This is a genomic window from Streptomyces sp. NPDC002055, from assembly GCF_040296705.1.
Classification (GTDB): domain Bacteria; phylum Actinomycetota; class Actinomycetes; order Streptomycetales; family Streptomycetaceae; genus Streptomyces.
In genome coordinates, this window is sequence record NZ_JBEOXS010000018.1 from 1 (window position 1) to 114834 (window position 114834).

General features: G+C 71.6%; 98 protein-coding genes, 1 tRNA gene and 1 pseudogene (1 of these 100 only partly in view). 54 read left to right on the top strand and 46 right to left on the bottom strand.

Annotated elements, in window-relative coordinates; genetic code table 11:
* A pseudogene (locus ABT112_RS13535) lies at positions 1-450 on the bottom strand (hypothetical protein); the annotation flags it as partial.
* A 232-nt stretch (positions 451-682) separates the two neighbouring features.
* Between ABT112_RS13535 and ABT112_RS13540 the strand changes: the two are divergent.
* The 3 genes from ABT112_RS13540 (at position 683) to ABT112_RS13550 (ending at position 3576) form a co-directional block, all read left to right on the top strand.
* Positions 683-1516 carry a glycerophosphodiester phosphodiesterase family protein gene (locus ABT112_RS13540; RefSeq protein ID WP_351508937.1) on the top strand — a complete coding sequence of 278 codons (834 nt, stop codon included), beginning with the start codon at positions 683-685 and terminating at the stop codon, positions 1514-1516.
* 47 nt (positions 1517-1563) lie between these two features.
* A complete protein-coding gene (locus tag ABT112_RS13545; protein WP_351508939.1) occupies positions 1564-2184 on the top strand; it encodes an ATP-binding protein in 621 nt (206 codons plus the stop codon).
* A gap of 417 nt (positions 2185-2601) precedes the next feature.
* The gene (locus ABT112_RS13550; protein ID WP_351508941.1) at positions 2602-3576 is read left to right on the top strand and encodes a DUF5926 family protein; all 975 of its coding nucleotides are present in this window, start codon (positions 2602-2604) and stop codon (positions 3574-3576) included.
* A 107-nt stretch (positions 3577-3683) separates the two neighbouring features.
* On the opposite strand, the gene ABT112_RS13555 is transcribed toward ABT112_RS13550, so the two are convergent.
* Positions 3684-4502: a hypothetical protein gene (locus ABT112_RS13555; RefSeq protein WP_351508943.1), complete on the bottom strand. Its 819-nt coding sequence runs from the start codon at positions 4500-4502 to the stop codon at positions 3684-3686.
* Between the two features lie 161 nt (positions 4503-4663).
* Entirely contained in the window at positions 4664-5344 is a 681-nt protein-coding gene (locus ABT112_RS13560) for a bifunctional DNA primase/polymerase (RefSeq protein ID WP_351508945.1), read from the bottom strand.
* 733 nt (positions 5345-6077) lie between these two features.
* On the opposite strand from ABT112_RS13560, the gene ABT112_RS13565 reads away from it, so the two are divergent.
* Both ABT112_RS13565 and ABT112_RS13570 read left to right on the top strand, forming a co-directional pair.
* Entirely contained in the window at positions 6078-7532 is a 1455-nt protein-coding gene (locus tag ABT112_RS13565) for a PP2C family protein-serine/threonine phosphatase (RefSeq protein WP_351508947.1), read from the top strand.
* A 167-nt stretch (positions 7533-7699) separates the two neighbouring features.
* On the top strand, positions 7700-9154 hold the full coding sequence (locus ABT112_RS13570) for an aminopeptidase P family protein (protein ID WP_351508949.1): 1455 nt from the start codon (positions 7700-7702) through the stop codon (positions 9152-9154).
* A gap of 257 nt (positions 9155-9411) precedes the next feature.
* On the opposite strand, the gene ABT112_RS13575 is transcribed toward ABT112_RS13570, so the two are convergent.
* Complete coding sequence (locus tag ABT112_RS13575) at positions 9412-9891, bottom strand: ATP-binding protein (RefSeq protein ID WP_351508951.1); 480 nt, start codon at positions 9889-9891, stop codon at positions 9412-9414.
* 204 nt (positions 9892-10095) lie between these two features.
* Between ABT112_RS13575 and ABT112_RS13580 the strand changes: the two genes are divergently transcribed.
* The 9 genes from ABT112_RS13580 (at position 10096) to ABT112_RS13620 (ending at position 20764) form a co-directional block, all read left to right on the top strand.
* On the top strand, positions 10096-10974 hold the full coding sequence (locus ABT112_RS13580; protein ID WP_351508953.1) for a hypothetical protein: 879 nt from the start codon (positions 10096-10098) through the stop codon (positions 10972-10974).
* Positions 10975-11087: 113 nt separating this feature from the next.
* Positions 11088-11813: a YcnI family copper-binding membrane protein gene (locus ABT112_RS13585; RefSeq protein WP_351508955.1), complete on the top strand. Its 726-nt coding sequence runs from the start codon at positions 11088-11090 to the stop codon at positions 11811-11813.
* Positions 11814-11858: 45 nt separating this feature from the next.
* Entirely contained in the window at positions 11859-12503 is a 645-nt protein-coding gene (locus ABT112_RS13590) for an SCO family protein (protein WP_351508956.1), read from the top strand.
* Entirely contained in the window at positions 12500-12946 is a 447-nt protein-coding gene (locus ABT112_RS13595; protein ID WP_351508958.1) for a copper chaperone PCu(A)C, read from the top strand. The genes ABT112_RS13590 and ABT112_RS13595 overlap by 4 nt, the downstream gene beginning before the upstream one ends.
* A 12-nt stretch (positions 12947-12958) precedes the next feature.
* Positions 12959-15364 (top strand): copper resistance protein CopC, encoded by a 2406-nt coding sequence (locus ABT112_RS13600; RefSeq protein WP_351508960.1) that lies wholly within the window; start codon positions 12959-12961, stop codon positions 15362-15364.
* The gene (efeB, locus tag ABT112_RS13605; RefSeq protein WP_351508962.1) at positions 15364-16644 is read left to right on the top strand and encodes an iron uptake transporter deferrochelatase/peroxidase subunit; all 1281 of its coding nucleotides are present in this window, start codon (positions 15364-15366) and stop codon (positions 16642-16644) included. Before ABT112_RS13600 ends, efeB begins: the two co-directional genes overlap by 1 nt.
* 185 nt (positions 16645-16829) lie before the next feature.
* Positions 16830-17765, top strand: a complete 936-nt coding sequence (gene pheA / locus ABT112_RS13610) for a prephenate dehydratase (RefSeq protein ID WP_351508964.1) — start codon at positions 16830-16832, stop codon at positions 17763-17765.
* Positions 17766-18566: 801 nt separating this feature from the next.
* A complete protein-coding gene (serS, locus tag ABT112_RS13615) occupies positions 18567-19844 on the top strand; it encodes a serine--tRNA ligase (protein ID WP_351508966.1) in 1278 nt (425 codons plus the stop codon).
* 119 nt (positions 19845-19963) lie between these two features.
* Positions 19964-20764 carry an HAD family hydrolase gene (locus ABT112_RS13620; RefSeq protein ID WP_351509141.1) on the top strand — a complete coding sequence of 267 codons (801 nt, stop codon included), beginning with the start codon at positions 19964-19966 and terminating at the stop codon, positions 20762-20764.
* A gap of 67 nt (positions 20765-20831) precedes the next feature.
* Here ABT112_RS13620 and ABT112_RS13625 read toward each other — a convergent pair whose 3' ends face one another.
* On the bottom strand, positions 20832-21182 hold the full coding sequence (locus tag ABT112_RS13625; RefSeq protein WP_351508968.1) for an ArsR/SmtB family transcription factor: 351 nt from the start codon (positions 21180-21182) through the stop codon (positions 20832-20834).
* Between the two features lie 64 nt (positions 21183-21246).
* On the opposite strand from ABT112_RS13625, the gene ABT112_RS13630 reads away from it, so the two are divergent.
* Positions 21247-23301, top strand: a complete 2055-nt coding sequence (locus tag ABT112_RS13630; protein WP_351508970.1) for a heavy metal translocating P-type ATPase — start codon at positions 21247-21249, stop codon at positions 23299-23301.
* 193 nt (positions 23302-23494) lie between these two features.
* Here ABT112_RS13630 and ABT112_RS13635 read toward each other — a convergent pair whose 3' ends face one another.
* From ABT112_RS13635 to ABT112_RS13665, 7 genes are all read right to left on the bottom strand, one after another.
* Entirely contained in the window at positions 23495-24214 is a 720-nt protein-coding gene (locus ABT112_RS13635) for an ABC transporter permease subunit (RefSeq protein WP_351508972.1), read from the bottom strand.
* 14 nt (positions 24215-24228) lie between these two features.
* A complete protein-coding gene (locus ABT112_RS13640) occupies positions 24229-25164 on the bottom strand; it encodes an ABC transporter ATP-binding protein (RefSeq protein ID WP_351508974.1) in 936 nt (311 codons plus the stop codon).
* Positions 25161-26081: an ABC transporter permease gene (locus ABT112_RS13645; RefSeq protein ID WP_351508975.1), complete on the bottom strand. Its 921-nt coding sequence runs from the start codon at positions 26079-26081 to the stop codon at positions 25161-25163. Before ABT112_RS13645 ends, ABT112_RS13640 begins: the two co-directional genes overlap by 4 nt.
* Positions 26071-27033 (bottom strand): ABC transporter ATP-binding protein, encoded by a 963-nt coding sequence (locus tag ABT112_RS13650; RefSeq protein ID WP_351508977.1) that lies wholly within the window; start codon positions 27031-27033, stop codon positions 26071-26073. The genes ABT112_RS13645 and ABT112_RS13650 overlap by 11 nt, the downstream gene beginning before the upstream one ends.
* 423 nt (positions 27034-27456) lie before the next feature.
* On the bottom strand, positions 27457-28041 hold the full coding sequence (gene pspAB / locus ABT112_RS13655; protein ID WP_351509143.1) for a PspA-associated protein PspAB: 585 nt from the start codon (positions 28039-28041) through the stop codon (positions 27457-27459).
* Between the two features lie 75 nt (positions 28042-28116).
* Positions 28117-29037, bottom strand: a complete 921-nt coding sequence (htpX, locus tag ABT112_RS13660) for a zinc metalloprotease HtpX (protein WP_351508979.1) — start codon at positions 29035-29037, stop codon at positions 28117-28119.
* Between the two features lie 195 nt (positions 29038-29232).
* Positions 29233-30126 carry an LLM class flavin-dependent oxidoreductase gene (locus ABT112_RS13665; RefSeq protein ID WP_351508981.1) on the bottom strand — a complete coding sequence of 298 codons (894 nt, stop codon included), beginning with the start codon at positions 30124-30126 and terminating at the stop codon, positions 29233-29235.
* Between the two features lie 263 nt (positions 30127-30389).
* Between ABT112_RS13665 and ABT112_RS13670 the strand changes: the two genes are divergently transcribed.
* The 3 genes from ABT112_RS13670 to ABT112_RS13680 all read left to right on the top strand — a co-directional run bounded on the left by ABT112_RS13670 (position 30390) and on the right by ABT112_RS13680 (position 32143).
* The gene (locus ABT112_RS13670) at positions 30390-30638 is read left to right on the top strand and encodes a type II toxin-antitoxin system CcdA family antitoxin (protein ID WP_351508983.1); all 249 of its coding nucleotides are present in this window, start codon (positions 30390-30392) and stop codon (positions 30636-30638) included.
* Positions 30635-31036: a DNA-binding protein gene (locus ABT112_RS13675; RefSeq protein ID WP_351508986.1), complete on the top strand. Its 402-nt coding sequence runs from the start codon at positions 30635-30637 to the stop codon at positions 31034-31036. The genes ABT112_RS13670 and ABT112_RS13675 overlap by 4 nt, the downstream gene beginning before the upstream one ends.
* 195 nt (positions 31037-31231) lie before the next feature.
* Positions 31232-32143 (top strand): Cof-type HAD-IIB family hydrolase, encoded by a 912-nt coding sequence (locus tag ABT112_RS13680; protein ID WP_351508988.1) that lies wholly within the window; start codon positions 31232-31234, stop codon positions 32141-32143.
* Between the two features lie 154 nt (positions 32144-32297).
* On the opposite strand, the gene ABT112_RS13685 is transcribed toward ABT112_RS13680, so the two are convergent.
* The 5 genes from ABT112_RS13685 to hisC form a co-directional block, all read right to left on the bottom strand.
* Positions 32298-34175, bottom strand: a complete 1878-nt coding sequence (locus ABT112_RS13685) for a GAF domain-containing sensor histidine kinase (protein ID WP_351508990.1) — start codon at positions 34173-34175, stop codon at positions 32298-32300.
* 9 nt (positions 34176-34184) lie between these two features.
* A complete protein-coding gene (gene cydD / locus ABT112_RS13690) occupies positions 34185-37820 on the bottom strand; it encodes a thiol reductant ABC exporter subunit CydD (RefSeq protein ID WP_351508992.1) in 3636 nt (1211 codons plus the stop codon).
* 70 nt (positions 37821-37890) lie between these two features.
* Positions 37891-38892: a cytochrome d ubiquinol oxidase subunit II gene (gene cydB / locus ABT112_RS13695; protein ID WP_351508993.1), complete on the bottom strand. Its 1002-nt coding sequence runs from the start codon at positions 38890-38892 to the stop codon at positions 37891-37893.
* A gap of 18 nt (positions 38893-38910) precedes the next feature.
* Positions 38911-40419: a cytochrome ubiquinol oxidase subunit I gene (locus ABT112_RS13700; protein WP_351508996.1), complete on the bottom strand. Its 1509-nt coding sequence runs from the start codon at positions 40417-40419 to the stop codon at positions 38911-38913.
* Positions 40420-40851: 432 nt separating this feature from the next.
* Positions 40852-41931, bottom strand: coding sequence for a histidinol-phosphate transaminase (hisC, locus tag ABT112_RS13705; RefSeq protein WP_351508998.1), 1080 nt, complete (start codon positions 41929-41931; stop codon positions 40852-40854).
* A gap of 394 nt (positions 41932-42325) precedes the next feature.
* Here hisC and ABT112_RS13710 point away from each other — a divergent pair, with 394 nt between their 5' ends.
* From ABT112_RS13710 to ABT112_RS13725, 4 genes are all read left to right on the top strand, one after another.
* The gene (locus ABT112_RS13710) at positions 42326-43426 is read left to right on the top strand and encodes a LacI family DNA-binding transcriptional regulator (protein WP_351509000.1); all 1101 of its coding nucleotides are present in this window, start codon (positions 42326-42328) and stop codon (positions 43424-43426) included.
* A 244-nt stretch (positions 43427-43670) separates the two neighbouring features.
* The gene (locus ABT112_RS13715; protein ID WP_351509002.1) at positions 43671-44810 is read left to right on the top strand and encodes a metallophosphoesterase; all 1140 of its coding nucleotides are present in this window, start codon (positions 43671-43673) and stop codon (positions 44808-44810) included.
* 185 nt (positions 44811-44995) lie between these two features.
* Positions 44996-45841, top strand: a complete 846-nt coding sequence (locus tag ABT112_RS13720; RefSeq protein WP_351509004.1) for a hypothetical protein — start codon at positions 44996-44998, stop codon at positions 45839-45841.
* A gap of 366 nt (positions 45842-46207) precedes the next feature.
* Complete coding sequence (locus ABT112_RS13725) at positions 46208-46837, top strand: hypothetical protein (RefSeq protein WP_351509005.1); 630 nt, start codon at positions 46208-46210, stop codon at positions 46835-46837.
* Between the two features lie 116 nt (positions 46838-46953).
* On the opposite strand, the gene thiC is transcribed toward ABT112_RS13725, so the two are convergent.
* Positions 46954-48735, bottom strand: coding sequence for a phosphomethylpyrimidine synthase ThiC (thiC, locus tag ABT112_RS13730; RefSeq protein ID WP_351509007.1), 1782 nt, complete (start codon positions 48733-48735; stop codon positions 46954-46956).
* Positions 48736-49093: 358 nt separating this feature from the next.
* Between thiC and ABT112_RS13735 the strand changes: the two genes are divergently transcribed.
* Positions 49094-50413, top strand: a complete 1320-nt coding sequence (locus tag ABT112_RS13735; RefSeq protein WP_351509010.1) for a YibE/F family protein — start codon at positions 49094-49096, stop codon at positions 50411-50413.
* 19 nt (positions 50414-50432) lie between these two features.
* Here ABT112_RS13735 and ABT112_RS13740 read toward each other — a convergent pair whose 3' ends face one another.
* The 4 genes from ABT112_RS13740 to ABT112_RS13755 form a co-directional block, all read right to left on the bottom strand.
* Positions 50433-50870 (bottom strand): SsgA family sporulation/cell division regulator, encoded by a 438-nt coding sequence (locus ABT112_RS13740; RefSeq protein WP_351509011.1) that lies wholly within the window; start codon positions 50868-50870, stop codon positions 50433-50435.
* Positions 50871-50918: 48 nt separating this feature from the next.
* Entirely contained in the window at positions 50919-51644 is a 726-nt protein-coding gene (locus ABT112_RS13745) for an IclR family transcriptional regulator (RefSeq protein ID WP_351509015.1), read from the bottom strand.
* Between the two features lie 273 nt (positions 51645-51917).
* On the bottom strand, positions 51918-52136 hold the full coding sequence (locus ABT112_RS13750) for a DUF5326 family protein (protein ID WP_351509018.1): 219 nt from the start codon (positions 52134-52136) through the stop codon (positions 51918-51920).
* Between the two features lie 132 nt (positions 52137-52268).
* Entirely contained in the window at positions 52269-52586 is a 318-nt protein-coding gene (locus ABT112_RS13755; RefSeq protein WP_351509145.1) for a cupin domain-containing protein, read from the bottom strand.
* Between the two features lie 45 nt (positions 52587-52631).
* Here ABT112_RS13755 and ABT112_RS13760 point away from each other — a divergent pair, with 45 nt between their 5' ends.
* The 4 genes from ABT112_RS13760 (at position 52632) to ABT112_RS13775 (ending at position 55838) form a co-directional block, all read left to right on the top strand.
* Positions 52632-53009: a phage holin family protein gene (locus ABT112_RS13760; RefSeq protein WP_351509020.1), complete on the top strand. Its 378-nt coding sequence runs from the start codon at positions 52632-52634 to the stop codon at positions 53007-53009.
* A 33-nt stretch (positions 53010-53042) separates the two neighbouring features.
* Entirely contained in the window at positions 53043-54179 is a 1137-nt protein-coding gene (locus tag ABT112_RS13765; RefSeq protein WP_351509022.1) for a cystathionine gamma-lyase, read from the top strand.
* Between the two features lie 206 nt (positions 54180-54385).
* Positions 54386-55273: a LysR family transcriptional regulator gene (locus tag ABT112_RS13770; protein ID WP_351509024.1), complete on the top strand. Its 888-nt coding sequence runs from the start codon at positions 54386-54388 to the stop codon at positions 55271-55273.
* An 85-nt stretch (positions 55274-55358) separates the two neighbouring features.
* A complete protein-coding gene (locus ABT112_RS13775) occupies positions 55359-55838 on the top strand; it encodes an NUDIX domain-containing protein (protein ID WP_351509026.1) in 480 nt (159 codons plus the stop codon).
* A gap of 46 nt (positions 55839-55884) precedes the next feature.
* Here the strand turns inward: ABT112_RS13775 and ABT112_RS13780 are convergent, their stop codons facing one another.
* From ABT112_RS13780 to ABT112_RS13790, 3 genes are all read right to left on the bottom strand, one after another.
* Entirely contained in the window at positions 55885-56727 is an 843-nt protein-coding gene (locus ABT112_RS13780) for a pyridoxamine 5'-phosphate oxidase family protein (protein WP_502975333.1), read from the bottom strand.
* Positions 56727-58847: a globin domain-containing protein gene (locus ABT112_RS13785; protein WP_351509028.1), complete on the bottom strand. Its 2121-nt coding sequence runs from the start codon at positions 58845-58847 to the stop codon at positions 56727-56729. Before ABT112_RS13785 ends, ABT112_RS13780 begins: the two co-directional genes overlap by 1 nt.
* 575 nt (positions 58848-59422) lie before the next feature.
* Positions 59423-60055: an HAD family hydrolase gene (locus ABT112_RS13790; protein ID WP_351509148.1), complete on the bottom strand. Its 633-nt coding sequence runs from the start codon at positions 60053-60055 to the stop codon at positions 59423-59425.
* Between the two features lie 90 nt (positions 60056-60145).
* Here ABT112_RS13790 and ABT112_RS13795 point away from each other — a divergent pair, with 90 nt between their 5' ends.
* Positions 60146-60712, top strand: coding sequence for a DUF2269 domain-containing protein (locus ABT112_RS13795; RefSeq protein ID WP_351509030.1), 567 nt, complete (start codon positions 60146-60148; stop codon positions 60710-60712).
* A 122-nt stretch (positions 60713-60834) separates the two neighbouring features.
* Here ABT112_RS13795 and ABT112_RS13800 read toward each other — a convergent pair whose 3' ends face one another.
* The gene (locus ABT112_RS13800; RefSeq protein WP_351509032.1) at positions 60835-62052 is read right to left on the bottom strand and encodes an MFS transporter; all 1218 of its coding nucleotides are present in this window, start codon (positions 62050-62052) and stop codon (positions 60835-60837) included.
* Between the two features lie 174 nt (positions 62053-62226).
* Here ABT112_RS13800 and ABT112_RS13805 point away from each other — a divergent pair, with 174 nt between their 5' ends.
* Positions 62227-62700, top strand: a complete 474-nt coding sequence (locus ABT112_RS13805) for a MarR family winged helix-turn-helix transcriptional regulator (protein ID WP_351509033.1) — start codon at positions 62227-62229, stop codon at positions 62698-62700.
* Between the two features lie 41 nt (positions 62701-62741).
* Positions 62742-63194, top strand: a complete 453-nt coding sequence (locus ABT112_RS13810; RefSeq protein ID WP_351509035.1) for a GNAT family N-acetyltransferase — start codon at positions 62742-62744, stop codon at positions 63192-63194.
* Between the two features lie 89 nt (positions 63195-63283).
* Here the strand turns inward: ABT112_RS13810 and ABT112_RS13815 are convergent, their stop codons facing one another.
* Both ABT112_RS13815 and ABT112_RS13820 read right to left on the bottom strand, forming a co-directional pair.
* Entirely contained in the window at positions 63284-64663 is a 1380-nt protein-coding gene (locus tag ABT112_RS13815; protein ID WP_351509036.1) for a serine hydrolase domain-containing protein, read from the bottom strand.
* Between the two features lie 286 nt (positions 64664-64949).
* Complete coding sequence (locus ABT112_RS13820; protein WP_351509150.1) at positions 64950-65453, bottom strand: GNAT family N-acetyltransferase; 504 nt, start codon at positions 65451-65453, stop codon at positions 64950-64952.
* 234 nt (positions 65454-65687) lie between these two features.
* Between ABT112_RS13820 and ABT112_RS13825 the strand changes: the two genes are divergently transcribed.
* Positions 65688-66254: a dihydrofolate reductase family protein gene (locus tag ABT112_RS13825; RefSeq protein WP_351509038.1), complete on the top strand. Its 567-nt coding sequence runs from the start codon at positions 65688-65690 to the stop codon at positions 66252-66254.
* Between the two features lie 107 nt (positions 66255-66361).
* Here ABT112_RS13825 and dnaB read toward each other — a convergent pair whose 3' ends face one another.
* The gene (gene dnaB, locus ABT112_RS13830) at positions 66362-67816 is read right to left on the bottom strand and encodes a replicative DNA helicase (RefSeq protein ID WP_351509151.1); all 1455 of its coding nucleotides are present in this window, start codon (positions 67814-67816) and stop codon (positions 66362-66364) included.
* A gap of 498 nt (positions 67817-68314) precedes the next feature.
* On the opposite strand from dnaB, the gene ABT112_RS13835 reads away from it, so the two are divergent.
* On the top strand, positions 68315-69649 hold the full coding sequence (locus ABT112_RS13835; RefSeq protein WP_351509040.1) for an MATE family efflux transporter: 1335 nt from the start codon (positions 68315-68317) through the stop codon (positions 69647-69649).
* Between the two features lie 349 nt (positions 69650-69998).
* On the opposite strand, the gene rplI is transcribed toward ABT112_RS13835, so the two are convergent.
* From rplI to rpsF, 4 genes are all read right to left on the bottom strand, one after another.
* A complete protein-coding gene (rplI, locus tag ABT112_RS13840) occupies positions 69999-70445 on the bottom strand; it encodes a 50S ribosomal protein L9 (RefSeq protein ID WP_351509041.1) in 447 nt (148 codons plus the stop codon).
* A gap of 18 nt (positions 70446-70463) precedes the next feature.
* Positions 70464-70700, bottom strand: a complete 237-nt coding sequence (gene rpsR, locus ABT112_RS13845) for a 30S ribosomal protein S18 (protein WP_003978893.1) — start codon at positions 70698-70700, stop codon at positions 70464-70466.
* Positions 70701-70763: 63 nt separating this feature from the next.
* Positions 70764-71354 carry a single-stranded DNA-binding protein gene (locus tag ABT112_RS13850; RefSeq protein ID WP_351509043.1) on the bottom strand — a complete coding sequence of 197 codons (591 nt, stop codon included), beginning with the start codon at positions 71352-71354 and terminating at the stop codon, positions 70764-70766.
* An 84-nt stretch (positions 71355-71438) separates the two neighbouring features.
* On the bottom strand, positions 71439-71729 hold the full coding sequence (rpsF, locus tag ABT112_RS13855) for a 30S ribosomal protein S6 (protein ID WP_351509044.1): 291 nt from the start codon (positions 71727-71729) through the stop codon (positions 71439-71441).
* Between the two features lie 269 nt (positions 71730-71998).
* Between rpsF and ABT112_RS13860 the strand changes: the two genes are divergently transcribed.
* The 3 genes from ABT112_RS13860 (at position 71999) to ABT112_RS13870 (ending at position 74696) form a co-directional block, all read left to right on the top strand.
* Positions 71999-72328, top strand: coding sequence for a hypothetical protein (locus ABT112_RS13860; protein ID WP_351509046.1), 330 nt, complete (start codon positions 71999-72001; stop codon positions 72326-72328).
* Positions 72329-72454: 126 nt separating this feature from the next.
* Positions 72455-73573, top strand: a complete 1119-nt coding sequence (locus ABT112_RS13865; protein ID WP_351509048.1) for a lipid II:glycine glycyltransferase FemX — start codon at positions 72455-72457, stop codon at positions 73571-73573.
* Between the two features lie 91 nt (positions 73574-73664).
* Positions 73665-74696: an alanine racemase gene (locus ABT112_RS13870; protein WP_351509050.1), complete on the top strand. Its 1032-nt coding sequence runs from the start codon at positions 73665-73667 to the stop codon at positions 74694-74696.
* Positions 74697-74869: 173 nt separating this feature from the next.
* Here the strand turns inward: ABT112_RS13870 and ABT112_RS13875 are convergent, their stop codons facing one another.
* From ABT112_RS13875 to ABT112_RS13885, 3 genes are all read right to left on the bottom strand, one after another.
* Positions 74870-75853 (bottom strand): BRO-N domain-containing protein, encoded by a 984-nt coding sequence (locus ABT112_RS13875; RefSeq protein ID WP_351509052.1) that lies wholly within the window; start codon positions 75851-75853, stop codon positions 74870-74872.
* 70 nt (positions 75854-75923) lie between these two features.
* The gene (locus tag ABT112_RS13880; RefSeq protein ID WP_351509054.1) at positions 75924-77405 is read right to left on the bottom strand and encodes a glycosyltransferase family 87 protein; all 1482 of its coding nucleotides are present in this window, start codon (positions 77403-77405) and stop codon (positions 75924-75926) included.
* A gap of 93 nt (positions 77406-77498) precedes the next feature.
* Entirely contained in the window at positions 77499-80141 is a 2643-nt protein-coding gene (locus tag ABT112_RS13885) for a transglycosylase domain-containing protein (protein ID WP_351509056.1), read from the bottom strand.
* Between the two features lie 356 nt (positions 80142-80497).
* On the opposite strand from ABT112_RS13885, the gene ABT112_RS13890 reads away from it, so the two are divergent.
* The 3 genes from ABT112_RS13890 to ABT112_RS13900 all read left to right on the top strand — a co-directional run bounded on the left by ABT112_RS13890 (position 80498) and on the right by ABT112_RS13900 (position 83722).
* Positions 80498-81202, top strand: a complete 705-nt coding sequence (locus ABT112_RS13890; protein ID WP_351509058.1) for a PadR family transcriptional regulator — start codon at positions 80498-80500, stop codon at positions 81200-81202.
* Between the two features lie 50 nt (positions 81203-81252).
* Entirely contained in the window at positions 81253-82335 is a 1083-nt protein-coding gene (locus tag ABT112_RS13895; protein WP_351509060.1) for an inositol-3-phosphate synthase, read from the top strand.
* 100 nt (positions 82336-82435) lie between these two features.
* A complete protein-coding gene (locus ABT112_RS13900; RefSeq protein ID WP_351509062.1) occupies positions 82436-83722 on the top strand; it encodes an MFS transporter in 1287 nt (428 codons plus the stop codon).
* A gap of 89 nt (positions 83723-83811) precedes the next feature.
* Here ABT112_RS13900 and ABT112_RS13905 read toward each other — a convergent pair whose 3' ends face one another.
* Positions 83812-85257: a CCA tRNA nucleotidyltransferase gene (locus ABT112_RS13905; protein ID WP_502975334.1), complete on the bottom strand. Its 1446-nt coding sequence runs from the start codon at positions 85255-85257 to the stop codon at positions 83812-83814.
* A 238-nt stretch (positions 85258-85495) separates the two neighbouring features.
* On the opposite strand from ABT112_RS13905, the gene ABT112_RS13910 reads away from it, so the two are divergent.
* The 7 genes from ABT112_RS13910 (at position 85496) to trxA (ending at position 95011) form a co-directional block, all read left to right on the top strand.
* Positions 85496-87862 (top strand): DUF6049 family protein, encoded by a 2367-nt coding sequence (locus ABT112_RS13910; protein ID WP_351509065.1) that lies wholly within the window; start codon positions 85496-85498, stop codon positions 87860-87862.
* Between the two features lie 45 nt (positions 87863-87907).
* A complete protein-coding gene (gene murJ, locus ABT112_RS13915; protein WP_351509067.1) occupies positions 87908-90073 on the top strand; it encodes a murein biosynthesis integral membrane protein MurJ in 2166 nt (721 codons plus the stop codon).
* A gap of 112 nt (positions 90074-90185) precedes the next feature.
* Positions 90186-91919 carry a protein kinase family protein gene (locus tag ABT112_RS13920; protein ID WP_351509069.1) on the top strand — a complete coding sequence of 578 codons (1734 nt, stop codon included), beginning with the start codon at positions 90186-90188 and terminating at the stop codon, positions 91917-91919.
* Between the two features lie 53 nt (positions 91920-91972).
* Positions 91973-92650: an RNA polymerase sigma factor SigM gene (sigM, locus tag ABT112_RS13925; RefSeq protein WP_351509153.1), complete on the top strand. Its 678-nt coding sequence runs from the start codon at positions 91973-91975 to the stop codon at positions 92648-92650.
* Positions 92647-93555: an anti-sigma factor family protein gene (locus ABT112_RS13930; protein ID WP_351509070.1), complete on the top strand. Its 909-nt coding sequence runs from the start codon at positions 92647-92649 to the stop codon at positions 93553-93555. The genes sigM and ABT112_RS13930 overlap by 4 nt, the downstream gene beginning before the upstream one ends.
* Before the next feature lie 111 nt (positions 93556-93666).
* Positions 93667-94641 carry a thioredoxin-disulfide reductase gene (gene trxB / locus ABT112_RS13935; protein WP_351509072.1) on the top strand — a complete coding sequence of 325 codons (975 nt, stop codon included), beginning with the start codon at positions 93667-93669 and terminating at the stop codon, positions 94639-94641.
* A gap of 40 nt (positions 94642-94681) precedes the next feature.
* On the top strand, positions 94682-95011 hold the full coding sequence (gene trxA / locus ABT112_RS13940) for a thioredoxin (protein ID WP_351509074.1): 330 nt from the start codon (positions 94682-94684) through the stop codon (positions 95009-95011).
* 62 nt (positions 95012-95073) lie between these two features.
* Here the strand turns inward: trxA and ABT112_RS13945 are convergent, their stop codons facing one another.
* The 9 genes from ABT112_RS13945 to rpmH all read right to left on the bottom strand — a co-directional run bounded on the left by ABT112_RS13945 (position 95074) and on the right by rpmH (position 101817).
* Entirely contained in the window at positions 95074-95691 is a 618-nt protein-coding gene (locus tag ABT112_RS13945) for a GNAT family N-acetyltransferase (protein WP_351509076.1), read from the bottom strand.
* Positions 95692-96024: 333 nt separating this feature from the next.
* Positions 96025-97131, bottom strand: a complete 1107-nt coding sequence (locus ABT112_RS13950; protein WP_351509078.1) for a ParB/RepB/Spo0J family partition protein — start codon at positions 97129-97131, stop codon at positions 96025-96027.
* A complete protein-coding gene (locus ABT112_RS13955; protein ID WP_351509080.1) occupies positions 97128-98213 on the bottom strand; it encodes an AAA family ATPase in 1086 nt (361 codons plus the stop codon). Before ABT112_RS13955 ends, ABT112_RS13950 begins: the two co-directional genes overlap by 4 nt.
* 221 nt (positions 98214-98434) lie before the next feature.
* Positions 98435-99154, bottom strand: coding sequence for a 16S rRNA (guanine(527)-N(7))-methyltransferase RsmG (gene rsmG, locus ABT112_RS13960; RefSeq protein WP_351509082.1), 720 nt, complete (start codon positions 99152-99154; stop codon positions 98435-98437).
* Positions 99155-99259: 105 nt separating this feature from the next.
* The gene (locus tag ABT112_RS13965) at positions 99260-99796 is read right to left on the bottom strand and encodes a Jag family protein (RefSeq protein ID WP_351509084.1); all 537 of its coding nucleotides are present in this window, start codon (positions 99794-99796) and stop codon (positions 99260-99262) included.
* A 12-nt stretch (positions 99797-99808) separates the two neighbouring features.
* On the bottom strand, positions 99809-100927 hold the full coding sequence (yidC, locus tag ABT112_RS13970) for a membrane protein insertase YidC (RefSeq protein ID WP_351509086.1): 1119 nt from the start codon (positions 100925-100927) through the stop codon (positions 99809-99811).
* Positions 100928-100930: 3 nt separating this feature from the next.
* The gene (gene yidD, locus ABT112_RS13975; RefSeq protein ID WP_351509087.1) at positions 100931-101248 is read right to left on the bottom strand and encodes a membrane protein insertion efficiency factor YidD; all 318 of its coding nucleotides are present in this window, start codon (positions 101246-101248) and stop codon (positions 100931-100933) included.
* The gene (gene rnpA / locus ABT112_RS13980) at positions 101245-101661 is read right to left on the bottom strand and encodes a ribonuclease P protein component (RefSeq protein WP_351509089.1); all 417 of its coding nucleotides are present in this window, start codon (positions 101659-101661) and stop codon (positions 101245-101247) included. The genes yidD and rnpA overlap by 4 nt, the downstream gene beginning before the upstream one ends.
* Positions 101662-101679: 18 nt before the next feature.
* Complete coding sequence (gene rpmH / locus ABT112_RS13985) at positions 101680-101817, bottom strand: 50S ribosomal protein L34 (protein ID WP_030354375.1); 138 nt, start codon at positions 101815-101817, stop codon at positions 101680-101682.
* Positions 101818-102244: 427 nt separating this feature from the next.
* On the opposite strand from rpmH, the gene dnaA reads away from it, so the two are divergent.
* The 9 genes from dnaA to ABT112_RS14030 form a co-directional block, all read left to right on the top strand.
* Positions 102245-104104 (top strand): chromosomal replication initiator protein DnaA, encoded by a 1860-nt coding sequence (dnaA, locus tag ABT112_RS13990; protein ID WP_351509091.1) that lies wholly within the window; start codon positions 102245-102247, stop codon positions 104102-104104.
* Positions 104105-104960: 856 nt separating this feature from the next.
* A complete protein-coding gene (gene dnaN / locus ABT112_RS13995; protein WP_351509155.1) occupies positions 104961-106091 on the top strand; it encodes a DNA polymerase III subunit beta in 1131 nt (376 codons plus the stop codon).
* Positions 106092-106265: 174 nt separating this feature from the next.
* On the top strand, positions 106266-107141 hold the full coding sequence (gene gnd / locus ABT112_RS14000; protein ID WP_351509093.1) for a phosphogluconate dehydrogenase (NAD(+)-dependent, decarboxylating): 876 nt from the start codon (positions 106266-106268) through the stop codon (positions 107139-107141).
* Positions 107142-107222: 81 nt separating this feature from the next.
* A complete protein-coding gene (gene recF / locus ABT112_RS14005; protein ID WP_351509094.1) occupies positions 107223-108404 on the top strand; it encodes a DNA replication/repair protein RecF in 1182 nt (393 codons plus the stop codon).
* Positions 108404-108940, top strand: a complete 537-nt coding sequence (locus tag ABT112_RS14010; RefSeq protein WP_351509095.1) for a DciA family protein — start codon at positions 108404-108406, stop codon at positions 108938-108940. The genes recF and ABT112_RS14010 overlap by 1 nt, the downstream gene beginning before the upstream one ends.
* 269 nt (positions 108941-109209) lie before the next feature.
* Positions 109210-111264 carry a DNA topoisomerase (ATP-hydrolyzing) subunit B gene (gene gyrB / locus ABT112_RS14015; RefSeq protein ID WP_351509097.1) on the top strand — a complete coding sequence of 685 codons (2055 nt, stop codon included), beginning with the start codon at positions 109210-109212 and terminating at the stop codon, positions 111262-111264.
* A 42-nt stretch (positions 111265-111306) separates the two neighbouring features.
* Positions 111307-113934, top strand: coding sequence for a DNA gyrase subunit A (gene gyrA, locus ABT112_RS14020; protein WP_351509099.1), 2628 nt, complete (start codon positions 111307-111309; stop codon positions 113932-113934).
* Positions 113935-113937: 3 nt separating this feature from the next.
* Complete coding sequence (locus tag ABT112_RS14025) at positions 113938-114753, top strand: DUF3566 domain-containing protein (RefSeq protein WP_351509101.1); 816 nt, start codon at positions 113938-113940, stop codon at positions 114751-114753.
* Positions 114754-114801: 48 nt separating this feature from the next.
* Positions 114802-114834: transfer RNA gene (locus ABT112_RS14030), tRNA-Ile, on the top strand; it runs 41 nt beyond the window's last position.

Genomic DNA, 114834 nt, shown 5'->3' on the forward strand with positions numbered 1-114834 from the left:
CAGCGGCGAGCAGCCGTCTCCGAGGCCGACATGGCCCGCGAACGCCTCACCGCCGGAGCCGCCGGGCGCCCCAGGCGCCCCAGGTGCCCCGTGCCCGTACGGCGTGCCCGGAGGGGGCGTCGCACCGGGCGGCGGCGGGCCCTGCGGGCCGCCGGCCGAGGACATCACGGGGTGTTCGGCCGTCCGGGGGACGGAGTCGCCGTACGCCGGGTCCGCGGCCGGGCCGCCCGTCGCCGGAAGCTGCGCCGTCTGCTCCGTGCCGCCCGCGGCGCCGGGAGGGGCCGGCGGCGCCGTCGGAACGGGCGGCGTGGGCTGCGCCGGCTCCGCGGGCGGCACGGAGTCTGTGCTCGGTGCGCCGGTCGCGGACGCGGGCGTCGCGCCCGGCGTCTCGGGCGCCGACGGCGGCCCCGCCACAGGCGGAACGGCAGCGCCCTCGTTCTCGGTGCTCACAGCTTTCTCCTCAGATGCACGACAGTCACGACAGTCTTGGGTCACGGCCCACGGATGCCAGTCTCGGGAAACAGCATTTCCCACCTTGCGTCAGACCACCGTAAGCAGTGACAGCGGCACGGACCGCCATCCTTTATCCCGGACGAAACGGACGCATCCGCAGTCGTGGGACCGAACGCGGGACCGGGGACCGTACGAGCGGTACCCCGCCGGGCGGTGGCACCATAACGCGGTGACCTATGCCCGCCCGGCCCACGGCCTCCGTCCGGGGCCGCACACGATCTCCGTGGTGGCTCACCGCGGGGCGTCCCAGGACGCCCCGGAGCACACCCTGGCCGCCTACCGCAAGGCCATCGAGGACGGGGCCGACGCCCTGGAGTGCGACGTACGGCTCACCGCGGACGGCCATCTCGTCTGCGTGCACGACCGGCGGGTCAACCGGACCTCCAACGGCCGGGGCGCGGTGTCCGCCCTGGAGCTCTCGGACCTCGCCGCGCTGGACTTCGGCTCCTGGAAGGACCGGGACGAGTCCCCGGAGTGGGACGAGTCCCACGACTGGGAACGCACCTCCGTCCTCACCCTCGAACGCCTCCTGGAGCTCGTCGCGGACGCCGGGCGCCGGGTGGAACTGGCCATCGAGACCAAGCACCCCACCCGCTGGGCGGGCCAGGTCGAGGAGCGGCTGCTGGAGCTGCTGCGCCGGTTCGGCCTCGACGCACCGCCCCCGGACGAGCCCTCGGCCGTCCGGGTCATGAGCTTCTCGGCGCGCTCGCTGCAGCGCGTGCACTTCTGGGCCCCGGAGATCCCGACCGTCTACCTCCTGCAGTTCCTCGCGCCCCGGTACCGCGACGGGCGGCTGCCGTCCGGCACCCTCATCGCCGGGCCCAGCATCCGCATCCTGCGGAACCACCCGGACTATGTGGCCCGGGCGCACCGGGCGGGCAACCGCGTCCACGTCTGGACCGTCGACTCCCCCGCCGACGTGGAGCTCTGCGCCCGGCTCGGGGTGGACGCCGTCATCACCAACCGCCCGCGGCAGGTGCTGTCCCAGCTCGGCCGCCGGTAACGCCCGGTTCGTCCGGCCGGGGAGTGCACCGGCGCGTTCGCGCCCGGATGCGACGGCGACGAGTGCCCCAGGGGATCGCAGTTGGCCGGTTTCCGGCGCCCCGTAGGGGGGCATCCATCCCGTGGCATGGGGCAAAGGAGGTCTCGGGGGTGGCGTTGGTGGTGGCACACGAGGTGCCGACGTCGTCGATCATGGCCGTACCTCATGGCCCAGCGGGCGTGGGTGCGGCGCGACGTGCGATGCGCGAGGGACTCCTGATGAGCGGAGTGCCCGATGGGGTCGTCGACGATGCGGTACTGGTTCTCTCCGAACTCCTCAGCAACGCCTGCCGGCACGGCCGGCCGCTGTGCGGCGACGGCACCGGGGCCGGGCCCGACGAGGTGCGCATGGCCTGGCGGTTGGACGAATTCGGCCGGGTGACCGTCGAGGTGACCGATGGCGGGGGGCCCACCCGGCCACTTCCGGCCACTCCCTCGGTGACGGCCCGCGGCGGCCGGGGGCTCAACATCATCAGGGCCGTCGCCCAGGACTGGGGCGTCCGGGACGGGACACCCGGGGAGGTCACGGTGTGGGCCACGTTGCCGGCGACGACCTCGTCCGACGTCTTGTCTACGCGCGTGGTTGTGCCGGCTCTGGACATCGCCGGGCTGCTCGAGGATCTCGCCTAGCCAGGCCCTCGACCGGCGCCTCGGGCCCGGGCAGGGCGCGTCGGGCAGGGCTCGCCGGACAGGCGGGGCTCTTCGCACGGGCAGGCCTCGCCGGACGGGCGGGCCCTTCGGACACGCAGGGCTCGCCGGACAGCGGCCGGCCGTATCCGCCCCGCACACCGCCCCCCGGTGCACCGCATCCCGGTCCGGCCCGCCCGACACACAACCGGAGCCGGAAGCAGAAGCGGAAGCAGAAGCGGAGCCGTAACCGGAGCCCGGCCCCGCGGGGGCGCACCCCGGCGGCTCGTGCTCCGGCCCGAGCGCCGCGTGGCGGCGAGCGGCAACTCCCCCGGCTCCCGAAGGACTAGGCTCGGCGGCCGAGAACCACCGCCGCAACCGCGGCCACGACCACCGCCGCATCCGGGAGACACCCCCACCATGGCCAAGAAGCGCCCTCAGACAAAGGCCGGCAGGACGTCCGGCGCCCAGGTCTCCGCCGGAGAGATTCCGGTCGTCGGCGCCCGCGAGCCGTGCCCCTGCGGTTCGGGCCGCCGCTACAAGGCGTGTCACGGACGAGCCGCCGCACAGGCCGTGACCGAGCTCGTCCAGCGCCCCTTCGAGGGACTGCCCGCCGAGTGCGACTGGGTCGCGCTGCGCGAGCTGGTGCCCGCCGCGACCGTGGAACTGCCCCTCAGGGGCGGCCTGCCGGAGGGCGTGCCGTCCGTCACCCTGGCGACCGTGCTGCCGATGGCGTGGCCCGCGCTGCGCCGGGACAGCGGCGCCGTCCTGCTGGGGCTGCAGAACGACACGGCGTCCGGCGACATCAGCCGTGACCTCGCCGATGTGCTGCAGCGTGCGCTGGAGGCCGCGCCGGGCACCCCGGTGGCCGCGGAGCGCGTCCCCGCCGACGGCCCGCGACTGCAGGACCTGCTCGACCCGGCCGGTGCGTTCGAGCCGGTCGTGCACACCGGCTTCGAGTTCTGGCTGGAGAGCGCCGAGCAGTCCACCCCCGAGGTGGCCGCCTCCCTGGAGCGGGCGAACGAGGCCGCGATCCCGACCGTCCGGCTCTCCGGTGTCGAGGCCGCGTACTGGTGCGAGACCCCGGAGAAGAACCACCTGCGCTGGGTGATGGACCACCCCGAGGAGAAGCTGCTCGACGCGCTGGCGCGGCTGCACGCCGCCGGTGCCTCCTCGCTGGGCGAAGGCACCCGGCTGGTGGGCTCGTTCCGGGCGCACGGCCTCATCGTGCCGGTCTGGGACCTGCCGGGCTCGGTCCGCGCGGACGACGTCGAGAAGCCCGCCGAGGCCTTCGGGGAGCGGCTCGCCGAGGCGCTCGGCTCCGAGGCGCCGCTGACCGCCGAGGAGCGCCGGGCCCGTGGCGGACTCACCAACCGGCAGGTGACCCTCAGCTGAGAACCGCCGGACGACCCGGGGAGTGACTCAGGTCACAACGCCCCCTACTGAACAGTAAATCGTCGTCCGAATTTCCGCGATCGAATTTGCGAACAGCAGATCTCTTGTTACGGTTCTTGAAGCCCGGTCGCTGGTGCATCCCCCGTCGCCAGCGACCGGGCGTTTCCGTGCCCGGCGTCGGCCGGCTCCCCCGGGCGCGCCGCGCCGGACGCCCAACGGTCCGCTCCCACCGGGGAATTACTCCCCGAACGCAGCAGCAGCCGCTCCCCGTCCGAGGACACGAGCTCGGCGACCGCCCCGTACGGCAGGCCCTGGTCCACCGGCTCCCGCACCGGCGCACGCCGGGTCTGGCACACCCCGTCGGCGTTCCCGGCTTCCCCCGAGCAACGCACCTGAACGGTCCGGCCGTCCGGCCGCATCAGGGTCAGGACGACGCTCGGCGCGCGGCCGGCGGCGCTCCGGTAGTAGGTGCGGCCCCACAGCTCGCGCCCCTCCCGCAGGACGCAGGTCTGCGCCTCGACGCCCTCGCGGCCGGTGAGTTCGGGTCCGCACATGGAGATGACACGCCCCTGGTCAGCGGCGTGGAGGGCGCCCTTCCGCAGAACGGCCGGAGGCAGCCACCCAGCCCCCGCCGCAGCGGGATCCAGCCCCCGGTCGCGGTGCCGGGCCCCGTCCGGCGACCCGGATTCCGGTACGCCCGGCGCGGCGGATTCCGGTACGGCCGGCACCTCGGGTTCCGGTACACCCGGCGCGGCGGGCTCCGGTGCGGCGGACACGGCGGTCCGGGCCGGCGGACGGACGGCCGCGGCGGCCGGCGCGGGCCCCGCCGACGCGGCGGCCTGCGGCAGCACGGCGGCCAGCAGCACCGCGCCCACCAGGGCGGTCATACGGCGGTGCGCCCCGCCCGGATCCGCTGCGCGCTCCATGGAATCCCCCTCCAACTCACCGACGAATCCTGCCGATCGGCAGAACGTACCGGCCGGGGAAGGGCCCCTCGGACCGCGCTGGGCCGAACCGGGGACAACGCGGCCCGCCTCGCACTCGGAGGAGTGAAGACGGGCCGCGATGGTACGAATTCGGTCAAGTCTCAGTAGGCGAGCCGGCTGCTCTCGTCGGGGGTCCCGGTGCTCGCCTCCACGAGTGCGTGCACGACCGCCTCGACATCGGGCAGCCACGGCGCGGCCGACCCGGGCAGCGGCGCGCGCTCCCAGCTCACCCGGCCGGCGCCGGTCTGGGACGGCGGCAGCACCAGATAGCCGCCCTCGCCGTGGAACCGCAGCGAGCTGGGCACCCACTCCTGGCTGTGCAGCAGCTCGCCCAGCACCTCGAGCGAGTACGGCGCCACCAGGATCGACCAGCGGGTGGGCGACGCGACGACCGGGCCGAGCCGGATGCCCCGGCGGTCGAGCTCGGTCAGGGCCTGTGCCGCCGCGGTCGCCGGCAGGCTCACCGCGCAGGGCGCGGTGCCGCCGGTGGCCAGCACGATCGGGGCGTCGGGGCGGTTCTCCCACCACCAGCGGACCATGCGGGCGTCGGTCGTGGCCGCGAGCAGGCCGGGGTCGAAGGGGTGCGCACCGGGCACCACGCAGTCGGGGTGCGGGCAGTTGCAGCCGCGCACGCGGCTGCCGCCGGACCGGATCCCCACGCCGGGGAGTACGGGCCACTGCCACTCGGTGGCGCACATCAGCGCCGCGCCGAGCATCGCCCGCTTCCCGCTGCGCCTCCGCCCGAGCAGGAGCCTGCGTCGCCTTCCGAGGATCTCGCGCATGAGCGCTCGTTCCTTTCCGTTAACGCCGAGGGCTGTATCCAATCGCGTTCATCGCACGCTGTGCCGGGTGTGCGTACCGCTACCGGATTCACCGGATGAACCTGGTCTACCGATCGATGCTGCTTGCGATGCTGCTTGGCAGTACGTGGGGCTGCGGGCGTACGTTCAGTCCGTTCACACCACGTGGATCGTGCGTCACTGCTCGTTCAAGGCAGCGCATCATGTCGCGGGCCGAGCGTGGAACATGGCGAAGGGTGGCGATCGCCTGGCGTTTGCCGCCCCTCTGCGGTCCTCGTCCCTCGGGGACGGGAGGCCATCGCCGGATAGGACGCTCAAGGCCGCCGCGGGGTTCCGGGGCGCCCCCAACTGCCCCTGCCCTTCCCGAGTACGTACCCACCTCGGTGGATATGACGCGTTGTCGAATGCCCTCAGTCGACCGCAAATTGCCGACCGACGGGCATTTTTTCAGCCAACTTGTGTCCACCATAGACACCAACAAGCCCGCCCGCACCATGCTGGACACACCCCACCGCTGCGTGTAGATGTGGAGGCATTGATAGCGGCGCAGCATGACATGGGGGTTTGCGATGCTATTGCGAAAAATGCACCGCCGGACCGGCCACGCAACACCACACGGCAAAAGCCTGCGCTTCGGTACAAATAGGACACACTTCTCGGTCGATTCGGCCCAGTGGCCGGATATGCCGCAGCCCAGGGTCGAAAGTCGCCAGCCATGAACGCCCCGCACGTGCCGAAAGTGGCCGGAATCCAGCCGGCACTTCCCGCCCCGGCGCATAATCCCGACGCCTCTCCCGCGCAGCCCCCGGCGGAGAGCGGCTCCCCGGTGGCCGCCACCCCGGACGTCCGCCCGGTCGAGCATCTCGCCGCCGTCCAGGACCGCCTCGCCGGCTGGATCTCCGATCTCACCACGCTGCACGAGCTCACCGAGCGGCTCGCCCGCACCGAGACCCTCGACAGCGCCCTGCACGAGCTGCTGCGCGCCGGCGCCGCCCTCGTCGGTGCCCGCCGCGGCATGATCGTCCTGGAGCCCGCCGACGGCCAGGGGCCGGACACCACCGTCGGACTCGGCCTCGGCCCCGCGGACCTCGGCACCATCGAGACCATCCCCCGCAGCTCCGCCTCCTACGGACGGATCCTCGACGGCCTGCCCCCGGAGGGCGGCGCCCGCCCCGGGCAGCTCGACGAGGTCGCCCACCCCGACCTGCGGAACGAGCCGGACCTGGACCCGCGGCACCGCGAGGTCGCCGCCCGTCTCGGCTACGCCGCCAGCTACGCCGTCCCGCTCGCCACCGAGGCCGCCGGCCGGCTCGGCGCCGCGGTCTGGCTCTACGACGAGCCGACCGAGCCGGTGGAGCGGCAGCGCCACCTCATCGGCCTGTACACGCGCTACGCGACCGAGCAGCTCGCCCGCCACCTGGAGCTGACCCGCGCCCGGGCGACCGCCGACACCCTCCGCGACGAGCTGCTGCCCAGCCGGCTGCCCCGGGTCGGCGGGGTGCGGCTGGCCGTCCGGCACCGCACCGGTCCGCAGGGCGGCGGCGACTGGTACGACGCCCTGCCCCTGCCGGAGGGCGCCCTCGGTCTCGCCGTCGGCGGGGTCAGCGGCTCCGGGCCCAGCGCCGTCGCCGCGATGGGACGGCTGCGCGCCTCGCTGCGGGCGTACGCGGTGATGGAGGGGGAGGATCCGGTCGCCGTCCTCTCCGATCTCGAACTGCTGCTGCGGCTGACCGAGCCCGCCCGCTCGGCGACCGCCCTGTTCATCCACTGCGAGCAGCGCACCCTGCTGATGGCCGGGGCCGGGCACTGCCCGCCGCTGATCGTCGGCGACCGGCGCACCGAGTTCGTGGAGACCTCGCTGTCCGCGCCGCTGGGCATGCTCTCCTGCTGGGAGGCGCCCAGCGTCGAGTTCGAGGCCGCGCCGGGAGAAACGCTGCTGCTGTACAGCGACGGGCTGCTGCACCGCACCGGCGAGCCGATGGACCGGGCCTTCGCCCGGCTGCACGCGGCGGCGGCGAGTGTGCCCCGGTCCGTCCGGGACGACCCCGACGCCGTCGCCGACCACGTGCTGCGCACCGTCCTGCCGGACGGCCGGGACACCGCGGACGGCCCGGAGGACGTCGTGCTGCTCGCCGTCCACTTCGAGGATCCGGGAGCCGCCGCCCGGTGACCGCTGCCGGCCCCCTTCCTCCGGGGGCGCAGCGGGGCGCACACCCGGGCCGGGCCGCTGCCCGCGCCCCGCTCCGGTCGTCCTGCCGGAGCCGGTGCCCCCGCCCATACGATGGTCGGGGTCCCCCAGCCGCAGGCCAGGGGACGGTCCGAGTCGAGGAGGAATCCGTGACCGAGCAGCCCGCGCCCGCGAACCCGGAGGGCGACGAGCCCATCAAGCAGCGGAAGAACGGCCTGTACCCAGGCGTCTCCGACGAGCTTGCCGAGAACATGAAGAGCGGCTGGGCCGACACCGAGCTGCGGAACCTGCAGCCCGTCGAGCAGGCACCGCACGCCGCGCGCCGCCGCGCCGCGCTCTCCGCCCGCTTCCCCGGCGAGCGCCTGGTCGTTCCCGCGGGCAACCTCAGGACGCGGTCGAACGACACCGAGTACGCCTTCCGCGCGTCCACCGAGTACGTGCATCTGACCGGTGACCAGACCCACGACGGCGTACTCGTCCTGGACCCGGTGGACGACGGGCACACCACGACGCTCTACCTGCTGCCGCGCTCCGACCGGGAGAACGGCGAGTTCTGGCTCGACGGCCAGGGCGAGCTGTGGGTGGGCCGCCGGTACAGCCTCGCCGAGAGCGAGCAGCTGCTGGGGGCGGAGTGCCGGGACGTCCGCAAGGCCGCCGACGAGCTCGCCTCCGCGGCCGGTCCGGTCCGCATCGTCCGGGGCCACGACGCCGGGCTGGAGGAGGCGCTGGCCAGCCGGCTCGACGCCGACCGCGACGAGGAGCTGCGGATCTTCCTCAGCGAGCTGCGCCTGGTCAAGGACGAGTTCGAGATCGGACAGCTGCAGGCGGCGGTCGACTCCACGGTGCGCGGCTTCGAGGACGTGGTGAAGGTCCTCGACAAGGCGGAGGCGACCTCCGAGCGCTACATCGAAGGAACGTTCTTCCTGCGTGCCCGCGTCGAGGGCAACGACGTCGGCTACGGCTCCATCTGCGCCGCCGGACCGCACGCCACCACCCTGCACTGGGTGCGCAACGACGGCCCGGTCCGCGCGGGCGAGCTGCTGCTGCTCGACGCCGGCGTGGAGACCCACACCCTCTACACCGCCGACGTCACCCGCACCCTGCCGGTGAACGGCCGCTTCACCGAGTTCCAGCGCCGGATCTACGACGCGGTGTACGAGGCGCAGGAGGCCGGCATCGCGGCCGTCCGGCCGGGCGCGAAGTACCGCGACTTCCACGACGCCGCGCAGCGGGTGCTCGCGACCCGGCTGGTGGAGTGGGGGCTGGTCGAGGGCCCGGTGGAGCGCGTGCTGGAGCTGGGGCTGCAGCGCCGCTGGACGCTGCACGGCACCGGCCACATGCTCGGGCTCGACGTGCACGACTGCGCGGTGGCCCGCCGGGAGAGCTATGTGGAGGGCACCCTGGAGCCGGGCATGTGCCTCACGGTCGAGCCCGGGCTGTACTTCCAGACCGACGACCTGACCGTGCCGGAGGAGTACCGGGGCATCGGCGTCCGCATCGAGGACGACATCCTGGTGACCGAGAGCGGCAGCCGCAATCTGTCGGCCGCCCTGCCGCGCACCGCCGACGACGTCGAGTCCTGGATGGCCCGCCTCAAGGGCTGAGCCCGCCCCGACGCCGGACGACGGCCGGGTCCCGGACGGGGCCCGGCCGTTTCCGTCGGGTGGGACGCCGGGGCGGGACCTGTGACGCATCGGCCGTCATGCCGGGCGCGTCGGGTGAAGCGGTGACGTGGGAGCCGGGGGCGGTGCGCCCCCAGTGACGTGGGAGCCGGCGGCGGCGCGCCCCCGCCTTCAGGCTTCGGGCTCCGATCGCGTGAGGTCCTGGGCCGCCCTGCCGCTCCCGGTGATCAGGACGGTGATCAGGACGCCTTCAGCAGCGCGTCCTCACGCCACTTGAGGATCTTGTCGAAGCTCACCACCGCGCCGCGGCCCGGTCTGTTCCGGACGTGGACGTGGTCGGCGAGCGCCTCGATGAGGCACAGGCCCCGGCCGTTCTCCGCCTGGGTGTCCGGCTGGGCGGGCGCCATGAGCGGCGCGCGGAGGGCTCTGGGGCGCGCGGTCCGCGCCGCGGGAAAGCCCGGCCCCGAGTCGGTGACCTCGATCCGGCACTTCTCACCGTCCAGATACGCGGTCACGCGGTACACCCCGGGGGAGCCGTCGGGGGACGTCGCCCCGCCGTGCTCGACTGCGTTCGCACACGCCTCCGTGAGCGCGATCGACAGGTCGAAGGAGATGTCCGGATCGACCCCCGCGGTCTCCATCGTTCCCAAGAGGAGCCGCCGGGCGAGCGGAACGCTCGCAGCCTCGCGCCGCAAGTGGAGGGACCACCAGATGCTCATGCTCCAGCCTCCTGGCTGCGGCTCGACATACCGATACGTATTGCCCCACCGATCGGCCCGTAAGCGTGCAATGGGCGTGACTACGCTCATTCAGCGGATGCGCGGGGTCATGACATCGGTGTATGGCGACAGGCCGTGCGCTCCCCCACGCCCCCCACCCCTGCCGTCCGGAGCGGGCGGGCGCGGTGGGATGATGGCGCGGCCATGTCTGCCCCCGTCGCGCGCGTCGGCGCCGATCTGCGACTGCTCAGGGCCGCGGTGTTCGCCGCGGTCTGCGTCGCGCTGTCCATGGCGGGGCACGCGCTGGCGTCCTGTTCGGGCGTTCCCGCCTGGACCCTGATCACCGGCTTCCTCCTGGTTTTCGCGGCGGCCGCGCCGCTCGCCGGGCGGGAGCGCACCCTGCCGGGGATCTCCGCCGGTCTGGCGGTCGGCCAGTCGGCCCTGCACGGGCTGTTCTGGCTGGGCCAGCAGGCCGCGTCGGCCCCCGCGCCGCCCGCGGGACGGCCCTCGAACAGCGCGCTGATCTCGTTCGCCGCCCGGCTGGTGTGCGGCGGGGACGCCGGTCCGGCGCGGCTCACCGCCGCCGAGGCCCGGCGGATCATCAGCACCTCCGGCCCGGACCATCCGGCCCACGCCGCCGGGGCCCACATCGCCGGATCCCACGCCACCGGAGCCAACCTCTCCGGAACCCACGGGGCGGGCACGGGAGCGGTGCACGCCGCCGTGCCGGCCCCGCCGCCCGGCGTCGGGGACCTGGTCCCCTCGCTGCCGATGCTGCTGGGCCATCTGCTCGCGGCGGTCGCGCTGGGGCTGCTGCTCAGGCGCGGTGAGGCCGCGCTCTTCCGGCTGGTCCGGCTGTCCGCGCGGGGCGTCTCGGAAGGCTTCGCGGAGGGGGCGCTCGTTCGTTCGCTGCGCGCCGCCCTTGTGCTTGTACGCGCCCTCCATGCGGGGCTTCCCGGATCGCCCGCCGCCCTGCCGCCCGTCCCCCCGGCCCACGGGACCGGAAAGGCCGGGCCGCGGTCGCTCGTCCTGGAACACTCCGTCAGCCGCCGGGGTCCGCCGGACACCGTCCTCGCGGCCTGACGCGGCACCCCCCGGGAACCGGTAGCTCCGGCTCATCCGTCGGGAGGTTGTCGCGCGGCAGCCGTACGCGCGCAAATCACCGACCGATCCTTCCTGTGGAGTGTCCGCAAACCATGAATCTCTCGCGTCTTTCCCTCGTCGGCGGCGTCACCGCCGGTTCCGTCCTGCTCCTCGCCGGCCCGGCCTTCGCCCACGTCACCGTGGAAGGCGAGGCCGAGAAGGGCGGCTTCGCCACCATCGCCGTCAAAGTGCCCAACGAGCGGGACAACGCCTCGACCGACAAGCTCGAGCTCAACCTCCCGGCCGACCAGCCACTCGCCTCGGTGATGCCGGAGCCGGTGCCGGGCTGGGACGTCAAGGTCACCAAGAAGAAGCTCGACAAGCCGATCGAGATGCACGGCGAGAAGATCACCGAGGCCGTCACCAAGGTGACCTGGACCGGCGGGAAGATCGGGCCGGGCCAGTTCCAGCGGTTCCCGCTCGCCGTCGGCCAGCTGCCGGAGAACACCGACCAGCTGGTGTTCAAGGCCATCCAGACCTACGACAACGACGAGACGGTGCGCTGGATCGAGGCGCCCAAGGAGAACGGCGAGGAGCCGGAGAGCCCGGCGCCGGTGCTGGCGCTGACCGAGCCCACCGGTGAGGGCCACTCCCACGGCTCCGCGGCCGACGCCAAGGGCGGCCACGACCACGGCTCGGAGTCCGAGGAGTCCGGCCACAGCGAGAAGGCCGCCGCCGGCAGCGACTCCACCGCGCGGGTGCTCGGCGTGGTGGGCATCGTCATCGGCGCCGCCGGGCTGGCCTTCGGCTTCCTCGCCGGCCGCCGCCGCTCCTCCTGACCCGGCCGCACCGGGCCCGCACACCACCAACCGGGGTATTCCTCCATGCGCAAGACCAGCCTGACCGCCGCCGCGCTCGCCGCGGCGGCGGCCCTCACCCTGTCCGCCTGCGGAGGCGGCGACGACGAGTCCTCGTCCGTCGCCGAGGTCTCCGCGGGGCCGACCAAGGCCGCGACCGTCCTCGACAACCCGCTCGACAAGCCGGATCTGGTCCTGACGGACACCGACGGCAAGAAGTACGACTTCATCAAGGAGACCAAGGGCCACCCGGTCCTGCTCTACTTCGGCTACCGGCACTGCCCGGACGCCTGCCCCTTCACCATGAGCAACATCTCCCTCGCCCTGCGGAAGCTGTCGCCGGCGGAACGGAAGGAGCTGCGCGTCGTCTTCGTCTCCTCCGACCCGAAGCGGGACACCCCGAAGGAACTCGGCACGTGGCTGGCCCAGAACGACAAGTCGTTCATCGGGCTCACCGGCGACTTCGACACCATCCAGGCCGGCGCCCGCGCCGTCAACATCTACCTGGACCAGCCCAAGAAGGTGAAGGGGACCTGGGTCTCCTCGCACAGCCCCCGCGTCGTCGCCTTCTCCCCGAAGGACGACAAGGGCCACGCGATCTACGACAAGGACACCACGGCGGAGGAGTACGCCAAGGACCTTCCGAAGATCATCAAGGGCGGGACACCGTGACCCGGCGGCGCAGCGCCCTCGCCGCGGCCGTGACGCTCGCCACCGGCCTGGCGCTGGCGGGCTGTTCCGGTTCGGGTGCCGAACTGAAGGCGGAGGGCGCGTACGTGCCCCAGCCGGTGATGACGGACATGGCGAGCGGCTATGTCGTCGTCCGGAACACCGGTGACACCGCCGACAAGCTGACCTCGGTCACCAGCGACTTCGCCGGTGACGTGACGATGCACCGGACCGTCGGCAACACGATGCGCCAGGTGTCGTCGCTGAAGGTCCCCGCGGGCGGTGAGCTCCGGCTCGCCCGCGGCGGCACCCATCTGATGTTCATGAAACTCGAACACAAGCCGGCCAAGGGGGAGAAGGTGTCCGTGGTGCTCCACTTCGCCGCCTCGGACCCGATCACCCTGGAGGTCCCCGTCGTGGCGACCAACTACACCCCGGACAAGTGAGGGACTGACGCCATGCCAGCCGCCGCCCCCTCCCTGGACCGCCGCTCCGCGCGCTCCGCGGCCGTGACGCTGCTGCTGCTCGCGGCGGCGCTGCTCGGCTCGTTGCTCGCCGGCGCCTCCCCGGCCTCGGCGCACGCCGCGCTGACCGGCAGCGATCCCAAGCAGGGGGCGGTGGTCGGCAGCGCGCCGAAGGATGTGAGCCTCACCTTCTCCGAGGGCGTCGCCCTCTCGGACGACTCGATCCGCGTGCTGGACCCCAAGGGCAAGCGCGTGGACTCCGCCAAGGTGCGCGATCTGGGCAGCGGGAACGTCGTCCGGTACGGGGTCGGACTGCGCTCCGGGCTGCCGGACGGCACCTACACCGTGGCGTGGCAGGCCGTCTCGGCCGACAGCCACCCGGTGGCCGGGGCGTTCACCTTCTCCATCGGCGCCCCCTCGAAGACCTCGGCGGGGGTGCCCGACCAGAAGCCGGGCGGCGGACCGGTCGGGGCGCTCTACGCCATCGCCCGGTACCTCGCCTACGCGGGCTTCGTGGTGCTGGTCGGCGGCGCCGCGTTCCTGCTGGCCTGCTGGCCGGGCGGGGCCCGCGTCCGGGCGGTGCAGCGGCTGGTCGTCCAGGGCTGGGTCGCCCTGACCGCCTCCACCCTGGCCCTGCTGCTGCTCCGCACCCCGTACACCGGCTCGGGGAAGCTCGCCGACGCCTTCGACCTGGGCGGACTGCAGTCCGTCCTGGAGACCAGGACGGGGGCGGCGCTGGTCTCCCGGCTGCTGCTGCTCGGGGCCGCCGCGCTGTTCGTCGCGGTGCTCTTCGGCGCGTTCACCCGGCGCGAGGATCCCCGGGAACGCCGGGACCTCGCCGTCGGGCTGGGCATGGGCGGCACCGTCGTCGCGGCCGGGCTGGCCGCGACCTGGGCGCTCGCCGAGCATGCGTCGACCGGGCTCCAGCCGAATGTGGCGATGCCGGTGGACGTCCTCCACCTGCTCGCGGTGGCCGCCTGGCTGGGCGGGCTGGCCACGCTGCTGGTCGCGCTGTACCGCGGCCCGGCCGTCGAACGGGCCGCGGTCCACCGCTTCTCCCGGGTGGCCTTCGGCAGCGTCGTCGTCCTCGCCGCGACCGGGGTGTACCAGTCCTGGCGTCAGGTCGGCTCCGTCACGGCCCTGACCTCGACGTCGTACGGGCAACTGCTGCTCGTCAAGGTCGCGCTGGTGGCGGTGCTGCTCGCGGTCGGCTGGCTGTCGCGGCGCTGGACGGCGCGGCTCTCGGCGTCCGTGGCACCCGAGGCGGAGGCCGCGCGGGTGCTCGAGGAGGACGCGCGGGCGGCCGAGGAGACGGCGGACGCTGCGGCGGAGCGGGCCTCGCGCGGTGAAGCGGAAGCGGCTTCGGACGCCGGAGCGGAGCGGGCCTCGGACGGTGAAGCGGAGGAGGTCTCGGACGCCGGAGCGGAGCGTGTTGCGGACGCGGCGGAGGAGGGCTCGGACGCCGAGGCGGAGCGCGCCGACGCGATGGCGGCCGTGCCGGCCCGGGCGGCCGAGGCGCGGGCCGGAGAGGCGGCGGCTGGAGGGGCACCGACTGGTGAAGCGCCTGCCGGGGAGGCACCGACTGGTGAAGCGCCTGCCGGGAAGGCGCCGGCCGGAGAAGCACCGGCCGGGGAGACATCGGCCGGGAAGGCCGCGGTGCCGGCTCAGGCAGCCGCCCCGGCCAACGCGGCGCAGGCACCGGCCGGCGCCACGGAGTCGATCGAGGGGCCGGAGCCGGCCGAGGGGACCCAGCCCACCGAGGGAACGCACCCCGCCGAGGGGACGGAGCAGCCGGAGTCCGGAGCCCCGGATACCGCGCCCGCCGACCCGAAGCGCGCCGCCCAGCTCGCCCGGCAGCGGTCCGCCCGGGAGACGGCCCGCAGCAAGCGCGTCCGCGACGCCGACCCGGAGCGCTCCGGGCTGCGTCGCACGGTGCTCGCCGAGGCTGCCGTCGCGGTGCTGCTGCTGGCCGTGACCACTGCGCTGACCAGCACCGAACCGGGCCGCACCGAGGAAGCCGCCCGATCCGGGAACGGCACGCCGACGGTGCCCGCGGTGCGCCGCGCGACGGCGACCATTCCCTTCGACACCGGGGGCGCGGACGGCAAGGGCACGGCCCGGCTCTCCCTGGAGCCCGGACTCACCGGTTCCAACACCCTGGACCTCAAGCTCCGCCGGCCGAACGGCAAGGCGCTGGACGCGCCGGAGGTGAAGCTCGCCTTCCGGCTGGACTCCCGTGACCTCGGGCCGCTGCCCATCCAGCCGTTCCACCTGGAGACCGGACACTGGGTGTCCAACCGTCTCCAGCTCCCGATGGCCGGCGAGTGGGAGGTGTCCCTGACCGTGCGCACCTCGGAGATCGACCAGGTGACCGAGACGAAGAAGATGAAGATCGGCTGATGACGGGCGCGAACGACTCCCAGGACACCTCCCGCCCGGAGGACTCCCCGGCCCTGTCCGGGCCGGACGCCGGCGGCTTCTCCCGGCGGAGGCTGCTCGGCACCGCCGGCGCGGCGGGGCTCGCCGTTGGTGCCGCGGGCGGCGTGCTGGGCGGGAGCGCGACCCGGGAGGAGACACCGGCGCTCGCGACGGTGGGCTCCAGCGCCGTCGCCTTCCACGGCCGGCACCAGCCGGGCATCACCACACCGCTGCAGGCCGCCGGCCACCTCGCGGCGTTCGACCTGGCCCCCGGAGCGGACCGGAAGGCGGCGGCCGCGCTGCTGCGGCGCTGGTCGCGGACGGCCCAGGCGCTGATGGCGGGCCGTCCGACGGCGGACGACACCGGCGTCGCCCTCGACGCCGGACCGTCCTCCCTGACGGTGACCTTCGGCTTCGGCCGGACCTTCTTCGGCCGCACCGGCCTGGAGAAACAGCGCCCACTGGCGCTGGATCCGCTGCCGGACTTCAGCTCGGACGCGCTGGACCCGAAGCGCAGCAACGGTGACCTGTGGGTGCAGATCGGCTCGAACGACGCGCTGGTCGCCTTCCACGCCCTGCGGGCGCTGCAGAAGGACACCGGGGACACCGCCCGGCTGCGCTGGCAGATGAACGGCTTCAACCGGGCGCCCGGTGCGACGTCCCATCCGATGACGGCCCGCAATCTGATGGGGCAGGTAGACGGCACCAAGAACCCGAAGCCCACGGAGAAGAACTTCGCGCAGCGGATCTTCGTGCCGTCGGGCGGCGAACCGTCCTGGATGGCGCACGGCTCGTACGCGGTGGTCCGGCGCATCCGGATGCTCCTCGACGACTGGGAGAAGCTGCCTGTGGGCAAGCAGGAGCAGGTCATCGGGCGCCGGAAGTCCGACGGCGCCCCGCTCACGGGCGGCACCGAGACGACGCCGATGGACCTGGAGAAGCGGGACGCCTCGGGCGGGATCGTGATCCCGGCCGACGCGCACGCCCGGATCTCCGCGCCGGAGGCGAACGGCGGGGCGGCCATGCTGCGGCGCCCCTTCTCCTTCCACGACGGCTTCGACGGCGACGGGACCCCGGACGCCGGGCTGCTCTTCATCGCCTGGCAGGCCGATCCGTACCGGGGCTTCGTGCCGGTGCAGCGCAAGCTGGACCGGGGCGACGCCCTGTCGCGGTTCATCCGGCACGAGGCGAGCGGACTGTTCGCCGTGCCGGGCGGCTGCGCCCCGGGCGAGTACGTGGGGCAGCGGCTGCTGGAGGGCTGACGGACCGGGGCGGCCGTGGGGCGTCCCCCGTGCGTGTTCCGGCTGCCGGACGCGGCACCGGGCGTTACGGCGGCTGGGTATCGTGGCGAGCAACCGGACCGGGGTCCCGTTCCGGGGCCTCGCCTCGGAAGACCCCCGCCGCACACAGGGGATGGGCGTCCCCCGATCCAAGGGAGCCACGCACGATGTCGGCCAGCCGCTACACCTACCTCGGGCCCGAAGGCACCTTCACGGAGGCCGCGCTGCGGACGCTGCCGGAGGCCGCGACCCGCGAGCTGGTCCCGATGGTGTCGGTGCCCGCGGCGCTGGACGCCGTGCGGTCCGGGGAGGCGGGCGGCGCACTGGTGCCGATCGAGAACTCGGTGGAGGGCGGCGTCACCGCGACCCTCGACGAGCTGGCCACCGGCACGCCGCTGATGATCTATCGCGAGGTGCTGCTGCCGATCGCGTTCGCCCTGCTGGTGCGGCCGGGGACCACGCTGTCGGACGTGAAGACGGTGACCGGTCACCCGGTGGCCCAGCCGCAGGTCCGCAACTGGCTGGGCAGGCATCTGCCGGACGCCCTGTGGGAGTCGGCCGCCTCGAACGCCGACGGCGCGCGGCTGGTGCAGGAGGGCCGGTACGACGCGGCGTTCGCGGGCGAGTTCGCGGCGCCGAAGTACGGGCTGGAGCCGCTGGTCACCGAGATCCACGACGCCGAGAACGCGGCGACGCGCTTCGTCCTGGTCGGGCGTCCGGCCCGGCCGGCGGCCCGGACCGGTGCGGACAAGACGTCCGTGGTGATCTGGCTGGGCGACGACCACCCGGGTGCGCTGCTCGAACTGCTCCAGGAGTACTCGGCGCGCGGGGTGAACCTGATGCGGATCGAGTCGCGGCCCACGGGCGAGGGCATCGGCCGCTACTGCTTCTCGGTGGACTGCGAGGGGCACATCACGGACCGGCGGGTGGGCGAGGCCCTGATGGGCCTGAAGCGGATCTGCCCGAACGTGCGCTTCCTGGGGTCGTATCCGCGAGCCGGGGTGGACCCGACCGATGTGGCGGCCTTGCGGCACGGCACCTCCGACCGCGAGTTCTCCGCGGCGGCGGACTGGCTGACCCGCTGCCTCGACGGCCGCTCCTGACACCGCCGCTGCTGAGCGGGGCCACTCCTGACACCGCCACTCCCGACACCGCCGGCCCTGACGCAGCCGGCCCTGACGCAGCCGACCCCGACACTGCCGACCTCTGAGAGAGCCGACCGTGACCGCCGCGTTCCCGACCGCTTCCCGGATCTCCGAGGGCGGCGGCTCCTGACGGCTCTTCGCTCCCGCGGACGGCCGGTCCTGAGGTCGTTCCGCTCACCGCGGACGGCCGCTCCCGGTGCCTCCCGGGGCTCCGTGGCGGGCGCCCGGCCGGTGCCCCGGCGGTGGTCACCAAGTTATCCACCGAGTTATCCACAGGCCCGGTTCTCGACCTGGGGACAAGTCGACACGCGAACCCGACAAGGTCGACAAATCGCCGTACAGCGCCCACCTCACCTCACAGCACTCCAGGTCGCCTTTCGTCAGCCCAATTCCCCTGATCAACTCTTTGGAGGGAGTCATTCCCACCCGAATGAGTGTGTGAGGGGGGTTTGAGAAGGGAATCCATTGCCCAGCATTCAGCGGGCGGAATGATCAATTCCGACTTCCACAGCCCTTTCTCACAGCCTGTGGATAAAGCCTCGATCGAGCCGCCGACCTGTGGACAACACACCTCTCAACTGCCCCTCCAGCGAGGGAAACCGGGACGTCGGGCCGACGCTCACGCGCCCGCCGGGTGAATGCGCGGGAACGTCTCCACAGCCCTCTTCGCGATTCCCCCTTTTCCGGCATAGCGGTCAAAATGGTGCGCAATGGAATATCGAGTCGAGCGCCCACAGCGCGCACCGGTAGCCTGGGGGGGTGATTGACCTTCGTCTGCTCCGTGAGGACCCCGACCGTGTCCGCGCGTCCCAGCGCGCCCGTGGAGAGGATGTCGGCCTCGTCGACGCACTGCTCTCCGCCGACGAGCGGCGCAGGTCGTCCAGCGTCCGCTTCGACCAGCTGCGAGCCGAGCAGAAGTCGCTCGGCAAGCTCATCCCCAAGGCCTCCGGCGACGAGAAGGCCGAGCTCCTGAAGAAGGCCGGCGAACTGTCCGCCGCGGTCAAGGCCGCCGACGCCGAGCAGGACGAGGCCGCCGAGGAGACCCAGCGCCTCGTCCGCCAGCTGGGGAACCTCGTCCACCCGGAGGTCCCGGTCGGCGGGGAGGAGGACTTCACCGTCCTCGAGACCGTCGGGGCGCCGCGCGACTTCTCCGCCGAGGGCTTCGAGCCCAAGGACCACCTCGAACTCGGCCAGCTGCTCGGCGCCATCGACGTCGAGCGGGGCGCCAAGGTCTCCGGCTCGCGCTTCTACTACCTGACCGGTGTGGGCGCCCTGCTGGAGCTCGCCCTGGTCAACGCCGCCATCGCCCAGGCCACCGCCGCCGGGTTCACCCCGATGCTCACTCCGGCGCTGGTCAAGCCGCGCGCCATGGAGGGCACCGGCTTCCTCGGCCAGGCCGCCGAGAACGTGTACCACCTGGAGAAGGACGACTACTACCTGGTCGGCACCTCCGAGGTCCCGCTCGCCGCGTACCACATGGACGAGATCGTCGACGCGGACAAGCTGCCGCTGCGCTACGCCGGGTTCTCCCCCTGCTTCCGCCGCGAGGCCGGTACGTACGGCAAGGACACCCGGGGCATCTTCCGGGTCCACCAGTTCGACAAGGTGGAGATGTTCTCCTACGTCACCCCGGAGGACTCCGAGGCCGAGCACCAGCGCCTGCTGGACTGGGAGAAGCAGTGGCTGACCGGCCTGGAGCTGCCGTTCCAGGTGATCGATGTGGCCACCGGTGACCTGGGGGCCTCGGCCTCCCGCAAGTTCGACATCGAGGCCTGGATCCCCACCCAGGGCAAGTACCGCGAGCTGACCTCCGCCTCGAACTGCAACGAGTTCCAGGCCCGCCGGCTGTCGGTCCGGATGCGGGACGGCAAGCACGTGCGCCCGCTGGCCACGCTCAACGGCACGCTCTGCGCGGTGCCGCGCACCATCGTGGCGCTGCTGGAGAACCACCAGCGGGCCGACGGCTCGGTGCGGGTCCCCGAGATGCTGCGCCCGTACCTGGGCGGCCGCGAGGTGCTGGAGCCGGTCGCCACGTGACCTCCACCCACGGCTCGGCCCGCCCGTCCGGCCCGGCCCGCTCCGGCGCGCGGCCCGGGGCCGTCCACCCGTCGCCGGGTGCGGCGGCCCGCGGGGCGTCGCCGGACGGCTCCGCCGGGCTGCCCTACCGGCTGATCGCGACCGACCTCGACGGCACGCTGCTGCGCGCCGACGACACGGTCTCGCAGCGCTCCCGGGACGCACTCGCCGCGGCCACCGCGGCGGGCGCCGCCCATATCGTCGTCACCGGGCGGGCGGTGCCCTGGGTGCGGCACATCCTGGACGACCTCGGCTACCGGGGTCTCGCGGTCTGCGGGCAGGGCGGTCAGGTCTACCACGCGGGTGAGCACCGGCTGCTGACCTCGGTGACCCTGGACCGGCAGCTCGCGGGGCTGGCCCTGGCGAAGATCGAGGCGGAGACCGGCCCGCTGGCCCTGGCCGCGAGCCGGGACGGCCTGGAGGGCGAGGTGCTCGTCGGCCCCGGCTACCGGGTGCAGGAGGGCCCCCTTCCGGTGGTGGCCTACGAGGACCCGGCGGAGCTCTGGTCCGCCCCGCTGAACAAGCTCTACCTCCAGTCCCCGCACCTCGACGACGACGAACTCGCCCGGGTGGCCCTCGGGGTGGCCGGGAACCTGGTGGGCGTGACGATGGCCGGAGCGGGCATCGTCGAACTGCTGCCGCTCGGCCTGACGAAGGCCACCGGCCTCTCGCTCGCCGCCCGGCGGCTCGGGCTCAAGGCCGCGGACACCATCGCCTTCGGCGACATGCCGAACGACATCCCGATGTTCGGCTGGGCGGCTCACGGCGTCGCCATGGCCCAGGCCCACCCGGAGCTCAAGGCCATCGCCGACGAGGTCACCGCGTCGAACGACGAGGACGGCATCGCCGTCGTCCTGGAGCGCCTCTTCCCGCTCGGCTGAGCCCCGGGGCAGCGGGCCCGGACCCGGCCTCGGCCGGGTCCGCAGGAGGCGGGGCGTCCGCCCGGGCTCAGGCCGGAGCGTCCTTCGCGCCCAGCCGCAGGTGCTCGATGTGGTAGACCGCCTCGTCGAGCAGCTGGGCCACATGGCTGTCGTAGAGGCTGTACACGATCGACCGGCCCTGCCGGCTGCCGCTCACCAGCCCGAGGTTGCGCAACAGCCGCAGCTGGTGGGAGACGGCGGACTGCTCCATGCCCACCGCGTCCGCCAGCTCCGTCACCGCGCACGGCCCCTGGCGGAGGCGGGAGAGGATCAGCAGGCGGCTGGGTGTGGCCAGAGCCTGGAGGGTCTCGGCGACGGTGGCCGCGCTCCGCTCGTCGAGCCGTGCCGGTTCCCGCCGGTCGTCCACCCCATGTCCCATGCGGGCATCGTAGTTCGCCACCCAAGCATGAAGAGCTCTTCATGTGAGCAGTTATGCTGCCGTCATGCCGATCACCGCAGCGCGCGACGCCTCCGTCGCCACCGAACCGCGTCGCCTTCCGCCCGAGGTGCGGTGGGCGGCGCTCGCCCTCATCGCCTTCGCCGCCGCCGTGGGCGCCCGGGCGGCCGGAGCGCCCGGCCCGCTCTGGGGAGCCCTGTATGCCGTCTGCTACGCCGCGGGAGGCTGGGAACCGGCGCTCGCCGGGGTGCGCGCCCTGCGCGAACGGACCCTGGACGTCGACCTGCTGATGGTGGTCGCGGCGCTGGGCGCGGCGGCGATCGGCCAGGTCCTCGACGGCGGGCTGCTGATCGTCATCTTCGCCGCCTCCGGAGCCCTGGAAGCGGTCGCCACCGCCCGGACCGAGGCCTCCGTGCGCAGCCTGCTGAGCCTGGCGCCGCAGACCGCGACACGTGTCCGCTCCGGCGCCGAGGAGCGGGTGCCGGCGGCGGAGCTGGCGGTGGGTGACGTCGTACTCGTCCGGCCCGGGGAGCGGGTGGCGGCGGACGGCCGCGTCCTCGGCGGCAGGTCGGACGTCGACCAGTCGACCATCACCGGGGAGCCGCTGCCCGCCGACAAGGAGGCGGGGGACGAGGTCTTCGCGGGCACCCTGAACGGCCGCGGGTCCCTGCGGGTGCGGGTGGAGCGCGATCCGTCCGACTCGGTGATCGCCCGGATCGTGGCCATGGTGGAGGAGGCGTCCCGGACCAAGGCGCCCACCCAGCTGTGGATCGAGCGGATCGAGCAGCGCTACTCGCTGGCCGTGGTCGTGGGCGCGCTGGCGCTCTTCGCGCTGCCCCTGGCGTTCGGGGCCGCGCTGGAGCCCACCCTGCTGCGCGCCATGACCTTCATGATCGTCGCCTCGCCGTGCGCGGTGGTGCTGTCGACGATGCCGCCGCTGCTGGCGGCGATCGCCAACGCCGGACGGAACGGCGTCCTCGTCAAGTCCGCCGTGGTCATGGAGGAGTTGGGGCGGACCACGGTGGTGGCGCTGGACAAGACGGGGACGGTCACCCAGGGCGCACCCCGGGTGGTGGAGGTGCGGGGCCCGGCGGAGGCCCTGCGGCTCGCGGCTTCGGTGGAGGCGGAGAGCGAGCACCCGGTGGCCCGCGCCGTCGTCGCGGCGGCACGCGAGCGCGGGCTGGTCCCGTACCCCGTCCGGGATTTCGTGTCCAGGACGGGCTTCGGAGTCGAGGCAGTTGTCAAGGATCGGCGGGTGGCCGTCGGCCGCCCCGATCAGGATGCGGCCGGCCCCACCGTCACCGAAAGCCCTGTGGAAAACTCCGCCGCGACACCCGTGAAGGCACCGTCCGGCATGACGACGGTGCAGGTCAGCGTGGATGGAGCGGCCGTGGCCACGCTGGTGGTGGCGGACCGGCCCCGCCCGGACGCCCCCGCGGCGGTCGCCCGGCTGACCGCGCTGACCGGCCGTGCGCCGGTGCTCCTCACCGGTGACGCCCGGGGCCCCGCCGAGCACACGGCCGCCGCCTGCGGCATCGAGGAGGTACGGGCCGGGCTGCTGCCGGAGGAGAAGGTGGCGGCGGTGTCCGAACTGGGCGCGGGCGGGGGCCGGGTGCTGCTCGTCGGCGACGGGGTGAACGACGCCCCGGCCCTGGCCACGGCCCATGTCGGCGTCGCCATGGGCGGCACGGGCGCCGATCTGTCGCTCCAGGCGGCGGACGCGATCGTCGTCCGTGACGAACTGACCGCGGTGCCCGCGGTGATCGAACTGTCGCGCCGTGCGCGCCGGCTCGTCGTGCAGAACCTCGTCATCGCCGGGTGCTGCATCGTGGGGCTCGTGGCCTGGGACACGCTGGGCGAACTCCCGCTCCCCCTGGGAGTCGTGGGGCACGAGGGCAGCACGGTCCTCGTCGCCCTCAACGGTCTGCGGATGCTGCGTGCGCCATTCGGCGCCGAGTCCGGCGCACCCCGCCCGTCCGGCCCGGTGGACCCGTCCGGAACGCCCCGCCCCGAGGCCGGCGCCGGGGGTGCGGCGGAGACGGCAGCGTCCGGAGCGGCCTCCCCCGGTTCCGTGCCGTCCCCCGGTTCCGTGCCGCACTGAGTCAGGAGCGGGGTCAGCGGGGGCTGCCGGGGAACGGCGGTGGACCGGCCCGTACGGAGGCCCGGCCCCCTGCGCGTACCAGCTGAGGTACCCCGACGCGGGAACCGGGCAGGTTGCAGCAGAAAGGGGGTGTGCGGCGAACCGCGCACACCCCCTTCCCCACCGGTACGCCCGCGTCACCGAGGGCGCGCCGTCACTCCTCGCCGGCCAGGGTGAGCCCGCGGAGCTTCTGGCCCGCGTAGAAGGTGGCGCCCAGGGTGACGACGACGAGCAGCACCGCGCCGGAGGTCGCCCCGACGTCCGAGGACATCAGATTCCCCGGGTCGAGCTTGTGCCCCAGGGCGAGCGCCCACTGCTGGATGCTCAGTGTCCGGGCGCCCGGGACGAGGCTGCCGAACAGCGCCTCCCACACCAGGGCGTAGACCAGGCCGAAGACCACCGCGTGCCGGCTGAGGGTGCCGAACAGCAGGAACAGCGCGGCGTACGCCACCGAGGCCACCGCCGCCGCTGCCGCGTAGGCGGACGCGACCTGCTGGCTGTTGCCGTTGAGGATGTAGCCGGCCAGCAGGGTGGGCACCGCCGAGAAGACGACGGTGACGCCGATGGCCACGATCAGCTTGGTGAGGATGATCGTGTGCCGTTTCACCGGCTTGGCGAGCAGATAGACGATCGAACCGTCGTCGATCTCGGGGCCGATCGCGCCCGTACCGGCGATCACACCGATCAGCGGCACCATGGTGGCCAGCGCGAAGCCGCCCAGCACACGGGCCGCGATCTGGTCGTCGGCGCCGGTCAGCACCCGGACCATCACCGCGAGGATCAGCAGCAGGGCCGGCAGGGCGAACAGCATCAGTGCCCGGCGGCGGCCGAGCAGCGCCCGGTAGGTGAGCCGGGCGACCGTGGAGTTGTACATCGGTTCAGGCTCCTTCAGGCCGCGACCAGGTAGGAGAACACGCTCTCCAGGGACTCGTCGGAAGGCGAGACCGTGAGGAGCCGGATGCCGTGCTCGCGGGCGACCCGCGGGAGCAGTTCGGTGAAGCGCGCGAAGTCGACGGCCTGGATGCGCAGTCCGCCCCCGCCGGGCCCGGAAGGGTCCGTGGCGTCGAACTCGATGCCCGCCGTGGACGGGTCGGCGATCAGCGCCGCGGCCAGGGCCCGGTCGTCGCTGGACCGTACGAGGTAGCGGTGCGGCCGGTCCGTCATGAGCCGGCGGATCCGGCGGAAGTCACCGGACGCCGCGTGCCGCCCCGCCACGATCACCTCGATGTGGCTGGCGAGCTGCTCGACCTCCTCCAGGATGTGCGAGGAGAACAGGACCGTGCGGCCCTCGTCGCCCATCCGCCGGAGCAGCTCCATGAGCTGCATCCGCTGCCGCGGGTCCATGCCGTTGAACGGCTCGTCGAGCAGCAGCACGGAGGGCTGGTGGACCAGGGCGGACGCCATTTTCACGCGCTGCCGCATGCCCTTGCTGTACGTCGAGATCTTGCGCTTCTGCGCGTACTCCATCTCGACCGTGGCGATCGCCTCGCGGGCCGCGGCGGCCGGCTTGGGCAGCCCGTGCAGCTCGGCGTTGGCCTCCACGAACTCCTGCCCGGTGAGGGAGTCGTACATCGCCTCGCGCTCGGGGACCATCCCCAGCTGCCGGTAGGTCTGCTCGTTGCGCCAGACCGGGGCGCCGTCGAGGGTGACGGAGCCGGTCGACGGGGGCAGGAAGCCGCCCATCATGTTGATCAGCGTGGACTTGCCCGCCCCGTTGGGGCCGAGCAGTCCGGTCACACCGGGGCCGATCGTCATCGTGACGTCGTTGACGGCGACGACGTTGCCGAACCACCGGGACACGTGGTCGATGTTCAGGGAGGTCACAGCCCGACCTTTCGGTAGCGGCGCATCAGCAGGCCGTACGAGCCCACGATCAGTCCGAGGACAACGGCGAGGTAGACCACTCCGGCGAGGGTTCCGGGCGGGGTGGCGCCGCCGGGGAAGCGCGAAGCGGCGCCCAGGAACGTGCTCTGCACACCGTCGATGAGCGAGACCGGGGAGAAGAGTCCGAGCCAGCCGGCCGCGGTGTCGTTGTCCTGGGAGTGGGCGATGGCCTGGATGGTGCTCACCGCGCCGTAGGGGATCGTGAACACCGCGATGACGGAGGCCACGCCGAAGCCGCGGCGCGGGGTGAGCGCGGCGACCACCAGCCCGATGCCGGCGAAGAGCACCGAGAGGAGTGCGACGGACACCATGCCTTGCGCGAATCCCTTCGTCTGCTCGGCGAAGTCGAGTTCGGCGAGCAGCGCTCCGATGTAGAGGATGAGGACCGGGGCGCCGGTGAGGATGAACAGGGCCGAGGCCATCGCCGCGAACTTGGCGAGCACGTAGTCGACGCGCTCCATCGGGCGGGAGAAGTAGAGCGTCATGGTCCGGAAGCGCAGATCCCGGGAGACGGCCTGCGGGGCCTGGGACGCCAGATAGAGGCCGATCACCGCCTGCATGATCATCGCGTATTCGGTGTAGTCGACCAGCGGCTTCTTGAACTTGGCGAAGATGGTGACCGCGACGATGATCGTGGCGGTCGCGCACATCACGGCGAACAGCAGCATCGGCAGGACCTTGGACTTCGCCGAGCGGCCGAGGCCGTACGCGCCGCGCAGGCTCTGCACGAAGAGCGAGCGCCGGGCGTAGGCCCGGCCGAGTCGCTGACCGTCGTACGAGCGGTAGCCGATGTTGTGGATCCGCGTGGGGTCGCCGCCCTGGGCGGGCACGGCGGGGGCGGTGGTCTCAGGCTGCATCGCGGCCTCCTCCGTTCTGCTCTTCCGAGCGGAAGACCTCGGCGATGTGGTGACGGCGCTGTTCCATGCGCACCAGGCCGAGGCCGAGTTCGGCGACGGTGTCGCGGACCGTGTCGTAGGTGCTGTCATCGGCGACGTCGAGCAGCAGGACGTGCCCCGCACCGGGGGCGCGGCCGCCCGCGTGCACCTCGATGCCGACCGCGGCGAGGGCGGCGCGCAGGGCCCCGGCGCCGTCCGGGTGGCGCTCGCTGTCGGTGACCTCCACCGCGAGGGTCGCGGTGGCCTGGGTGAAGTCGCTGGTGGAACTGGAGCGGAGCAGGGCGCCGCCGTCGATGACGACGACGTGGTCGCAGGTGCGCTCCAGCTCGCCGAGCAGGTGGGAGGTGACCAGGACCGAGATGCCGAAGTCGGTGTGCACCCGGCGGATCAGGCCCAGCATCTCGTCGCGGCCGACGGGGTCGAGTCCGTTGGTCGGCTCGTCGAGCAGGACCAGCTGCGGGTCGTGGACCAGCGCCTGGGCGAGTTTCACCCGCTGCTTCATGCCGGTGGAATAGCCGCCGATGGGGCGGTACCGCTCCTCGTAGAGGCCGACGTGGCGCAGCGTGTCGGCGGTGCGCTCCCGGGCGGCGGCGGGCGGCAGCCCGGACATGCGCGCCATGTGCACGACGAACTCGGTGGCCGAGACATCGGGCGGGAGGCAGTCGTGCTCCGGCATGTAGCCGACGCGCTCGCGGATGGCGCCGCCCTGGGTGGCGACGTCCAGGCCGAGGACGGAGGCACTCCCCTCGGAGGCGGGGGAGAGTCCGAGCAGGATTTTGATCAGAGTGGACTTGCCGGCTCCGTTGGCACCCACCAGGCCGGTCACGCCCGGCGTGATGTTCACGGAGAGCCGGTCGAGCGCGGTCACCCGGGGGAACCGCTTGCTGAGGCTTTCGGTCGCGATGACAGTCACGGCATCGACGGTAGTGGCGGGCGCCACAGTTCACGTCAGACCTGGCGGCTGGTTCGGCGTACGACTCGAGGCTGATGTCCCGTAGGGGGCCTCCTCCCCAAGCCGTTACTCGCGGTATCCACAGGCGGCGCACCAGCCTTGACGCTGCTGTGGGCGGGTTGCCAATCTCGTCACTGTCAGTTGCTTCGGGGCGGTCGGTGGTCGGGGCGGATGGGTCGGTCGGTGGTCGGGGCCGGGTCGGGGCGGCCGGGACGGTCGGTGGCGGGGCCGGGGCGGTCGGGGCGGCCGGACGGTTGTCGCGTGGCCTCAGTACTCACCGGTGAACGCTCCGCGGGGTTACGCGAGTTCCCGGCGTCGCGTAGCCCTGGCGGCAATGGGGCCGAGGGTCGGGAGGGGGAGGGGGGTGGGCCCCCGGTCGGGAGGTCAGAGGCCCGGCGCGCCCCACACCGGGAACCACCGCGCCAGGTCCTCCTCGATCCGCAGATCGTTGCCGAGCGCTCCCCTGACCTGGAGTTCGAGTGCGGTGTCACGCTTCTCCTGCCGTCCGGGCAGCGGAGCGAACGGGTAGAAGGTGCCCCGCTTGTACAGGTAGACGAGCCCGAGGGGACGGTGTCCGGTGTCGCGGAAGGCGATCAGGGAGCAGAGGAGCTGTGGTCCGAAGCCCGCGTCCTGGAGCAGCGTGTTGACGGCGTGCACATCGTTGACGAGTGACGCGATGTCGTCCGCGGGGTGCCGGGCGAGGAGCCAGGTGTAGCCGTAGGTGTCGCGGCTGAACTCCACCGGAATGCCGCCCGCTCGGGTGTCGGCGTCGAGCAGATCCCGTACGTCCTGCTGGAGTTGGGTGAAGGCGCCGCCTTCCACGCTGGCGAAGCACACCGAGCCGAGGCCGGTGGGCGCGAACCCGGCACCCGCCTCCAGGGTGATCGCCGCGGAGGGGAGGCCGAAGAGCCGGTCGAGGTCGGGGCGGACCGGCTTGCTGCGGCCGAGGATGGTGTCCAGAAGACCCACGGTCATCAGTCCCTCACGTCGTTGTCCTGGGACGATCCGACATCCGCACGAGCCGACGTCCTCACGAGCCGGTCCTCACGCATGGCCGAGCTGCGCCGAGATCCGGCCCAGCTGGTCCAGGCGCTGCTCCAGGGTGGGGTGCGAGGAGAGGAGCCGCCCCAGGCTCTCCCGGGAGGAGAACGCGGGGGCGAAGTAGAAGGCGTTGAAGGGCTCGGCCTGGCGGAGGTCCCGCGTCGGGATCCGGGCCATGTCGCCGCTCACCTTGGTCAGGGCGGAGCCGAGAGCGGAGGGGCGTCCGGTGAGCAGGGCGGCGGCGCGGTCGGCGGACAGCTCCCGGTAGCGGGAGAGCAGCCGGGTCAGCAGGAAGCTGATCACGTAGACCACCGCGCTGACCAGCGGGATGAGCAGCGCCACGATGGCGGTGTTCTGGTCCCGGCTGTTGCCGATGCGGCCGAAGCCTCCCCAGAGCGCGACGCGGGTCATCATGCCGGCGAGGACGCCGAGGAACGAGGCGATGGTCATGACGGCGACGTCGCGGTGGGCGACATGGGACAGCTCGTGGGCGAGGACGCCCTCCAGTTCCTCCGGCTCCAGCCGTCGCAGCAGGCCGGTGGTGGCGCAGACGAGGGCGGTGCGCTCGTTGCGGCCGGTGGCGAAGGCATTGGGGATGTCGCTGTGGGCGATGGCCACCCGCGGCTTCGGCATGTCGGCGAGGGCGCAGATCCGGTCGACGGCGCCGTGCAGGGCGGGAGCCTGCTCGGGGGTGACCTCGCGGGCGCCCATGCTGTACGCGGCGATCCGGTCGCTGAACCAGAACTGCACGACGAAGAGCCCGCCCGCCACGATCAGGATGATCGGCCAGGCACCCCGCAGCAGGGTCAGCAGCACGCCGACGAAGACGACGTAGAGCAGCCCGATCAGGAACATCGTCGTCACCATGCGGGTGGTGAGTCCCTGGTCCTTGGCGTATCGGGATCGGGTCCGGGTCCTCGGCATCAGCCGACCTCCAGAGCGCGGCTGTGGTCCTGCTCCTCTCTCGATTCTCCCCCTTTTGGGCCTATAGCGGACATAAGGACGGCAGGCGAAGGGAGGCCGAAGGCGGAGAGAGGGGCCGGAGACACCCGACCGGTCCGGTCAACCCCCGACCGAACCGGCCGGCCCCCGGCCGGCCGATCAGCCCGACCGGGCCGGTCAGCCCTGCCCCAACTGCGCCAGCCCCTCCGTCGCGATGCGCTCGAAGACCATCCGGTCGGCCTCGAACATCGAGTCCGGGATCGGCCAGTGCAGCACGATCTCGGTGAAGCCGAGCTCGGCATGGGCCCCGGCGAAGTCGACGAAGGCGTCCAGGGAATCCAGGGGGCGGTCCGGCGTGAAGCCGGTGAGCAGGATCTTCTCCAGCTCCGACGGATCGCGGTCGATCTCCGCGCAGGCGTCGGACAGGCGCTCGGTCTGGCTGCGGAGGGCGGCCAGGGACTCGGCGGGAGTGCCGGTCGCCGAGATCTTCGGGTTGCCGGTGGTGACCCAGGCCTGTCCGTGGCGGGCGGCGAGCCGCAGTCCGCGGGGGCCCGTCGCGGCGACGGCGATGGGCAGACGCGGGCGCTGGAAGCAGCCCGGTATGTTCCGGACCTCGTGCGCGGAGTAGAAGACGCCGTCGTGGCTGACGACGTCCTCGCTGAGCAGCCGGTCGAGCAGCGGCACGAACTCCCCGAAGCGGTCCGCGCGCTCGCGCGGCGTCCACGCCTTCTGGCCGAGGGCCGTGGCGTCGAAGCCGTTGCCCCCGGCGCCGATGCCCAGCGTGATCCGGCCGGCGCTGATGTCGTCGAGGGAGATGAGCTCCTTGGCGAGGGTGACGGGATCGCGGAAGTTCGGCGAGGTCACCAGCGTGCCCAGACGGATACTTTCCGTAGCGGCTGCCGCAGCGGTGAGGGTGGGAATCGCTCCGAACCAGGGCCCGTCCCGGAACGACCGCCAGGAGAGGTGGTCGTAGGTGTACGCGGCATGGAACCCGAGTTCTTCGGCTCGACGCCAGGTCTTTTGTCCTTCGGCCCACCGGTGGATGGGGAGGATCACCGTGCTCAGACGCATGACCCCGACGATACGCGGGCTTCCCGCCGCCATGGATATGCCGGCGGAGCAACATCGGGAAGCCACCGCGGAGCTCGCGATGGGACCGCTACCGTGGCGTGACGGACACGCTGGGCAGGACCGAGCGCGAAGCCATGACCGAAGAGGCGACCGGGCGGGTTGAGCACCGGCGACCGCCTGAGCGAGCTGCTCGATGCGGGACGGCGCTGAGCGTCAGCGGAGAGCTCCGACGGGTGCCGTGCATACCGCAGTATGCTGAACCTATGGCTGATACGACCCGCATCACGGTCACTCTGCCCACCGAGCAGGTGACGGAGCTGAAGAGGCTCACGGACAACGTCTCCGGCTACGTCGCAGAGGCGGTTGCCCGCCAGATCAGGCACCAATTGCTCGGTGAAGAGCTGCGCCGCTACGAGGAGGAACACGGCGCGTTCACCGACGAGGAGCTGGCCGCAGCCCAGGCCAGGATCTTCGGCACGGCCGAGCACGAGGACCCGGCGAGCGCTGCGTGAACCATCGCCTTGAGACCGTCGTACTGGATTCCCAAGGGCTGTCCGCCTGGATCTCACAGGACCGGGGCGCGCTCGCGATGATGCGGTCCTTCCACTCGATGGCTGCCGATCTGGTGGTCTGTTCCAACACCATCGTGGAGGTCGTGCACGCCAAGGTGAACACCCCCCGGCTGAACTGGGTACTCTCCCAGGTCAAGGTGGAAGCGGTGACCGAGCAGGCTGCCAGAGCCGCCGCCGGGCTGCTGAAAGAGGCCGGCCTGCACGGCCACAAGTACGCGATCGATGCCACCGTCGCCGAGCTGGCTCTCCGCCAGCCTGGCCCGGTGGCCATGCTCACGTCCGACATCGACGACATGGCCAAGCTGTGCGGCCACCGCATCCGGCTCATCGCGGTCTGACCCGGCCTGTTCACCATCGGTGGTCACCGCCGAGCGCCTGCGAGTGCCGGGCAGAGGCGGCCGCACCACACCGGCCGCACCACACCCGGCCCGCCCGCACCGCGAGCGGCCCCCTCCCGACGCCCGTGCGGTCCGTCATCACTCGCACACGGCGGGTGCCCATATGTGCACCCCCTCACACGCTTGTGCACGAGCATGCGGGAAGATGGACCGGTGACCTCAGCCACCGAGCGCCCGCCCGAGCCGCAGCTGCCGGAAGTCCGCCCGTCCGCGTTTCCCGGGGGGCGCGTCCGGCTGATCGCCACGGATCTCGACGGAACGTTGCTGCGCGACGACAAGTCGGTCTCGGAGCGCACCGTCGCGGCGCTGGCCGCCGCCGAGCGGGCCGGGATCGAGGTCTTCTTCGTCACCGGCCGGCCCGCCCGCTGGATGGACGTGGTCAGCGACCATGTGCACGGCCACGGCATGGCGATCTGCGCGAACGGCGCCGCCGTGATCGACCTGCACCGCGACGGCCTGTTCCTGGCCGTCCGGCCGCTGGACCGGTCCGACGCGCTCGCCGTCGTCGGCACCCTGCGCGCCGCCGCACCCGGCACGTCCTTCGCCGTGGAGCTCACCACCGGGATCCACTACGAGCCGGAGTACCCGCCCTTCTACATCGACCCGGTCGCGACCATCGGCCCCGCCGAGAAGCTGCTGTCCCCCGGCTGGGAGGGCTCGGACCAGCCGGTGCTCAAACTGCTGGCCCACCACCCCCGGCTGGCACCGGACGAGTTCCTGGCCCTGGCCCGGGAAGCGGCCGGGGAGCACGCGTCCTTCACCCGGTCCAGCCCGACCGCGCTGCTGGAGATCAGCGGCCGGGGCGTCAGCAAGGCGGCGACCCTCGCGCACTGCTGCGCGGAGCGGGGCATCGCTCCGGAGGAGGTCGTGGCCTTCGGCGACATGCCGAACGACGTGGAGATGCTGTCCTGGGCCGGGACGTCGTACGCGATGGCGAACGCCCATCCGGACGTGCTGGCCGCCACCTCGGCCCGCACGGTGGCGAACAACGAGGACGGCGTGGCCGTCGTCATCGAGGAGATCCTGGCGGCCCAGCGCCCCCGGTGACGAAAAGGCCCACCCGCGGCCCGGGCCCGGCAGCCCACAGCACCGCGCCCCGCCGTCCGACCGCCCGCCGCCGCCGCAACAGCAACAGCAACAGCAACAGCAACAGCACGCAACGGAGCAGCAGCCGAATCCGCAGCGCCCCCACAGCCGGCATCTACCGGAGCGGTGCCTCCCACACCATGCTCGTGCCGCCGCCGTCCTCCCCGATGCCCGGCCCGTACCAGCTCGAACCGCCCAGTGACTCCGCCCGCTTGGCGAGGTTCCTCAGTCCGCTGCGGCGGCCGCCCTCGGGGATGCCGACGCCGTCGTCGGCGACCGTGAGCCGTACGCCCTCCTGACCGTCCGGCAGCTTCTCCGTCGTGTCGACCACGATCTCCAGACGGGTGGCGCCGGCGTGCCGGAAGGTGTTCGACAGGGCCTCCCGCAGCGCGGCGATCATGTTCCGGCCGGTCAGCTCCCCCACCCGGGCGTCCACCGCGCCGAGGAAGCGCACCGACGGCCGGAAGCCCAGCGGCACCGCGGCCATGTTGATCTCCCGCTCGATACGGGTCCGCAGGCCCGCGGGGGCCTCGACCGGGCCCTGCTGCAGGGCGAAGATCGCGGTGCGGATCTCCTGGATGGTGACGTCCAGCTCGTCCACGGCGGTGCTGATCCCGGACTGCAGCTCGGGGTCCTCCGCCCGGCGCTGGGCGCTCTCCAGCATCATCCCGGTGGCGAACAAGCGCTGTATGACGAGGTCGTGCAGGTCCCGGGCGATCCGGTCGCGGTCCTCGTAGACGGCCAGCCGTTCGCGGTCGCGCTGCGCCTCGGCGAGGACGAGGGCCAGCGCGGCCTGCGCCGCGAACTGGGTGGCGAGGGTGCGTTCGGTCTCGGTGAAGCTCCTGGCCCCGCGCAGCCGCCCCAGCGCGAGGGTGCCCAGCACCCGGTCGTCGCTGCGCAGCGGCAGCAGCATGACCGGCCCGTAGAAGGCGGAGACCGGGGTCGTCATCCGGGTGTCGGTGGCGGAGTCGTCCACGAACACGGGCAGCCCGGCGACCAGTTCCTCGTACACCGGGCTGCTGGGGTCGATCACCACGCCCAGTTCCTCGAACGGCTCCGGGAGGTCGGAGGAGACCTGCACGATCTCCAGGCCGCCGTTCTCGTACGGCAGCAGCACCACCCCGGCCGCCGCGTCGGCGAGTTTGCGGCCCTGCTCGGCGACGATGGCGAGCGCGTCGTCCGTGCGGGACTCGGTGCTGGAGAGCAGGGCGGTGGTGAGGACGTTGGCGCCCTCGATCCAGCGCTGCCGCTGCTTGGTGGCCTCGTGCAGCCGGGCGTTGCCGATCTGGATGCCGGCCTCGGTGGCCAGCACCTTCATCATGTGCAGGTCGTAGACGCTGAACTCGCCGCCGTCCCGCTTCTCGGCGAGGTAGATGTTGCCGAACAGTTCGCCGCCCACCCGGATGGGGATGCCGAGGAAGTCGCCGAGCAGCGCGTTGTGCGGCGGGTAGCCGGTGGTGCGCGCGGGGGCTCCCAGGTCGGCCAGCATCATCGGCACCGGGTCGTCGACCAGGGTGCCGAGGATGCCCTTCTCGCCGTCCGGGAGGCGGCGGATGCGTTCCCGTTCCTCCTCGGAGATGCCGTAACTCACCAGGTCGGCGAGGCCGTCGCGCTCGTCGTTGATGACGCCGATCGCGGCGTAGCGGACGTCGGTGAGGCTGGCCGCGGTCTCGAGGATGCTGTCGAGGGTGCTGTGCAGGTGCAGTCCGGTGCCGACGGAGACCATGGCCTCCAGCAGCCGGGGGAGACGGACGGTCAGTTCCTCGGGCAGTTCCTGGAGGCTGCGGGCGGTCTCCTCGGCGACCGTGGAGCCCTGCTCCCGGCCCTTCGGCGTCGCCGCCCGTCCTGGTGGCGGCCCCTGCCCCTGCCCCGGCGCGGTGTCCGGCGCGTCCCCGGTCCGCAGGCCGGCGCCCGGGTGTCCTGCCCCCGCACCACCGGCTCCCGGGTCGTGCCGGGAGGGCGGAGGATCGACGGATCCTGCCGAGGCCGACATACGCCGAGCCTAGTGAGTCCCCTGTGCCGGGGAAAGTCGATGATGGTCGCCGTCGGTGGCGTGCTCGCGGTCGAGCATCCGCCGGAACGGGCCGTCCGCGGCGGCCAGCCGCTCGTACGGCCCGCGTTCGACGGCCCGGCCGTCCGCCAGGACGATCACTTCGTCGACGGCCGCCAGCCCGGCCAGGCGGTGGGTGATGAGCAGGGTCGTCCGGCCCTCGGTCGCCGCGAGCAGGTCCGCGGTGAGCGCGTCGGCGGTCGGCAGATCGAGGTGTTCGGCGGGCTCGTCGAGCACCAGGACGGGGAAGTCCGCGAGCAGGGCCCGGGCGAGTGCGAGGCGCTGGCGCTGTCCTCCCGACATCCGGGCGCCGTGCTCGCCGACCGGGGTGTCCAGGCCGTCGGGGAGGCGGTCGGTCCAGTCGAGCAGGCGGGCCCGGGAGAGGGCGGCGCGCAGTTCCTCCTCGCTCGCGCCCGGCCGGGCCAGCCGCAGGTTCTCGCGCAGTGAGCTGTCGAAGACATGGGCGTCCTGGGCGCAGAGGCCGACCATCCGGCGGACGGCGTCCCCGTCGAGCCCGGTGGCGGGCACCCCTCCGAGGGTGTAGGTGCCGGTGTGCGGGTCGAGGAAGCGGAGCAGCACGTGGGCGAGGGTGGTCTTGCCCGCGCCGGAGGGGCCGACGACCGCGATCCGGCGGCCGGGCGCGAGGTCCAGGTCGAGACCGTCGAGGGCGGGGGCGGACCGGCCCGGGTGGCGGGCGGTCAGGTTCCGTACGGTCAGCGGGAAGGGCGCCGCGGGCACCGGCAGCGGGTGCTCGGGCTCGCGGACGGGGTCCGGGGCGTCCAGGACCTCGCGGACCCGTTCGGCCGCGCGGCGGGTGCGCTGCCGGTGGCGGACGGCGAGCGGCAGCCCGGTGACGGCCTCGAAGGCGGCGAGCGGCGTCAGCACGACCACGGCCAGCCAGACGCCGTCGAGCCGGCCGTCCTGCACCGCCCGCACCCCGGTCCAGGCGGCCGCGGCGACGGTGAGGCCGCAGATCAGCGCCGACAGTCCGGCGCTGGCGCCCGCCGCGGCGGCCGACCGGGCGGCGATCCGGGTCAGGGTCCGGTCGGTGCGGCGCACCTCGTCGGTCCGGGCCGGCAGGGCACCGGCGACGGTCAGTTCCGCGGCGCCGGTGAAGAGATCGACGATCCGTGCGGAGAGCGCGCCGCGGGCCGGTGCGAGCCGCCGCTCGGCGCGGCGGGACAGGGCGGCGGAGAGCAGTGGCACTCCGACGCCGGCCGCCAGCAGTCCGCCGGCCAGCACGGCGCCGGCCTCGGGCAGCAGCCAGGCGGTGAAGCCGACGGAGCCGGCGCCGACGAGCAGGGCGGTGGCGGCGGGCAGGAGCCAGCGCAGCACGTAGTCCTGGAGCGAGTCGACGTCCGCGACCAGCCGGGAGAGCAGGTCGCCCCGGCGGGTCCCGCCGAGCCCGGCGGGGGCGAGCCGTTCGAGCCGGGTGTGGACGGCCACCCGCAGGGCGGCGAGCATCCGGAAGACGGCGTCGTGGGCGACGAGCCGTTCGGCGTAGCGGAACACGGCACGCCCGATCCCGAAGGCCCGGGTGGCCGTCACGGCGACCATCAGATAGAGCACGGGCGGCTGTTCGGAGGCGCGCGAGATCAGCCAGCCGGAGACCGCCATGAGGCCGACGGCGCTGCCGAGCGCCAGGCTGCCGAGCAGCAGGGCGAGCAGGAAGCGCCCGCGCCGGGCCCGTGCGGTGCGGCGCACCCAGGCCAGGGCGTCGCCGCCGGCCGGCCCGGGCCCGGCCGCACCCTCCACCCGCGCCTCCCGGACGGCGGCACGGCTCGCTCCCGCCTCCCGGACCTGCGCCTCCTCGTCCTCTCCCGAAGCCCCCGAGGAGTCCGGCGCCCCCATGAGGACCGGCGCCCCCATGAGCTCCGCCACCCCCGTGGAATCCGGCGCCCCCGCCGGGTCCGGCTCACCCGTCAGGACCGGCGCCCCCGCCAGGTCCGGCGCCCCCGGCAGCTCCAGCACCCGGTCGGCCAGCGGCAGCAGCGCGGGCCGGTGGGCGACCAGGAGGACGGTGCGTCCCCGCGACAGCCGGCCGACCGCCGCGGCGACCGCCTCCTCGGTCGCCCCGTCCAGATGCGCCGTCGGTTCGTCCAGCAGCACCAGCGGGCGGTCCGCGAGGAACGCGCGGGCCAGCGCGATCCGCTGCCGCTGACCGGCCGAGAGCCCGGCACCGTTCTCGCCGAGGAGCGTCGCCGGGCCGTCCGGCAGCGCGGTGACGAACTCCAGGGCCCCCGCCGCCTCCAGCGCGTCCCGCACCGCCGCGTCGTCGGCGTCCGGCCGGGCCGTGCGGACGTTGTCGGCGACCGTGCCCACGAAGAGGTGCGGCCGCTGCGGCACCCAGGCGATCTGCGCCCACCAGCTCGCCCGGTCGGTCTCCGCCAGGTCCGTGCCGTCGACGAGGATCCGTCCGGCGGTCGGCGCGGTCAGCCCCAGCAGCGTGTTCAGCAGGGTCGTCTTGCCGGCCCCGCTGGGACCGACGACGGCCACCGTCTCCCCGGGCGACACGGTGCAGGAGGCCGACCGGAGCGAGGCCTCCGTCCGCCCCGGGTGGAATACGGTCACGCCCTCCAGCCGCAGCGTCGCCCGCCGGACGTCGGGGGCGGGCCGGGTTCCGCCGTCGGCCGGAGGGGTCTCCAGCACGGTGAAGATCTCGTCCGCGGCCGTCAGCCCCTCGACCGCCGCGTGGTACTGCGTGCCCACCTGGCGCAGCGGCAGATAGGCCTCCGGCGCCAGGATCAGCACCACCAGGCCGGTGAAGAGGTCCAGGTCACCGTGGACGAGCCGCATGCCGATGCCGACCGCGACCAGCGCCACCGACAGGGTCGAGAGCAGTTCCAGGGCGAGGGAGGAGAGGAAGGCGATCCGCAGGGTGCGCAGCGTCGCCCGCCGGTAGTCGTCGGTGATCGCGCGGATCGACTCGGCCTGGGCCCGGGCCCGGCCGAACACCTTCAGAGTGGGCAGCCCGGCGACGACATCGAGGAAGTGTCCGGACAGCCGGGACAGCAGCCGCCACTGACGGTCCATCCGGGACTGGGTGGCCCAGCCGATCAGCACCATGAACAGCGGGATGAGCGGCAGCGTGCCGGTGATGACCGCCGCCGAGACCCAGTCCTCGGTGACGATCCTGGCCAGCACGGCCACCGGCACGACGACCGCGAGCCCCAACTGCGGCAGATAGCGGGCGAAGTAGTCGTCCAGCGCGTCGATGCCCCGGGTGGCGAGCGCGGTGAGCTCACCGGTCCGCCGGCCACTGATCCACTCCGGCCCGAGCCGTGCGGTGTGCTCCAGCAGCCGGGTCCGGAGTTCGGACCGGGCGGCAGCGCTCGCCCGGTGCGCCGCCAGTTCGGTCAGCCAGGCGACCAGACCGCGCCCCACGGAGACCGCGGCGAGCAGCAGCAGCGGTGTGCTCAGCTCGTGCACCGTCAGGTCCTGACGGAAGGCCCCGACCACCACCTCGGCGACGAGCATGGCCTGGCCGATGACCAGGACCGCTCCGGCCAGGCCCAGCGCCACCGCCGCGACCAGGAAGGTGCGGGTGGCGCGGGTGTACCGGAGCAGCCTCGGGTCCACAGGTTTCACGTGAAACGTCCTCGCGGGTCCAGTCGAGCGCAGGTCCGTGCGTCGGGGTGGCCCTGCGGTCCGTGCGGGGTCAGTGCGATCCGGCGATGTGCTGGGTGCCGATCCGCTTGCGGAACACCCAGTACGTCCACCCCTGGTACACCGCGACGAGCGGCAGCGCGATCGCGGCGCACCAGGTCATGATCCCCAGGGTGTAGGGGGTGGAGGAGGCGTTGCTGACGGTGAGGTCCCAGGCCGGGTTGAGCGAGGACGGCATCACGGCGGGGAACAGCGTGAGGAAGAGCATCGCCACGGCCGCCACGATCGCCAGTCCGGAGAGCGCGAACGCCCAGCCCTCCCGGCCCACGGTGTTCAGGCCGACGGCCGCGACCAGCGCCAGGGCCGCCACGACCAGGGCGACCAGGCTCGCCCCGTCCCCGGAGTGCGCCTGCGTCCAGGCCAGGAAGCCGGCCGCGAGCAGCACCGTGACCGCACCGAGCCGGGTCGCCAGCCGCCGCGCCCGGACCCGGATGTCCCCCACCGTCTTCAGCGCCGTGAAGACCGCGCCGTGGAAGGTGAAGAGGAACAGCGTCACCGCCCCGCCCAGCAGCGCGTACGGGTTCAGCAGGTCCAGCAGGGTGCCCACGTACTCCTTGTCGGCGTCGATCTTCACGCCGTGCGCGATGTTGCCGAACGCCACGCCCCAGAGGAAGGCGGGCAGCAGCGAGGTCCAGAAGATCGCGTGCTCCCAGTTGGTCTGCCAGCGCTCGCCGCTGCGCTTGGCCCGGTACTCGAAGCCCACGCCGCGGACGATCAGACAGACCAGGATGAGCAGCAGCGGCAGATAGAAGCCGGAGAACAGGGTGGCGTACCACTCGGGGAAGGCCGCGAACGTCGACGCGCCCGCGGTGATCAGCCAGACCTCGTTGCCGTCCCAGACCGGCCCGATGGTGTTGATGAGCACCCGCCGCTCCTGGCGGTCCCGTGCGAGCACCCCGGTGAGCACCCCCACCCCGAAGTCGAAGCCCTCGAGGAAGAAGTAGCCGGCCCAGAGGACGGCGATGATGACGAACCAGACGTCGTGGAGTTCCATGCTCGGTCCGCTCCCTTCCTAGTACGAGAAGGCCATGGGCCGGTCGGCGTCGCGGTCGTGCCCGCCGATCCTGGTGGGGGGTTCGAGGTCGCTGTCGGTGAGTTCGGGGGGCCCGGCCTTGACGTACTTGACCAGCAGCCCGACCTCCACCACCGCGAGGGCCGCGTAGAGAAGGGTGAAGACGGTCATCGAGATGAGGACCTCGGTCTGCGAGGTGCCGGGGGAGACGGCGCTGGAGGTGCGCAGCACGCCGTAGACCGCCCAGGGCTGGCGTCCCATCTCCGTGAAGATCCAGCCCCAGGAGTTCGCGATCAGCGGGAAGCCGGTGGTGAGCAGGGCGATCCGCCAGTACCAGCCGCTCAGCTTCGGGCCGAGCGCCCGGCTCTTGGTCACCGCGAGCCGTGGCACCTCGTCCTCCGTGGTGCGCAGTTCCGGCGCGAGCCAGCGCTTCTTCCGGGTGAGCCAGAGTCCGGCGGCGCCGATCGCGAAGGACGTCATGCCGAAGCCGATCATCCAGCGGAAACCCCAGTACGCGACGGGGATGTTGGGCCGGTAGTCGCCCGGCCCGTACCGGGCCTCCTCGGCCTTGTTCACATCGTTGATCCCGGGCACGGGGGAGGAGAAGTCGCCCTCGGCGAGGAAGGAGAGCAGGGCGGGGAGTTCGATGGCGACGTCGTTGTGGCCCTTGTCGACGTCTCCGTAGGCGAAGACCGAGAACGGGGCCGGTGCCTCCGTCTCCCACAGCGCCTCGGCCGCGGCCATCTTCATCGGCTGCTGCTTGAACATCACCTTGGCCAGCTGGTCGCCGCTGATCGCGGTGAGCAGCCCCGCGACGACCAGGGTGACCAGTCCGAGGCGGAGCGAGGTGCGCATCACCGGCACGTGCTTCCTGCGGGCCAGGTGGTACGCGGCGATGCCGACCAGGAAGGCGCCGCCGGTGAGGAAGGCGGCGGTGAGGGTGTGGAAGACGACGACCAGCGTGGTGTTCTGGCTGATCACCCGCCAGAAGTCGACGAGTTCCGCCCGCCCGCTCGCCTGGTTGATCCGGTAGCCGACCGGGTGCTGCATCCAGGAGTTGGCGGCCAGGATGAAGTAGGTGGAGGCCAGGGTGCCGAACGACACCGTCCACATGCAGGCGCAGTGGATCCCCTTGGGCAGCTTGTCCCAGCCGAAGATCCACAGGCCGATGAAGGTGGCCTCGAAGAAGAACGCGATCAGCGACTCGAAGGCGAGCGGGGCCCCGAAGACGTCACCGACGAAGCGCGAGTAGTCCGACCAGTTCATGCCGAACTGGAACTCCTGCACGATGCCCGTGACCACACCGAGGGCGATGTTGATCAGGAAGAGCTTGCCCCAGAACTTCGTGGCTCTGAGGTACTTCTCCTTGCCGGTGCGCACCCAGGCCGTCTCCAGGCCCGCCGTGAGGGCGGCGAGGGAGATCGTGAGGGGGACGAAGAGGAAGTGGTAGACGGTGGTGATGCCGAATTGCCATCGCGCCAGAGTCTCGGGCGCCAGAGCCAGGTCCACGTCGTCTCTCCTTACTCGCCGTGGTCACAGGCAGTCTGCCCACTGAAGCAGCCCATTCCGGGATGATCAGGACACGCTTGTGAACGCGTTCACATTCACAAGTAATTATCGCCTACGCGTTCGCCCGGGTTTCACGGGGGGTCCCCCAGGCCGCCCGACCGGTCCGCCGATCCTGCCCAGGAGAGCGGAACCGCAGGTCGGAGCGGCCTCCCCGCCTCATGCGCGCGGCCCGGGACCGGTACCCGCAGCACCGGTCCCGGGCCGCCGTTGCCCGGATGTGGCCAGAGATGCCTTCTTGCGGAGCTCCGGATGCATGGCCCGGAGCCCGTTGCGGAGCTCGGAGCCCAGGTGCGGAGAGCTCCGCACGGAGAACCAGAGCTCCGTGCGGAGCCCCCGGGGCCCCGCACGGTGACCTGAGCCCCGCGCGCCGGCCTAGAGCTCCTTGCGGAACAGCTCCGCCGCCCGCAGGAACAGATCGTTGGCCTCAGTCTCGCCGATCGTCACCCGGACGCCCTCCCCCGGGAACGGCCGGACGACCACGCCCGCCCGCTCGCACACCTCCGCGAACTCGGCCGTCCGGGCCCCGAGCCGCAGCCAGACGAAGTTCGCCTGCGAGTCGGGAACGGTCCAGCCCTGCTCGGCCAGCCCCTGCGACACCCGGTTCCGCTCGCAGACCAGCGAGCCCACCCGCCCCAGCAGCTCGTCCTCGCTGCGCAGCGAGGCGACCGCCGCGTCCTGCGCGAGCTGGCTCACCCCGAAGGGCACCGCCGTCTTCCGGAGCGCCGCCGCCACCGGCTCGTGCGCCACCGCGAACCCGACCCGGAGCCCCGCCAGGCCGTACGCCTTGGAGAAGGTGCGCAGCACGCAGACGTTGGGCCGGTGCCGGTAGATCTCCAGCCCGTCCGGCACCTCGGGGTCGCGGATGAACTCCTTGTACGCCTCGTCCAGCACCACCAGGACGTCGCCGGGCACCCGGTCGAGGAAGCGCTCCAGCTCGGCCCGGCGGACGGCGGTCCCGGTCGGGTTGTTCGGGTTGCAGACGAAGATCAGCCGGGTCCGGTCGGTGATCGCCTCCGCCATCGCGTCCAGGTCGTGCACCTCACCGTCGGTCAGCGGCACCTGCACCGGGGTCGCGCCGCTGATCCGGGTGATGATCGGGTACGCCTCGAAGGACCGCCAGGCGTAGATCACCTCGTCGCCGGGGCCCGCGGTGGACTGGATGAGGGACTGCGCCACCCCCACCGAGCCGGTGCCGGTCGCCAGGTGCTCCACGGGGATCCCGAACCGCTCGGCCAGCTCGTTCAGCAGCCCGGTGCACGCCATGTCCGGGTAGCGGTTGAACGATCCGGCAGCGGCCAGGGCGCTCTCCATGACCCCCGGGAGCGGGGGGTAGGGGTTCTCGTTGGAGGACAGCTTGTACGCCACCGGCCCGTCCGCGGCGGCCGGCCGGCCCGGCTTGTAGGTCGGGATGCCGTCCAGCACCTCACGCAGCTTCGGGGTCTTCTCAGTCACCGCGGGTCCTCCTCGACCGTCCGTGCAGCAGCAGTACTCCCCACCCTATGAGGCCCGTCCACCCCGGTCCCCTGCCGAAGGACCCGGCTTCCGGCCCGGGGCGCGGTGCCGGGCCGTGCCGGTGGGCCACCCGCCTCGGGCGCGTGAAGTGATGGCGCGCGCCGGTGGCTCGCTCCGTAGCGCGCGTCCCCCGTGGGGGTGAGTTGCCCCCGCTCCGGGACACCGGGCAATCGGCAGGCAAGAGGACCCCGCTCCCGACGGGAGCGCACCCGCACACCTCAACTACCTTCATATCCCAGCCAGTTACCGAAGTCGCTCATGCAGAAACGTGCCTGCGCGTCTCGGTCGGCCGACTGCCGATCACCGCCCGCCCGGGCCCTACTATCGGCTCGCCATGACAGCAGCAGGGAAGCACCAGGTGAGCCGGTCGACCGGCCGCCGGCTGGGACGGGCGGGTATCCGGGACGTGGCCGCCGCCGCCGGCGTATCGATCACGACCGTCTCCGACGCACTCAACGGCAAGGGACGGCTCCCCGACGCCACCCGCCGCCATGTCCGCGAGGTCGCCGACCGGCTGGGCTACCGCCCGTCCGCCGCCGCCCGCACCCTCCGTACCGGTAAGTCCGGCCTGATCGGCCTGACCGTGACCACGTACGGGGATGAACCTTTCACCTTCACCGAATTCGCCTACTTCGCCGAGATGGCCCGCGCCGCCACCTCCGCCGCGCTCGCCCGCGGCTACGCGCTGGTCATCCTCCCGGCCACCTCCCGTCACGACGTGTGGTCCAACGTCGCCCTCGACGGCACCGTCGTCATCGACCCCTCGGACCACGACCCGATGGTCAGCGAACTGGTCCGGCAGGGACTCCCCGTCGTCTCCGACGGCCGGCCCGCGGGCTCGCTGCCGGTCACCGCCTGGGTGGACAACGACCACGAGGCCGCCGTCCTCGGCCTGCTCGACCATCTCGCCGACGCCGGGGCGCGCCGCATCGGCCTGCTCACCGGCACCACCACGGACACCTACACCCGGCTGTCCACCACCGCGTACCTCTCCTGGTGCGAACGGGTCGGCCAGGAGCCGGTGTACGAGGAGTACCCGGCGCACGACCCGTGTGCCGGCGCGGTCGCGGCCGACCGGCTGCTCGCCCGCCCCGACCGGCCGGACGCCGTCTACGGGCTGTTCGACCCCAACGGCACCGATCTGCTCGCCGCCGCCCACCGGTACGGCTTACGGGTCCCCGAGGACCTGCTGCTCGTCTGCTGCAGCGAGTCGACCGTCTACTCCGCCACCGACCCGCCGGTGACCACGCTCTCCCTCAAGCCGCGGCGGATCGGCACCGCCGTCGTCCAACTGCTCATCGACGCCATCGAGGGCCTGGAGACCGAACGTCCGGTGGAGCAGGTGATACCGACGGAGCTGATCGTGCGGGCGTCCTCGCAGCGGCGTCCGCCGCGCACCACGGTGAGCGCCCCGCGCCCGGCGCCGGGAGACTGATCACGTGGCAGGGTGGGCAGGTGTGGCACAGGACGGCCGGACCTGCCCGGTGCAGGAACCTTCCGGGTCATCCCGCGCGCGGCATGACCGGGTCATTTCGGGAGAAATGCCCGACGATCATGGCCGCCACCGCGATTGACGGCCCCCTGGTGCGTCACAACCTGCGAGCGGCATTCCTATGATGGGCGCACGACACCGCGGACCGCCGCCGACCAGGCAGGTCCGACCGGTGCACGGCGTCGCGATGGTGGAGGGGTCAATGACTCAGGGGGCCGGTCAGGGACCCGCGGTTCGGGCCGTGGTGGGCATGCCGCCCGTGCCCACGCACGGCATGCAGTCGGTACCCGCGCATGCCCCCGTGGCGCCGCCGGCCCCGGGGCCGGTGCCCGTCCCGCTTCCGGTGGATCTTCCGCCGGAGTACACCCCGACCGAGCGGGATCTCCCGGTGATCCGGCGGATGACCGTGGAGGACGCGGCGACCATGGACCTCCACCCGGTCACCCGGACCGACACGGTCGTCGACACGGTGCTCGCGCCGCAGGGCGCCGCGAGCGCCGCGGACGGACCGGGCCCGCTCTTCGTCGTCGGCGACGTCCACGGCTACCTCGACGAACTGCGCGAGGCGCTGGCCGCCCAGGGGCTGATCGACTCCGAGGACCGCTGGGCCGCGGACAACGCCCGTCTCTGGTTCCTCGGCGACTTCACCGACCGCGGCCCCGACGGCATCGGCGTCATCGACCTGGTGATGCGGCTCTCCGCCGAGGCCGCCGCGGCGGGCGGCTACTGCAAGGCCCTCATGGGCAATCACGAACTGCTGCTGATCGGCGCCAAGCGGTTCGGCGACACCCCGGTCAACTCCGGGGCCGGCACCGCCTCCTTCCAGGCGGCCTGGCTGCTCAACGGCGGCCAGCGCAACGACATGGAGCGGCTGGAGGACCACCACCTGCAGTGGATGTCCCGGCTCGACGCCGTCGTGGAGGAGGACGGGCATCTGCTCGTGCACTCCGACACCACCGCGTACCTCGAGTACGGCGACTCCGTCGAGGCCGTCAACGACCGCGTCACCGAGATCCTCCAGCGCAGCGACGCCGATGAATGCTGGGATCTCTTCCGCAAGTTCACCAAGCGTTTCGCCTTCCGCGACGAGGCCGGGCCGCAGGCGGTGCACGAACTGCTCGCGGCCTACGGCGGGCAGCGGATCGTGCACGGCCACAGCCCGATCCCGTATCTGCTGGGCGAGGTGGGCGCGGAGGAGGGCGAGGAGCCCGCGGCTCCCGATGTGGAGGGGCCGCACATCTACGCCGACGGGCTGGCCATCGCCATGGACGGCGGCGTCACCATGGCCGGAAAGCTTCTGGTCGTCCAGCTCCCGCTGGCCGATTGACGCATATCGGGTGCGGCGCGGGGACATACTGCGCGCGCACAGAACGGCCATTTTCCGGAAACTCCCTGTCACGGTCCGCCGGAAGCGCTCTACCATCGGTTTATCCGTAGCAGGCTCTCCTCCGTTTCCGCCCAACTGCCCGGTGAGAGCCGGCACGCCGGCCTACGGAGCATCGGGGGACGCACATGAACAGCGCTCCGCATCTGCTTCCCGAGGACCGTCCGGAGTTCGAGCGGGTCCTCGGCGAGGCGCTGCGCACCGCGAGTGAGCGGCAGGATCCGGCCGCCCTCGGACCACCGCTCAGCAGTGAACAGCTCCGGACGATGGCCCTCGCGGCCGCGACCGCCATCTCCGCCTGCGCCGCCACCGAGTACCGGCACTACGTCAAGGTGCGCGACGAGCAGCGCGCTCCGGCCGCCGTGCCCGAACCCCGGCACGGCGAGGACCGCGGGGCGGTGGGGCTTGCCGCGGCCATGGGCGAGGCGGCCGAGGCCTCCGGTGCGGGGCTGCTGGCGGTGGTCTCGGTGCTGGCCCCGGTGCTGGCGGGCATCGCGGCGGTCATCTTCCTGCTGCTCGGCTTCTCGCTGCGCGCCCTGAGCACGGAATCGTCCGTCGCCGGTCCGCTGATCGGCGCGGGCTGGGCCTTCGCGGCGCTGACCGCCGCCGGGATCGTGGTCGCCATGGCCGGGCTGCTGCTCACCGCGCTCCGGAACGGGGCGAGTTCGGTGCGGGCCACCGCGGAGGAGGACCGGGCCACCGTGGTCGGCGAGGCCCGGGAGGCCTGGCGGCGGGCGCTGCTGGAGCGTGGGCTGCTGCCGTTCCTCCGGGAGGCCCAGGCCGGCCCGGCGGCGTCGTCCGACGGGGACGGCGAGCGGACGGAGCCAGTCTCGCGCACGCCGCATCTGGGCTACTCCCGGCCGGGGTTCAGCAGTCCGGCGGCCGAGGCCGGGCCGGAGGACAGCCGCCCGCGCTTCAACAGCCCCGGCTACACGAGCCCGGAGTACGGCGGGCCGGAGCACCCGCCGGAATGACGGTGCACCTGCCGGAATGACGGTGCACCCGCCGGAGTGACGGTGCGGTGGCCGGAGTGACGGTGCGGTGGCCGGAAGCCGGTGCTCCGTCGCTCCGCGCGGCACGGCCCTGCACGACGGCGGCCGACCTGCACGACGGCGGCCGCCCGGCGCTCCGCGCGGGCACCGGCCGCGGACCGTCGGCCACCGGGTGGAGACGACCTCGTCACCGGAACGTCTGTTCGTGGCCGGATTCGTATGGCAGGCTCGGTTCCCCGTACGCGTCACGAGTGCACCACTGCACCACTGCACCACTGCAGGACTGCACCCCGTCACGACCTCACGCCGTCACGACCTCACGCCGTCACGACCGAAGAGAACACCGCTGTGCTGTCTCTCCCTGTCACGCTGGCCGCCCGCCTGCTGCCCGTCGCGGTGCTCGCCGCCGCGGGCTGGGGCCTGACCGGTGATCCGTCCGGGGCCACGCGTCCCGCGGCAACATCCGACTCCGCGCCGTCGCTGAAGTCGGCCCCCTCCGGCTTCGACAAGCCGCCCGCCCCGTGCGGCGCGCTCTCGGCGAAGACGGTCGAGAAGCTGGTGCCGGGCTCCGGAACGAACGGCTCCGAGATCCGGAGCACCGATGCCCGGCGGCGTTCCGGCTGTTCGTGGCATGCGCTGCAGGGCTTCGACTACCGGTGGCTCGACGTGGCGTACGAGGTCTCTCCGGCCGGCGAGCGGAGCCGGACGGCCGGTGCGGTGTACGGCGGGCACCGGCAGCCGACGGCCGTACCGGACCTGGGCGACCAGGCGTCGGTGGGCACGGAGGTCACCAAGGAGGACGGCCAGCCCACCCGGAGGACAGTGGTGGCCGTCCGTGCGAAGAACGCGGTGGTCACCGTCACGTACAACGGCAGCGACTTCGAGCACAGCACGGCCCCGTCGTCGGGGACGATGCGCGAGGGGGCCATCACGGCAGCGCGGGAGGCCGTCGCGGAGCTGGCGGGCGTGGGTTCCTGACGCCGGCGGCACCGGGACACCGGACCGACGCCGCGCCCCCGGTCCGTCCGTGGACGGGCCCGGGGGCGCGGGGCGTTCGGGTGCGGGATGTGCGGGCGCGGGGCGTGCGGGCGCCGTCAGTCCGCCAGCGGCAGATAGACCCGGTTCCCGCTCGCCGCGAACTCCTTGGACTTCTCCAGCATCCCCGCCTCGATCTCCGCCGGATCGGCGCCGGAGTCACCGCCGAACTGCTCGGTGATGCTCCGGCTGATCTTCATCGAGCAGAACTTCGGACCGCACATGGAGCAGAAGTGCGCGGTCTTGGCGGGCTCCGCCGGGAGGGTCGCGTCGTGGTAGGCGCGCGCCGTGTCCGGGTCGAGCGCCAGGTTGAACTGGTCCTCCCAGCGGAACTCGAACCGGGCGTCGGAGAGCGCGTCGTCCCACGCCTGCGCGTCCGGATGCCCCTTGGCGAGGTCCGCCGCATGCGCCGCGATCTTGTACGTGATGACACCGGTCTTCACGTCGTCCCGGTCCGGCAGGCCCAGGTGCTCCTTGGGCGTGACGTAGCAGAGCATCGCCGTGCCCCACCAGGCGATCATCGCGGCGCCGATGCCCGAGGTGATGTGGTCGTACGCGGGCGCCACATCGGTCGTCAGCGGGCCGAGCGTGTAGAACGGCGCCTCCTCGCAGATCTCCTGCTGGAGGTCGATGTTCTCCTTGATCTTGTGCATCGGGACATGGCCCGGGCCCTCGATCATCGTCTGCACGCCGCGGGACTTGGCCACGGAGTTGAGCTCGCCCAGCGTCCTCAGCTCCGCGAACTGCGCCTCGTCGTTGGCGTCCGCGATGGAGCCGGGGCGCAGCCCGTCGCCCAGTGAGAAGGTGACGTCGTAGGTCGCCAGAATGTCGCAGAGCTCCTCGAAGTTCTCGTAGAGGAAGCTCTCCTTGTGGTGCGCCAGGCACCAGGCGGCCATGATCGAGCCGCCGCGGGAGACGATGCCGGTCTTGCGGCGGGCGGTGAGCGGGACATAGCGCAGCAGCACGCCGGCGTGGACCGTCATGTAGTCCACACCCTGCTCGGCCTGCTCGATGACGGTGTCCTTGTAGATCTCCCAGGTCAGTTCCTCGGCCTTGCCGTCGACCTTCTCCAGTGCCTGGTAGAGGGGGACGGTGCCGATCGGGACGGGGGAGTTGCGCAGCACCCACTCGCGGGTGGTGTGGATGTTGCGGCCGGTGGAGAGGTCCATGACCGTGTCGGCGCCCCAGCGGGTGGCCCAGGTCATCTTCTCCACCTCCTCCTCGATGGAGGAGGTGACCGCGGAGTTGCCGATGTTGGCGTTCACCTTCACCAGGAACCGCTTGCCGATGATCATCGGCTCGGTCTCCGGGTGGTTGACGTTGGCGGGGAGCACCGCACGTCCGGCGGCGATCTCCTCGCGCACCACCTCCGGGGAGACGTTCTCGCGGAGCGCGACGTACTCCATCTCCGCGGTGATCTCCCCGCGCCGGGCGTACGCGAGCTGGGTCACCGCGGCGCCGTCCCGGCCCCGGCGGGGCTGCCGCGGACGGCCCGGGAAGACGGCGTCGAGGTTCTTCAGCCCGCCGCGCGGCGCGGTGTGCTTGATGCCGTCGTCCTCGGGGCGCAGCGGCCGTCCGGCGTACTCCTCGGTGTCGCCCCGGCCGATGATCCAGTTCTCCCGGAGCGGCGCGAGTCCGCGGCGCACGTCGGTGTCGACGGCCGGGTCGGTGTACGGGCCGGAGGTGTCGTACAGCGTGACGTCCCGGCCGTTGGTGAGGTGCACCTGCCGCACCGGGACCCTGAGGTCGGGGCGCGATCCGGTCAGGTAGCCCTTGTGCCACCCGATCGTCTTCGCCTCGTCCGCAGTCGAGGCAGGCGTGTGTGCATCCTGGATGGTCATGAGACCTACTCCCTACGCCGGCATTACCCGGTAACAGGTTCGGCGGTCGACGCAGCTGTGGGGTCCGGGGTTCCCCCCGGGTCCGTCCGTCAGCGCCCTCTCAGCCCGGTGCTCCGAGCTCCCGCGTGTGCAAAGTGCCCTCACGTTAACGGTTCGTTCCGGAAGGTGAAAAGGGGGGCTGCGGGGGCGCGGTCCGGGCCCGGGCGCTCCCCCGGTTCCCGCTCGCCGAACTGCCCTGCGCACGGCCCGGTGTGCGCGGCGTGCGGCGGGGCGCGGCCGGCCGGGTACGGCGTCGGCCGTACCCGCGAGTACCGGCGGCGGGGGTTCCGCTCGTTCCCGCTCTTGCGATGATCGGGCGGTGACCCCATCACCCGATGCCCACGCGCACACCCACAGCCACGGTCCCGCCGTGCCCGTCTCCCGGCACCTCCGCAAGGTCATCGCGGCGGTGCTGATCCCGTTCGCCGCGGCCGTGGTGGCGGGGCTGGTCGTCCTGTGGCCGGGCGGTGTGCCGGACCACAAACCCTCCGGGGTCGGCTTCGACCGGAAGACCGAGTCGGGCCGGGTCCTCACCGTCACGACGGTGAGCTGTGCCGCCGCGGGCGGCGGGTCCCAGCAGCCGCCCGCCTCCGGTGGGCCGGAGCAGCAGCCCCCACCGGGGCAGGGCGGTGCGGGCCGGGACGGCGGCTCGTGCAAGAAGGCGACCGTGGAGATCACCTCCGGCAAGGACAAGGGCCGGAAGTTCGACGAGATCGTCCAGCCGGACGCGCCACGCCAGTTGGACGCCGGGCAGGGGGTCGTCGTGGCGTACGCCCCGGACGCACCGCGGGAGTTGCAGTACTCGGTCACCGACGCCGACCGGACGGTCCCGATGGCGCTGCTCGCGGGCATCTTCGCGATCGCGGTGGTGGCCGTCGGCCGGCTGCGGGGCCTGTTCGCCCTGATCGCGCTCGCGGTGAGCTTCGCGGTGCTGTCCCTGTTCATCCTGCCGGCGATCCTGCAAGGCTCGAATCCGCTGGTGGTGGCGGTGGTGGGGAGCAGCGCCATCATGCTGATCGCGCTCTACATGTGCCACGGCGTCAGCGCCCGGACGTCCGTGGCGGTGCTGGGCACGCTGATCTCGCTGCTGCTGATCGGCCTGCTGGGCTCGCTGTTCATCGGCTGGGCGCGGCTGACCGGCAACACCTCGGACGAGACGGGGCTGATCCACGGCCTGTTCCCGGGCATCGATCTGAGCGGTCTGCTGCTGGCCGGGGTGGTCATCGGTTCGCTGGGCGTGCTCGACGACGTGACGGTGACGCAGACCTCGGCGGTGTGGGAGCTGAAGCAGGCGGATCCGTCGATGTCGGCGCGCCGGCTCTACCGGGCGGGTCTGCGCATCGGCCGGGACCACATCGCGTCGGTGGTCAACACCCTGGTGCTGGCCTACGCGGGCGCGGCGCTGCCGCTGCTCCTGCTGTTCTCGGTCGCGCAGAGCAGTGTGGGGACGGTCGCGAACAGCGAGATCGTCGCAGAGGAGATCGTGCGGACGCTGGTGGGCAGCATCGGTCTGGTGGCGTCGGTGCCGGTGACCACGGTCCTGGCCGCGCTGGTCGTCTCGGCGGACCGCCCCGCGGCCGCGGAGGCGGACGGGGCGGTTCCGGAGCGGACGGGGCGGGGCCGCCGCCGCAAGCGCTGACGATCCGGGGGCGGGCGACTCAGCCGGCGTTCCGCTCGGTGGCGAGGATGTCCTCCAGGGCCGCCTCCAGGCCGCCTTCGAGATCGGCGCACCACGGCTCGCGGCCCAGCGGGACCAGCCGTTCGGTGCGGTCGAGGAAGGCGATCAGCGGTGCGGCACCGACGCGGAACGCCGCTCCGTCCTCCCCGACCTGAAGCCGGATCAGCACATCGGTGCTGAAACCCGGCAGTTGGGGACGGATGTGCACATCTCCGTCACCGACCGGCGCGACGAGGCCGTCGTGCAGCAGCTCCCTGGCGAAGGCCCAGGTCACGGGGGCGTCCCCGGGGAGGTGGAAGGTGAGCCGGACGGCGTACGGATCCGCCACCTCGTACCGCAGCTCCACCGGAATACGGAACGACAGCTCCTCGGAGACGAGGAAGCTCATCATCAGCTCTGCCTGGATCGCGTCGCGCATGCGGGACATCGTCCATCACCGCCCCGAAAGATCACAAGGAGTGAGTTTTCAGATACTGATAGTGAGCGCCCAGGTGGTGAGGAGCTCCCCGATCCCGGACCGGAGCTCCTCGACGACCGGCCGGAGCCGTTCCGCCTGGTCCGACGGGAGCGAGAGAGCCATGGTGGCCGCCGCCGAACCGGCGGTGATCGGCAGCGCGGCGCAGACCGCACCGAGGGCGTACTCCTGCCGTTCGACGACCGGTTGCCGCGGGCGCACCGCGGCCAGCCGCTCCGCCAGGGCGCGTTGGTCACGCACGGTGTACGGGGTGATCGCCCGGACCGGATGGCGGGAGAGGTGGTCGCGCCGGGCGTCCTCGTCGAGCTGGGAGAGCAGGCACTGCCCGATCGCGTGGGCGTGCCCGGTCTCCCGGAAGTCCGCCCACTCCTCGACCGCCGGGGCCTGGGGACTGTCGGCCACCGCCACCACGTCGATCTCGCCCTCGCGGTAGACGGCGAAGTAGACCGGGACCCCGAGCCGGCGGCTCAGGGTCCGCACCGCGTCCGTGACGCCGGCCCGGCCGCGCTGCCGCTCACCGCTGGTGCCGAGGCTCGCGGCGGCCTCACCGTAGACGAACACCCCCTGCTCACGGCGGAGATAGCCCTCGTGGGTCAGGGTGCGCAGCAGGTGGTAGGCGGTGGGCAGCGGCAGCCCGACCTCGCGCGCGAGCTGTTTCGCCGGGGCCCCGTCGCGGTGGTTCCCGACCGCCTCGAGGAGGCGCAGCGCGCGCTGCACGGACCCGATCAGTGTCGGAGGGGAGGCCCCGTCCGCGGAAGCCCCGTCCGTGTGCACCGTAGCCAATGACACCCCCAGCGTCGGCCGTCGGCACTGTAACCGGAGGGCGGCGGCGACAGGAGGGATTCCTTCCGGCTGTCGCCCGGCTGGGCTAGGGCCTGCCGTCCGGCCCACCGGCCGGATCCGGCGGGACCTGGGGTCCGGCGTCCGGGGTCCAGGGTCTGGCGTCCGGACGGGCCCTGGGCCCGGGCCGCCCCCGGAGGGACGCCCGCGTCACGCGTCGCCGCGGGAGGAGGTGGAGGAGGTGAACTTCCGCACCACGTACACGAGCCCGGCGACGAGCGCGACGAACACCAGGATCTTGAAGAGCAGATGGATGACGACGCCGAGCACCGTCCCGATCAGCCCGCCGAAGACGACGAGCGCCAGCACCGGCACCGCGACCCACTTCACCCACCACGGCATGCCCCTGAAGGTCTCCTTGACTCCCATGACCGTCCCGCTTCCACTCGTCGTCCCGGTCGTCCGGGTTGCTTTCGATGCTAGGCGGGCGGGGCGCCCGGCGGACGGCCCGCGCCCCCCGTCCGTCCCGGAGCGGCCCCCTACGGGTCCGGGCGGCTCGGGTCAGCTCTCCGGCGGAGAGAAGACGACCATGACCCGCAGGTCCTCGCTGATGTGGTGGAACTTGTGGGGCACTCCGGCGGGCACGTACACCACGCTGCCCCGGGCCACCTGGGTGGTCTCAAGCCCCACGGTGATCGAGGCCCGGCCGCTGACCACGAAGTAGACCTCGTCCTGCCGGTGCGGGCTCTGGGGATCGGTGGTGCCGGCGTCCAGCGCGTAGAGCCCGACCGACATGTTCCTTTCGCGAAGGAACTGTAGGTATGCCCCGTCGTTGGCGGCCCGCTCCGCCTCCAGTTCTTCCAGCCGGAAGGCCTTCACCACTCCACCCCTTTAGCTTCAGGTTCTCTCTGCGACGATCCCACCATGAAGAACTTCGTAGTCAAGACGCTCGCCAACGCGGGTGCCCTGGCTGTGGCCATCTGGCTGCTCCAGGGCATCACCCTGCCCGGCACCGGCACGGGCCGCCAAGCACTCACCCTGATACTCGTCGCCCTGCTCTTCGGGCTGGTGAACTTCGTCGTCAAGCCGGTCGTCAAGTTGCTGTCGATCCCGCTGTTCATCCTCACGCTGGGGCTGATCATCCTGGTGATCAACGCCCTGATGCTGCTGCTCACCTCCTGGCTTGCGGGCGAGCTCGGCCTCACCTTCCATGTGGACACCTTCTGGACCGCGGTCGTCGGCGGCCTGATCGTCTCGATCGTCTCCTGGGCGCTGCACCTGGTCCTGCCCGACGACGACTGATCACCCATGACCGGAACAGCAGGGAGAGAGCCCATGACCGGTGACGGAACCCGCGCGGTGCGGGCCGGCCTGCCCGAGCCCGTGCCGTACGAGCCGAGCCTGCCGGGACCGGTGTTCGCCGCCCACTACCACCTGCCGGGCGACCCCGTCGGCCCGTACACCTACGGCCGCGACGAGAACCCGACCTGGACCGGGCTGGAGCGGGCGATCGGCGAGCTGGAGGCCCCGGGAGAGGAGGTCACGACGGTCGCCTTCCCCTCCGGGATGGGCGCCGTCTCCGCGGTCCTCCTCTCCCAGCTGCGGTCCGGGGACGCCGTGGTGCTGCCGGACGACGGCTACCAGGCACTGCCGCTGGTCCGGGAGCGCCTGGAGGCGTACGGCGTCGAGGTGCGCACCGCGCCCACCGCCGGGGACGCCCAGCTCGCGCTGCTCGACGGCGCGAAGCTGCTGTGGCTGGAGACACCGTCCAACCCCGGGCTGGAGGTGTGCGACATCCGCCGCCTGGCGGACGCCGCGCACGCGGCCGGGGCCCTGGTCGCGGTGGACAACACCCTGGCCACCCCGCTCGGCCAGCGGCCGCTGGACCTCGGCGCGGACTTCTCGGTCGCCAGCGGCACCAAGGCGCTGACCGGGCACGGCGATGTGCTGCTCGGCTACGTCACCTGCCGCGATCCGGAGCGTGCCGCGGAGGTGAGGCGGTGGCGCAGGACCGCGGGGGCGATCCTCGGTCCGATGGAGGCCTGGCTGGCGCACCGTTCGCTGGCCACGCTGCACCTGCGCGTGGACCGGCAGGCCGCGACCGCCCTGGTGCTCGCCGAGGCGCTGCGCGGCCGGCCCGAGGTGACCGGGCTGCGCCACCCCGGTCTGCCCGGCGACCCGTCCCACGCGGTCGCGGTCCGGCAGATGCGCGGCGGCCGGTTCGGCTGTGTGGTGTCCTTCGTGCTGGCGGACCGGGCCCGGGCCGAACGGTTCCTGGCCGCGCTGTCGCTGGTGGACGACGCGACCAGCTTCGGTGGCGTGCGGTCCACCGCGGAGCGGCGCGGCCGGTGGGGCGGCGACGCGGTGCCAGAGGGCTTCATCCGCTTCTCGGTCGGCGCCGAGGACCCCGAGGACCTGGTGGCGGATGTGCTGCGGGCGCTGGATGCGTCCGCGGAGGCGGCGACTCCGTAACCGACCCGAGCGCCGCGGCCGGTGAACCGGCGACGGACGGCTCGAGCCTCCCCCCTCGTGGCTCGAGCCGTCCCGGTTCAATGAACAACGAACCGCGGATTCCAGGCTAGTTGACTCTGCGTCAGTGTCCAATCACCGTAGCGACACAGGCCTATCGGCATTCTTATAGTTGACGGACTGTCCGCGTCGGCGAACGGAGGGTCGGCATGGACCTGACCTTGCTCCGTACCTTCGTGACCGTGCACCGGGCGGGGTCGTTCACCCGCGCCGCCGCCCTGCTCGGTCTCTCCCAGCCCGCCGTCACCGGCCAGATACGCGCCCTGGAACGGCAGCTCGGCCGCCCCCTCTTCCTCCGCCGGGCCCGTGGCGTCACCCCCACCGGCGTCGGCGACGAGCTGGCCCACCGGGTGGCTCCGCACCTCGACGCCCTGGTGGAGATCACCGGGGCCGACGGCCCGGCCCGGCACACCCTCCACCTCGCGGGCCCGCCCGAGTTCACCGCGCTGCGGGTGCTGCCCGCCCTGATGCCGCTGCTCGCCCAGGGGCCGGCGCTCCGGACGGTCTTCGGCGGCGCGGAGGAGACCCTCGACGGACTCGCCTGTGGACATCACGATCTGGCCATCTCCACCGCCCGCCCCCGCGGCGGTCTGCTGACCGCGACTCCGCTCTGCGACGAGGAGCACGTCCTGGTGGCCGCGCCCCGCTGGGCGGCCCGGATCGGTGCCTACGGCGGTGTCCAGGCGCGGGGGTTACCGGCGCTGGAACAGCTCCCGGTGGTCGAGGTGCACGAGAGCCTGCCGCTGGTCTCCCGCTACTGGGCGGCCGTCTTCGACGCGAAGCCCGCCGCCCCGGGCACCGTGATCGCCCCCGATCTGCGCGCGGTGCTGACCTGTGTGGCGGCCGGGGCCGGGATGGCCGTGCTCCCCCGCTACCTCTGCGAGGACGCGCTGGACACCGGGGAGGTCGTCGCGCTGCTCGACCCGCCGGTGCCACCGCTGCGCACCTACTTCCTGGCCGTGCGGACCGGCACCCTCGGGCTGCCGCACATCGCCCGGGCGCACGACTGGCTGTTGCGCGCCGCGGTGGACTGGTGACCGTCGGACAGACACCGCCTGCCCCGGTGGGAAGGGCCGCCTCCGCAAACGTTTCGGAGGGCCCCGGCCGGGCGACATCTCTCCCATGACCGAACGACCCGTGGTCAAGCGAACCGCCCGCGCCATCCTGCTCGACGGTGACGAGATGCTGCTGATCAAGCGGACCAAGCCCGGGTGTCCGCCCTACTGGATCACCCCGGGCGGCGGGGTCGAACCGGAGGACGCCACCGTCGTCGACGCCCTCCACCGCGAGGTGGACGAGGAGCTCGGCGCCAAGGTCACCGACGTCGTCCCGGTCTTCGTCGACACCGTCGAGCACATCACCGACGGCGGGGTGACCGGAGTGAAGGTGCAGCACTTCTTCGTCTGCCGGCTCGAATCGCTGGACCTCTCCCGGCGGCACGGGCCCGAGGTCGAGGAGCCGTGCGGGGAGTACGCGGTGGAGCGCATCCCGTTCAGCCGGGTGGGCATCGCCTCGGTCGAGGTCGTCCCGCTGTCGCTGCGCCACTACCTGGACGGCAACATCGAGGGTGTGCGCGCGATGCACGCCCCCGACCTGGGCTGATACGACGGCAGCCGCGCCGGGGGAGGTGCCCCGGACGGCCGTCCGCTCAGCGGAACCAGCCGCCGTACGGGGCCGGCCGGCTCCCCGCGTCCCGGCGGCGGGCCTCCGCGAGGGCCTGTTCGGCGACCCGGCGCCAGCCCGCGGCCCCCTCGCCGGCCCACGGCGGCCCGTCCGCGCCCTCCCGGGGCGGCCGGGTGTACGGCGGACGACTGCCGGCCCCGGCGGCCGCGCCGAAGAAATCCCCGCCCTTGCGCTTGACGTCGTCGGTCCCCCATGCCTGCGCACGGTCCTGCGCCGGGACCTTCCGCAGGTGCGGGATGTGCTTGGCGCAGTGGATGTACGCCTCCTCGACGGTGACCTCGACCCAGACCCGGGCCCGGCGGCCGGGCACCGGGTCGACCGGCAGCTCCGGACGGTCGGCCCGCATCTCCGCGTCGGGGACGATCCTCGCCCGGCCGTTGATGTGCAGCCCGATCCGGTCCCGGAGGAAGTCGATCAGCATGATGCCGAGGTGCGGATTCTCCTCGATGTTGCCCAGGCTGGCGTGCACACCGTTGCCCCGGTACTCGGGGTAGACCAGCGTCCGGTCGTCCAGGACCTGGAGGAAGCCGGGCGGCCCGGCCCGGAACGAGCTGTCGCACTCGCCGTGCCGGTCCGCGGTGGCCAGGAAGAACATCTCCTGGCGGCCGACGAAATCGCGCATCCGGTCGTTCAGCCGGTCGAGCACCTGCTCCCGGTAGAACCGGTCGGCGCGGGCGGTCGTCCCCAGCGCCCGCTGCACCGCGTGCTCGCCGTCGCTGCCGGGGCGCTCGGCGGGGCCGGGCGACGGCACGGGAGGCTCGGTGGCGGACGGCGCCGCACCGGGATCCGTCTCCACGTCCGCGTCCATCAGGCGCCCGCCGCCACCAGCTCTTCGAGGGAGTCGTGCCGGATGCGGTGCGAGGGGATGCCGATGCCGGTGAGCGCGTCGATACCGCTGCGGATCATGCCGGGCGGGCCGGAGAGGTACGCGTCGTAGGCGTTCCAGGGGCCGTACTGCCGGACGGCGTCGGGCAGCGGGCCGCTGAGGCCGTTGGTCGGGCCGTGCGAGACGACCGGCCGCACCGCCAGCCAGGAGTGCGACTTCTCCAGCCGCAGCAGGGTGTCCATGTCGTAGAGGTCGTGGTCGCTGCGGGCGCCGTAGAAGACCTCGACGGGGCGCTTGCGGCCGTGCTCGGCGACGTCCTCCACCAGCGCCTTGATCGGGGCGATGCCGGTGCCGCCGCCCAGGCAGAGGAGTCCGTTGTCGGTGCTGTGGTCGACGGTCATGGACCCGGCGGGCGGGCCGAGGCGGATGGTGTCGCCCGGACGGGCCCGGTGCACCAGGGCGTTGGACACCCAGCCCGCCGGGACCGCCTTCACATGGAAGGAGAGCAGCCCGTCGGAGCGCGGCGCGGAGGAGAAGGAGTAGTGCCGCCAGACGCGCGGCCACCACGGGGTCTCCAGCGACGTGTACTGGCCGGCCCGGAACGGGTAGGGCTGGTCGGGCCGCACGGTGACCACCGCGATGTCGGGGGTGCGCAGATCGTGGGCGACCACCTCCGCGTCCCACCAGGCGGGGGCCGTGCGCTCGTTCTCGGCCGCCGCGTCGATCATGATCTGGGAGATCGCGGTGTAGGCGCGCACCCAGGCGGCCTGGGTCTCGGCGCTCCAGCTCTCCGGGGCGTGGCGGGCGAGCGCGCCGAGCAGGGCCTCGCCGACCGCCGGGTAGTGCTCGGGCTGCGTGCCGTACTTCCGGTGGCCGCGGCCGAGATGGGAGAGGTACTCGCTGAGCGTGGCCGAGTCGTCCACGTGCCGGGCCGCCGTCAGCAGGGCCTTGAACAGGCGGTCGCGCTGGGTGTCCATGGAGGCGGGGAACAGCGCCCGCAGATCGGGGTGCTGGACGAAGAGCATCGCGTAGAAGTACGAGGTGACCTTGTCCGCGATGGGCTCGATCTCCGCCATGGTGCGCTGGATGAGGATCGCGTCCGGTGAGGCGGTACCGGCTTCGGCGGCCGGGCGGGGCCGGTCGGCGGGGGGCGCCTCGCGGGACGCCTCGGCCGCGGGGCCGGCGGTGCTTGCGGGGCTCGCAGTGCTTGCGGGGCCTGTGGTGGCTGCGGGGCCCATGGTGCTTGCGGGGCCTGCGGCGGCGGGGGCGGCGGACGAGGTGCCGCCCGCCGGGCCCGCCGGGGGCTGCGGCGTGGCCGGGTGCGCGGGGTGCTGGGGCTGCTCAGGCTGGTGCTGCTGGTGCTGGGGCTCCTGCCGGGGCGGGGCGGCCGGAGACGACGCTGTCGCGGCGGGGGTCTGAGGAGCAGGCGCCCGAGGAGCAGGCGCCTGAGGAACGGACGGCGCGGGCTGGGCAGGCGGCGCGGAGGCGAACGGCGGCTGCGGCCGGTCGGCGTGCGGGGGCTGCGGGGCCTGCGGCCGGCCGGCGTACTGCTGGGGCGAGGTGGCGCGCGGGGGCTGCGGGGCGGCCTGCTGAGGGAACGTCTGCTGCGGTGCGGCCTGTTGCGGGGCGGCCTGCTGCGGCTGAGGGCGGCCCGCCGCGGCGGCGTCCCCGGGGCGGGGCGCTGCCGCGCGCTGCTCCTGAGGGCGGTGCTCTTCGGAGTAGCGCTCTTCGGGGTAGCGCTCTGCGGGACGGTGCGGGTCGGTGGCGGCGGCCGCGCCCTGGCCGGTCCGGCGCATGAAGGAGGGGACCAGTTGCTCCTCCTCGGCGGGAGCGGGCTCGGGCGCCCGGTAGCCGGGGGCCGCGTAGCCGTCGGTGTGGTCCGGCGCGGGACGCTCGGGCGTGCCGTACCCGGGGGCCGCCGGCTGCGGGCCGGTTCCGGGACGTACGCCCTGGCCGGGGCCGTGGTCGGCGGGCCGCTGGTGCTCGGGGGCGCCGCCGTAGGCGTTCGGCGGGGCGGCGGGGCCGGGCCGGGGGGTGTCGTCGTACTGCTCGGCCGGGCCGCTGTCCTGGCCGCGGCCGCCCACCGGGCGGATCGGGCTCACCGGACGGCTGGGTATCCGGTCGGCCTGTTCCCGGTCCTCGTGTTCGGGTTCCGTTGTCCGCTTCCTGCTCGGCCCAGGAGTGAACCAACCCCAGTCCCCACCGTTTCCGCCAGAGCCGCCGTTATCGGCTGACGTAGTGGTCGGAGCATCCATGGTCTGCCTCGCCTCGAACGTCTTTCGGTCAGTCTTCGCACATCCAAAGGTTGGAATGTGCCCGCAATTGATCGCTCTCGATCAAAATCCTTTACGGCTCTTACCAGTGCCGACGAGTCAACACAAAGCGGACGAAAGCCGCCTGGTGTGACATTGGCCGCAGTTCCCTTCCGTGCAGCGTGCCACTTCCCATGACCTCGCCGGACAAATAGCCGGAAGTCCGGGTAACGAAGGCCGCATTCCCGCTAGGCTGCCATGTCACTCTCGACGTGACGCCAGCGAGTCGTGGCTGAACTGGAGTCGACCATACCGGGCGCGGATGAAACCACAAGTCCCGATCTCGATCACTTCCGGAAACCCCCCGATTTCCGTGATCTCGCCCACAATGCCGAGAATTCCCTAGGCAACTCGTCAGTAATGAATTACCGGCGGTTACGCACCAGTTCGTAAGCCTCTCGGAGATCGCGTCCGGTGTATGCCCGGGACGCGAGGTCCGTCAGGTGGTGGTCCGCGTTCACCGCGACCGACGTCGGTACCGCCGCGAAGAGCTCCGCGTCCGACATCGAGTCGCCGTAGGCCACGCAGTCCGCGCGCGCCACCCCGAACCGCACGCACAGCTCGTCGGCGATCCGGACCTTCGCCGCGGGGGAGAGGATGCCCGCGGGGTCGACCGGCTCGCGGAACGGCACCGCCGGGAAGCGCGATCCGTACGCCGCGTGCACCCCCCAGTCCAGCAGCCGCTCCACGAAGAAGCCGGGCGACAGGGAGATCACCGCGCAGTGGTCGCCGCTGTCCCGGATGCCCGCCCAGACCTCACGGATGCCGTCCAGCCACGGTGCGCCGTCGAACGCCGCCGCCACATGGGCCTCGGTGAGGTCGGACCAGAGGTCGCGGACCCGCTCCGCGAACGCGGGCGGCTCGATCCGCCGCGTCGCGAAGGCCCGTTCGAGCTCGGCGATCTCCTCGGTGAGACCGAGCTGCCGGGAGATCTCCACCGGCGCCGCCGAGCCGTGTATCAGGGTGCCGTCCAGGTCGAAGAGGTGCAGAGTCGCCATCCCGCGAGGGTAGGCGTACTCGCCCGCGCGCAGCGGCGGATACTCCCGCTGCGGGATGCGCCCCGGCCCGGCCGCGGCGACCGTGGAGGCATGCATCTGACCCGCCCCGCCCGCCGGGCCGCCCTCGTCGTCCATGTCTGTGTCGGTGTCGGCTGGCTCGGCCTGACGGTCGGTCTGCTCACCCTCGGCATCGCCGCCGCGGTCACCGAATCCGCCGTCACCGCCGAGGCCGCCTACCGTGCGATGAAGATCTTCGGAGACTGGCTGGTCGCCCCGCTCAGCGTGCTCTCCCTGCTCAGCGGGGTGGTGCTGGCCCTGGGCACGCCCTGGGGGCTGGTCCGGCACCGCTGGGTGCTGACCAAGTTCTGGCTCACCCTCGCCGCGACCGGCGTCTCGGTCGTCGTCCTCCGCTCGCGGATCGACCACGCGGCGGCGGCCGTCGACTCCGGCGGGCCGGTGGGGGCGGCCGCCACCGATCTGGTGGTCGCCCCGGCGGTGGCCACGGCCCTCTACGTGTTCCTCACCGCGGTCTCGGTCCTGAAGCCCTGGGGCCTCACCCGGCACGGCCGCCGGGTCCGGGAGACCGCGCGTCCCGCCGGCGGCGCCGACCGGTCCGGACTGCGGGCGGGCACCGCGTCGGACGGCCCGGCGCCCTGAGGCCGCTGTCGGACCGCCCGGCGCGCCGGCTGACGACAAGGCGTCAGCCCGCGTGCAGGAGCCGTCCCCGGGGGGCAGCTGTCACGAGTGAGCCGCCGGTGTCAGGAGTGCCCCCGCCGGTGTCACGAGTGAGCCGCCGGCGCCTGAAGCTCCTCGGCCGCCCGGCCACCGGCCACGATCCGGCCGCCGCCGCGGCCCGTCCGGCGCTCCAGGGCACCGGAGAGCACGGCCAGCCCGAGCGCGGACGCCGCGAGCGCCGCGCCCACCAGGTTGGGCGCGGTGGGGCCGAAGCCCTGGGCGAGGACGATCCCGCCGAGCCAAGCGGCCAGCGCGTTGCCGAGGTTGAAAGCGCCGATGTTGACCGCCGACGCCAGGGTGGGCGCCCCAGCGGTCTGGTCGAGCACCCGCTTCTGCAGCGGCGGCACGGTCGCGAAGCCCAGCGCTCCGATCAGCGGCAGGGTCACGGCGGCAGCCACCTTGTCGTACGCGGTGAGGGCGAACAGCCCGAGCACCAGGGCCAGCGCGGCCAGGGACACGTACAGCATCGGCATCAGGGCCCGGTCGGCGAACTTCCCGCCGACGAGGTTGCCCCCGACCATGCCCAGGCCGAAGAGAACCAGCAGCCAGGTGACGGAGGAGTCCGCGAAGCCCGCCGCCCCGGTCATCATCGGCGCGATGTAGGTGATGGCGGCGAAGACCCCGCCGAAGCCCAGGACGGTCATCGCCATCGCGAGCAGCACCTGGACGTTGCGGAAGGCGGCCAGCTCGCCGCGGAGCCGGGCCCCCTCCGGCCGCGGCTGCGCCGGGACCAGCGCCGCGACACCGGCCAGGCCGACCACGCCGAGCGCCGCGACCAGGGTGAACGTGACCCGCCAGCCCAGGCCCTGCCCGATGAAGGTGCCCGCCGGGACACCCACCACATTGGCCACCGTCAGGCCGGTGAACATCAGCGCGATGGCCCCGGCCCGCTTCTGCGGGGCGACCAGGTCGGCCGCGACCACCGCGCCGATGCCGAAGAAGGCGCCGTGCGCCAGGGAGGCCAGGACGCGCCCCGCGAGCATCACGCCGAAGACGGGCGCGACCGCGGAGAGCAGGTTGCCCGCGACGAACACCCCCATCAGCAGCATCAGCATCCGCTTGCGGGGGATCCGGGTGCCCAGCGCGGCGAGCAGCGGGGCCCCGATGACGACCCCGAGGGCGTAGCCGGTGGTGAGGTGGCCGGCCGTCGGAATGGAGACGTGGAAGTCGGCCGCGACCTCGGGGAGCAGCCCCATGATCACGAATTCGGTGGTGCCGATGCCGAAGGCGCCGATGGCCAGCGCCAGAAGAGCGAGAGGCATGAGTGCGCCTTCCCTGTGTACGTGCGTGCGCTCCTTACGGGCGCCGACAATAGTTGCAGACGCTGGCTATTTTCAAGCGAGACATTTGCAGGCGCCGTATATTTCGGTGGTGGCCTATCCTGGGGTCCGGACGGAACGGCCGTGCGCCGTGGGACGAGCCGAGGAGGACATCGGATGTCCGAGCCGAACACCGGGGAGCGCTACCTCGCGCAGGGCTGGTGCGCCCTCACGCTGCTGCACGGCAGGATCGAGGCCCATATCGAGCGGGCCCTGCAGACCGGGCACGAGCTGAGCGTCCGCGAGTTCTCCGTGCTGAACGTCCTCAGCGGGCAGCACCGGGGCGAGGGCGGGCACCTGCGGATGAACCGGCTCGCGGACGCGGTCGTCCTCAGCCAGAGCGCCACCACCCGGCTGGTCAACCGGCTCGAGGACCGCGGCCTGCTGTCCCGCTACCTCTGCCCCACCGACCGCCGGGGCATCTACACCGAGGTCACCGAGACCGGCCGTGACCTGCTGGAACGCGCCCGCCCGACCCACGACGCGGCGCTCCGGGAAGCACTGGACGAGGCCTCCGGGGTGCCGGAGCTGGCTCCGCTGGTCGCCGCGGTGGAGGCCATCGGCCCGACGGCCCCGGTCGTCGCGGTCTGAAAGCCCCCGCTCCCGGGACGCGACGTGTCTAGGGTGCGGTCATGAGTGATCTTGAGATCCGCCCGGCCACGCCGCAGGACATCCCCGCCGTCGTCGCGATGCTGGCCGACGACCCGCTCGGCGCGCAGCGCGAGTCACCCGACGACCCGGCGCCGTACCTGCGCGCCCTGGAACGCCTGACGGCCGACCCGAACCAGCATCTGGTGGTGGCCGAACGCGCGGGCCGGGTCGTGGGGACGCTCCAGCTCACCGTGATACCCGGGCTCTCCCGTCGCGGCACCACCCGCTCCGTCATCGAGGGCGTGCGCATCCACGCGGACGAGCGGGGCGGCGGCCTGGGCACGCTGCTGATCGAGTGGGCGGTGGCCGAATCGCGCCGCCAGGACTGCGGGCTGGTGCAGCTGACCTCCGACGCCACCCGCACCGACGCCCACCGCTTCTACGAGCGGCTCGGCTTCACCGGCTCGCACATCGGCTTCAAACTCCAGCTCTGACGCCGGCCGCGGAGACCGACGGCACCGGCCGGCGGTCTCCGCGGCGGGCTCGCCTCCGTGGACGTCGGCCACTCCCACGGCGGCGACCGCTACGGCAAGGGCCGCCAGCCCTGCGGGTCGACCCCGCCCGGCACCGGGGCCGCGGGGTCGTACGGCTGCCGGGTGAACACGAAGGACCTCAGGTCGAGATGGCTCACCGAGCCGTCGTCGGACCGCACCGCGCGGAGCGTCTCGCCCGCGTGATAGCCGTCCAGGCCGGTCCACGTCCCGTCCTTCGCGGCCCGGAAACGGGAGGCCCGGCCGGCGCCGCCGAGCGGCGTGAGCTCCAGGGCGCGGCCGGCGGCGAGGCGCAGCGTGTACGGCGTCGGCCCCCAGTACCAGGGCCCGGTCAGCGCCAGCAGCTCCGGATCGGCCTCCGGGAGCGGCTTCCAGGGGGCGGGGACGACGGGCTCGCGCTCGGCCACGATCCGGACGAGTTCCGCGGCGACGGCGGCGACCGCCGGCCCCGCGGTCACATTGGCCATGACCACGGCGGCCAGCCGGTCCTCCGCGCTCGTCCACAGCGTGGCGAGGAAGCCGGGCAGGGAGCCGGTGTGTCCGGCCAGCGTCCGGCCGTCCCGGCGGACGAGCTGGAGGCCGAGACCGTAGCCCGCGTCCCAGCTGTCGCTCCCGGGTGCCGCGGCCGGGGTGCGCATCTCGGCGAGGGTCTCCGGTGCGAGCACCCGCGCGTCGCCCGCGGTGAGGAAGGCGCCCCAGCGGCCGAGGTCGGCGGCCGTGGACCAGAGCTGACCGGCGGGTTCCATCAGGCCCAGGTCCTGGGCGGGTTCGGGGAGCAGCACATCCGCCCACGGGTGCACCGCCCAGCCGTCGGCGTACGGGGCCGCGGGCCGCGTCGTCGTCCGGTCCATCCCGAGCGGTTCCAGCACCTCGCGCCGCAGCACGGTCTCCCACGGTTCGCCGCGCAGCTGCCCGACGAGGGAACCGAGCAGGGTGTAGCCGGGGTTGGAGTAGTGGTGCACCCGGCCGGGCGGGTGCCGGAACGGTTCCTCGCCGAGGACGTCGGGAAGCGCGCGGCGCAGCTCGCCCGGAGTCCGCTCCCACCAGGGGCCGGGGGTCTCGGCGGCCAGGCCGCCGGTGTGGGCGAGCAGCTGGGCGATCGTCACCTCCCCGGCTCCGGTCGCCGGCAGGTGCTTGTCGAGCGGGTCGGCGAGATCGAGCAGCCCCTCGTCCCGCAGGCGCAGCACCAGGACGGCGGTGAAGGTCTTGGTGATCGAGCCCGTCCGGTACTGGGTGTCGCCGTCCGGCTCCCGCCCCGCCACCGCGCCGCGGCCCCCGGTCCACACCGTACGGCCGTCCCGCACCACCGCCCCGACCAGCGACGGGGAACGGCCCTGGGCCTGCGCGGTGGCGATCCGGTGGTGCAGGGCCCGCCGGGTGTCGGGCAGCAGATTCTCGAACGGGTCAGTCATGGGGACCACTTCTACCGGTGCGCGGGACACGGCGCACGCTTCCGCCGCCCCCGCGGGGCGCACGGCGGGGCAGCGGGTCGCCCGGGCGGGCCGTATCGCTGGGCACCGGGGTCACTCGGGCGCGTCGTACCGGCAGGCCGCATCGCGGGGCAGCGGGGTCGCTCGGGCGCGTCGTATCGCGGAGGACCGGGGCCCACTGCCGGGACGGGTCGCGCGACCGGGGGCGCCCATCCGGCCCTCCCGGCCGGCCGGAACCGTACGACCGCAGCGGGCGCTCACCCCCACCTCACCCCTCGCCGCCGTCGGGCCCGCGGAGCGCCTTCACCATCACCCGCTCACGGGTGACGCCGTCGGACAGCAGCGCACCGGGCTCGGCCGTGGTGACGAACCCGTTGCGCCGGTACAGGGCGACAGCGGGCTCGTTGCCCGGGATCACCGCGAGCCGCAGCACCCCGGCCCCCGACTGCCGGGCCCAGGTCTCGACCGCCTCGATCAGCCGGTCCCCGACACCATGGCCCCGTGCCTCCGGGCCGACCCACACCGACCTCAGCTCGCACCCGCCCCTGCCGTCGGGAATGCCGCGCGCGACCCCGACGGCCCGGCCATCCAGCAGCGCGACGACACGGTGGGCGCCGGGCATCTCCAGCCGTGCCCGCCACTGCTCCTCCCCGCCCCGGTCCCAGTCGGCGAGCCGGGCGGTGAACGCCTCCGGCGCCTCGGCCAGGGCGGCGAGCCGGACCTCCCGCCACAGCGGCCAGTCGTCCGCCGTGAGGACCCGCAGGGGCACCACCATGCCGACGAGTCTGCCGCGCGCCCCCGGAGCCGTCCATGGCGCTCCGCGGCTTGCAGGATCCCCACCGATGGGAGGTGCCGGACGATCCGCCGCAGGCGGCTTGCCGGTGCCGGCCGAGTACATCACGCTGAGCCCCGAGCACGAGGACTGCCGGCGAGCCCGGTCACGCACCGATGAGTTTCCCGCGCCGCTGGTCCCTACGCCGGACACCCACGGACGGAAGGCTGGGCCATGCGGAAACTGATCTACGGCATGAACCTGACCCTGGACGGCTACATCGCCGCGGCCGGCGACGACATCGGCTGGGGCGGACCGCCGAGCGACGAGCTGTTCCAGTGGTGGCTCGACCACGAGCAGGCGAGTGGCCTGTCGCTGTACGGGCGCAAGCTGTGGGAGACGATGAGCTCCTACTGGCCGACCGGCGACCAGCAGCCGGGCGCCACCCCGGCGGAGATCGAGTTCGCGCGGAACTGGCGGGACACGCCGAAGGTGGTGTTCTCCTCCACGATCGAGGAGGTCGACTGGAACACCCGCCTGGTCACCGGCGACGCGATCGCCGAGATCACCCGGCTCAAGGCCGAGGACGGCGGCCCGATGAACATCGGCGGCGCAACGCTCGCCGGTGCGGCCATGCGCGCCGGGCTGATCGACGAGTACATGATCGCCGCCCATCCGGTCCTGGTGGGCGGCGGCACACCGTTCTTCACCGCGCTGGACGGCTGGATGAACCTGAACCTGGTGGAGACGCGGACGTTTCCCGGCGGCGTGGTCCTGACCAGGTACGAGACGAGGCGCTGAGCAGCAGCACCCACGCACTGGTCTCACGGTGATGTCGTCCATGACATCGGTACGACACGGTCCGTGAGATGACGACATCAGCCGCGAGACCCTGCACGTCCGCTCCGTCAGGTCTGAGCCATGTCCACGAACCGGGAGTAGTGGCCCTGGAAGGCCACGGTGATCGTCGCGGTCGGACCGTTACGGTGCTTCGCCACGATCAGGTCCGCCTCGCCCGCCCGCGGTGACTCCTTCTCGTAGGCGTCCTCGCGGTGCAGCAGGATGACCATGTCGGCGTCCTGCTCGATGGAGCCCGACTCACGCAGGTCCGACACCATCGGCTTCTTGTCCGTCCGCTGCTCCGGACCACGGTTCAGCTGCGACAGCGCGATGACCGGGACTTCGAGCTCCTTGGCCAGCAGCTTCAGGTTCCGGGACATGTCCGAGACCTCCTGCTGACGGCTCTCGGGGCGCCGCGCGCCGCCGGACTGCATCAGCTGGAGGTAGTCGATGACGACCAGTTGCAGGTCATTGCGCTGCTTGAGCCGTCGGCACTTGGCCCGGATCTCCATCATCGACAGGTTGGGCGAGTCGTCGATGTAGAGCGGGGCGCCGGAGACGTCCGGCATCCGGCGGGCCAGCCGGGTCCAGTCCTCGTCGGTCATGCTGCCCGACCGCATGTGGTGCAGGGCGACCCGGGCCTCGGCGGACAGCAGTCGCATCGCGATCTCGTTGCGCCCCATCTCCAGGGAGAAGATCACGCTCGGCATGTTGGCCTTGATGGAACAGGCCCGGGCGAAGTCCAGCGCCAGGGTGGACTTACCCATCGCGGGACGGGCCGCGATGACGATCATCTGGCCAGGGTGCAGTCCGTTGGTGAGCGAGTCCAGATCCGTGAAGCCGGTCGGGACGCCCGACATCTGGCCGCTGCGCGAGCCGATGGCCTCGATCTCGTCGAGGGCGCCCTCCATGATGTCGCCGAGCGGGAGGTAGTCCTCGCTGGTCCGCTGCTCGGTGACGGCGTAGATCTCGGACTGGGCGTTGTTGACGATCTCGTCCACGTCGCCGTCGGCCGCGTATCCCATCTGGGTGATCCGGGTGCCCGCCTCGACCAGCCGCCGCAGCACCGCCCGCTCGTGGACGATCTCGGCGTAGTACTCCGCGTTCGCCGCCGTCGGCACCGACTGCACCAGGGTGTGCAGATAGGACGCGCCGCCGACCTTGGTGATCTCGCCGCGCTTCGTCAGCTCCGCGGCGACCGTGATCGGGTCGGCGGGCTCGCCCTTGGCGTAGAGGTCGAGGATCGCCTGGTAGACGGTCTCGTGCGCCGGGCGGTAGAAGTCGTTGCCCTTGAGGACCTCCACCACGTCGGCGATGGCGTCCTTGGAGAGCAGCATGCCGCCGAGCACGGACTGCTCGGCGTCCAGATCCTGCGGGGGCACGCGCTCGAAGCCGGAGCCGCCCGACCAGTCGTCCTGGCCGCGGTCGTGCCGCTCGGTCCGCGCCCGGTCGCCACCGCGGGGGGACCGGGAGGCCGGCAGGCGATCACTGGGACCCATGTCCGCCGCCCAGGCATCTTCCATCTCCTGTTGGCTCACCCCGGCACCTCCCTCCGACCGCGACGCGCGCCCTTCCGGGCACGGCGCATTCCCCGATGCCGTCCTCGTCCTTCATACGGCACCGCGCTGACACATGAGGCGCCCGACTCCCGGTCCGACGCGTCGAGTTCGCTGGGGTTTCGGGGCCGGAACAGGCGGCGGGCGCCGCACCACGGTAGGGCCGACGGCACCGCCAGCCAAGACGGTTATCCACAGGCCATGTGGATGGTCGGGCCCAACCTGTGGAGAAGCGCGCCAAACCTGTGCACAGCGCGGGGGAAAGCGCTGTGGACAAACACACAATCACCCCAACCCCGCCGCCCTGACCTGCACTTTTACCATCCACCGGCTGTGCAGAAGAAAAACTTTCGCGAGGGGTTCAAGATCGCGACAAACGGCGCAGAGGAGATCGCCCCTCCGAGTGCCCAGTAAGGGACCTAGGACCCTTGCACCTCTTACCTGTGGAAGATTACGGTGGGCCGCATGAATCAGGCCCCCGCGACCGCGCAGCGCAGCAGACGCCACGATCGCGAGATCGTGGCGCTCGCCCTCCCCGCCTTCGGCGCACTCGTCGCGGAGCCGCTCTTCCTCATGGTCGACAGTGCGATCGTCGGCCACCTCGGCACCCCACAGCTGGCCGGGCTCGGCATCTCCGGCGGCCTGCTGCTGACCGCGGTCAACGTCTTCGTCTTCCTCGCCTACGCCACCACCGCCGCGGTCGCCCGCCGGGTCGGCGCGGGAGACCTTCCGGCCGCGATCCGGCAGGGCATGGACGGCATCTGGCTCGCCCTGCTGCTCGGTGCCGCCGTGGCCGCGGCGACGCTGGTGGCCGCTCCGGCACTGGTCGGGCTCTTCGGTGCCTCCGACACGGCCACCCCGTATGCCGTGACCTATCTGCGGATCAGCGCCCTCGGCATACCGGCCATGCTCGTCGTACTGGCCGCCACCGGCGTGCTGCGGGGGCTCCAGGACACCCGGACCCCGCTCAAGGTCGCGATCGGCGGCTTCGCCGCCAACGCCGCCCTCAACGCGGCCCTCGTCTACGGCGCCGGTCTCGGCATCGCCGGCTCCGCCTGGGGCACCGTCCTCGCCCAGTGCGGCATGGCGGCGGCCTACCTCGTCGTCGTGGTGCGCGGAGCGCGCAGGCACGGTGCCTCCCTGCGCCCCGACGCCGCCGGCATCCGGGCCTGCGCCCAGGCAGGGACACCCCTGCTGATCCGCACGCTGTCGCTGCGCGCGGTCCTGCTGATCGCCACAGCGGTGGCGGCCCGGCTCGGCGACGCCGAGATCGCCGCCCACCAGATCATCGTGTCGCTCTGGTCGCTGCTGGCCTTCGCCCTGGACGCCATCGCCATCGCCGGGCAGGCCATCATCGGCCGCTACCTGGGAGCCGAGGACGTGGCCGGCGCCAAGGCGGCCTGCCGGCGGATGGTGCAGTGGGGCATCGCCTCCGGGGTGGTGCTGGGCCTGCTGGTGGTGATCGCCCGGCCGCTGATCCTCCCGATGTTCACCGGTGATCCGGCGGTGCACGAACTCCTGCTCCCCGCCCTGCTGGTCGTCGCGCTCACCCAGCCGGTCTCGGGGGTGGTCTTCGTCCTGGACGGCGTGCTGATGGGTGCCGGCGACGGTCCGTACCTGGCCTGGGCCATGATCGCGACACTCGCCGTGTTCGCCCCGGTGGCGCTCGCCGTACCGCACCTCGGAGGCGGCCTCACCGCCCTGTGGTGGGTGATGGCCCTGATGATGTCGATCCGGCTGGTCACGCTCGCGGCCAGGACACGGTCCGGGCGCTGGATCGTCACCGGCGCGACCCGCTGACTCGGGGTCCGTCCGACACGAGGTCCGGGCGACACCGGGTCCGTCCGAAACGGGGCCCGTCCAACACCGGGTCCGGGCGGAACGGTGCGCCGTCAGGGCGGCCCCCGTAACGCCGACAGGACTCCGCCGGCCCGAACCGGGGCTCCGCACCGCGGATACGGCACCCGCGCCACCGGGGCCGGCTACCCGTCCGCGGGCACAGCCCCTCATTCCCTGTCCGGGACACCACCTCTGGCCTCCGGGACAACCTCGTCACCCCGAACACGGCGAACTCGTCACCCCGAACGCGGCAAAGGGGCCGCACCTCGTCCGGTGCGGCCCCTTCGACACGATGTGCCGAGCACAGCGATCAGGCGGCGACGACCTCGATGCCGACCTTCGCGGAGACCTCGGCGTGCAGACGCACGGACACCTGGTGCGCGCCCAGGGTCTTGATCGGCGTGCCGAGCTCGACGCGGCGCTTGTCCACGTCCGGACCACCGGCAGCCTTGATCGCCGAGGCGATGTCGGCCGGGGTGACGGAGCCGAAGAGACGGCCGGCCTCACCCGAGCGGGTGGCCAGGCGGACCTTCACGCCCTCGAGCTGAGCCTTGACCTCGTTGGCCTGCTCGATCGTGGCGATCTCGCGGATCTTGCGACCGCGACGGATCTGCTCGACGTCCTTCTCGCCACCCTTGGTCCAGCGGATCGCGAAACCGCGCGGGACCAGGTAGTTGCGAGCGTAGCCGTCCTTGACGTCCACGACGTCGCCGGCGGTGCCGAGGCCGGAGACCTCGTGCGTGAGGATGATCTTCATGATTCGGTCACCCTCCCTTTAGCGAGCAGTCGAGGTGTAGGGCAGCAGCGCCATCTCACGGCTGTTCTTCACGGCCGTGGCGACGTCACGCTGGTGCTGGGTGCAGTTGCCGGTGACCCGGCGGGCACGGATCTTGCCGCGGTCGGAAATGAACTTCCGCAGCAGGTTCGTGTCCTTGTAGTCGACGTAGGAGATCTTCTCCTTGCAGAACACGCAAACCTTCTTCTTAGGCTTGCGAGCAGGCGGCTTCGCCATTGTCTCTCTCCAGTGTGATCAAGAAGTTTGTGCTGGTCGCCCTGACCAGACCGCCGAGGCGGCCTAGAAGGGCGGCTCGTCCGAGTAGCCGCCGCCGGAGCCGGAGCCGGAGCCGCCGCCCCAGCCACCGCCGCCCTGCTGGCCGCCGCCGGCCGGCGAGCCGGTCGCCCACGGGTCGTCGGCGGGAGCCCCGCCGCCGCCCTGCTGACCGCCACCGGGGCCGCCGCCCCAGCCGCCGCCACCCTGGCCACCGCCGCCACCGCCGCCGTAACCACCCTGGCCACCGCGGCCGGTGGTCTTGGTGACCTTGGCCGTGGCATTGCGCAGGCTGGCGCCGACCTCGTCGACGTCCAGCTCGTAGACCGTGCGCTTGACGCCCTCGCGGTCCTCGTAGGACCGCTGCTTCAGCCGGCCCTGCACGATGACGCGCATGCCGCGCTGGAGCGACTCGGCGACGTTCTCCGCCGCCTGCCGCCACACCGAGCACGTGAGGAAGAGGCTCTCGCCGTCCTTCCACTCGTTGGTCTGGCGGTCGAAGGTGCGGGGAGTGGACGCGACGCGGAACTTCGCGACCGCCGCACCGGACGGGGTGAAGCGCAGCTCGGGGTCGTCGACGAGATTGCCGACGACCGTGATGACGGTCTCGCCTGCCATGGGTGAACCTCTCGGCGGGTGTGCTGCTGGCTGCTTGCTGCTCGGACCCGATTACCGCTGAACGTCAGTCGCGGGGACTGAGATTCAGTGGGTCTCGGGACGGAGGACCTTGGTCCGGAGGACCGACTCGTTCAGGTTCATCTGACGGTCGAGCTCCTTGACAACCCCAGGCTCGGCCTGCAGGTCGATGACCGAGTAGATGCCCTCGGGCTTCTTGTTGATCTCGTACGAGAGACGACGACGGCCCCAGGTGTCGACCTTCTCGACCTTGCCGTTGCCCTCACGGACGACGGAAAGGAAGTTCTCGATCAGCGGGGAGACAGCGCGCTCCTCGAGATCGGGGTCGAGGATGACCATCACCTCGTAGTGACGCATGTGGAACCCACCTCCTCTGGACTCAGCGGCCACGGCATTTCCGTGGCAGGAGGGTCGTAATGCGTTGGCAACGGTATCGGCTGCCACTGACAGTCGGTTCCCGTCCCGTTTGCGGGACCGGATTTCGACCTGGACAGACGCCGGTGCAGACCGTACAGAGTACCTGCTACGAGCCTTCCGGTTGAAATCCGGGCTCGGATGGCCGCAATCTGTACACATCGGGTGGGTGCGGCGCTACAGTGCGCCGCCGATTCGCCAGGAGGTGCCCCATGGCGCAACCGGTCCGACAGTCCCACGGCCGCTTCTCCGCACTGACCTCTGTCCTCAACAGTGACGGCAAGGCGCATCCCGTCGAGAACAGCCTGGTGGCTGCGACGATCGTGCTGGGGGCTGTCGCCTTCGTCACGGCGCAGTTCGACAACCTCCACCTGATCAGCTCCTGGACCGGCCTGATCGGTGTCCTGACCGGGGCATGGGGGCAGATGATCTCGGCGACCACCGCTGAGCGCTTTCTCCTGATCATCGGGCTCGGTGCGGCGGCGTTCGGCTTCTTCCTCGGCATGGCCCACGGCGGGCTCTTCGGCGGGGTGCTCGGCTAGCGGCCGCCGGCGGGGCGCAGGTGGCCGGGGGACCGGGCACGGGAGGGCACGGACCTTGGCGCAGTAGGCTTCCGGCGAGAGCCGGAGCCCCGACCCTGGGGACACACCTGCCGAGGAGCGCCCCGCATGAGCTTGACCCTGAGGACGATCAGCCGTGAGCAGCATCTGGCGTACATCCAGAGCCTGCCTGCGGCGAGCCACATGCAGGTACCGGCCTGGGCCGACGTCAAGTCGGAGTGGCGCTCCGAGAACCTCGGCTGGTTCGACAGGAACGGTGAACTCGTCGGCGCGGGCCTGGTCCTGTACCGGCAGCTGCCCAAGATCAAGCGCTACCTGGCCTATCTGCCCGAGGGGCCGGTCATCAACTGGTTCTCGCCGAACCTCGAGGACTGGCTGCAGCCCATGCTGGCGCACCTCAAGCAGCAGGGCGCCTTCTCCGTGAAGATGGGCCCGCCCGTGGTGATCCGGCGGTGGGACGCCGCCGCGATCAAGGGCGGCATCCAGAACCCGGATGTGAAGCGCCTGCGCGACGTGGAGGCGACCCACATCGAGCCGCGCGCCTTCGAGGTCGCGGACCGGCTGCGCAAGATGGGCTGGCAGCAGGGCGAGGACGGCGGGGCCGGCTTCGGTGACGTGCAACCCCGCTACGTCTTCCAGGTGCCGCTGGAGAACCGCTCCCTCGAGGACGTCCACAAGGGCTTCAACCAGCTGTGGCGCCGCAACATCAAGAAGGCCGAGAAGGCCGGCGTCGAGGTCGTCCAGGGCAGCTACGACGACCTGGCCGAGTGGCAGCGCCTCTACGAGATCACCGCGGAGCGCGACCACTTCCGTCCGCGGCCGCTCGGCTACTTCCAGCGGATGTGGACGGCCCTCAACTCCGAGGACCCCAACCGGATGCGGCTCTACTTCGCCACGCACGAGGGCGAAGCCGTCGCGGCCGCGACCATGCTGATCGTCGGCGGCCACGTCTGGTACTCCTACGGAGCCTCCGCCAACCACAAGCGCGAGGTCCGGCCCTCGAACGCGATGCAGTGGCGCATGCTGCGCGACGCCTACGCCCTCGGCGCCAGCGTCTACGACCTGCGCGGCATCAGCGACTCCCTCGACGAGAACGACCATCTCTTCGGTCTGATCCAGTTCAAGGTCGGCACCGGCGGGCAGGCGGCCGAGTACCTCGGTGAGTGGGACTTCCCGCTCAACAAGCTGCTGCACAAGGCGCTCGACATCTACATGTCGCGGCGCTGACCGATCCGTCGACGACGCCACCGTCGTCCCCCACGTTCTCTGCTTCATACCTCCCATACACCGCAGATACGAGAGAGGTTCCGGACCGGCCATGGCGCTCACCCTTTATGTCGACACCGCGCGCTGGCGGGCGCATCAGCAGTCGGTGATCCAGCAGTTCCCGGGGATCGTCCCGGTCTGCAAGGGCAACGGCTACGGCTTCGGCCACGAGCGCCTGGCCGAGGAGGTCACCCGCTTCCGCTCCGACATCATCGCCGTGGGCACCACGTACGAGGCCGCGCGGATGAAGGACTACTTCGGCGGAGACCTGCTGGTCCTCACCCCGTTCCGGCGCGGCGAGGAGCCCGTGCCGCTGCCGGACCGGGTGATCCGCTCGGTGTCCTCCGTGGAGGGCGTGCACGGCCTGGTCGGCGCGCGCGTCGTCATCGAGGTCATGAGCAGCATGAAGCGGCACGGTGTGAGCGAGCACGATCTGCCCATGCTGCACGCGGCGATCGAGGACGTGCGGCTGGAGGGCTTCGCCCTGCACCTCCCGCTGGACCGCACGGACGGCTCGGACGCGGTCGAGGAGGTCATCGCCTGGATGGACCGGATCCGCGCCGCCCGGCTGCCGCTGCACACGATGTTCGTCAGCCACCTGGGCGCGGACGAACTCGCCCGTCTCCAGCAGCAGTTCCCGCAGACCCGCTTCCGCGCGAGGATCGGCACCCGGCTGTGGCTCGGCGACCACGAGGCCACCGAGTACCGGGGCTCGGTGCTGGACGTCACGCGGGTCGCGAAGGGCGACCGCTTCGGCTACCGCCAGCAGCGGGCCGCCTCCGACGGCTATCTGGTGGTGGTCGCCGGCGGCACCTCGCACGGGGTCGGGCTGGAGTCCCCGAAGGCCCTGCACGGCGTCATGCCCCGCGCCAAGGGGGTGGCCCGCGCCGGACTGGCGACGGTGAACCGCAATCTGTCGCCCTTCGTCTGGTCGGGCAAGCAGCGCTGGTTCGCCGAGCCGCCGCACATGCAGGTGTCCATCCTGTTCGTGCCGAACGACGCCCCCGAGCCCAAGGTGGGCGAGGAGCTGGTGGCCCACCTCCGGCACACCACGACCCAGTTCGACCGGGTGGTCGACCGCTGAGGTCCGCAACACCCGCGGCGAGGGCCCGGGGACCGCACGGCCGACGTGCGGACCCGGGCCCTTCCCGTCTTCCGGGCCCGCCCGGGCCCTGACGTCCCGCCACACACTCAGGGCCGTTCCCGCACGCCCGCGACCGGCCCGGCGGGCCCCGGCCGGACACTCCCGCCCCCGCCTCACGCTCCGGGCCGCCCCCGCCGGCCGAGCACGTACACCGGTGTGCCCTCCGCCGTCACCCCGGACCGCCGGATGCAGTCGCGGCGCAGCAGAAAGTGCAGGCAGTCCCGGACCCGGTCGACCGACAGCCCGGTGCGGGCCGCGATCGACTCCAGCGGGCGGCTCACCTCTCCGGAGCGCACCAGGTGCGGCACGATGTGCGCGGCCACCGCGTCGACCTCCGCGGTGAGGGCGAGCCGTTCCCGCCAGTCGGTGAGGACCGCCTCGGTGGACAGGGCCGGGGCCCCGGGCCGCGCCTTGGCGGAGCGTGAGCGCATGCGCTGGGCGATGCGCTCCAGCGAGTCCGCGATCCGGGCCATCGACCGCACCACGTCGAGCTGCGCGTCGATGCCCTCCCGCCGCATGCGGGCCCCCTCCCGGCGGACCGGAACGAGCCCGTGGTCGAACGCGCCCCGGCGCTGCTCCAGCCCGGTGATGGCGTCGATCACCGCGTCCGGCACGGCACGGACCCGCGGCCCGTCCGCCCGGCCGGGACACCGGCGGGGCTGCACCTCGGACTCGGCCAGGACGTAGCCGCCGTCGCGCTGCACGGTGTGCACGACCTCGGCGATCCAGCTCCGGAACGGCTGCGCGGCCGGCTCGGCGCAGCCCGCCACGAGCAGTACGAGCCCCTGGAGGCTGACCATGCCCGTCCGCTCCCTGACCGCCTGCCCCGCCATGGCCCGGAGCGCATCGCTCCCGGCGACGCTCCGCGCCAGTTCGTCGAGGGTGGCCGTGTGCTCTCCGGGCACCAGCCGGGCGACGGCGAGCAGCGGCTCCGGGTATCCGAGCGCCTCGGCCACCTCCGCCGCCGGGAACCAGTGCTCTCCGCCCGGCATGGTCAGTCGGCGCACCCGTGCGCCCGTGGCCGCGTAGACGAAGTCGTCGACGTCGATGGCATCGTGTTCCGGCGCTCCGACGGATGATTCACCGCGTTCGCTCATGGCGGAACATCACCTCCGCCGCGCACGCTAGGTGAGTTGGTAAACCGCATTCACCCGCACTGGGGGAAGTTCACTCCATAGATGCCGAATGTGCGGTTCCGTGAGCCCGCACTCCCCACTGCACGTAGGTCCCGCCGTCGTAGAGGGCGTGCCGCGCGTGCTGCTCCCGTCCGAGGACGAACGCGTCCGGGGCACCGTCCAGGACGCCCCCCGACGGGTCGTCCGAGCCGTCGCGCCGCACGATGTCCCGCTCGGGGAACAGCGCGTCCCGCACGATCACGGCGCAGAGGTACAGCGTGCCCAGCAGGTGGATGAGGATCACCAACTGGTACCCCTCGGCCGGCAGACCGTGGTGCTTGTCGCCGCTGGAGGTGTACGCGAGGTACATCCAGATGCCGGTGAAGTACATGACCTCACATGCCTGCCAGATCAGGAAGTCCCGCCAGCGGGGGCGCGCCAGCGCCGCGAGGGGAATCAGCCACAGCACGTACTGCGGCGAGTAGACCTTGTTCACCAGGATGAACACGGCGACGACCAGGAACGCGAGCTGGGCGAAGCGGGGGCGGCGGGGCGCGGTGAGGGCCAGGGCCCCGATCCCGGCGAACAGCACCAGGGTGATCACCGTGGCCCAGGTGTTGGCGTTCTCCAGCGGGTCCCCGGTGCGCTGGGAAATGATCAGCCAGAACGAGCCGAAGTCGACGGGCCGCTCCTGGCTGAAGGTGTAGAACTTCTTCCACCCCTCCGGGGCCAGGGCCATCACCGGCAGGTTCACCACCAGCCAGGCACCCGCCGCCCCGCCGAAGGCCCGGCCGAACGCACGCCACCGCCCGGCCCGCAGGCACAGCAGGAACAGCGGACCGAGCAGCAGGAAGGGGTAGAGCTTGGCGGCCGTGGCCAGCCCGATCAGCACCCCCGCGGCGAGCGGCCGGCTGCGCGACCACATGAGCATCGCCGCGGCGGTGAGCGCGACCGCGAGCAGGTCCCAGTTGATCGTGGCGGTGAGCGCGAGGGCGGGCGCCAGGGCCACGAGCAGCGCGTCCCAGGGGCGGCGCCGGTGGGTCCGGGCGACGCAGACGGCGAGGACGGCCGTGCAGGCCATCAGCATGCCCGCGTTGACCAGCCAGTAGATCTGCTCCCGGTGCTGGACCCCGCCGCCCGGGGTCAGCCACGAGGCCACCTCCATGAACAGGCCGGTGAGGACCGGGTACTCCAGGTACTCCATGTCACCGGTCAGCCGGTCGAAGTACGGAGTCAGGTTCGACGCGAAGCCACGAGCGGAGAAAAGGTGGGGAATGTCCGAATAGCAGGCGTGGGTGTACTGACTGTCGGCCCCGAAGAACCAGGCGCCGTTGTAGCAGGGCAGCTTCTGCACCATGCCCAGCGCGAACATCCCGATCGCCACGAGCGCGACGACCCGCACCGGCGTCCACCATCCGGTGCCGGGCAGCGCACGGCGGCCGGCCGGGCCGCCGATCAGCTCGCTGCCGGCCGCGGCGACCTCGTCCTCCGTCGTGGGCCGTACGGGCTGCCGGTCCTCCTGCACGCTCGTCATGGCCCACATCCTGCCGTACGAGCCCCCACGACACAGCCCCCGCCCGGTCGGACCGGGCGGGGGCTGTGTCGTGTGCGGGTCAGGCGCGAACGGTCACTCGCGGCGGGTCGCGGTGGGCCCGCCGAAGAGCTCGCCGCCCCCGTTGCCGTTTCCGTTGCTGTTGCCGGGTGGTGTCGGCGTACCGGTGGACCCGGCGTCGGTACCGCCGTCGGCGCCCTCGTTCGTACCGCCGGCACCGCCGGCCCCGCCGTTCGGCTCGCACCGCGGGTCGAAGACGCTGCAGGTGTCCGACGGGCTCGGAGAGGTGGACGGGGAACTGGTCGGCGATTCGGACGGCGACTTCGAGGGAGACGCCGTGGGCGTGTCCGACGGGGTCGGCGTCGGAGTCGGCCGCACCGCTCCGGTTCCGAAGATCTTCCTGCCGATCGGCTCCGCGACCGGGAACGGCTTCGCCGGGAGACCCTGCATCGCCTTGCCCATGTAGTCGGCCCAGATCTCGGCCGGGTACGAGGCACCGTGGATGCTCTTCTCGCCGCCCACGCCGTACATCTCGAGGAACTTCTGGCTCTTGGCCTGGTCGTTCACCCGGAACATGCCGATCGCGGTGGACAGCTGCCGTGTGTAGCCCGCGAACCAGGCCGACTTGTTGCCGTCGGTGGTACCGGTCTTGCCCGCCACCTCACGGCCCGGGAGCTGGGCGGAGGTGCCGGTGCCCTTCTGGACCACGGTCTTGAGGACGTCGGTGACGTTGTTCGCCACGTTCGGGTCGAACGCCGTCGCGACCTTGCCCTTGTGCGTGTAGTAGTTCCGGCCCTTCCGCTCGACCTTCGAGACCGAGTACGGGTCGATCTGCTGGCCGCTGGCCGCGAAGGTCGCGTAGGAGCCGGCGAGCCGGATCGCGCTGGGCGCGGAGGTGCCGAGCGAGAAGGACGGCATGATCGAGGAGAGCTGTTCCTCGGTCATCCCCGCGGAGAGCGCCGCCTCCTTCACCTTGTCGGTACCGACGTCCATACCGAGCTGGATGTACGGGGTGTTCACCGAGAACCGCATCGCGGTCCGCAGGTCGATCTGCCCGCGGTCCTCGTTGCCGTCGTTCCGCTGGTGCCACTCCTTGTTGTGCTCGTTGTACCAGACGGAGCCGTCGTAGTCCTTGAGCGTCAGGTTGTTGTCACCGTCGTAGACGCTGGCCGGGGAGACCGGTGTCCGCGACGCGTCCTCCTGGACGCGCGGCCCCTTCGGATCCCTCCGGCCGTCGGTCATCGCCGCGGCCAGGACGAAGGGCTTGAACGTCGAACCGACCTGAACGCCGGTGTAGTCGGCGTTGTTGGTGTAGTGCTCGGTGGCGTCCTTGCCGCCGTAGATCGCGACGATCTTGCCGGTCCTGGGCTCCACCGAAGCGCCGCCGAACTGGACGTACTTGTCCCGTTCCCGCTTGTCCGGGTCCAGGTTCTCCTTGGAGACCCGCTGGACGGCCGATTCGAGCTGACGCATCTTCTTCTCGTTGAACGTGGTGTGGATCTGGTATCCACCCTTGTCCAGCCGCGCCTTGCTGATCTTGCTGTTGGCGACGATGTAGTTGTCGGCGAGGTTCACCAGGTAACCCCGCTGCCCCGACATCGAGGTGGCGGGCTTCGGCGGATCCGGCGTCGGGAAGCCCTTCTTGAGGAACTTGTCCCGCTCCGCCGCTTCCATCCGGCCGACCTGGACCTCCCGCTTGAGGGTCCACGCCCAGCGGGCCTTCGCCCGCTGGTAGTTCTTCTCCCGGGTCGCCAGCGGCCCCTGCCCGCCCGAGGGGTCGTACAGGTTGGGACCGTTGAGCACCGCGGAGAGGAACGCGCCCTGGCTGGCGTTGAGATCCTTGCAGTCCACGCCGTAGTACGCGCGGGCGGCCGCCTGGATGCCGTACGCCCCGCGACCGTAGTAGGCGGTGTTCAGATAGCCCGCGAGGATCTCGGGCTTCTCCTTGGTGGCGCCCACCTTTATGGAGATGAAGAGCTCGGAGAGCTTCCGCTTGAGCGTCTGCTCCTGGGTGAGCATGGCGTTCTTGACGTACTGCTGGGTGATCGTCGAACCGCTCTGGGTCGCGCCGCCCTTGGCCATGTTGAACACGGCGCGGGCGATGCCCATCGGGTCGACACCCGAGTCGTCCTCGAACGAGGCGTTCTCCGCCGAGATCACGGCGTTCTGCATCGACACGGGGATCTCGGTGATGGGCACGATCTGGCGGTTGAAGTCACCGCCACCCGCGACGGCCATCTGCTTGCCGTTCGACCAGTAGTAGACGTTCTTCTCGACCTCGGCCGCGTCGTTGACGTTCGGCACCTCGACCACCGCGAGGGCGATGCCCGCACCGCCCACGATCAGGCCCATGAAGCCGATGCAGGTGCCGAGCGTCTGCTTCCAGGACGGCACCCAGCGGCGGGCACCGTCACGGTCCGACCGCGGGTAGTCGATCCAGCGCTTCTTCCGGGGCTCCCGCGCGGAGGCCCGGCCGGCGGCCCGGGCACCGCCCTCGAGGCCCACGGCGGCCCGTCGTCTGCCTCCACCACTTCGCTGGGCGGCTCGGCGCGCTTCCGCGCGCCCTGGGTTCCGCTCCTCGTCAGGGCCCGCTGCGGACCCGGTCGTGCCGCGCTCTGGCGCGGCTCGGCGGCCGGACGGTGGCTGCTGCCCTCCGCGTCGGGCCGCAGCGCGTCCACCGCCTGGCGACTGCGGTGGTTTGCGACGGTGCTCGCTCATGGAACAGCTACTCCTCGGGCAGGCGCTCTCGCCTGACAGCGACAGTTGACTTCCGGTCCCCCCGAAGCGCGGACCTGCCCCGGAGGACAACAGGCCGCACTGCACCGGTGACGAGGACGTCCCACGGTGCTGTTTGGTTCCCACTGGTCTGCATGGCGCACAGACTACGCAGGCCCAAAACCCGCGCAGCACGCATCTTCACCCCAAATCAGTCCTGTTGATTCCTACGAATCAGTGATGTGACGCCGTTCACTATGGCTCCCCTTGTCGCAACCGGAGGGGCGATCTATCGTCTGGATGTATCGAGTCGATACATCAGCTCGGCATAAGGGATTCAGGAGAAGGGGAGGCGAAGGATGAGCAGACGCTCCGGCATCCTCGAGTTCGCCGTTCTCGGGCTGCTCCGCGAGTCCCCCATGCACGGCTACGAGCTGCGGAAGCGGCTCAACACCTCGCTGGGTGTCTTCCGCGCCTTCAGCTACGGCAGCCTCTACCCCTGCCTGAAGACTCTGGTCGGCCAGGGGTGGTTGATCGAGGAGCCGGGAAGCGCTCCGGAGGACGCTCTCGCGGCCTCGCTGGCCGGCCGCCGGGCGAAGATCGTCTATCGCCTGACAGCCGCGGGGAAGGAGCACTTCGAGGAGCTGCTCGCCCACTCCGGCCCCGACGCGTGGGAGGACGAGCACTTCGGCGTCCGCTTCGCCTTCTTCGGCCAGACCTCGCGCGATGTGCGGATGCGCGTGCTGGAGGGGCGCCGCAGCCGGCTGGAGGAGCGCCTCGAGAGGATGCGCGCCTCCCTGGCCCGCACCCGGGAGCGGCTGGACGACTACACCCTCGAGCTGCAGCGGCACGGGATGGAATCCGTGGAACGCGAGGTCCGCTGGCTCAACGAGCTGATCGAGAGCGAGCGGACCGGGCGCGAGCGGCGCCCGTCGGCCGGGGACGGTTCCGTGCCCGCCGAGCGGCCCGCATCGCACCCACAGGACCAGTCAGGGAACGCGGGCGGCCTGCCCCGGGACCGGGGTAGCTCCCGTCCGGATCCGTCCGACGACACCGCCAAGTGAGGTCCTGCACCCCGCAGGACCTCGTCGAGAACACACAGGGAGCAACCGGAATGGGTTCGGTTCGCGTAGCCATCGTCGGCGTGGGCAACTGCGCCGCCTCGCTGGTACAGGGCGTCGAGTACTACAAGGACGCCGACCCGAAGAGCCGCGTGCCGGGTCTGATGCACGTGCAGTTCGGCGACTACCACGTGCGGGACATCGAGTTCGTGGCCGCCTTCGACGTCGACGCGAAGAAGGTCGGTCAGGACCTCGCGCACGCGATCGACGCCAGCGAGAACAACACCATCAAGATCTGCGACGTGCCGCCGACCGGCGTCACCGTCCAGCGCGGCCACACCCTCGACGGTCTGGGCAAGTACTACCGCCAGACGATCGAGGAGTCCGACGAGGCTCCGGCCGACATCGTGCAGGTCCTCAAGGACCGGCAGGTCGACGTCCTGGTCTGCTACCTGCCGGTGGGTTCCGAGGACGCGGCGAAGTTCTACGCGCAGTGCGCCATCGACGCCAAGGTGGCCTTCGTCAACGCCCTCCCGGTCTTCATCGCGGGCACCAAGGAGTGGGCGGACAAGTTCACCGAGGCGGGCGTGCCCATCGTCGGTGACGACATCAAGTCGCAGGTCGGCGCCACCATCACGCACCGTGTGATGGCGAAGCTGTTCGAGGACCGGGGCGTCGTCCTGGACCGCACGATGCAGCTCAACGTCGGCGGCAACATGGACTTCAAGAACATGCTGGAGCGCGACCGCCTGGAGTCCAAGAAGATCTCCAAGACCCAGGCCGTCACCTCGCAGATCCGCGACCGCGAGCTGGGCGAGGACAACGTCCACATCGGCCCGTCGGACTACGTGGCCTGGCTGGACGACCGCAAGTGGGCGTACGTGCGCCTCGAGGGCCGCGCGTTCGGCGACGTCCCGCTGAACCTGGAGTACAAGCTCGAGGTGTGGGACTCCCCCAACTCCGCGGGCGTCATCATCGACGCGCTCCGGGCCGCGAAGATCGCCAAGGACCGCGGGGTCGGCGGACCCGTCCTGTCGGCGTCCTCGTACTTCATGAAGTCGCCGCCGGTGCAGTACTTCGACGACGAGGCGCGCGAGAACGTGGAGAAGTTCATCAACGGCGACGCCGAGCGCTGATGACGCCGGTCCGGCCGTGAGCGGACGCCGGTTCATCCCGTGACCACCGGCCCCCGGGCAATCCGCCCGGGGGCCGGTGCGCTGTGTGAGGCTGTGAGCCATGCCCGTTGTGCGTGATCTGCGCGTGCTGCTGCGGCTGCGCGACTTCCGTCGTCTGCTCGCCGTCCGCCTGCTGTCCCAGTCCGCCGACGGCGTCTATCAGGTCGCGCTCGCCACCTACGTCGTCTTCTCCCCGGAGCGGCAGACCTCGCCCGGCGCCATCGCCTCGGCGATGGCCGTGCTGCTGCTGCCCTACTCCGTCGTCGGCCCCTTCGCGGGCGTCCTGCTGGACCGCTGGCAGCGGCGGCAGGTCCTGCTCCACGGCAATCTGCTCCGGGCGGTCCTCGCCTGCGGAACGGCGGTCCTGATCGTGGGACGCGTCCCCGACTGGCTCTTCTACGTCTCCGCGCTCTCGGTCACCGCGGTGAACCGCTTCGTTCTCGCGGGGCTGTCCGCCGCCCTGCCGCACGTGGTCGACAGCCCGCGCCGGCTGGTGATGGCCAATGCCGTCTCACCGACCGCCGGGACCCTGGCCGCCACGGCGGGCGGTGGCCTGGCCTTCCTGGTCCGCCTCGTGGGCTGGGACTCGGACGCCGTGACGGTGCTGCTGGGAGCCGCCCTCTATCTCTGTGCGGCCCTCGCCGCCCTGCGCATGGCGCGGGGGCTGCTGGGACCGGATCCGGCACTGGTGCAGCCCGGACTGCGGGCCGCACTGGCCGGCACCGCCCGCGGCCTCAGGGGCGGGGTGCGCCACCTGGCGCAGCGGCCGCCCGCCGCCCGCGCTCTGGCGGCCATGACCCTGATGCGTTTCTGCTACGGCGCCCTCACGGTGATGGTGCTGATGCTGTGCCGTTACGCCTGGTCGGACACCGATTCGAAAGGGCTTGCGCTCCTCGGACTGGCACTCGTCGCGTCAGGGGTGGGTTTCTTCGCGGCGGCCGTGGTCACCCCCTGGGCCGTCGAGCGGCTGGAGTCCGCCGACTGGCTGGGGCAGGAGGGCCCGCTGCGCTGGGTGATCGTCTGCGCCGGCGTGGCCGCGGTGCTGGAGCCCGCACTCGGGCTTCCCTTCGCACCGGCGCCGATGCTGGTCGCCGCGGGAGTGCTGGGGCTGATCACCCAGGGGTCGAAGATCGCCACGGACACCGTGGTCCAGTCCGCGGTCGACGACGCCTTCCGCGGGCGGATCTTCTCCCTCTACGACGTCTTCTTCAACGTCGCCTTCGTCGGAGCCGCCGGGGTGGCCGCTCTGATGCTGCCCCCGGACGGGCAGTCGCCCGTGCTGGTCATCACCGTGGCCCTGCTCTACGCGGTCATCGCCGTGGCCACCGGCCGGCCCCGGCCCGCATAGGCGAAGGGCGGTGTTTCACGTGAAACACCGCCCCTGGGACCGTCGCCGCGGAGGCATGTTTCACGTGAAACACGCGCCCCGTCGCCGGGTCAGCCCGTGGATGCCTCCTGGGCGGCCCACCACTCCTTGAGCGCGGCCACGGCACCGTCACGCTCCATCGGACCGTTCTCCAGCCGCAGCTCCAGCAGGTGCTTGTACGCCTTGCCCACCATCGGGCCGGGCCCCACGCCGAGGATCTCCATGATCTCGTTGCCGTCGAGATCGGGCCGGATCGAGTCCAGCTCCTCCTGCTCCTGGAGCCGCGCGATCCGCTCCTCCAAGCCGTCGTAGGCGCTGGAGAGGGCGTTGGCCTTGCGCTTGTTGCGCGTGGTGCAGTCCGACCGCGTCAGCTTGTGCAGCCGGTCCAGGAGCGGACCGGCGTCCCGCACGTACCGGCGGACCGCCGCATCGGTCCACTCACCCGTGCCGTAGCCGTGGAAGCGCAGGTGCAGCTCCACCAGGCGCGACACGTCCTTCACCAGCTCGTTGGAGTACTTCAGCTTGGTCATCCGCGACTTGGTCATCTTCGCGCCCACCACCTCGTGGTGGTGGAAGGAGACCCGGCCGTCCGACTCGAAGCGCCGGGTCCGGGGCTTGCCGATGTCGTGCAGCAGCGCGGCCAGCCGCAGCACCAGGTCCGGTTCACCCTCTTCGAGGGCGATGGCCTGGTCCAGCACGGTCAGCGAGTGTTCGTACACATCCTTGTGCCGGTGGTGCTCGTCGCGTTCCAGCCGCAGGGCCGGGAGTTCCGGCAGGAAGTGGTCCGCCAGCCCGGTGTCGACCAGCAGCTTCAGCCCCTTCCTGGGGCGGGCCGCGAGCACCAGCTTGTTGAGCTCGTCACGGACGCGCTCGGCGGAGACGATCCCGATCCGGTCCGCCATCGCCGTCATCGCAGCGACGACGTCCGGCGCCACCTCGAAATCCAGCTGGGCGGCGAACCGCGCGGCCCGCAGCATCCGCAGCGGGTCGTCGGAGAAGGAGTCCTCCGGGGCACCCGGAGTCCGCAGCACCCGGGCGGCCAGGTCCTGCAGACCGCCGTGCGGGTCGACGAACTCCTTCTCGGGCAGCGCGACGGCCATCGCGTTCACCGTGAAGTCGCGGCGGACGAGATCCTCCTCGATGGAGTCGCCGTAGGACACCTCCGGCTTCCGGGACGTCCGGTCGTAGGCCTCGGAGCGATACGTGGTGATCTCGATCTGGTAGCTCCGGGTGCCGTCACCGCCACGGCTGTGCTTCAGGCAGCCGACGGTGCCGAAGGCGATGCCGACCTCCCACACGGTGTCCGCCCACGGCTTCACGATCTTCAGCACGTCCTCGGGGCGGGCGTCCGTGGTGAAGTCCAGGTCGTTGCCGAGCCTGCCGAGCAACGCGTCCCGTACCGATCCGCCGACCAGGGCGAGACAGTGGCCCGCCTCACGGAAGCGGCGTGCGAGGTCGTCGGCGACGGGGGACACTCGCAGCAGTTCACTGACGGCACGGCGCTGCGCCTGGTTCAGCTCGCTCGCCGGCGGCGAGGGCTGCGAGGTCTGCTGGGCGTGGCTCTCATTCTTGGCGTTCGGCACAACAGAACAGGGTACGTGCCGCAACCGGCCGGGGCGTCCCCGTTCCGGGCGGGCCGGACGCCTCGGCGATCATGTGGAGCACGCCCCGGCACGTAGCCCCGGTCGACCTCGTTACCATGCGGGGACGCACATCCGACGACCACCACTGACAACGACGAGGGACGGGCGAGGCGTGGCCGAGGCGGCACAGAACCAGGGGACGCGACCCGCTCCCGCCCGCCGGTGGCTGCGGCGCACCGCCGCGGTGCTGGTGGGGGTGCCACTGGCCGCGGGTCCGCTGCAGCTTCCCGCGGCGCCGTCGGCCCAGGCCGCACCGAAGGCGACCGGGTCGCGGTCCGTCGACGTCTCGATCAACTCGATGACACCGTCGTCCCCCTCGAAGAGCGACACGGTCACGATCAAGGGCACCGTCACCAACGACAGCAGCTCCACGGTGACCGATGCCCACGTCGGACTGCGGGTCGGCGCCACGCTGAACAGCCGGAGCGGCATCGACAGCGCCGACCGGCGCACCGGCTACGTGCCCGGGACCGACGGGCAGGAGATCGGGGGCAAGCACACTCTCGAGCTCCGGGATCTTCCCTCGGGCATCACGCGCGGGTTCAGTCTCAGCGTCCCGGCCAAGGACCTCGACCTGAAGCAGGCGGGCATCTACCAGCTCGGTGTCTCGGTCTCCGGGCAGACCCGGGCGCAGCGGTACGAGCACGTGCTGGGCATCGAGCGGACCTTCCTGCCCTGGCAGACCTCGGCCGCCCGGCAGAAGACCCGGCTCAGCTTCATGTGGCCGCTGATCTCCTCTCCCCACCTCAGCGCGGAGACGGGCTCCGACGCGCAGCAGACACCGGTCTTCCGTGACGATTCCCTCACCGAGGAGCTGGCCCCGGGCGGGCGGCTCCAGCAGATGGTGAGCCTCGGCAAGAGCCTCCCGGTGACCTGGGTCGTCGACCCGGACCTGCTGGCAGCCGTCTCCGCCATGGCGGAGAACTACAAGGTCCAGCAGCCCGACGGCTCGACGGTCTCGGGCAAGGGACAGGCCGTCGCCAGGCAGTGGCTGAGCGACCTCCAGAAGGCCACGGACGGTCATGAGGTCGTCGCCCTGCCGTACGGCGACCCCGATCTCGCCTCCCTCGCCCACCGGGGCAAGGACGTCTCCGGAGCGCTGGCCCACCTCAGGCCCGCCACCGACCTCGCCTCCCGGACAGCGGAGACGATGCTGCCGGGCGCGAAGCTGCGCACCGACTTCGCCTGGCCCGTGGACGGCGCCATCGACTCCTCCGTCGTCGATGTCGCGACCTCGGCCGGCGCCCACAACGTGATCACCCGCAACGACAGCCTCCGGGAGTCCGGGGCCCTCTCCTACAGCCCCACGGCGGCCCGTCCGATCGGCGGCGGCAACCGGGCGGTCGTGTCGGACGCCCGTCTCTCCACCGCCTTCGAGGGCGACCTGTCCGAGGCCGAGGAGTCCACCCTCAGCCGGCAGCGGTTCCTCGCCCAGACCCTCATGGTCACGATGCAGGCGCCGGGCAAGCAGCGCAGCATCGTCGTGGCGCCCCAGCGCATGCCCACCGCGAGCCAGGCACGGACGATGGCCGAGGCGGTCAGGGGACTCGAGGACGAGCGCTGGACCGAACCGCTGGACCTCGGGGACGCGGCGAAGGCGAAGCCCGACCCGCGGGCCAACAGCCGGATCCCGAGCCCCGCGGCCTACCCGCGCTCGCTCCGCAAGCAGGAGCTGCCCACGGAGGCCTTCCGGGAGATCCAGCGGACGCAGGGGGCGCTCGAGGGCTTCCAGGTGATCCTCTCCCGTCAGGACCGCGTCGTGACGCCGGTGGGCAATACGATCATGCGCGGGATGTCCACGTCCTGGCGCGGGGACGCCGACGGCGCGGCGGCGTTCCGCGACACCGTGCAGGAGTACCTCTCGGGCCTCACCCAGGAGGTCCGGCTCATCCAGAAGTCGACGCAGACGCTGTCCGGGCGGAGCGCGACCATCCCGGTGACCGTGCAGAACAACCTGGTCCAGGGCGTCAAGGGGATGAAGCTCGTCCTCACCTCCGGCCAGCCCAACCGCCTCGACGTCGGCGAGGGGCAGCCCATCAGGATCGAGGGCGGTCACAGCCAGTCGGTGAAGTTCGACACCACGGCCCACGCGAACGGCAAGGTCTGGGTGACCGCTCGGCTCGAGACCGAGGACGGCACGCCCTACGGCGCCCCCATGACGTTCCAGGTGAACGTCACCGAGATCACGTCCACGGTGATGCTGGTCATCGCCGGCGGCGTGCTGCTCCTCGTGCTCGCCGGAATCCGGATGTACACCCAGCGCAAGCGGGCAGCCGCCCGCGACGCCGCGGAGGGCTCCGAGCCCGTCGAGGAGAGCGCCGGCACCTCCGGCGAGCCCGCGGAAGCGACCGGCGAAGAGGCGGATTCCGAGGGCTCCGGCACGGGTGCCCCTGGTTCCGGGCAGCAGGGTGACGTGACGCCGGACACCGGACCGGAAAGCGATGACGCCTCCGGCACGGGTGAGAAGGTGGACCGTTGAGCGTAGTCGGGGCCGTGCGGCCGGGGACGATGAGGTGGGGTAGCGATGAACGCGCCGTACGACGGTGACCGCGGGCAGAGTCCGGCCGGTGACCCCGCGGCCCAGGTGCCGTCGGCGCCCCCCGGCCCGGACCCGTACGGGCAGGACGCGTACGCCCACGACCCGTACCGCGATCAGGCACCCTCCGCCCAGGACCCGGTGACCGAGGCGCTGTACGACCGTGCGGCGCACCCTCCGCCCCCGGGGACGCAGGCCGAGGCCCGTCCCTTCCACCAGCCTCAGCAGGCGCCGGACCCGCGGCTGTGGGGCCCTCCGCCCGCCCCCGAGCAGGGTGCGGCGGGCGGCCGGCTGCCCTACGCGCAGGACACGGCGACCACACAGCTGGGCGTGAACGGCCTGGCCGGCCGGGCGTCCGACGAGACCCGGCAGCAGAACGCGTTCGCCCACCTCTACCGGGACCAGCAGCAGCCGTACGACCAGCAGGCTGCGCCCAGCACCGCTCCGCCGCCTCCCGCCGAGCCCGTCGCGGACCCGGCTCCGGAGCCGCCGGCAGCCCCTGCGAAGCGCTCCGGCGGCCGCGCCTCGAGCATCCTGAAGTCGAGCGCCCTGATGGCGGCCGGCACGATCGTCTCCCGGATCACCGGCTTCCTGCGCACCCTGGTCATCGCCGCGGCGATCGGTGTGGGCACCCTCAACGACACGTACCAGGTCGCCAACACCCTGCCCACGATGATCTACATCCTGGTCGGGGGCGGCGCCCTCAACGCGGTGTTCATCCCGCAGCTGGTCCGTGCCATGAAGAACGACGACGACGGCGGCGACGCCTACGCGAACCGCCTGCTCACGCTCGTCATGGCGCTGATGGCCGGTGTCACCACCGTCTGTGTCCTGGGCGCCCCGCTCTTCATCCGCATGATGTCGCCGAAGATCGCCTCCGACCCCGAGCAGATGGAGGTGGCGGTCGCCTTCGCCCGGTACTGCCTCCCCACCATGTTCTTCATGGGCGTGCATGTGGTGCTCGGCCAGATCCTCAACGCCCGGGGCCGCTTCGGCGCCATGATGTGGACCCCGGTCCTCAACAACATCGTCGTCATCTCCACCTTCGGAGCCTTCATCTGGGCCTTCGGCGGCTTCACCGACACCCGGGTCAGCGCCGCCACCATCACCCCCGAAGGGGTCCGGCTGCTGGGCGTCGGCACCCTGCTGGGCCTCGTCGTCCAGGCCCTGGCGATGGTGCCGTACCTCCGTGAGGCCGGGTTCCGCATCCGTCCGCGCTTCGACTGGCGCGGCCACGGGCTCGGCAAGGCCGCGCGCCTCGCCAAGTGGACCTTCCTCTTCGTGCTGGCCAACCAGCTCGGCATGGTCGTCGTCACCCAGCTCGCCACCTGGGCGGGCTCGGTGGCGGAGGACCAGGGCTACACCGGCACCGGCATCACCGCGTACAACTACGCGCTGCTGCTGTGGCAGATGCCGCAGGCCATCATCACCGTCTCCGTGATGACCGCCGTGCTGCCCCGCATCTCCCGGGCCGCCCAGGACGGCGACGCGAGCGCCGTCCGGGACGACATCTCGTACGGGCTGCGCACTTCGGCCGTGGCGATCGTTCCGTGCGCCTTCGCCTTCCTGGCGCTGGGCGTGCCGCTGGCCACTCTGCTGTACGCCGGTTCCGGGGAATCCGGTGCCCGCAGCATCGGCTACGTCCTGATGGCCTTCGGCCTCGGCCTGATCCCCTATTCCGTGCAGTACGTCGTCCTGCGTGGCTTCTACGCCTACGAGGACACCCGGACCCCCTTCTACAACACGCTGATCGTCGCGGCCGTCAACGCCGCGGCATCGGGCCTCTCGTTCGTGCTGCTCCCCGCCCGCTGGGCCGTGGTCGGCATGGCCGCCTCCTACGGGCTCGCGTACGTCGTGGGGGTGGGTGTCGCCTGGCGACGGCTGCGCACCCGTCTGGGCGGTGATCTGGACGGCGCCCATGTGGTCCGCACCTACGCCCGGCTGATCGGAGCCAGCGTTCCCGCGGCTCTCCTGGGCGGAGCCGTGGCGTTCGCCGTCCTCGAACTCCTCGACAATGGCGTACTCGGCTCTCTCGCGGCCCTGCTCGGTGGTGGGATCGTGCTCATCGGCGTGTTCTACGGAGCGGCGAAGCGCATGCGGGTCGAGGAACTGACCGCCATGGTCGGAATGGTCCGCGGCCGACTCGGTCGCTGACGGAGCACAACCATCGTGCGCCACTGTGTGTCGTGCATAGCGGCGGACTGTGGGCACAATTGTCTTTGCTGTGGTGCGAAAGCGTGCAACGGATGGGGAGGCAGGAACGACGGTGGCGGAACGGAGCACGGCTGCCGTCGACGTGGCCGACAGCGGCGATGAGTCGCTGACCGCCCAGGCGGGCGAGGCCACGGCCGACGGGGTGGAGACCCAGGAGAAGGCCGGCGAGGACGCGGAGAACGCGACCACCGGCGCGGCGCAGAACACGAGCACGAGCTCTGTGCCGGACGTGGAGCCCCCGGAGCTGCACAGCGGCCACAAACTGGCCAGACGCTACCGCCTCGAGGAGTGCGTCACCCGACTGGACGGATTCAGCAGTTGGCGTGCCGTGGACGAGAAACTCCGGCGGGCCGTCGGCGTCCATCTGCTGCACGCCGACCACCCGCGGGCCCGTCCGGTCCTGGCCGCGGCCCGTTCCGCGGCACTCCTGCCCGACCCCCGCTTCGTCCAGGTCCTCGACGCCGTCGAGGAGGACGACCTGGTCTACGTGGTCCACGAGTGGCTTCCCGACGCTACCGAGCTCACCACGGTGTTCGCCTCCGGGCCGCTGGAGCCGCATGAGGCGCACCAGCTCGTCAGCCAGGTCTCCCAGGCGATGACGGCTGCCCACCGGGAAGGTCTGGCCCACCTGAGGCTCACGCCGAGCTCGGTCCTGCGCACCGAGTCCGGCCAGTACCGGATCCGTGGTCTGGCCGTGATGGCGGCGCTGCGCGGCATCAGCTCCCAGCAGCCCCAGCGGGTGGACACCGAGGCCATCGGTGCGCTCCTGTACGCCGCGCTGACCCAGCGCTGGCCGTACGAGGAGAACGCCTACGGTCTCTCCGGCCTGCCCAAGGGCGTGGGGCTGATCGCTCCGGACCAGGTCAGGGCAGGCGTGCACCGAGGCCTCGCGGAGCTCGCGATGCGCGCGCTGGCGAACAACGGCGCCACGCCGTCCCGCCAGGAGCAGCCCTGCACCACGCCGGAGGAGCTGTCGAAGGCCGTGGCCGCGCTGCCGCGCATCCGACCGCCGGAGCCGTCCTTCGCCACCCCCGCGTACCAGCCGGCGGGCTACCGCCGGAGCCAGTACGCCACCCCGCCCGGCCACCACGGGCCGGGGGTCCCGGCTCACGCCGTTCCGGCGCCTCCCCCGCCGCTCCAGACGCGCAGCGGCAAGATGCTGAAGTGGACCGTGGCCGCCCTGCTCATCGCAGCGCTGGGCCTCGGCAGTTGGCAGCTCGCCGACGTGTTGATCAATCGTTCGGACCGCACCGACGAATCCAACGGCACCCCCCAGCACACGGGGGGCGGTGGCTCCGGGAAGAAGAAAAAGGTCCCCGGAAAGCCGCTGGAGATCGCCAACAGGACCGAGTTCACGTCGGGGCGCCAACCCATGGTCCCCGCAAAGGTTCCCAATTCCGCGGACAAGGACCCGGGCACCGCCTGGACGACCAAGGCGTTCTACGGCTACCCCAACTTCGGGAACCTGCCGGAGTACCGGGACGGGAGCGGCATCGTCGTCGACCTCGGCAGCGCCAAGAAGGTCTCGGGCTTCGATGTGGACTTGTACCGCGGCGGGCAGACCGTGGAGGTTCTGGCCGCGGACGAAGCCGCGACATCGGCCTCCGCGCTCTCCGACTTCCCCGAGCGCCTCACCGAGCTGGAGAAGGCCGGGGCCAAGCTCAAGACCACGCTCGACAAGCCTGTCCGGACGCGATACGTACTGATCCACATCACCGAGCTGGCGCCGGACGACCAGCCCGACAAGTATCGCGGGGGCATCTCGGAGATCGAGATCACGGGCTGATCCGGCCGGCAGGACAGGTGAAGGGGAGGGGTTCCGAGGTGGACGACGACGCCATGTACGGCGCCGCGAGCGACCAGGAGCTCCTCACCGCCCACGTCGCGGGGGACCACGACGCCTTCGGGGAGATCGTCCGACGGCACCGGGACCGGCTGTGGGCGGTGGCCCTGCGGACCCTCGGTGACCGTGAGGAGGCCGCGGATGCCGTCCAGGACGCCCTGGTGTCCGCCTACCGGGCCGCCCACACTTTCCGCGGCCAGTCGGCCGTCACGACCTGGCTGCACCGCATCACCGTCAATGCCTGCCTCGACCGCGCCCGCAAGGCCGCCTCACGCCGCAGCTCCCCGGTCGCCGAGACCGAACGTCTGGAGCAGCTTCTCGAGCCCCACGAGTCCGCCGCCGCTCCCGTCGAGCGTGACGACCTGCACCGGGAGCTGCTGCAGGCACTGGGCACGCTGCCCCAGGAACAGCGGGCCGCGCTCGTCCTGGTGGACATGCAGGGCTACCCCGTCGCGGAGGCGGCCCGGATTCTCGACGTCCCGACCGGGACCGTGAAGAGCCGGTGCGCCCGTGGCCGCGCACGACTGCTGCCGCAGCTCACCCATCTGCGCCCCGGAGGCGGCGACGGCATGGACCCGGGGCAGGGACGGAACCGGACACGGCGGCCATCCGTCCCACAGGCGGCAGGACCGAGGGACACAGATGCCGTGAAGGGCGGAGGTGGGCGGGCGTGACATCCTCGACTGACACGGACCAGCACCCGGAAGTGGCGGAGATCTCCGCACTCGCCGAGGGGCTGCTCTCCCCGGACCGCACGGCGGACGTACGAGAGCACCTGGCGAGCTGCGAACTGTGCGCCGATGTCCGTACCTCACTGGACGAGATCCGGGAGCTTCTCGGCACCCTCCCGGGCCCTGCCCGGATGCCGGCCGACGTCGCGGGCCGCATCGACGCGGCACTCGCCGCGGAAGCACTCCTGGACGCCACCGCACCGGCGGCTGTTTCACGTGAAACCGGCGTATCCGTCTCCGCGTCGCCCTCTGTTTCACGTGAAACAGAGCCGGCTCGCAGCACGCGGACCGTGGACCGCCCCGAGGGCCGGCCGCGCGGCACGACGGGACCCGGTCGCGGCCGCCGTACACGGCGCTGGCGGACCGCCGTACTCGGCTCCGCCACGGCGCTGGCCGCACTCGGTCTCGGCGGCGTCGTGTTTCATGCCATCGGCTCCCCGGGCGGCACCACCGCGAAGCCCCCCGGTGCGACGGACTCTCCGGGCAACCGCACCGCGGCCGGGAGCTTCTCGGGCCAGAAGGTGGAGGCGCGGGTCGAGAGCCTGCTGGCCGCCGGCCCGAAGAAGAAGCCGTCCGAGGGCATGGGCGCGAAACAGGGCCCGAACCGGACCCTGCGGGGGAGTGCCGTCACCGTGCCGTCCTGTGTACGGGAGGGGATCGGACGCTCCGACGCACCCCTCGCCGCCACCGAGGGCACCTACCGGGGCACCGAGGCCTATCTCGTCGTCCTGCCCGACCCCTCGGACACGGCGCGGGTCGATGCCTACGTCGTCGACTCCTCCTGTGCCGGGAGGGCCCCGCAGGGGCCGGGCGAGGTCTTGCTCACACGCAGCGTCCGACGCGGCTGATGACCCGCGTGCGGCGTGCCACTCCGGGAATGCTCGCCCCGTAGGATCCGTTGGGTGGGATGAGAGTCCCCACGGACCGAAGAGCAGTCGGCAGAGACGAGGAAGACACCCGTGAGCGACGTCCGTAACGTGATCATCATCGGCTCCGGGCCGGCCGGTTACACCGCGGCGCTGTACACCGCGCGCGCCTCCTTGAAGCCTCTGGTCTTCGAGGGCTCCGTGACCGCCGGTGGTGCGCTGATGAACACCACCGAGGTGGAGAACTTCCCCGGCTTCCGCGACGGCATCATGGGTCCGGACCTGATGGACAACATGCGCGCCCAGGCCGAGCGCTTCGGGGCGGAGCTGATCCCCGACGACATCGTCTCCGCGGACCTGACCGGCGAGGTCAAGACCGTCACGGACTCGGCGGGTACCGTGCACCGCGCCAAGGCAGTGATCGTCTCCACCGGGTCCCAGCACCGCAAGCTGGGGCTGCCGCGCGAGGACGAGCTGTCCGGCCGCGGTGTCTCCTGGTGCGCCACCTGTGACGGGTTCTTCTTCAAGGACCAGGACATCGCCGTGGTGGGCGGTGGCGACACCGCGATGGAAGAGGCGACCTTCCTCTCCCGCTTCGCCAAGTCGGTGACCATCATCCACCGCCGTGACGCCCTCCGCGCCTCCAAGGCCATGCAGGAGCGGGCGTTCGCGGACCCGAAGATCTCCTTCGCCTGGCACAGCGAGGTCTCCGAGATCCACGGTGACCCCAAGCTCACCGGGCTGACGCTGCGGAACACCAAGACCGGCGAGCTGTCCGAACTTCCGGTGACCGGACTCTTCATCGCCGTGGGCCACGACCCGCGCACCGAACTGTTCAAGGGTCAGCTCGACCTGGACTCCGAGGGATACCTCAAGGTCGACGCGCCCTCGACCCACACCAACGTCTCCGGCGTCTTCGCTGCGGGTGACGTGGTGGACCACACGTACCGCCAGGCCATCACGGCCGCCGGGACCGGGTGCTCCGCCGCCCTCGACGCCGAGCGGTTCCTCGCCGCGCTCAGCGACTCCCAGCCCGCTGAGCCGGAGAAGGCCGCAGCAGCTCTCTGAGACCTCTCTTCCCCTCGCACCAACGATTTAGGAGACCGCCATGGCCGGCGACCTCAAGCACGTGACCGATGCCAGCTTCGACGAGGATGTCCTGAAGAGCGACAAGCCCGTCCTCGTGGACTTCTGGGCTGCCTGGTGCGGCCCGTGCCGCCAGATTGCCCCCTCACTGGAGGCCATTGCCGCCGAGCACGGCGACAAGATCGAGATCGTCAAGCTCAACATCGACGAGAACCCGGGCACGGCGGCCAAGTACGGCGTCATGTCCATCCCGACGCTCAACGTCTACCAGGGCGGCGAGGTCCGGAAGACCATCGTCGGTGCCAAGCCGAAGGCCGCGCTCCTGCGCGACCTCGAGGACTTCATCGGCTGACGCTCCGCCGTTTCACGTGAAACAGGCCCGCCCCTTCCGGGGCGGGCCTGTTTCACGTTCTCTCACAACGGACGGAGGGCGGGTTCCTTCTGGACCGCCCCCAGCAGCCGGTCCAGGGCCAGTTCGACGTCCTCTTTCCAGGAGAGGGTGGTCCGGAGCTCCAGCCGCAGACGCGGGAAGCGGTGGTGCGGCCGTACCGTCTTGAACCCCACCGCGAGCAGATGGTCGGCCGGGAGCACACACGCCGACTCCTGCCACCGGGCGTCCCCGAACGCCTCGATCGCCTTGAAGCCCCGGCGGAGAAGGTCCTTGGCCACGGTCTGCACCATGACCCGCCCGAGCCCCTGGCCCTGGTACCCGGGAATGATCCAGCCGGTCATGAGCTGCACGGCGTCCGGTGACACCGGGCTGGTGGGGAACGCCGTGGAGCGCGGCACATAGGCAGGGGGCGCGTAGAGCACGAAGCCGACCGGGACCTCGTCCACATAGATCACCCGGCCACAGGACCCCCACTCCAGCAGCACGGCGGAGATCCAGGCCTCCTTCTCCAGTTCCGGCCTGCCGGCCTTTACCGCGGCTTCTCCGCTGACCGGGTCGAGCTCCCAGAAGACACAGGAGCGGCAACGCTTGGGAAGATCCGGGAGGTTGTCCAGTGTGAGCGGTACGAGCCGACGCCCCATGCAGCCTGTTCCTCGCTTCCGTAGCCCGCCGCCCCTCGGGCGGCTGCCAGCGCTTCGCGCTCCCTGATGAGGCTGCCGACGAAGCCGCCGACTGCTCCCAGGCTCAATCCTGCTGCGATCAATCCGGTGCGGCTCACCGTTCGCATGGCCCTTCCTCTCAAAGAGGTCTCTCCACGTGGATGCGCCATACCCGACCACATCGTATCCAGGTGGAGATTGCACCGATACCGCAGAAATGCAAAGGGCGGTCCGTGTCGTCCTGCTGGAACTCCGGGTGATCCCGACGTCCCAGCAGGCACACGTCCCGCCCTGGGTTTGCGGAGAGGAAGCTGTTCAGTCCTCGCTGTCCGCGGCCTCCTCCGAGAGCTTCTGCTCCAGCACCCGGCCCTCACCGGGGGCCAGCGTCCCGAGAATCCGCTCCAAGTCGTCCATCGAAGCGAACTCGACGACGATCTTGCCCTTCTTCTGCCCCAGGTCCACCTTCACCCGGGTCTCGAAGCGATCGGACAGCCGGGAGGCGAGGTCCGTGAGCGCCGGCGACACCCGGGCTCCGGCCCGCGGCCCCTTGGGCTTCGGCCCGCTGCTCGGCCGGGAGCCCATCAAGGTGACGATCTCCTCGACGGCCCGTACGGAGAGCCCCTCGGCCACGATCCGATGGGCCAGCCGGTCCTGCTCCTCGGAGTCCTCGACCGAGAGCAGCGCACGGGCATGTCCGGCCGACAGCACTCCCGCGGCGACCCGTCGCTGGACCGACGGGGAGAGCTTGAGCAGCCGCAGCGTATTGGAGACCTGGGGACGCGACCGGCCGATGCGGTCGGCGAGCTGGTCATGGGTGCAGCTGAAGTCCTTCAGCAGCTGGTCGTAGGCGGCAGCCTCCTCCAGCGGGTTCAGCTGCGCCCGGTGGAGGTTCTCCAGCAGCGCATCGAGCAGAAGCTTCTCGTCATCGGTGGCCCGGACGATCGCGGGGATCCGCTCCAGCCCTGCCTCACGGCAGGCGCGCCAGCGGCGCTCCCCCATGATGAGCTCATAGCGCTCCGGCGCCAACTGCCGGACCACCACCGGCTGGAGGAGCCCGACCTCCTGGATCGAGGTGACCAGTTCCGCGAGAGCGTCCTCGTCGAAGACCTCACGGGGCTGCCGGGGGTTGGGCGTGATCGTGTCCAGCACCAGTTCGGCGAAGTGAGCTCCGCTCGGCTGCTCCTCCGGAGCAGCCGCCGTCGCGGCCTCGTCCGGGGAACCGGCTGCCGTTTCACGTGAAACGGCAGAAGGCAGGGTGGCCACCTTGGCAGCCGCCACCCCCCGCTCGGTGGTGAGCACCGGGACCGCCGACGGGGAGGTCGCCCCTGGGCCCACGGTCGGCCCGGCGTTGTCCGCCCCCTGCGGAGCCGCGGGAATCAGAGCACCGAGCCCACGGCCCAGTCCCCTACGACGATCACTCACTGCATGCCCTCCGACATCGTGTGCTGGTCCTGCTGGGCGCCCTGGCCGACAGCGTGCGCACGCTGCGGCTCGTAGTGCACGCCCACACCCCGGAGTGCGATCTCCCGGGCAGCCTCCAGGTAGGAGAGCGAACCACTGGAACCGGGATCGTAGGTCAGCACCGTCTGCCCATAGCTCGGGGCCTCCGAGATCCGCACGGACCGCGGGATACTCGTCCGCAGCACCTCACCCCCGAAGTGACTGCGGACCTCGTCCGCCACCTGGGAGGCGAGCCGCGTCCTGCCGTCGTACATCGTCAGGAGGATCGTGGACACATGCAACTGAGGGTTGAGGTGACCCCGCACCAGGTCCACGTTGCGCAGCAACTGCCCGAGTCCTTCCAGCGCGTAGTACTCGCACTGGATCGGGATCAGCACCTCGGCGCCAGCCACCAGGGCGTTCACCGTGAGGAGTCCGAGCGACGGCGGGCAGTCGATCAGGACGTAGTCCAAAGGCTGCTCGTACGACTGGATCGCACGCTGCAGCCGGCTCTCCCGCGCCACCAGGGAGACGAGCTCGATCTCCGCGCCGGCGAGGTCGATGGTGGCCGGAGCGCAGAACAGTCCCTCGACGTCCGGAACCGGCTGCACGACGTCGGAGAGCGGCTTGCTCTCCACCAGCACGTCATAGATCGACGGAACCTCGGCATGGTGGTCGATACCGAGAGCCGTCGAGGCGTTGCCCTGAGGGTCGAGGTCGATCACCAGGACCCGGGCACCGTGCAGCGCGAGGGACGCGGCGAGATTGACCGTGGTCGTGGTCTTCCCGACCCCGCCCTTCTGGTTGGCCACGACCATCACCCGCGTCTGCTCGGGGCGTGGCAGCCCCTCACCGGCGCGGCCGATCGCTTCCACCGCCAGCTGGGCGGCACGGCCGATGGGGGTGTCGTCCATGGGAGCTGGCGTTTCACGTGAAACGTCTTCCCCCACCGATTCGGTGCGGGGGCCGGGGACCGGATCGGTCATCGGTCCCGCGATGTTGGCGTCGGACCGCAAGGATTCACTCTCCTCGACTACAGGCTCGCAATGAACAGAGCCTGCCATGCTTTCGGGGTCGTGAACCAGCGAGGCCCGTCCTCCTGTGGATGAATCCACAGAGATAGCGGCTCTACGGTCGCGCGGCGAGGCAGCCGCACGGCCACGGCTGATGATTCCATGCAACAGGGAGCGACGTTTCACGTGAAACACCTTGCATGGGCACACGCCTTACCGGGTCACGACACTCCGATTTGTGTAGTTTTGGCAGCTTGTATGGAGCATTGGGGCTACGACCGGCGACGCCTCGCCCGTCCCGTCCGGGCCGCCTTGGCTCGCTTGGCCGCGAAGCGCACACCACCGGGGCTCTCCCCGACCTCGGCGCGCACCACCGTGGAAGGCGGGTTCACCAAGCCTTCCCCGACGTGCAGCACCGATGTCTTCACCACTCCGAGCTTGCTCAGCGCGGCACGGGCGCCCTTCAGCTCCTCCTCGGCCGTGTCGCCCTTGAGCGCGAGCATCTCTCCGTAGGGGCGCAGCAGCGGGACACCCCAGCCGGCCAGCCGGTCGAGCGGGGCGACGGCGCGCGCTGTGACCACATGCACCGGCGGCAGCTTTCCCAGCACTTCCTCCGCACGGCCCCGCACCACGGTCACATGGTCCAGGCCCAGCAGCTCCACCACTTCCTGCAGGAAGGTGGTGCGCCGCAGCAGCGGCTCCAGCAGGGTGATCCGCAGATCCGGGCGGACCAGGGCCAGCGGGATGCCGGGCAACCCGGCCCCCGAGCCCACATCGCACACCGTGACCCCCTCGGGAACGGCCTCGGACAGCACCGCGCAGTTGAGCAGATGCCGCTCCCACAGCCGCGGGACCTCACGGGGGCCGATGAGCCCGCGTCGGACACCCGCGTCGGCGAGCAGCTCGGCATAGCGCACCGCTTCCGGAAGGCGCTCACCGAATACCGCCCTTGCCTCCTGCGGGGCCGGTGGGAGCTCCGTTTCCTCCATCACGGGGACCGTCCTTCCGTACACGCTGTGCATGCTGATGTTCAGGCTGACAAAAGACGGCCCCGCCTGCGGAACAGGCGGGGCCAGGAGTACTCGGGGACCGGTCGGTCAGGCCGGGAGCACCACGACGCAGCGCTGGGGCTCCTCGCCCTCCGATTCGCTGCGCAGCCCCGCTGCCGCCACCGCGTCGTGGACCACCTTGCGCTCGAAGGGCGTCATCGGCTTCAGCTTCACCGGCTCACCGCTGCCCTTCGCCTCCTCGGCGGCCTTGGCGCCCAGCTCCGCGAGCTCCTCACGCTTCCGGGCCCGGAATCCGGAGATGTCCAGCATCAGGCGGCTGCGGTCGCCGGTCTCGCGGTGCACCGCGAGCCGGGTCAGCTCCTGGAGTGCCTCCAGCACCTCTCCATCGCGGCCCACCAGCTTCTGCAGGTCGCGGCTGGTCGAGTCGCTGATGATCGAGACTGCGGCCCGGTCGGCCTCGACATCCATGTCGATGTCCCCGTCGAGATCCGCGATGTCGAGCAGCCCCTCGAGGTAGTCGGCCGCGATCTCCCCTTCCTGCTCCAGACGGGTCAGGGTGTCGCCGCCCTCGGCGGCGTCGGTCGCCTCCACCGAGGGCGAGGGGCTGGTCGTGCCTTCCGTCACCGGACGGTCTCCTTACTTCTTGGACGGGTGCTTGGGCCGCTGCTGGCCCTTGCGCTGCCCGGACTTCGCATTACGGGAGGTGCCACCGGCAGGCTTCGGGCCGCCGGCGTCCTGCGACTGCTCCTTCTTCTGGAGCGACGGCTTGTCGGCCGACGAAGCGGAGTCCGCGTCCGTCCCCTTGCCCGCCTGCGGCGTCGCACCAGCGGTGTGCCGCTTCGCCTTGCTCTGGCGCTTCGGCTGCTGCCGCGTGGCCCGAGCGGTTTCGGCAGCCTTCTTGGCCTCGACCTCGGCGGGGTCCTCCTTGAGCTTGCCCTTCGCCCGCAGCCGCTCCTGGCGCTCCTTGAACGCGACGCTGCCGGGAGTCGGGTTCCGGCGGATGACGAACATCTGCTGGCCCATGGTCCACACGTTGGTGGTCAGCCAGTAGACGAGGACACCGACCGGGAAGTTGATGCCGAAGACGGCGAACATGATGGGGAAGACGTACATCAGCATCTTCTGCTGCTGCATGAACGGCGTCTTCACCGTCATGTCGACGTTCTTCGTCATCAGCTGGCGCTGGGTGTAGAACTGCGACGCCGACATCAGCACGATCATGATGACCGTGACGACCCGCACATCGACCAGCGTGGCGCCCAGGGACTCGATCTTGTCCGTGCTGTCCAGGAACTTGGAGGCGATGGGAGCGCCGAAGATCTTCGCGCTCCGGGCGCTGTCGACGAGGCCCTGGCCCATGACGCCGACGGGCTTGTCGTTGGCGATGTGGTTCAGGACCTGGTACAGCGAGATGAAGAAGGGCGACTGCGCCAGAATCGGGAGACAGCTCGAGAGCGGGTTGGTGCCCGACTCCTTGTAGAGCTTCATCATCTCTTCGGACTGGCGCTGTTTGTCGTTCTTGTAGCGCTCCTGGATCGCCTTCATCTTCGGCTGGAGCACCTGCATGTTCCGCGTCGCCTTGATCTGCTTCACGAAGAGCGGGATCAGGCAGATGCGGATCAGCACCACCAGGGAGACGATGGACAGACCCCAGGCCATCCCACTGTCCTTGTCGAAGACAAGGCTGTACAGCGAGTGGAACTGGACGATGATCCAGGAAACTGCGGTATAGAGAGGACCGAGGATCGTGTCCACGAATCAGACTCCTTGGGCGTTGGGCTGAGTCTCGGCCTGGCCCGCGGGCGTTCCGGAGGAACGACCGCTCCACCGGCTCCTCAGCCGTTGGTGCCAGACCGGATGCTTCCGGGGAGGAACGTGGTCGACGCCACCGAGCGACCACGGGTTGCAACGCAGAATGCGCCAGGCGGTCAGCGCCGTCCCTTTGACCGCGCCGTGTGCGTCGATGGCCTGGTAGCCGTAGTGCGAACACGACGGGTAGTACTTGCAGACCGGCCCGAGCATCGGGCTGATGGTCCACTGGTACAGCTTGATCAACCACAGCAGCGGGTATTTCATCGCGGCGCCCTCCCCTCGGCTTCGCCATGGGTGGCCCCACCCACCAGGCGCTGCAGCGCGGCGTCGAGGTCGCGGGCCAACTGGTGGTGGTCCGCCTCACCGGCACCGGGCAGCGCCCGTACCACAACCAGGCTACCTGCGGGGAGCAGGGGGAGCCGGTCACGCATCAGGTGACGCAGCCGCCGTTTCACCAGGTTGCGGACGACCGCGCCGCCGACAGCCTTGCTCACGACGAAACCCGCACGCGCCGGGGTAGCGTTCTCCCCAGACGCATGCGGGTCCGTGCCTCCTCGTATCGAGGAGGTGGCGCTTCGAAAATGGACAACAAGGTGGGGTCGCCCCGCCCTGCGTCCTCGGCGAACCGCGGTCGCAAAGTCCTCACGCCGCCTCAGCCGATTCTCGGAAGGCAGCACGGACCGGGCCTGTTCCGATCAGGCGGACAGGCGCGCGCGACCCTTGCCACGGCGAGTCGCGAGAATCGCACGGCCGGCACGGGTACGCATACGCAGCCGGAAGCCATGGGTCTTCGCGCGGCGACGGTTGTTCGGCTGGAAGGTGCGCTTGCTCACTCGGGGGCTCCAGAAATGAATCGGGTGATGGCGGGATATCGCCTGGCTGTCACCGTGCGCCCACGAGTAGCTCGCAATACGCCCGAGTGCACCGCTTCATGACCACAATTTCGTGATCTTTGCCCATCGGAGGCAGGCGGCAGCAGCCATCGACAACTCGACCTGGTCACGGTACGCGCGGCTACGCCATCCGGTCAAACCGGTGGCGTCCCGGTGATACGGAAAGCCGCTTCTTCATGGGCCAGGGTAGGGGACCCCGCTCCGGCATGGCACATTTGTACACACCCTGTGGACAACGACTTGAACCGCGCACGCCGCCCTGACTACCGTGGCCCAACTCCGTTTCCTTCCCGCCCGTCCCGAGAACCACACATTCGTGGGACCCGTCGGCGCCACCCCCCACCCAGCGAGTGAGAGAGCGTGCCCTGTGGCTGACGTACCTGCCGATCTTGCCGCAGTGTGGCCACGCGTGCTCGACCAGCTCCTCGGAGAGGGGCAGGGCATCGAAGCGAAGGACCAGCGCTGGCTCAAGGACTGCCAGCCCCTGGTCCTGGTCGCCGGCACCGCGGTGCTCGCCGTGCCCAACGAGTACGCCAAGGGTGTTCTCGAAGGCCGGCTCTCCCCGCTGATCAGCGACGCGCTGAGCCGCGAGTGCAACCAGACGGTCCGCCTGGCGATCACGGTGAGCGCGGCCGAGGAACCCCCCGCTCCGCAGATTCCGGACCTCCAGAGGCAGGAACCTCAGCGGCCGGACCCTCAGCGGCCGGAACTCCAGCGGTACGACGAGCCCCCGCGGCACCAGCCCCCGCACCAGGAGCCCGGCCGCGACGGCTACGACGGTTACGAGGGGTATGCCCCTCCTTACGGCCGGAGCTCCGAGCCGCTGCCGACCGCCCGCCCCGCGTACCCCGAGTACCAGCAGAGCCGCCCCGAACCGGGTGCCTGGCCGCGGGGCTCCGGTATGGGCGGCCACGCTCCGCGCGACGACTACGGCTGGCAGCAGCAGCGTCTCGGCGGCTTCCCCGAGCACGACCCGTACGCCTCGCCGCGCACCGCGCCGCAGCAGGACCGGCCCTACGACGGGCAGCAGGAGCGGGGTTACGAACCGCAGCAGGAGCGGCCGTACGAGCCGCTGCGCCGCGAGATCCCGGAGCAGGGGGGGCACGGCCGCTCCCACGGCGGGCCGCCCGCGCCCAGCGGTGCCCCGGGGCCGCTCGCCGCGCAGCCCGCGCCGGCCACCGGCCCCGGTGAGCCGACCGCCCGCCTGAACCCGAAGTACCTCTTCGACACCTTCGTCATCGGTGCCTCCAACCGCTTCGCGCACGCCGCGGCGGTGGCGGTCGCCGAGGCCCCGGCCAAGGCGTACAACCCGCTCTTCATCTACGGCGAGTCCGGCCTGGGCAAGACCCACCTGCTCCACGCGATCGGGCACTACGCGCGCAGCCTCTACCCCGGGACGCGGGTGCGGTACGTGAGCTCCGAGGAGTTCACCAACGAGTTCATCAACTCCATCCGCGACGGCAAGGCGGACGCGTTCCGCAAGCGGTACCGGGACATGGACATCCTGCTCGTCGACGACATCCAGTTCCTGGCGAGCAAGGAGTCGACGCAGGAGGAGTTCTTCCACACCTTCAACACGCTGCACAACGCCAACAAGCAGATCGTGCTCTCCTCGGACCGGCCGCCGAAGCAGCTGGTCACCCTGGAGGACCGGCTCCGGAACCGCTTCGAGTGGGGGCTGATCACCGACGTCCAGCCGCCCGAGCTGGAGACCCGGATCGCGATCCTCCGCAAGAAGGCGGTGCAGGAGCAGCTCAACGCACCGCCCGAGGTGCTGGAGTTCATCGCCTCCCGGATCTCGCGGAACATCCGTGAGCTGGAGGGCGCGCTGATCCGGGTCACGGCGTTCGCGAGCCTGAACCGGCAGCCGGTGGACCTGGGGCTCACCGAGATCGTGCTGAAGGATCTGATCCCCGGCGGCGAGGACGCGGCTCCCGAGATCACGGCCACGGCCATCATGGCCGAGACCGCGCAGTACTTCGGGCTGACCGTGGACGATCTCTGCGGCTCCTCCCGCAGCCGGGTGCTGGTGACCGCGCGGCAGATCGCCATGTACCTGTGCCGGGAGCTGACGGATCTGTCGCTGCCGAAGATCGGTGCGCAGTTCGGCGGCCGCGACCACACGACCGTGATGCACGCGGACCGGAAGATCCGCGCGCTGATGGCCGAGCGGCGCTCCATCTACAACCAGGTCACCGAGCTCACGAACCGCATCAAGAACGGCTGAGAACGGGCGCGTAAGCCGGTCCGAGCACACCTGAAGGGCGCCCCGGGGACGATTCCCCGGGGCGCCCTTCGTCGTCGGGGCGGCCAGGGCTGTTCGAATCCGTGCCCGGTCGGGCGGCTTCTCCACAAGACAGCGGCCCAGGCCCCTTCCACACCCTGGGGACTGGGGAGTTGTCCAGATCGCGTCCACAACCGGCTGCGGTGACAGAGCATCCTGGGAGGTCAGCGGGGTGTGGATTTGTGGTCAACCGGATTCCACAGACTGTGGATGACGAGAGTGCCCACAGCGGGCCCGCTCCGTTGTCCACCGGCCGCCCACAGGGAGAGGCCACTTGTGCACAGCCTTTCCACACCGTTGTCCACTGTTCGGCAACGCAACACCCGCTCTCACCGGGCCGAGTGAAAGGCGTCACACCAACGAGGCCGGTTGGGCTGGGGAGAACCTGGGTAAACCTGGGGACGCCGCTGGGGAGAACCGGGTGCAGGCTGTGCACCGCGTGTGCAGAACTTTCCCGCGTCCACAGACATGCCCGGTTGTCCACGGGCTGCGCCCACAGGGGCAGTGGACAAAATTTCAGCTCTGACCTGGGCAGACACGGTTATCCACGGTTTCCACAAGGCCTACTACTACGACCACGTAGATCTAGCGGGAAACTCCTCCGGAAACGGGTCCTGTGCACAACTCGGCCCCGGAGCGACCGGGACCCCTCGCAACGACTTGACCCCGAGCCGCACCGACTGTCCGTGGCGTGCGTCAGACTGGTCTCCGGCATCGGCGCTGCCTCCGGCCGGAGGATCCGGTGCCGACGACGAAGAAGGCCAGCAGGGCGAGTGAGCAACAGCAGGAGGCGGTTCCGGTGAAGATCCGGGTGGAACGCGATGTACTCGCGGAGGCGGTGGCCTGGGCAGCCCGCAGCCTCCCGGCCCGTCCGCCGGTGCCCGTCCTCGCGGGCCTGCTGCTGAAGGCGGAGGAGAGCTCCCTGAGCCTCTCCGGCTTCGACTACGAGGTGTCGGCCCGGGTCTCCGTCGACGCGGACGTGGAGGAGGACGGCACCGTCCTCGTCTCCGGCCGGCTGCTGGCCGACATCTGCCGCGCCCTTCCCAACCGGCCCGTGGAGATCTCCACGGACGGGGTGCGGGTGACCGTGGTCTGCGGTTCCTCCCGCTTCACCCTGCACACCCTGCCGGTGGAGGAGTACCCGGCGCTGCCGCAGATGCCGACCGCCACCGGCACCGTCCCCGGTGACGTCTTCGCCGCGGCCGCCGCCCAGGTCGCCATCGCCGCCGGCCGTGACGACACGCTGCCCGTGCTCACCGGTGTGCGGGTCGAGATCGAGGGCGACACCGTCACGCTGGCCGCCACCGACCGCTACCGTTTCGCCGTCCGCGAGTTCCTGTGGAAGCCCGAGACGCCGGACGTCTCCGCCGTCGCCCTGGTGCCCGCCAAGACGCTCCTCGACACCGCCAAGTCGCTGACCAGCGGTGACACCGTGAGCATCGCCCTGGCCGGCTCCGGCGCGGGCGAGGGCCTGATCGGCTTCGAGGGCGCCGGGCGCCGTACCACCACCCGGCTGCTCGAGGGCGACCTGCCGAAGTACCGGACGCTCTTCCCGACCGAGTTCAACTCGGTCGCGGTGATCGAGACCGCCCCGTTCGTGGACGCGGTCAAGCGTGTGGCGCTGGTCGCGGAGCGGAACACCCCGGTCCGGCTGAGCTTCGAGCAGGGTGTGCTGATCCTGGAAGCCGGCTCGAGCGACGACGCACAGGCTGTGGAGCGTGTCGACTGCCAGCTCGACGGCGACGACATCTCCATCGCCTTCAACCCGGGCTTCCTCCTCGAGGGCCTCAGCGCCATCGACTCCCCGGTGGCCCAGCTGTCCTTCACCACGTCCACCAAGCCGGCCCTGCTGAGCGGCAAGCCCGCCGTGGACGCCGAGGCGGACGACGCGTACAAGTACCTGATCATGCCGGTGCGGCTGAGCGGCTGAGCCACGGCTGTCGCCGGCCGCCACCGAGCCTCCCACCTGCCGAAACGTCACGGGCGTCGGTCGGTGCGGAGGCATCGCCCCGGGGCGGTCGGCTGAGCGGCCGAGCCCACAGGTGAGCACCGGTGACCGGGCGTAGGCTCGACCGCAGGTACGCAACGCTATGAAGGGGCACTGATGGAGCTCGGTCTGATCGGTCTCGGCAAAATGGGCGGCAACATGCGCGAGCGCATCCGCCAGGCAGGCCACACCGTCATCGGATACGACCGCAACCCGGACCTCGCGGATGTCCACAGCCTCGAGGAGCTGGTGGGCAAGCTCAAGGGCCCGCGGGTGGTGTGGGTCATGGTCCCGGCCGGAATCGCCACCCAGACCACCATCGACGAGCTGGCCGAGCTCCTCTCGCCCGGCGACGTCGTCGTCGACGGCGGGAACTCCCGCTGGACCGACGACGAGAAGCACGCGGAGCAGCTGGCCCACCGCGGCATCGGCTTCGTGGACTGCGGTGTCTCCGGCGGCGTCTGGGGCCTGGAGAACGGCTACGCCCTGATGTACGGCGGCGACGCCGAGGACGTGGCGAAGGTCCAGCCGGTCTTCGACGCCCTCAAGCCGGAGGGCGAGTTCGGCTCGGTGCACGCCGGCAAGGTCGGTGCCGGGCACTTCGCGAAGATGGTCCACAACGGCATCGAGTACGCGATGATGCAGGCCTACGCCGAGGGCTGGGAGCTGCTGGAGGCCGTCGACTCCGTCACCGACGTCCGCGAGGTCTTCCGCAGCTGGCAGGAGGGGACCGTCATCCGTTCCTGGCTGCTCGACCTGGCGGTCAACGCCCTGGACGAGGACGAGCACCTGCAGAAGCTGCGCGGCTACGCGGCGGACTCCGGTGAGGGCCGCTGGACCGTCGAGGCGGCCATCGACCACGCGGTGCCGCTGCCCGCGATCACGGCGTCGCTCTTCGCTCGCTTCGCGTCCCGTCAGGACGACTCCCCGCAGATGAAGATGATCGCCGCGCTGCGCAACCAGTTCGGCGGCCACGCGGTCGAGTCGGTCTGATCCGGGGCCGGGGAGGTCTCCCCGGCCGCCACCGTCACACAGCTCAAGGGAGGCCGGCGGCGTCCGCAGCCGCAGCGCGTCATGTACGTATCGCACCTGTCGCTCGCCGACTTCCGCTCGTACGCCCGGGTCGAGGTCCCGCTCGACCCGGGCGTCACGGCCTTCGTGGGCCCCAACGGGCAGGGCAAGACCAACCTGGTCGAGGCGGTCGGCTATCTCGCGACGCTGGGCAGCCACCGGGTGTCCTCGGACGCCCCGCTGGTGCGGGCCGGTGCCGAGCGGGCGATCCTCCGGGCGGCGGTCGTCCAGGACGACCGCCAGCAGCTGATCGAGCTGGAGCTGAACCCGGGCCGCGCGAACCGGGCCAGGATCAACCGGTCGTCGCAGGTCAGGCCGCGTGACGTGGTCGGCATCGTGCGCTCGGTCCTCTTCGCCCCGGAGGACCTGGCGCTGGTCAAGGGCGACCCGGGTGAGCGGCGCCGCTTCCTCGACGAGCTGATCACCGCCCGCTCGCCGCGGATGGCGGGCGTGCGCTCCGACTACGACCGGGTCCTCAAGCAGCGGAACACCCTGCTGAAGAGCGCGGCGATGGCCCGGCGGCACGGCGGGCGGTCGCTCGACCTGTCCACCCTCGACGTCTGGGACCAGCATCTGGCCCGGGCCGGTGCCGAGCTGCTGGCGCAGCGGCTGGACCTGATCACGGCCCTGCAGCCGCTCGCCGACAAGGCGTACGAGCAACTGGCACCCGGCGGCGGCCCGGTCGCGCTCGAGTACCGCGGCCCGGCCGGCGAGGGCGCGGCGGATGCGGGCACCCGGGAGGAGCTGTACCAGCTGCTGCTGGCCGCGCTCGGCGACGCCCGGAAGCAGGAGATCGAGCGCGGAGTGACGCTCGTCGGCCCGCACCGCGACGATCTGGTCCTCAAGCTCGGCCGGCTCCCGGCCAAGGGCTACGCGAGCCACGGCGAGTCCTGGTCGTACGCGCTCGCGCTGCGCCTGGCCTCGTACGACCTGCTGCGTGCCGAGAGCCCCGGCAGCGCGGATCCGTCCGTGCCGGAGGGGACGCGCCGGTCCGGTGAACCGGTGCTCGTCCTGGACGACGTCTTCGCGGAACTGGACGCCAGGCGCCGGGAGCGGCTCGCCGAGCTGGTGGCGCCGGGTGAGCAGGTGCTGGTCACCGCGGCGGTGGCGGAGGACGTGCCGGCGCTGCTGGCCGGGGCCCGCTACGCGGTGTCCGGCGGCACCGTCGAGAAGGTGGGCGCGTGATGGCGGAGTCCCGCCCCCCGGAGAAGTCCCCCGGAGCGGAGCCGTCGGGCGTCGATCTCGCCCGGGTCGCGCTGCGTGCGGCGAAGGAGCAGGCCAGGGCCCGTGGCGCGGCGGCGCAGCAGAAGAAGCAGGCGCGGCGCGGCGGGCTGCGGTCCGGTGCCCGCGCGGACGGCCGGGATCCGCTGCCGCTGGGCGCCGCGATCAACCGTCTGATCACCGAGCGCGGCTGGGAGGCTCCGGCCGCGGTCGGCGGGGTGATGGGCCGCTGGCCGCAGATGGTGGGCCCGGAGGTGGCGCAGCACTGCGAGCCGCAGCGGTACGACGAGGACGCGCGGGTGCTGACCGTGCAGTGCGACTCGACGGCCTGGGCGACGCAGCTCCGGCTGCTGGCCCCGCAGCTGGTGGCCCGCCTCAACGCGGACCTCGGGCAGGGCACCGTGAAAATGATCAAGGTGCTGGGCCCCGGCGGGCCGCCCCGTCGCTTCGGTCCGCTGCGCTCCCCGGGCAGCCGCGGACCGGGTGACACCTACGGGTGAGGCCCTTGGGACGGAGGGTCGCGGAAGAGGTGTCCCTCACCGTAGCGAAGGGTTGACACTCGGAAGCGCTGAGCGCCGCCGTGAGCCTCTTGGAGCCCTGGCCCGCATATGGGGAGTCGGCGGATGGAGGTTCAGGGCGGCACATGCGGACTCAGGCGCCCGCAAACCCCCATTCATGTCAGCGCTACCGGTAGACTAGAGAGCAATCCCGCCCACTCGCGGAACAAGTCGAACGACGCAGCCGCTCCTGCATGCCCCGGAGACGGCTTGTGCTGTGCCAGAAAGGGCGCTTCGTGGCCGATTCCGGCAACCCCAACGAGAACAACACCGCTTCCAGCCCCGACGGAGCCGTCGCGAGCTCCGGCGACGGGTCGGCGACCGGCAAGGCGTACGACGCCAGCGCCATCACGGTCCTCGAGGGTCTGGACGCGGTCCGTAAGCGACCCGGCATGTACATCGGCTCGACCGGTGAGCGGGGTCTGCACCACCTGGTGTACGAGGTCGTCGACAACTCCGTCGACGAGGCCCTGGCCGGGCACGCCGACACCATCGACGTGACGATCCTGCCGGACGGCGGCGTCCGCGTCGTGGACAACGGCCGCGGCATCCCCGTCGACATCGTTCCCTCCGAGGGGAAGCCGGCGGTCGAGGTCGTGCTGACGGTGCTGCACGCCGGCGGCAAGTTCGGCGGCGGCGGCTACGCGGTCTCCGGCGGTCTGCACGGCGTCGGTGTCTCCGTGGTGAACGCCCTGTCGAGCAAGGTCTCGGTCGAGGTCCGGCGGGACGGCTTCCGGTGGACCCAGGACTACAAGCTGGGTGTACCGACGGCCCCGCTGGCGAAGAACGAGCCGGTCGACATCACGGGCACCTCGGTCACCTTCTGGGCCGACCCGGACATCTTCGAGACCACCGACTACTCCTTCGAGACGCTGGCCCGGCGCTTCCAGGAGATGGCGTTCCTGAACAAGGGCCTCACCATCTCGCTGCGGGACGAGCGCCCCGACCACGTCGACGAGGAGGGCAACCCGCTCTCCGTCCGGTACTACTACGAGGGCGGCATCGTCGACTTCGTGAAGTACCTGAACTCCCGCAAGGGCGACCTGATCCACCCCACGGTGATCGACATCGACGCCGAGGACACGGAGCGGATGCTCTCGGTGGAGATCGCGATGCAGTGGAACTCGCAGTACAGCGAGGGTGTCTACAGCTTCGCCAACACCATCCACACCCACGAGGGCGGTACGCACGAGGAGGGCTTCCGCGCGGCGCTGACCGGTCTCATCAACCGCTACGCGCGCGACAAGAAGCTGCTGCGGGAGCGCGACGACAACCTCACCGGTGAGGACATCCGCGAGGGCCTGACCGCGATCATCTCGGTCAAGCTCGGTGAGCCGCAGTTCGAGGGGCAGACGAAGACGAAGCTGGGCAACACGGAGGCGAAGACCTTCGTCCAGAAGATCGTCCACGAGCATCTGACCGACTGGCTGGACCGCAACCCCAACGAGGCCGCGGACATCATCCGCAAGGGCATCCAGGCCGCCACGGCGCGGGTCGCCGCCCGCAAGGCGCGCGACCTGACCCGCCGGAAGGGGCTGCTGGAGAGCGCGTCGCTGCCGGGCAAGCTCAGCGACTGCCAGTCCAACGACCCGACGAAGTGCGAGATCTTCATCGTCGAGGGCGACTCCGCCGGCGGCTCGGCCAAGTCCGGCCGGAACCCGCAGTACCAGGCCATCCTGCCGATCCGCGGCAAGATCCTGAACGTCGAGAAGGCCCGCGTCGACAAGATCCTCCAGAACCAGGAGGTCCAGGCGCTGATCTCGGCCTTCGGCACCGGGGTCCACGAGGACTTCGACATCGACAAGCTCCGCTACCACAAGATCATTCTGATGGCGGACGCCGATGTGGACGGCCAGCACATCAACACCCTGCTGCTGACCTTCCTCTTCCGCTTCATGCGGCCGCTGGTCGAGGCGGGACACGTCTACCTCTCCCGCCCGCCGCTCTACAAGATCAAGTGGGGGCGTGACGACTTCGAGTACGCGTACTCGGACCGTGAGCGCAACGCCCTGATCGAGATGGGCCGGCGGAACGGCAAGCGCATCAAGGACGACTCCGTCCAGCGCTTCAAGGGTCTCGGTGAGATGAACGCGGAGGAGCTGCGCATCACCACGATGGACACCGACCACCGTGTCCTCGGCCAGGTCAGCCTGGACGACGCCGCCCAGGCCGACGACCTGTTCTCGGTGCTGATGGGTGAGGACGTCGAAGCGCGGCGCTCGTTCATCCAGCGCAACGCCAAGGACGTCCGCTTCCTCGACATCTGAGTCGGCCCGTTACGCCGCACCTCGAAAGGACTTCGACCAGCCATGGCCGACGACACCCCAGACACCCCCGATCTTCCCGAGACCGTCACGCCGGAGGGCCTGCCCGCCGCCATCGAGGGCGTGGGCATGCGCGTCGAGCCCGTCGGGCTCGAGACGGAGATGCAGCGCAGCTACCTCGACTACGCGATGTCCGTCATCGTGTCGCGAGCGCTGCCCGACGTCCGTGACGGCCTCAAGCCGGTGCACCGCCGCGTCCTGTACGCGATGTACGACGGCGGCTACCGGCCCGAGCGGGGCTTCTACAAGTGCGCCCGCGTCGTGGGCGACGTCATGGGTACCTACCACCCGCACGGCGACTCCTCGATCTACGACGCCCTGGTGCGCCTGGCGCAGACCTGGTCCATGCGCATGCCGCTGGTGGACTCCAACGGCAACTTCGGTTCCCCGGGCAACGACCCGGCGGCCGCCATGCGGTACACCGAGTGCAAGATGGCGCCGCTGTCCATGGAGATGCTCCGGGACATCGACGAGAACACCGTCGACTTCCAGGACAACTACGACGGCCGGAACCAGGAGCCGACGGTTCTGCCGGCCCGCTTCCCGAACCTGCTGATCAACGGCTCGGCCGGTATCGCCGTCGGTATGGCCACCAACATCCCGCCGCACAACCTGCGGGAGGTGGCGGCCGGTGCGCAGTGGGCGCTGGAGCACCCCGAGGCCACCCACGAGGAGCTGCTGGACGCCCTGATCGAGCGGATCAAGGGCCCGGATTTCCCGACCGGTGCGCTGGTCGTCGGCCGCAAGGGCATCGAGGAGGCGTACCGGACCGGGCGCGGCTCGATCACCATGCGCGCGGTGGTCGAGGTCGAGGAGATCCAGGGCCGGCAGTGCCTGGTCGTCACCGAGCTGCCGTACCAGGTGAACCCGGACAACCTCGCGCAGAAAATCGCCGACCTGGTGAAGGACGGCAGGATCGGCGGGATCGCGGACGTCCGGGACGAGACCTCGTCGCGGACGGGCCAGCGGCTGGTCATCGTGCTGCGCCGGGACGCCGTCGCCAAGGTGGTCCTCAACAACCTCTACAAGCACACCGACCTGCAGACGAACTTCGGCGCCAACATGCTGGCGCTGGTCGACGGTGTGCCGCGCACGCTCTCGCTGGACGCGTTCATCCGGCACTGGGTGACGCACCAGGTCGAGGTCATCGTCCGCCGCACCAAGTTCCGGCTGAAGAAGGCCGAGGAGCGGGCGCACATCCTGCGCGGTCTGCTCAAGGCGCTGGACGCCATCGACGAGGTCATCGCGCTGATCCGGCGCAGTGAGACGGTCGACGTCGCGCGCGGGGGCCTGATGGGCCTGCTGGAGATCGACGAGATCCAGGCCAACGCGATCCTGGAGATGCAGCTGCGCCGGCTGGCCGCCCTGGAGCGGCAGAAGATCGTGCAGGAGCACGACGAGCTGCAGACGAAGATCAACGAGTACAACGCGATCCTGGCCTCGCCGGAGCGGCAGCGGCAGATCATCAGCGAGGAGCTCGCCGCGATCGTCGACAAGTTCGGCGACGACCGGCGCAGCAAGCTGGTGCCGTTCGAGGGCGACATGTCCATCGAGGACCTGATCGCCGAGGAGGACATCGTCGTCACGATCACCCGTGGCGGCTATGTGAAGCGCACCAAGACCGAGGACTACCGGTCGCAGAAGCGCGGCGGCAAGGGCGTGCGCGGGACCAAGCTGAAGCAGGACGACATCGTCGACCACTTCTTCGTCTCGACCACCCACCACTGGCTGCTGTTCTTCACCAACAAGGGCCGGGTGTACCGGGCGAAGGCCTACGAGCTGCCGGATGCCGGCCGGGACGCCCGCGGGCAGCACGTGGCGAACCTGCTGGCCTTCCAGCCGGACGAGCAGATCGCCGAGATCCTGGCGATCCGGGACTACGAGGCCGTGCCGTACCTGGTGCTGGCCACCAAGTCCGGCCTGGTGAAGAAGACCCCGCTGAAGGACTACGACTCGCCCCGCTCGGGCGGCGTCATCGCGATCAACCTCCGGGAGATGGACGACGGCCGCGAGGACGAGCTGATCGGCGCGGAGCTGGTCTCCTCGGAGGACGATCTGCTGCTGGTCAGCAAGAAGGCGCAGTCGATCCGGTTCACGGCGACGGACGACGCGCTGCGCCCGATGGGGCGTGCCACCTCGGGCGTGAAGGGCATGAGTTTCCGCGAGGACGACGAACTGCTCTCGATGAATGTCGTCCGGCCGGGTACGTTCGTCTTCACCGCCACCGACGGCGGATACGCGAAGCGGACCGACGTCGACGACTACCGCGTCCAGGGTCGCGGTGGCCTCGGCATCAAGGCCGCCAAGATCGTGGAGGACCGGGGTTCGCTGGTCGGGGCGCTGGTGGTCGAGGAAAGCGACGAGATCCTCGCCATCACGCTCAGCGGCGGCGTGATCCGTACCCGGGTCAGCGAAGTCAGGGAAACGGGCCGTGACACCATGGGTGTCCAACTGATCAACCTGGGCAAGCGCGATGCCGTGGTCGGTATCGCCCGGAACGCCGAGGCCGGTCGCGTGGCTGAAGAGGTCGAGGAGATCGCCGACGCAGTCGAGGGCGCCGCGCCGGAGGCGGCCGAGGGCATCGAGGCCCCGGCTGACGAGCACGAGGAGTAAGTCGTGAGTAAAGCCACGGGCGCCGGTTCGGGCGGTCCGACAGCCGGGGAAAAAGCCTCCTCGGAGTCCGCGACCGCGTCGGACGGCGCCCGTGGTGCTTCCGCGGACGCCGCGGCGGCGTCCGTGCGGGACGGCGCCCGGGAGAAGAGCTCCCAGGGCGGCGGCACGACGACGGACACCCGCCCGCTCCGCGCCCAGCCGGAGACCGCCGCGCAGCCGGAGGCGGTGGCGCAGGCTCAGTCGGCACCGGACCGGTCCGGGAAGACCCAATCCGGGACGACGCAGTCCGGGAAGGTGCTCCCGCAGCCCGAGGCCAAGGCCGGGTCCGCGGCCGACCGGCCGTACCACCCGCCGCAGGCCTACCCCGCGCCGGCCGGTGAGGAGCAGGGCGCCGGGCAGGCATCGGTGCGGCGGCCCCGCACCGGCGCGGCGGCCCGTACCGCCCCGCGGATCCGCAAGGCGCGGCTGCGGGTGGCCAAGGCCGATCCGTGGTCGGTGATGAAGGTCAGCTTCCTGCTCTCGATCGCCCTGGGCATCTGCACGGTCGTGGCCGTCGCGGTGCTCTGGATGGTCATGGACGCGATGGGCGTCTTCACCACGGTCGGCAGCACGATCAGCGAGGCCACGGGCTCCGGCGAGGGCGGCGGCTTCGATCTGGCGTCGTTCCTGTCGCTGCCGCGGGTGCTGACGTTCACCTCGATCATCGCCGCCATCGACGTCGTGCTGGCCACGGCCCTGGCGACGCTGGGGGCGTTCATCTACAACCTGTCGGCGGGCTTCGTCGGCGGCGTGGAGCTGACGCTGGCGGAGGACGAGTAACCGATTTTGGGACTGCGCCCGACGTGCGCTAATCTTTCGGTGCAGCGCGGGGCTATAGCTCAGACGGTTAGAGCGCTTCCC

What these genes read in the sequence shown, in the direction of transcription:
- ABT112_RS13545 (WP_351508939.1), top strand. Translation starts at nt 1,564, where the DNA reads ATGCGACGGCGACGAGTGCCCCAGGGGATCGCAGTTGGCCGGTTTCCG.
- ABT112_RS13550 (WP_351508941.1), top strand. Translation starts at nt 2,602, where the DNA reads ATGGCCAAGAAGCGCCCTCAGACAAAGGCCGGCAGGACGTCCGGCGCC.
- ABT112_RS13555 (WP_351508943.1), bottom strand. Translation starts at nt 4,502, where the DNA reads ATGGAGCGCGCAGCGGATCCGGGCGGGGCGCACCGCCGTATGACCGCC.
- ABT112_RS13560 (WP_351508945.1), bottom strand. Translation starts at nt 5,344, where the DNA reads ATGCGCGAGATCCTCGGAAGGCGACGCAGGCTCCTGCTCGGGCGGAGG.
- ABT112_RS13565 (WP_351508947.1), top strand. Translation starts at nt 6,078, where the DNA reads ATGAACGCCCCGCACGTGCCGAAAGTGGCCGGAATCCAGCCGGCACTT.
- ABT112_RS13575 (WP_351508951.1), bottom strand. Translation starts at nt 9,891, where the DNA reads ATGAGCATCTGGTGGTCCCTCCACTTGCGGCGCGAGGCTGCGAGCGTT.
- ABT112_RS13580 (WP_351508953.1), top strand. Translation starts at nt 10,096, where the DNA reads ATGTCTGCCCCCGTCGCGCGCGTCGGCGCCGATCTGCGACTGCTCAGG.
- ABT112_RS13585 (WP_351508955.1), top strand. Translation starts at nt 11,088, where the DNA reads ATGAATCTCTCGCGTCTTTCCCTCGTCGGCGGCGTCACCGCCGGTTCC.
- ABT112_RS13590 (WP_351508956.1), top strand. Translation starts at nt 11,859, where the DNA reads ATGCGCAAGACCAGCCTGACCGCCGCCGCGCTCGCCGCGGCGGCGGCC.
- ABT112_RS13600 (WP_351508960.1), top strand. Translation starts at nt 12,959, where the DNA reads ATGCCAGCCGCCGCCCCCTCCCTGGACCGCCGCTCCGCGCGCTCCGCG.
- efeB (WP_351508962.1), top strand. Translation starts at nt 15,364, where the DNA reads ATGACGGGCGCGAACGACTCCCAGGACACCTCCCGCCCGGAGGACTCC.
- pheA (WP_351508964.1), top strand. Translation starts at nt 16,830, where the DNA reads ATGTCGGCCAGCCGCTACACCTACCTCGGGCCCGAAGGCACCTTCACG.
- ABT112_RS13625 (WP_351508968.1), bottom strand. Translation starts at nt 21,182, where the DNA reads ATGGGACATGGGGTGGACGACCGGCGGGAACCGGCACGGCTCGACGAG.
- ABT112_RS13630 (WP_351508970.1), top strand. Translation starts at nt 21,247, where the DNA reads ATGCCGATCACCGCAGCGCGCGACGCCTCCGTCGCCACCGAACCGCGT.
- ABT112_RS13635 (WP_351508972.1), bottom strand. Translation starts at nt 24,214, where the DNA reads ATGTACAACTCCACGGTCGCCCGGCTCACCTACCGGGCGCTGCTCGGC.
- ABT112_RS13645 (WP_351508975.1), bottom strand. Translation starts at nt 26,081, where the DNA reads ATGCAGCCTGAGACCACCGCCCCCGCCGTGCCCGCCCAGGGCGGCGAC.
- htpX (WP_351508979.1), bottom strand. Translation starts at nt 29,037, where the DNA reads ATGCCGAGGACCCGGACCCGATCCCGATACGCCAAGGACCAGGGACTC.
- ABT112_RS13665 (WP_351508981.1), bottom strand. Translation starts at nt 30,126, where the DNA reads ATGCGTCTGAGCACGGTGATCCTCCCCATCCACCGGTGGGCCGAAGGA.
- ABT112_RS13670 (WP_351508983.1), top strand. Translation starts at nt 30,390, where the DNA reads ATGGCTGATACGACCCGCATCACGGTCACTCTGCCCACCGAGCAGGTG.
- ABT112_RS13680 (WP_351508988.1), top strand. Translation starts at nt 31,232, where the DNA reads ATGCGGGAAGATGGACCGGTGACCTCAGCCACCGAGCGCCCGCCCGAG.
- ABT112_RS13685 (WP_351508990.1), bottom strand. Translation starts at nt 34,175, where the DNA reads ATGTCGGCCTCGGCAGGATCCGTCGATCCTCCGCCCTCCCGGCACGAC.
- cydB (WP_351508993.1), bottom strand. Translation starts at nt 38,892, where the DNA reads ATGGAACTCCACGACGTCTGGTTCGTCATCATCGCCGTCCTCTGGGCC.
- ABT112_RS13710 (WP_351509000.1), top strand. Translation starts at nt 42,326, where the DNA reads ATGACAGCAGCAGGGAAGCACCAGGTGAGCCGGTCGACCGGCCGCCGG.
- ABT112_RS13715 (WP_351509002.1), top strand. Translation starts at nt 43,671, where the DNA reads ATGGTGGAGGGGTCAATGACTCAGGGGGCCGGTCAGGGACCCGCGGTT.
- ABT112_RS13720 (WP_351509004.1), top strand. Translation starts at nt 44,996, where the DNA reads ATGAACAGCGCTCCGCATCTGCTTCCCGAGGACCGTCCGGAGTTCGAG.
- thiC (WP_351509007.1), bottom strand. Translation starts at nt 48,735, where the DNA reads ATGACCATCCAGGATGCACACACGCCTGCCTCGACTGCGGACGAGGCG.
- ABT112_RS13740 (WP_351509011.1), bottom strand. Translation starts at nt 50,870, where the DNA reads ATGCGCGACGCGATCCAGGCAGAGCTGATGATGAGCTTCCTCGTCTCC.
- ABT112_RS13750 (WP_351509018.1), bottom strand. Translation starts at nt 52,136, where the DNA reads ATGGGAGTCAAGGAGACCTTCAGGGGCATGCCGTGGTGGGTGAAGTGG.
- ABT112_RS13760 (WP_351509020.1), top strand. Translation starts at nt 52,632, where the DNA reads ATGAAGAACTTCGTAGTCAAGACGCTCGCCAACGCGGGTGCCCTGGCT.
- ABT112_RS13765 (WP_351509022.1), top strand. Translation starts at nt 53,043, where the DNA reads ATGACCGGTGACGGAACCCGCGCGGTGCGGGCCGGCCTGCCCGAGCCC.
- ABT112_RS13770 (WP_351509024.1), top strand. Translation starts at nt 54,386, where the DNA reads ATGGACCTGACCTTGCTCCGTACCTTCGTGACCGTGCACCGGGCGGGG.
- ABT112_RS13775 (WP_351509026.1), top strand. Translation starts at nt 55,359, where the DNA reads ATGACCGAACGACCCGTGGTCAAGCGAACCGCCCGCGCCATCCTGCTC.
- ABT112_RS13780 (WP_502975333.1), bottom strand. Translation starts at nt 56,727, where the DNA reads ATGGACGCGGACGTGGAGACGGATCCCGGTGCGGCGCCGTCCGCCACC.
- ABT112_RS13790 (WP_351509148.1), bottom strand. Translation starts at nt 60,055, where the DNA reads ATGGCGACTCTGCACCTCTTCGACCTGGACGGCACCCTGATACACGGC.
- ABT112_RS13795 (WP_351509030.1), top strand. Translation starts at nt 60,146, where the DNA reads ATGCATCTGACCCGCCCCGCCCGCCGGGCCGCCCTCGTCGTCCATGTC.
- ABT112_RS13800 (WP_351509032.1), bottom strand. Translation starts at nt 62,052, where the DNA reads ATGCCTCTCGCTCTTCTGGCGCTGGCCATCGGCGCCTTCGGCATCGGC.
- ABT112_RS13805 (WP_351509033.1), top strand. Translation starts at nt 62,227, where the DNA reads ATGTCCGAGCCGAACACCGGGGAGCGCTACCTCGCGCAGGGCTGGTGC.
- ABT112_RS13810 (WP_351509035.1), top strand. Translation starts at nt 62,742, where the DNA reads ATGAGTGATCTTGAGATCCGCCCGGCCACGCCGCAGGACATCCCCGCC.
- ABT112_RS13815 (WP_351509036.1), bottom strand. Translation starts at nt 64,663, where the DNA reads ATGACTGACCCGTTCGAGAATCTGCTGCCCGACACCCGGCGGGCCCTG.
- ABT112_RS13825 (WP_351509038.1), top strand. Translation starts at nt 65,688, where the DNA reads ATGCGGAAACTGATCTACGGCATGAACCTGACCCTGGACGGCTACATC.
- dnaB (WP_351509151.1), bottom strand. Translation starts at nt 67,816, where the DNA reads ATGGAAGATGCCTGGGCGGCGGACATGGGTCCCAGTGATCGCCTGCCG.
- ABT112_RS13835 (WP_351509040.1), top strand. Translation starts at nt 68,315, where the DNA reads ATGAATCAGGCCCCCGCGACCGCGCAGCGCAGCAGACGCCACGATCGC.
- rplI (WP_351509041.1), bottom strand. Translation starts at nt 70,445, where the DNA reads ATGAAGATCATCCTCACGCACGAGGTCTCCGGCCTCGGCACCGCCGGC.
- rpsR (WP_003978893.1), bottom strand. Translation starts at nt 70,700, where the DNA reads ATGGCGAAGCCGCCTGCTCGCAAGCCTAAGAAGAAGGTTTGCGTGTTC.
- ABT112_RS13850 (WP_351509043.1), bottom strand. Translation starts at nt 71,354, where the DNA reads ATGGCAGGCGAGACCGTCATCACGGTCGTCGGCAATCTCGTCGACGAC.
- rpsF (WP_351509044.1), bottom strand. Translation starts at nt 71,729, where the DNA reads ATGCGTCACTACGAGGTGATGGTCATCCTCGACCCCGATCTCGAGGAG.
- ABT112_RS13860 (WP_351509046.1), top strand. Translation starts at nt 71,999, where the DNA reads ATGGCGCAACCGGTCCGACAGTCCCACGGCCGCTTCTCCGCACTGACC.
- ABT112_RS13865 (WP_351509048.1), top strand. Translation starts at nt 72,455, where the DNA reads ATGAGCTTGACCCTGAGGACGATCAGCCGTGAGCAGCATCTGGCGTAC.
- ABT112_RS13870 (WP_351509050.1), top strand. Translation starts at nt 73,665, where the DNA reads ATGGCGCTCACCCTTTATGTCGACACCGCGCGCTGGCGGGCGCATCAG.
- ABT112_RS13875 (WP_351509052.1), bottom strand. Translation starts at nt 75,853, where the DNA reads ATGAGCGAACGCGGTGAATCATCCGTCGGAGCGCCGGAACACGATGCC.
- ABT112_RS13880 (WP_351509054.1), bottom strand. Translation starts at nt 77,405, where the DNA reads ATGACGAGCGTGCAGGAGGACCGGCAGCCCGTACGGCCCACGACGGAG.
- ABT112_RS13885 (WP_351509056.1), bottom strand. Translation starts at nt 80,141, where the DNA reads ATGAGCGAGCACCGTCGCAAACCACCGCAGTCGCCAGGCGGTGGACGC.
- ABT112_RS13890 (WP_351509058.1), top strand. Translation starts at nt 80,498, where the DNA reads ATGAGCAGACGCTCCGGCATCCTCGAGTTCGCCGTTCTCGGGCTGCTC.
- ABT112_RS13895 (WP_351509060.1), top strand. Translation starts at nt 81,253, where the DNA reads ATGGGTTCGGTTCGCGTAGCCATCGTCGGCGTGGGCAACTGCGCCGCC.
- ABT112_RS13900 (WP_351509062.1), top strand. Translation starts at nt 82,436, where the DNA reads ATGCCCGTTGTGCGTGATCTGCGCGTGCTGCTGCGGCTGCGCGACTTC.
- murJ (WP_351509067.1), top strand. Translation starts at nt 87,908, where the DNA reads ATGAACGCGCCGTACGACGGTGACCGCGGGCAGAGTCCGGCCGGTGAC.
- sigM (WP_351509153.1), top strand. Translation starts at nt 91,973, where the DNA reads ATGTACGGCGCCGCGAGCGACCAGGAGCTCCTCACCGCCCACGTCGCG.
- trxA (WP_351509074.1), top strand. Translation starts at nt 94,682, where the DNA reads ATGGCCGGCGACCTCAAGCACGTGACCGATGCCAGCTTCGACGAGGAT.
- ABT112_RS13945 (WP_351509076.1), bottom strand. Translation starts at nt 95,691, where the DNA reads ATGGGGCGTCGGCTCGTACCGCTCACACTGGACAACCTCCCGGATCTT.
- ABT112_RS13955 (WP_351509080.1), bottom strand. Translation starts at nt 98,213, where the DNA reads ATGGCAGGCTCTGTTCATTGCGAGCCTGTAGTCGAGGAGAGTGAATCC.
- yidD (WP_351509087.1), bottom strand. Translation starts at nt 101,248, where the DNA reads ATGAAATACCCGCTGCTGTGGTTGATCAAGCTGTACCAGTGGACCATC.
- gnd (WP_351509093.1), top strand. Translation starts at nt 106,266, where the DNA reads ATGGAGCTCGGTCTGATCGGTCTCGGCAAAATGGGCGGCAACATGCGC.
- recF (WP_351509094.1), top strand. Translation starts at nt 107,223, where the DNA reads ATGTACGTATCGCACCTGTCGCTCGCCGACTTCCGCTCGTACGCCCGG.
- ABT112_RS14010 (WP_351509095.1), top strand. Translation starts at nt 108,404, where the DNA reads ATGGCGGAGTCCCGCCCCCCGGAGAAGTCCCCCGGAGCGGAGCCGTCG.
- gyrA (WP_351509099.1), top strand. Translation starts at nt 111,307, where the DNA reads ATGGCCGACGACACCCCAGACACCCCCGATCTTCCCGAGACCGTCACG.